The following is a 115,343-nucleotide window of genomic DNA, read 5'->3' on the forward strand; positions in this document are numbered from 1 at the left end:
CTTGGGATTCACGCCCTTCGATACGAGGAAGTCGTAAACCCGCTTGGCGCGGTGCTCGGCGACGCGCTTGTTGCCGGCAGCGGTACCCGTCTGCTGGTCGGCGTGACCCACGATCTGGTAAACGGCATCCTTCGAGCCGCTCTTGATCTGCTCGGCGATCAGCTCCAGACGCGTCTTCTCCTGCGGCGTCAGCACCGACATGCTGTAATCGAAGAGAATGATCGAAGTGTCGGCCAAAGCGGCTTCGTCGGCGGCGACAACCGTTGCGACGGCAGCAGCTGCCGCGGCATCGGCGGCGGCGTTCTGAGCGGCGGCAGCCTGCGCCTGAGCGGCGGCGAGCTGCTGAGCCAGCTGGGCGTTCTCAAGCTCGGCGGCTTCGACAGCGGCCATGCTTGCGGCAACGGCGTCTTGGAACGCCTGAATGTCGGCGGCCGTATAGCCCGCTACGCCGCGCTGCCAGCCGCGCTTGTTAAAGCGGTAGGTGAAGCCCGCCGTAGCGCTGAAGCCGAACAGGTAGGAACCGTCCGTCTTCGCGGGGCATACGCGCGAAGGCGCCAGCATGCCTTTCAGCTCGATATTGAAGTCGAACGAACGCGACAAGCGGAACTTGTTGAGCAGACCGTAAGAGAATGCGAAAGCCTGATGCGTGCCGGTCATATTGTCCTCTTGGCTCTTGTCCGTGAAGTTCGTAGCCAGATAACCGAAGCCTACGAACGGCACCAGATAATAGGCCCGGTCGTCGCGGTAACCGCCCGCCCAGTTCGAGAAGTTAAGCATAAAGTCGGAATGCACGAAGAGGTAAGGCCACTTGAGTTTGCCCAGATCGGCGTCATAGTTGGCAAACTGACCGCCCTGCAGCTGCAGACGCATACCTACTACAGGATGCACCCATTTTACAAGCGAAAAGTTCGCTTCGAATCCGAGACGTTTTCCGAAAGACCCCGAATTGGAGCCGTTCGTCAGGGCAGTGCCTACACCGCCGCCCAGCGACATCTCCCAGTTATCCCAAAATCCATTGGACACAAAACCTGCAAAGCTCGGTTTTTTGGGCGTCTCCTGCGCCCATGCCGTCGTCGCGAATGCCACGACCGCAAGAATTAGAATAAGTTTTTTCATAGCTAACATTAGTTATTCCCAGTTGTAAAATTATAAATTAATTTTTCAAAATCCATTCATCGACAGCATGAAACGCAAAAACAGAGCCGAAAGCGACTAAAAAAGGCCGAAAACATACGTTTCCAGCCTTTTAATCTCAATATCAAATCTTTTCAGATCAGCCGCATTTCGAATAACCGCACGACATACAGGTCAGACAGCCGTTCTGGTAGGCCATATTCTCCTGTCCGCAGCTCGGACATTTGCCTTTCGACTTGGTGCCGTCCACGATATATTGCTTCAGCGCACGGCAGACGCCCGTCTTCCATGTGTTGATCGACTCGCTGTCCAGATGGAGCGACTCGATGAGCGAAACGGTCTTCTCGATCGGCATGCCGTGGCGCAATACGCCCGAAATGAGTTTGGCGTAGTTCCAGAACTCTTCGTCGAACAGACGCGAGATGCCGCCGATGGTATTCGTATAACCGTAACGGTCGGTATACTGGAAGTCGTAACGCTTGGTGCCGTCGTCCTCGCGGACCTTGATGATGAAGCCCTTGTTGATCTTGCGGGGAATATACATGGCGTCCTCCTCGATCTTACCCGTGAAGACCTCGTAGGGACGTCCGTCCTGAAGTCCCACGAAGGCGATCCAGTCCTCGGTGCCGTTCTTGAACCGCACGATGTCGGCAGGAATCGACTTGGGACGCTTCGCCACTTCGCCGGGATGCCCCTCGCACTTCTTTTTCTTGTTCTTGGAGGCCTTGTCGAGCAGCACACCGTCGCGGCAGCCGTCGCGGTAAACCGTAACGCCCTTGCAGCCGCACTCCCAAGCCGTGCGGTACACGTCGGCGACGAGCGCTTCGGAGACATTGTTCGGCAGGTTCACCGTCACCGAGATCGAATGGTCCACCCATTTCTGGATCGCACCCTGCATCTTGACTTTCGCAACCCAGTCGATGTCATTGGCCGTGGCGCCGTGGTAGGGCGAAGCCGCCACCCACTCGTTCAGCTCGGCATCCGAGATGGTCTCCAGTTTCGACGTATCGTATCCGTTCGCGTCCAGCCACTTGACGAAATTGTGGTGGTAGACGTTGTACTCCTGAAACTTTTCGCCCGTTTCGTCCTCGTAATCGACGTGCGTGTCATGGTCCGAAGGGTTGATCTTGCGGCGACGCTTGTAGACCGTACGGAACACCGGTTCGATGCCCGACGTGGTCTGCGACATGAGCGACGTGGTGCCCGTCGGGGCGATGGTCAGCATGGCGATATTGCGGCGGCCGTTCTTCTCCATTTCGGCATACAGCTCCGGATCGGCCTCGCGGATGCGGGCGATCATCGGGTTGTTCTTCTCCTTCGAAGCGTCGTAGATCGGGAACGCTCCGCGCTGGGCGGCCATCCGGACCGAAGCGCGGTAGGCTTCGACGGCCAGCGTCTTCTGCACCTCGACGGCGAAAGCGATCGCCTCGTCCGAGCCGTAAAGCAGCCCCAGCGCCGCGAGCATATCGCCCTCGGCCGTGATGCCGAGACCCGTGCGGCGGCCCTTCTGCGCCATGGTGCGGATCTTCTTCCACAACTCCAGCTCCACGCGGCGGACCTCCTCGTCTTCGGGGTCGGCGGCGATCTTGGCGATGATCTGCTCGACCTTCTCCAGTTCGAGGTCGATGATGTCGTCCATCATGCGCATGGCCTTGCCGACATGCGCCTTGAACCTGTCGAAATTGAACTTCGCCTCCTTGGTGAAGGGGTTGTCCACATAGCTCAGCAGGTTCATCGCCAGCAGGCGGCACGAATCGTAGGGGCAGAGCGGAATCTCGCCGCAGGGGTTGGTCGAAACCGTCACGAAGCCCTCGTCGGCATAGCAGTCGGGCACGCTCTCGCGGATGATCGTATCCCAGAACAGCACGCCCGGCTCGGCCGACTTCCATGCGTTGTGGATGATTTTATCCCAGAGTTTCTTGGCGTCGATGTCCTGCTCGTATTTGGGATGGTCCGACTTGATCGGGAACTGCTGGTGGTACTTCTTGCCTGCGATCGCTGCGCGCATGAATTCGTCATCGATCTTGATCGAGACGTTGGCGCCCGTGACCTTGCCCGTATCGACCTTGGCGTCGATGAAACGCTCGGCGTCGGGATGCTTGATCGACAGCGAGAGCATCAGCGCTCCGCGGCGGCCGTCCTGCGCCACTTCGCGCGTCGAGTTGGAATAGCGCTCCATGAACGGAACGATACCCGTGGAGGTGAGGGCCGAGTTCAGCACGGGGCTGCCCGTGGGACGGATGTGTGAAAGGTCGTGCCCCACGCCGCCGCGGCGCTTCATCAGCTGCACCTGCTCCTCGTCCATGCGGAAAATGCCGCCGTACGAGTCGGCCGGGTTCTTATGGCCGATCACGAAGCAGTTCGAGAGCGAGGCCACCTGAAAGTTGTTGCCGATACCCGTCATCGGGCCGCCCTGCGGAATCACGTACCGGAAATGGTCGAGCAGCTCGAACACCTCCTCCTTGCTCATCGGATCGGGATACTTGCGTTCGATGCGCTCGATCTCGGCGGCGATACGCTCGTGCATCTGCTTGGGCGACGTTTCGTAAATATTGCCGAAAGAGTCCTTGAGGGCGTACTTGCTGACCCACACCGTTGCGGCGAGGTCGTCCCCTTCGAAATACTTTTTCGACTCGGCGACCGCATCGTTGTATTCGACTTTCTGCGGCGCCACGGGTTTTGCGGCTTTTGACATGACTATATTACTTTATTTCAGAATTTTAGCGTCGGAACGGACAAAGTCCGGTTTTACAAAAATGATTCTTTTATATGGAAAAAACCAGCGACGCACACCAATTTTATCCACAAGTTATTTACAAAAGGTGTAAAAGATGCGCCCCGCATACGTGAGACGCATTTATCGGCCGGCGGAAACCCGCGGCGCCGGTTTCGGCGTGCGGACCGCGGCCCAGAAAAGCACCGGCTACTTCACCGCCACGGCGTCGATCTCGACCAGCGCGCCCATCGGAAGCGCCGCCACCTGATAGCACACGCGGGCGGGCATCCGCTCGGTAAAGAACCGGGCGTAAACGGCGTTCATCGCGGCGAAATCGCCGATGTTCTGCAGCAGGACGGTGGTCTTGACCACGTCGCCGAGCGTATAGCCGCCCTCTTCGAGGATGTGGCGCAGGTTCGTAAGCGACCGGTGCGTCTGGGCTTCGACGCCTTCGTCCATTTTACTGGTGGCGCCGTCGATCGGAAGCTGGCCCGAAACATAGAGCGCGCCGCCGGCTTCGACGGCCTGCGAGTAGGGTCCCACGGCTTTGGGCGCATGGGGCGATGCGATAATCTTCTTCATAACGGGTATTTTTCAAATTTTACACAAAGGTACGATTTATTCCCTATATTTGCACAACACATATATAATAATATACTATGAAGATTTTGCTGAAAATCGCGGCCCTCGCCGCCGTTGCGGCCCTCGCCGCAGGGTGCTGCAGCTGCCGTTCCTACCAGAAGAAAAACCGCAGGCCGCTCGTCGGCACCGAATGGCAGCTCATTCAGCTGGGCGGCAAGGCCGTCAAACCCGAAGAGGGCAAATTCACGCTTACGTTTCTGGCCGAAGAGAACCGCATCGCGGGCATCGGCGCCTGCAACCGCATCATGGGGAGGTACGAAGCGACCGAGAAGGGCGCGCTGAAGATCGGGCCGCTGGCATCGACGATGATGGTATGCCCCGGCATGGAGCAGGAGGACGCGTTCACCAAGGCGCTCGAATCGACGACGCACTACGATATGGACGGACCGATGCTGCTCCTGCTGAGCGACGGCGAACTGCGGGCCGTATTTCAGGCGAAGCCCTGAGACGAAGCACGGGCGCAGCCTGACGACAAAAAAGGGGAGGACTTTCGGACAGTCCTCCCCTTTTTCATACGGCTCGCCGCGTCTATTTCAGGTGCGGATTCAGGCTGCGCCATTCCTCCACGGGCGGGATGATACCCATCGAAATCACCTCGTCGCGCAGTTTGCAGAGGTGTTCGTAGCTGGCGGCGAGGGTCTTGTTCTCCTCGGCCGTGCCCTGCACGTTCTTGTAGCTGACGCCCTCCTTGGTGATCTGGGTCTCCATAGCCATCAGGATATGCTTGAACTCATCGTTGTGCACGAATACGCCGGCCGGATAGCCGAACGGCTTGCCGCCCATGGCCGCAGCGATCATGCAGATCGACAGGTAGGCCGGGCTTTGGAACGACGAGCGGCCGCGCAGGTCGATGATATGCTTGCCGCCCTGAATCACACGCTGCTGCAGGTCGTGCCAGTCGCCTTCGGGCATTTCATGGCCGATCAGCTCCGAAAGAGGACGTCCGGCGACGAGCGTCGTCGAGGCGAAGACGGCCATCTGCTCGCCGTGGCCGCCGTAGGTGCGGCAGTTGCGGATTTCGTCGGGCGAAATCTTGAAATACTTGGCCAGCTCCGAACGCAGGCGCGTGCTGTCCAGCGCGGCAAGGGTCGAAAGCTGCGAGGGACGGATGCCCGCATAGATCAGCGTTACCAGTCCCGTGATGTCGGCGGGATTGAAAACCACGACCACATGCTTCACACCGGGGCAGTAGGTCTTGATGTCCTTGCCCAGCTGCGCGGCGATCTCGGTATTGCCTTTCAGCAGGTCTTCGCGCGTCATGCCCGCCTTGCGCGCCGCGCCGCCCGACGAAACGACATACGAAGCGTCCGTAAGAGCCTCCTTGATATCGCTCGTCCAAGTGATGTTCACCCCTTCGAACGCGCAGTGATAAAGCTCCTCGGCCACGCCTTCGAGCGCGGGAGCGTACGGGTCATACAGGCAGATGTTCGGCGTAAGGCGCATCATCAGCGCCGTCTGGGCCATGTTCGAGCCGATCATACCGGCCGCGCCCACGATCGTGAGTTTGTCGTTTGTCAGAAATTCCATAACTGAAACTATTTTAAATTGGGTACGATCCCGTACCCGGGTCTTATTTGCTGAAGCGGAACGTAAATTCGTTCTTCGCGTCGCGCATCCAAGCGAACTGCCGCGTAGTGGGCGAAATGGCGAACAGGGGCGAGAAAGTCGTCGCCTTCACCGTCACGCCGTCGGGCATGAACTCCAGAATGCGTATCCAGCCGTCGCCGCCGTTACCCTCGTAACCGCCGCCCATCGACTGCGCGTCGAAGAGCATCTGGTGTACGTCTTTTCCGGCGCTGTTTCTGTCGGTGCGGAACCCGCTTCCCGAAATGTGGCCGCAGACCACCAGTTCGATGTTGGAAGCCGGGCGGACCAGTTTCTGCCAGAGATCCTCGCCGTTGCTGGCGTCGGGAAGCGGCAGTCCCTTGATCTTCACGATCCTGCCGTTGCGCACCAGCGGTTCGTAGCTCGTCACCTTGCAGGGGCCGGAAAGCCGCTGGTCCTTGGCATCGAGGTAAGCGTGGGTCATCAGCACGATCCGGTGATCGGCGTACTCCTCCAGCCCCGCCACCTGCTGCGCCCACTTCATCACCGTATCGCGGGGCGCGAACTCCATATTCAGGAAAAGGTAGTCCTTGCCGTCGGGGGCCTTCAGTTCGAAGGCGCAGTTCTCGACGGCGGGATTCTCGTCCGAATCGAGTCCGAACTGGCAGATCGCCGCCGCGTTGAGCGGGTTGCGGCCGATCGGGAAATATTCGTTCAGGTGCGTGCGCCGCGCGCCGCTGCGGGTATAGGTGTAGTCGTGGTTGCCGGTGGCGACCAGATAGGGCACGCGGCCGTCCAGCACGTCGAACGCATCGGCCATGCCCTGCCATTGGCGCACCGAGGTCAGGTCGCCTGAAAAACCGTTGCCGATGCGGTCGTTCTGCTCGACCACGTCGCCCACGCAGAGCACCATCCGAACGTTCAGCCGCTCGATGTTGTCGGCGATCCACGCCGTCATCAGGCGGGCGATGGGCTGGCTGGCTTCGTTCTTGGCATATCCCTGCAGGTCGGGGATCACCACGACGCTCCACGATTCGGGATTCTCCAGCGCGGGTTGCCGGTATTCCTCCTGCGCCGCAGCGGGCAGGCTCCACAACATGGCGGCCAACGCCGCGAGGGTCATTATTCCTCTTTTCATTTTTCGTACCGTTTATTTATCGGGCCGCGAATCATTCGACTTCGCGGCGGTTCCGCAAAGCATGCGTGATGGTCAGCTCGTCGACGTATTCCAGCTCGTCGCCGAAGCCGATGCCGCGGGCGATCGAGGTGACTTTCACGCCGGGGAACTGCCGCAGGCGGTTCATCAGGTAGAAGAGCGTCGTCTCGCCCTCGACCGAGGTCGAAATGGCGAGAATCACCTCCTTCACGCCGCCGCGGGCGATGCGCTCGGTCAGCAGGTCGATCTTCAGATCCGAGGGCGAAATGCCCTGCATCGGCGAAATGACCCCGCCCAGCACGTGGTAGAGACCCTTGTACTGGTGGGTATTCTCGATCGAGAGCACGTCGGCGACCTGCTCCACGACGCAGATCGTGGTCCGGTCGCGCTCGTCGTCCAGACAGATCGGGCACACCTCCTCGTCCGAAAGGTTGTTGCACTCGGCGCAGTATTTCACGTCGTTGCGGAAACGGTCGATGCTCTCCGTCATTTCGGCCACCGACTCCCGCTCCATGCGCAGGATGTGGATGGCGAGACGCAGCGCCGTGCGGCGCCCCACGCCCGGAAGCTTCGACAACTCGCCGACGACGTCCTGTAGTAATTTAGACATTCAGATCGTTTCGATTTTGCGGCACTCCAGCCACCCCTTCTTGCCGTCGGCGATCACCACTTCGCACCAGTCGTCGAGCCGGTTCGTGATCGTCACGACCGTGCCTTCGTGCAGCACGAAAAGGTCGGTGGACGACTTGTCGGGCGAACTCTTGACCGCCGTAGAAGCGGTCATGACCACGGCCGAAGTGTCGTCGAGCATCTCGCGGCGTTCGCCCAGCGCGAACCACGTCGTCAGCATGCACAGCAGCACGGCGACGACGGTGCCGTAGAACCCGGCCTTGCGCAGCGAAAGCCGCTGGGCCAGCAGGTAGACCAGAAACAGCGCCAGCGCACAGGCCAGCAGCACCAGCGAAAGGACGCTCCACGCCGTACAGCTCATCGTGTGGCGGGCTTCGCGCATCCACGTCACGAAGAAGAATTCGGGAATATCCTCGATGTTGTCCTTCGTGCGGGCTTCGGCGACGCTCAGGTTGTGGCGGATGTCGTCGTTGCCGGGAGCCAGCCGCAGCGCCCGTTTGTAATAGAGGATGGCCTTGCCGATGCGGTCCTCCTTGAAGTAGGCATTGGCGAGGTTATAGTAGAGTTTCACGGAGCTTACCCCGCGGGAAAGAATCTCTTCGTAGACTTCGGCGGCCGAATGGAAATTGCCGTTGATATAGGCCGTGTTGGCCATGTCCCACAACTCATCGGTCGTGGGCCGGGGCGCGGACTCGCTCTGCTCCGCCGCCGGCTGCGCAAGGCTGTCGGCAGGCTCCTGCGCATAGGATGCAAGCCACCCCAGCAGCAGGACGAGACAAACTGAAATTCGTTTTTTCATAGCTGTTCCTATCGTTTTATCATCGCTTCGATCCGCGAAATGATATCGACGCCCTCGCCGTAGACCTCGGTCATCCGGGCCGATGCGGCCGGCGAATACTGCGCCTCGTCGCACTTGGTGATGATGGCCGTGAAACGCTGCGACTCTTCGGACGAGACGCCCCGTTTGTGCAGCTCCTCGCGGACGTTCTCTTTCGTGAGGTTGGCGACCGGAATGTTGAACTTGTCGCTCATGTAGCCCCACAACGCGCGGAGCATCTCCTCGTAGAACGCATGGCGGTTCTGCTCCTCCATGTAGCGTTTGGCGGCGCGGAAACGCTGCACGGCGACCTTGTTGGCGCGCTTGCCCCGCAGCAGGGCCACGTTCTGCGACTCGCGGATCTGCCGGCGCAGCGCGACGTAGACCATTGCGAAGAGGATCAGGATGCCGAAGAACAGCACCCAGTAGGCCGCGCTGAAGAGGAACGGTTCGCGGACCGAACGCAGCTGCGGACTGCCCAGCTTGATGAAGCGGATATCCTGTCCGAGCAGCTTGACCTCCTCCTTCGACATGCCGCGGCCCTGCACCACGAGAGCGTCGCCGCCGCCCTTGGCGTCGGGCGTGATCTCCAGCTCCAGCGCCTTCGACTTCAGCGTCATGTACTGCATGCGCGACGGGTCGAAATAGCTGAATTCGACGGGTTCCACCTCGTACGTGCCTTCGGCGCGCGCGATGAAGGGATATTCGAACTGGCGGTAGCCGGAGATGCCGGCCGCAGAGGTGTTGATCGACTCGGTGGTCTTGACGTTATACTGCTCGAACGAAGCGGGGAGCGTCAGTTTGGGGGCCTGCACGAACGTAAGGTTGCCCGTGCCGGAGATCTTCACCGTATAGGTCGCCGCGGAGTTGGCGGCCAGCCGCTCCTGCGGAAGCACGGCGTCCATCGTGAAACTGCCCACGGCGCCGCTGAAGCTGGCGGGAGCGCCCGCTGGCAGCGGCTTGACGGCGATGTTGATGCGCGGACTCTGCACCTTGCGGGGCACGTTGACGAAGTCGGGACCGCCCCCGAAGAAGGGATCCACGTTGCGGCGTCCCGGCACCACGACCTGCGCCACGGCCGTCAGTTCGGCCGGCTCGATCACGAGCGTCCCGGCCTGCTGCGGGTAGAGCAGGTACTCCTTGGCCACGAGCGTCTCATAGACCTTGCCGTTGAAGGTCTCGCGCTGGCGCCGGGCATTGTCGGTATTGAGCTCCTGCGCCCAGAATCCGTTGAACGACGGGAATTTCACGTCGTTGTATCCCACGACCGGCACCCGCTCGTACAGCTTGAACGTCACGCGCAGCGGCTCGCCCTTGTAGACCGAGGTCCGCGACACGACGGCGCGCAGCAGAATGTCGTCCTTGGCGATCTGGTTCTGCGCCGTAACGTCCGGCGAGGAGTCCTCGCGCGGCCGGGACTGCGTGCCGCCGGCGCCGGGGGACTTGCCCTCGTTCACGATCTCGATCGGCAGGGCGTTGGAACGGTAGACGGTGCCGTCCACCGTGACTTCGGCAGCCCCGACGGTGACGTTGCCCGCAGCCTGCGGAAGCAGGACGTAGGTGATCGTGTAATTGATGCTTTTGGTCATCGCTCCGTTGACGATCTGGATCGACTGGCCCGACGACTCGGCCGGGCCGGCGATCACGTCGAATCCGTCGAACGAAGGCGCCTTGAACGTCCCCTTGTCGGGATAGGCGTTGAGCGCGAACTCCACGCGGAACGCTTCGCCGACGGCGACCGTCAGCGGAGAGCTGGCCTCAAAAGTGACCTTCTCGGCAGCCGATGCCGAGAAGATCGCCAGCGCGAAGAGCGCCGTCAGGGATATTTTCGCAATGAAATCTCTCATTGAGCCTTACAATAAAATCTTTCTTCAGATTTTACAACGTAAACTTTTGCCCGTTAGTATATCTCCGGGCCGTTTTTTAATGTTTGAAATCGGCAAAAAAGTCGTTGCCCTTGTCGTCGACGATGATGAACGCCGGGAAGTTCTCGACGTAGATCTTGCGGACAGCCTCCATGCCCAGTTCGGGGAAGTCCACGACCTCGACCGACTTGATCGAGTTCTTGGCCAGAATAGCCGCCGGGCCGCCGATCGAACCGAGGTAGAAACCGCCGTGCTTGCGGCAGGCGTCGGTGACCTGCTGCGAGCGATTGCCCTTGGCCACCATCACCAGCGAACCGCCGTGCGACTGGAACAGATCCACGTAGGGGTCCATGCGTCCGGCCGTCGTGGGGCCGAACGAGCCCGAAGCCATGCCCTCCGGCGTCTTGGCCGGACCCGCGTAGTACACCGGGTGCTTCTTGAAGTATTCGGGCATGGGCTTGCCCTCGTCGAGCATCTGCTTGATGCGGGCGTGGGCGATGTCGCGCGCCACGATCAGCGTGCCCTTCAGGTTCAGGCGCGTCTTGATCGGATATTTGGTAAGGATTTCGCGGACCTTGTCCATGCCTTCGTCGAGGTCGATGTCCACGGCGGGCGACATGGCGGGCGCCTCGGCGGGCAGGAAGCGGGCGGGGTTCTTCTCCAGCGCTTCGAGGAAGATGCCGTCGGGCGTGATCTTGGCCTTGATGTTACGGTCCGCCGAGCAGCTGACGCCGATGGCCACGGGGCACGAAGCCGCATGGCGCGGGGCGCGGATCACGCGCACGTCGTGTACGAGGTACTTGCCGCCGAACTGCGCGCCGACGCCGCTCTCCTGACAGATCCTGAGCACCTTCTCCTCCCATTCGAGGTCGCGGAAGCAGCGGCCTCCCTCGTTGCCCGAAGTGGGCAGCTCGTCGAGGTAGCCGGCCGAGGCCTTCTTCACGGTCGAAAGGCACATTTCGGCCGACGTGCCGCCGATGCAGATCGCGAGGTGGTAGGGCGGGCAGGCCGACGTGCCGAGGTCGAAGATATGCTGTTTGATGAATTTCGTGAGCGACTCCTCGTTCAGCAGCGCCTTGGTCTGCTGGTAGAGGAAGGTTTTGTTGGCCGAGCCGCCGCCCTTGGTGATGAAGAGGAATTCGTATTCCATGCCCGGACGGCCGCCGTAGATGTCGATCTGGGCCGGCAGGTTGGTGCCCGAATTCTTCTCGTCGGTCATCGTGAAGGGCACGACCTGCGAATAGCGCAGGTTGCGGTCCTTGTAGGTTTCGTAAACGCCCTTCGCGATGCACGCGGCGTCGTCGGCCCCCGTGTAGACGTCCTCGCCCTTATGGCCGATGCAGATGGCCGTGCCGGTGTCCTGACAGGTCGGCAGCTCGCCCTCGGCCGCAACGACCTGATTCAGCAGCATGGTGTAGGCCACGAACTTGTCGTTGTCGGTAGCTTCGGGATCTTCGAGGATGTTGCGCAGTTTCTGCAGGTGCGCGGCGCGCAGATAGAACGACACGTCGCAGTAAGCGGCCTTCGACAACAGTTCGAGACCCGCGGGGTCCACCTTCAGGATTTTACGTCCGTCGCACTCGACGACCTTCACGTAATCCTTCGTCAAAAGACGGTACTCGGTTTTGTCCTCCCCCACGGGGAACGGCTCCTGATAAATAAAATCAGCCATAATGGTAGTTTGTTTATGTTTGTAGTATCAATATCCTTGCAATCCTTACAGTCCGCCCCGACGCTTCGACCGCCGCGGGGCGCGGAAGCCCGTCCGCGATTCGGGAATCCCCCGGAGCTAAAGCCATGCAAAAATACAAAAAACAATCCGGATTGCGCAACAATTTCCGGCCGTCTGTTATTTTTTTCACAAAAAGGCGAATAAAATAGCCCGAACAGGCGCAATTAATTAGAATATTTATTAAATTTGTGCGGTTTTTCGAGAGAAACAATTCACTGCATAAATTAAATTACTATGGTATCCTACAAAGATTTGGGTCTTGTGAACACCCGTGAGATGTTCGCAAAGGCCATCAAGGGCGGTTATGCCATCCCGGCATTCAACTTCAACAACATGGAGCAGATGCAGGCCATCATTCAGGCTTGCGTGGAGGCTTCGTCGCCGGTAATTCTTCAGGTGTCGTCGGGCGCGCGCAAGTACGCCAACCAGACCCTGCTCCGCTACATGGCTCAGGGCGCCGTCGAATATGCCAAGGAACTGGGCAAGAACATTCCGATCGTTCTGCACCTCGACCACGGCAACTCGTTCGAGCTTTGCAAGAGCTGCATCGACATGGGCTTCTCGTCGGTGATGATCGACGGTTCGCACCTCCCCTATGAGGAGAACGTGGCGCTCACCAAGCAGGTGGTCGATTACGCACACCAGTTCGACGTGACGGTAGAAGGCGAGCTGGGCGTACTGGCCGGTGTGGAGGACGAGGTTTCGGCCGAGCACCACACCTACACCGATCCCAAGGACGTCGTGGATTTCGTATCCAAGACCGGCGTAGATTCGCTGGCCATCTCGATCGGCACCTCGCACGGCGCCAACAAGTTCAAGCCCGAACAGTGCACCCGCAACGCCGAGGGCATCCTCGTTCCGCCCGAACTGCGTTTCGACATTCTGGCCGAGATCGAGAAGGAGCTTCCGGGCTTCCCCATCGTGCTGCACGGATCGTCGTCGGTTCCGCAGGAGTACGTGAAGATCATCAACACGCACGGCGGTGCGCTGAAGGATGCCGTAGGCATTCCCGAAGAGCAGCTCCGCAAGGCTGCCAAGAGCGCCGTCTGCAAGATCAACATCGACTCGGACGGCCGTCTGGCGATGACCGCAGCCATCCGCAAGATCTTCGTAGACCAGCCCGCCGAGTTCGACCCCCGCAAATATCTGGGTCCGGCCCGCGACGAGCTGAAGAAACTCTACATGCACAAGTGCGAGAGCGTGCTGGGTTCGGCCGGCAAGGCTTAATCCGCAACATTCCGACAAAGAAACCCGGTCTTTCGAGACCGGGTTTCTTTCGTTTCCGGCATGCGTTGCCGGAAAACGGCAGCTCCGGAGAAAAGAGTCGCAAGGGCGCGGAATTCCGGACGCAAAGCGACGCGGAGACATCGGATATACCCCGGTCCGGGCGGGACCGGACAGAGTCATCGGACTAAATAACAAGTACTTAACAGCAACGCCCCACACCCGATTTGACCCCCGGCTTTGTTTTGACAAGAAAGGGGGTATTTCTATTTTTGCTGCCGAGCGGCACTATGCCGATGCCGGACCAATCACAATCAAATCAGGTTAATTACGAACTATATTAAAAAATGCGGAAAAAGAGTAATAATATCGGAGAATGGTTCCTACTAAGGTCTGTTGGAGACGAATCCGTCGATATACTCTTTATCGTGCGCGACAACAGCAAAAGCCTGCCTGATGAGCTTGTTTGCGACAGCGATCATAGCGAGTTTTCCCGATTTTCCGTTTTGCCTGAGCCTCGTATAGGTCTCTTTGCATTGGGCATTGAACCTACTGGCAGGCCAAGCGGCGATATAGAGAAGTCCTCTAGTGTATGCGTCTCCGTTTCGGTTGATATGCCCTTTGATGTTTACCGAAGTTCCGGACTGTTCGTAAGTGGGACAAATTCCGAGATACCGGGACACCTGCTTGGCATTTTGGAAGTAGGTAAAGCCTCCAGTAGTGATGATGAGCGCCGTGGCAAGCGTTATGCCTATCCCTTTGATGGTCGTCAGCAGCGCGAGTTGTCGGCTGAACTCCACTTCGACAAGATCCGTGAGTTCCGCCTGGAGCCTGTCACGCTTCTTTTCAAGGAACTTGATAGTTTCGTCTACGGTATGAGTTGCACCTTTGTCCGGGACAGGCAGACATGCAAGAGAGCCACGAAGGTTCGACATGGCGGTAATCTGCTTAGTAAGTTGGCGAATGACGGTTCTTTTCTGTCGGAGCCGCAGGATGGCCTCTCCCTGTACCTTGAAAGGACGCGGGTTCATCTTCTCTCCGTACAAGGTAATGAGTCGTGCATCGCTCTTATCGGTCTTGACCGTAGAGAGCAAGGCTTTGGCGAAGTTCTTTACCTTCAGCGGATTCTCCATGCTGACAGTAATTCCGGCGACATTGAGCATATACAGCAGCAAGGCGCTGTAATTCCCTGTCGCCTCCATAACACAGTGGATACTGCCGTCTTTGGGGAGAGTCCCGATAAACTGTCTGATACCAGCGGTCGTGTTGTTAAAAGTACGGATCTCCCCGCCTTTGTCGGAGGAGTAAGCTACCACGAATGTAGCCTTGCTCACGTCGATTCCAATGTACCTCATGGCCGTTCATTTTTTGGTTTTAACGACATCGCTTACATCTTGGTCCTTCATTGCGAATACGGGCTCAGACACCTTACGAACTATCCGGATTCTGATGTAAAGAGTATGGGGTCAGAACATAATTCCCGGTTTAGAAAACCAATGAGAGATCGGACTTATTCCATACTCTGATGTCTTAACTATTCAAATTTAATTAACTAATTACAAATATACAATGGAGAGAATAGAAAAAACCTTGCTGCTGCCGCTGCTGGCGGCCGCAGTACTGTCTTCCGCGTCCTGTTCCGACGACAAGGAGAAGGAGCCGCCCGTGCGGGCCGTAAATTATACCATCGAGTTCTCGACCGTCTCGCAGGCGGTTTACCTCGGAGACAAATACCAAACCGGAGAGGGCAATTACCGTCTGACATTGACCAATGCGGACGGAGACGTGCTGGAGGCGGATCTGACGAGCGTCAAAGCCCCCAAACCCTCCGCCGCGATGCCCGAAGCGGGCGTTTACACGGCGGCGGAGACCCGCCGGGCGGGAACGTTCGCGCCGGAGGCATCCTCGTGGGAAACCGTCAAAAGCGGCGTCGAGGTCCGGAGCGCGAATCAGGCCGGGCAGAAAACGAAGTTCGCGATCCGTGCGGGCAGCATGACGCTCGCGCCCGCGGCATCGGGCGACGGGACCTTCACCCTGTCGGGCGAGGTGACCGACGGAGACAAAACCGCCCTCTCGTTCTCGTGGAGCGGCGCGCTGGCCTTCGCAAACGAATCCGGGGAGGAAGACCCGGTCGTGTACGAACGGCTGTCGATGGTCTTCGGCGACTACTATCCCGACGACTACGGCATTGCGGCCGACACCTACATGCTCCGCGGCGGCAACGAAAGGGTCGAACTGCATTCGCAGCTCCGCAGCGTGCCGGCCGCCGATCCGGCGGCGCCGCTGCCCGGCGACGGCAAATACACGATCGACCTGCGCTCGGAAGCGGGAAAATACGCCAACGAAACCTTCACGTTCCGCTCAGGCTACATCTCCCAGAGCGGCCGGGCCGCCGGCACCTACTGGAAAACCGACGAAGCCACCTACGTCGCCACGTCGGGATCGTTCACCGTCTCGACCGTCGGCGAAAGCTGGAAGATAGAGGGAACGCTCCGCGACGACGGGGCCGAAGAGACGTTTTCGTTCACCTACACCGGAAAACCCGGATTCAAAAACTAATCCCCAAATACGTTACGACCTATGCAAATCTTCAGAAAATCACTGCTCCTGACCGCCGCGCTGGCCCTGACGGCCTTCGCCGCATGCAGCAACGACGACAATGAAAACGGCGGAGACGGCAAAGAGACCGATCCCGATTACCTCGCACTCCCCCACGCCTACGGCACCTATTACCACACCTACTGGGGCGACGCGGCCGGCGACTACTATCTGGTGCTGACCGACGCAGACCTCGATCAGGCCGATGCCGCGCCCTACAAGTACCGGCTCGACATCGACTTCCTGAGCGTACTGGCGACCGATCCGAAAAGCGCGCGTCCGCTGGACGGCGAATACACCATCGGCAAATCCACCGACAACAAGGCAGGCGTATTCATCGAGGGATTTCTCGGAACCGATTCCTTCGGCATGCCGGCTCTGTTCGGCACCTATTGGAACGAGCCTGACGAAGAGGAGGGTTCCACAACGCCCCACGCCATCGTCGGCGGAAAGATGCGGATCAAGACCGACAACGGCATCACCACGATCAAGGCGGAGTTCATCGACGAAGACGACAGCACGCTGCGCGTCAGCTACCGCGGAGCGCTCGAATTCGAAAACCGCATAAACGACTCTTACCGCGGCGACTCGAAACTGAATGCCGACTATGCGATGAACGCCGACGCGCCGGTGGTTTCGATCAAGAAGATCACGGACGAATGTACGGCCCGGTACGACCGCTGGGACCTGCACTTCTACGAAAAGGAGTGCTACGCGACGCAGGGCGCGACGGGGTACTACCTCTGGTTCAGGCTGAAAACGGCTCCGGGGCAGGAATACATTCCGTCGGGCACCTACAAAGCGACCTCGGACGACACGCCCGGCTTCCTGCCCGGCACACGGGAAGAGCTCGGCGGCGGAAATCTCCGGGCCGTGAACACGTGGTTCTACAGCGGCCGCACGCCCCATGCCCCGATGACCAACGGTTCGCTGACCCTGAAAACGTCGAACGGAACGGACTACGAAGTGTCGTTCTCGACGGGCGACGACCACCCGATGCCCTATCTGGTAACGGGATCGTTCTCCGGAACGGTGAAAAAGCTCGCCTCCAATTAGGCGCCCCGGATAGGCGGATTTTCGCGGCCGCCCCTCTTCCCGGCACTTCCGGGAACGGTCCGCAAATCCGGAAGATGTCAAGGCCGGAACTTCAGAGAAGTTCCGGCCTTGGGGTTTCATGCGGGGCGCACCGTTGTCAGGACCGCAGCCGATTTCGGGTTCGGCACCGTTTTCAGAGCTGCGGTCCCTTTGAGGGCTGCACCGTTGTCAGGTCAGTACTTTTGTCGGGTCTGGCACCGTTCCCGGATCGGCGGACCGGTCTCCTGCGGCAGATCGGAGTCCATGCGGTCCGAAGCGGTTACGGCTCCAGCACGGACCGGGCGGCCGCGGAATCAGCGGACGTATTTTCCGACGAACTCCCGGACGACGGCGGTGTATTCCTCCCTGTTGTCCCGGTAGGAGTAGGCGTGTCCGGCTCCGGGAACGAGCCACAGCTCCTTTTCGCCCGGCTTGGCCTCATAGAGCGGATAGACCATCCACGTAGGCACGTAATCGTCGGCGTCGCCGTGGATGAAGAGCATCGGAAGTTCGCACTTGGCCACCTGCGCCAGCGCCGAAGCCTCGCGGAAATTCCAGCCGTATTTTAGATCACAGAGCCAGCTCGCAGTGTGCATCAGCGGAAATGCGGGAAGTCCGAACGAGGTTTTCAGCTCGTTCGAGAACTCGTCCCAGACGCTCGTGTAGCCGCAGTCCTCGACAAAACACTTCACATAGGGGCGCTGCGACTCGCCCGCAACCATCATCGTCGTGGCGGCGCCCATCGAGATACCGTGAACGACCATCTGCGTATTGCCGCCGAAGAGGGTGTCGGCGACCTCCATCCAGCGCAGCACATCCAGCCGGTCGAGCCAGCCCATGCGGATCGCCCGGCCTTCGCTCCGCCCGTGGTAGTGCAGGTCGGGCAGCAGCACGTTGTAACGCAGGTCGTGATTATAGAGGTAGCCGATCATCAGCATCCGCACGGCGCAGTCGGTATATCCATGGACGATGACGGCCGTGCGGTCGGTCGGTTCGGGAGCCGCGGCGTAGAGCGCATGGAGCCGCACGCCCTGCGGATCGACGATCACCGTATCGCGCAACGCTCCGGCCCGTTCGAGGCTGTCCGTCCACGGACGCAGGAAAGGATACTCGGCGTACATATATTCATAGGCCGTCGCATTTTTCGCCCGCATCGTCTCTTCAGGGCGCAGCGAGAAGCCGAGCATGTAGAAACTCCCGCCGATAACAGCAGCTATCAGCAACAGCACAAAAAGGGCTATGATCCGTAAAATCCGTCTCGTCGTCATAACTTTCGGTTACAGGTCCGCACTCCCGGAGAGCGGCGCGCCGTCCCAACTCGAAGAGGTCCCGGAGACACGGGGTATCTCAGGGCGCCGCTGCGCCGACTCATTCGGCCGCCAGTTTCGTCCGGATGTGCGCCAGCATGTCGTCGGTCATGCGCGAAAGGTCCCATTCGGGTTTCCAGCCCCACTCCTCGCGGGCGCAGGTGTCGTCCAGCGAATTGGGCCAGCTCTCGGCGATCTCCTTCTTGACGGGATCGACGTCGTAATCCATCGTGAAATCGGGCAGACGCTTCCTGATCTCGGCGCAGATGATCTCCGGCGTGAAGCTCATCGAGGCGATGTTGAAGCTGTTGCGGTGAACGAGTTTCGCGGGATCGGCCTCCATCAGTTCGACGCAGGCGCGCAGCGCGTCGGGCATGTAGATCATGTCCATATAGACGTCCGGCGGCACGGGGCAGGTGAACCGCCCGGAGCGGATGGCCTCGTAGTAGATCTCGACCGCATAGTCGGTCGTGCCGCCGCCGGGCAGCGTGACGTTCGAAATAATGCCCGGAAAACGCACCGAGCGGGTATCGACGCCGTATTTGTGGTGGTAGTAGTTGCCCAGCATTTCGCCCGTGACCTTGCAGATGCCGTAGATCGTCGTGGGCTGCATGATGGTATCCTGCGGGGTCCGGTCCTTGGGCGAGGTGGGGCCGAAGGCGCCGATCGAGCTGGGCGTGAAGAGCGCGCAGTGGTGCTGGCGGGCCACTTCGAGCGAGTTGTTCAGCGCACCCATGTTGACGTTCCACGCCATCTGGGGATTGCGCTCGCCAACGGCCGAGAGCAGCGCCACGAGGTTGAAGATCGAGTCGATATGGTAACGAGCGACCACCGAGGCCATGGCCGTAGCGTCGAGGGCGTTGAGCACTTCGAAAGGCCCCGCTTCGCCGAGAGCCTTGCATTCGCGCATGTCGGTGGCGACGACGTTGCGGTCGCCGTAGATTTTGCGCAGGTAAACCGTCAGCTCGGAACCTATCTGGCCTCCGGCGCCTATTATCAGTATACGTTTCATGGGTTTAGAGTTATAATGCAAAAGTAAAGATAGAAAATAATTGTGAAAACCGCACAAATTTTTGGTCTTTTCATTTTTCTTATGTACTTTTGCACCACTCGAATGAGAAATGTTGCTGTTGTAGCTCAGTGGTAGAGCACTTCCTTGGTAAGGAAGAGGTCACGAGTTCAATCCTCGTCAACAGCTCGCAAAGCAAGGATTACGTGTCACGTAATCCTTTTTTCATTTCGGCGGAAAGGCCTGACAGGGAACAGGTGGAGCGGACGGCAGCGGTCCGCCGGCTGCGGAGATGCCCAATGCGAAAGATGCAGGCCGGGGGGGGGTCCGCCGGCCGCCGAGACGCCGCGTCCCATGCGGAAGTCTCCGGAAGGGGCGGCCGCTTCAGGCAGACGAAAAGCGACAAAACAAACAATCCGAAGCCCGATTGCCACCCAATCAGCCAATACTGCGCCCAAAATGGACTATCCAAACCGATCGTTTGCCGTAACTTTGCCGTGTAAATGAATACGGACATGAAAATTACGGTCAATCCCGGCATGGAACACCTGCGGCAGTTCGTCCGGCAGCTTCCGGAGCTTTTCCCGGTGTCGGGCGAAGTGCTTCATGACGGCCGCAATCAGATACGCGCCTTCGACATCGGAGGCGAACGGCTCGTGGTCAAGCGTTACAAACGGCCCAGCGCGTTCAATGCCGTCATGTACTCGTTTTTCCGCAAGAGCAAGGCCCGCCGCGCCTACGAACACGCCCTGCGCCTGCGCGAGCTGGAAATCGACACGCCCGAACCCGTCGCATGGAGCGAATACCGCCGCAACGGGCTGATAACGGAGACCTATTTCGTATCCCGCAGGTCGGACTACACACCGCTCACGGCGGCTACGGAACGGTTCCCGACCTCCGATTCGCTGCCCGTGCTCGAAGCATTCTCCCGTTTCACCGTCCGGCTCCACGAAAAAGGGATCTGCCACGAGGATTTCAACCAGACCAACATCCTCTGGCGGCACGACGAGGCGACGGGACGCTACCATTTCCAGCTGATCGACATAAACCGCATGAAATTCCTCCGGCGGCCGCTCCGCCCCGACGAATGCATGATCAACCTGCGGCGGCTGAGCTGCCCGGCCGTGGCGTTTCTATACATCCTCGACCGCTACGCCGAAACGCGGCAGTGGGATATGGACGACACGCTGCTGCGGGGCACGTTTTTCAGGCTTCTGTTCGGACGCCGCCAGCAGTTCAAGAAGCGTTTCAGGGAGCGCAAACTGGCCGTGACAGGCAAAAAACAGGGCTGAAAATTTGGATTTCGGGAATATTTCACTACATTTGCCAGAGGTTAATCCACCAAGGAGACAATGAGACTTTACGGTTTTGCATATTATTTCTTTTACTTTTTCTTTTATAGCAAGGGAAGAAGCGGGATGGCATGCAATTAACTGTATAAAACAATAGAGTGAAAACACGAAGAATCCCGTTCTGCAGAAGAGCGGGATTTTTTAATGCGATTCAGAAGATGAAACGGATAACGATACAGGGGATAGCGGGTTGTTTCCACGAGACGGCGGCGCACGGAAGTTTCCCCGGCGAAGAGGTCGAAGTGCTGCCCTGCGTGAGTTTCGACGAGCAGTTCGCCCGCATGGCGGCCGACGCGGAGCTGCTGGGGGTGGCGGCCATCGAAAACACCATTGCCGGAAGCCTGCTGCCTAACCACGAACTGTTGCGCCGCAGCACGCTGACGGTCATCGGCGAGTACAAGCTCCGCATCTCGCACGTGCTGGCGGCGCTTCCGGGACAGCAAATCGCCGACATCCGCGAGGTACACTCGCACCCGATCGCCCTGATGCAGTGCGGCGAATACCTCAAGGCCCGGCCCGCGATGAAAGTCGTCGAGCGCGACGACACGGCGGGAAGCGCCCGCGAAATCGCCAGCCAGCGGCTCGCCGGCACAGCGGCCATCTGCGGCGCCGAAGCCGCGGAACTCTACGGACTCGAAATCCTCGAACGCGGCATCGAGACCAACAAGCACAACTTCACCCGTTTTCTGGTACTGGCCGACCGCAGCCGCGCGGCGGAGTTCACCGATCCGGCCCGCACCGACAAAGCGTCTTTGGTATTCACACTGCCCCACGCGCAGGGGAGCCTCTCGAAAGTGCTGACGCTGTTATCCTTCTACGGAATCAACCTCACGAAAATACAGTCGCTGCCGATCATCGGACGCGAATGGGAATACCGGTTTTACGTGGACGTGACCTTCGACGACCCGATGCGGTACCGGCAGGCGGTCGATGCGGCCCGGCCGCTGACCAGCGATTTCCGGATTCTGGGCGAATATGCCGAATATCCCAATCCCGAAATCTGAGCGGAAGGACATAGGACCCGATTTTCGCGGCGGGCGGGGACAGAGACGCAAACGAGGCGGCAGGCTGCGAATGACGCGAAAAGACAGAGACAAGACAAACGACAATAATTCAAACAGAACTGATATGAAAGATTTGCAACCCATCAATTTTCCGGGACTCGATCCCCGGCGCCCGCTGGTCATCGCGGGACCGTGCAGCGCCGAAACCGAAGAGCAGGTGATCGAAACCGCCCGCGAACTGGCCGCCGAAGGCGTGCGGATTTTCCGCGCCGGGCTATGGAAGCCCCGCACCAAACCCGGAGGGTTCGAAGGCGTGGGCGCCGAAGGCGTGGCATGGCTCCAGCGCGTAAAACGCGAAACGGGGATGTATACCGCCACCGAGGTCGCCACGCGCAAGCATGTCATGGCGGCGCTGGAAGGGGGCATCGACATGATCTGGATCGGCGCCCGCACCACGGCCAACCCCTTCGCCATGCAGGAGATCGCCGACGCACTGCGCGGCCACGACATTCCGGTGCTGGTCAAAAACCCCGTGAGTCCGGACCTCGAACTCTGGGTCGGCGGCGTGGAGCGCATCTACAACGCCGGCATCCGCCGTCTGGGGGGCATTCACCGCGGCTTCACGTCGATCGACAAGAGTCTCTACCGCAACCATCCGATGTGGTCGATCCCCATCGAGCTGCACCGCCGCCTGCCGGGCCTGCAGATCTTCTGCGACCCCAGCCACATCGGAGGCCGCCGCGAACTGATCGCGCCGCTTTCGCAGCAGGCCATGGACCTCGGATTCGACGGGCTGATCGTCGAAGCGCACTGTTCGCCCGACTGCGCGTGGAGCGACAAGGCCCAGCAGGTGACGCCGCAGGGTCTGGCCTACATCTGCCGCAGTCTGGTGATCCGCGAAGCCAACACCACGACGGAGAGCCTTTCGGAACTGCGTTCGCAGATCGACAAGCTCGACGACGAACTGCTCGAACTGCTCGTACGCCGCATGCGGGTATCGCGCGACATAGGACAGTACAAGAAAGAGCACAACATGCCGATCCTGCAGGCCAAACGTTACGAAGACCTGCTGGCGCGACGCGCGGAGCAGGCCGTACAGCTGGGCATGGACCGCGAATTCATGCGCTCGGTGTTGCAGGCCATCCACGAGGAATCGATCCGCCAGCAGATGCAGGTGCTGGGCGAATGACGGGCTGTTACATTTCGGTTAAATATTCGGCGGGGACCACGCAATAAAGGGATTGTTACGTACTTTTGATGCGGATACCAATCCGTAACAGTTATGACAAAGCACAAAATCCTTGTGGTGGACGATGAGGAATCCCTCTGCGAGATTCTTCAGTTCAATCTCGAAGTCGAGGGTTACGAAGTCGATACGGCGTACAGCGCCGAACAGGCTCTCGGCATGCACCCCGAACGTTATTCGCTGATTCTGCTCGACGTCATGATGGGCGAGATGAGCGGATTCAAGATGGCCCGGCTGCTCCGGGCGCAGCCCGAAACGGCCGCCGTGCCGATCATCTTCTGCACGGCCAAAGACACCGAGGACGACACGGTCGCGGGGCTCAACATCGGAGCCGACGACTATATCGCCAAGCCTTTCTCCGTGCGCGAAGTGCTGGCCCGCGTGCGCTCCGTACTGCGCCGCACCGCACCGCAGGAGGGCCAGAGCAGGGCGATCGCGTTCGAAGGGCTGCACATGGACCTCGTCCGCAAAATCTGCACCGTGGACGGAACGCCGCTGGCCCTGACAAAAAAGGAGTTCGAGATACTCGCCCTGCTGCTTTCGAACCGCGGCAGAATCTTTTCGCGCGAGGAGATACTGCATCAGGTCTGGAGCGACGAGGTAATCGTGCTGGACCGCACCATCGACGTCAATATCACGCGGCTGCGACGCAAAATCGGCGTCTACGGAGACCACATCGTAACACGTCTGGGCTATGGGTACGGGTTTGAGGAGTAGCCTCTCCTACCACCGGCGGCTCTTCCTGCTGCTGCTCGCGTTTTCGTGGGCGCTGGTCGCCTGCTTCATCGTCTTTCAGTACGGCCGCGAAAAGCAGTTCAAGGCCGAACGGCTCGACACCCGCCTGCAGCTCTTCAACCTGCGGATGCTCGACGCCCTCGCCGACGGCGCGACGCCTGAGGAGTTCATCGCCGCACGCGACGAACCGTTCGGCGACCTGCGCGTGACGGTGATCGACGCCGCCGGGCGCGTCACCTTCGACAATTCGGCCGGCAGCCTTCCGGAAACCAACCACCTCGACCGCCCCGAAGTCGCCGAAGCCCTCGCCCGCGGCACGGGATTCACGATCCGCCGCCATTCGGAGAGCACCGACCTCTACTATTTCTATTCGGCCATGTCCGACGGCGGGGTCGTCGTCCGCTCGGCCGTGCCCTATTCGATAACGCTCCGCGAAGTGCTGGCCGCAGACCGCGAATTTCTGTGGTTCATGCTGGGCGTCACGCTGCTGATGAGCGTGGCGGCCTACTTCGCGACCCGCCGGCTGGGACACAACATCACGCGGCTGAGAGATTTCGCCCAGCGCGCCGAGCGGGGCGAGCGGATCGATGAGCAGGCGGTCTTTCCGCACGACGAGCTGGGCGACATATCGAGCCATATCATCCGGCTGTACGCCCGCCTGCAGCGCACCACGGCCGACCGCGACCGCGAACATGCGCTGGCGCTGCACGAACAGCAGGAGAAAATCCGCATCAAGAAACAACTCACGAACAACATCAACCACGAACTGAAAACGCCCGTGGCAGCGATTCAGGGGTATCTGGAAACTCTGCTGGACAATCCGGGGCTCGGAGCGGAGAAGCGCACGGCGTTCCTCGAAAAGAGCTGCGCGCAGGTGGCGCGGCTGCGCAGCCTGCTCGCCGACATCTCGACCGTCACGCGCATGGACGAGGCGAGCCAGCTGATCCGCAAGGAGCGTGTCGTGCTGAACGACATCGTGGACGAAATCCGCGCCGACATGCAGCTCCGGCCCGAAGGGCAGCGGCTGCGCGTGAACTGCGACTTCCCCTATCCGCTCGAAATGGAGGGCAGCCCCTCGCTGCTGGGTTCGGTGTTCCGCAACCTCGCGGACAACGCCGCGGCCTATTCGGGCGGACGCGACATTTTCATCCGCCTGCTGGACAACTCGCCGGAGCAGTACACGCTGCAGTTCGCAGACAACGGCATCGGCGTGGAGGAAGAACACCTGCCCCACATTTTCGAACGCTTCTACCGCATCGACAAGGGGCGTTCGCGCAAGCTGGGCGGCACGGGGCTGGGGCTTGCGATCGTCAAAAACGCCGTGATGATGCACGGCGGCACGATCTCGGTCCGCAACTCGGAGCGCGGCGGACTGGAATTCACCTTCACCCTGCACAAACATTCATAGAGCCGCAACCCGTCCGTAACACGTTTGTAACATCCGTTTCGTTCCTTTGCACCGGAAAGACCGGCCCGCACCGCAGGGCGGCGATCCCCGCCCAAGACGGCGGGCGAAAGCCTCCTCCGGAAAATGGATGCAGGGCCGGACGAAAACATACGGCGGAGCGCCAAAACGGAGCCGCCGAAAAACAAACGACAAACGACCATATGAGTCCTCTATTCACAAGCATCGTCATCGTCATGGGCCTGCTGGCCGTGATGGGCATCGTCGTGGGCGTGGCCAACGACGCGGTCAACTTTCTCAACTCGGCCCTCGGATCGAAAGCCGCACCGCGCCGCGTCATCCTCTGGATCGCCGCCGCCGGCATCCTCGTCGGCACGCTCACGTCGAGCGGCATGATGGAGGTGGCGCGCAGCGGCGTCTTCTATCCCGGACAATTCTCCTTCCCGGAGATCATGATGCTCTTTCTGGGCATGATGCTGGGCAACATCCTGCTGCTGGACATTTACAACACCCTCGGACTGCCCACCTCGACCACCGTGTCGATGGTATTCGGACTGCTGGGCGCGGGAGTCGCCGCGGCACTCTACCACATCTGGGGCGATCCGGCCGCTTCGGTTTCGGACCTCTCGCAGTACATCAACACCGGAAAGGCGATGGCCATCATCGCGGCCATCCTGCTCTCGGTGGCGCTGGCGTTCGCCGCAGGGTCGCTCTTCATGTACGTTTCGCGGCTCATCTTCTCGTTCCGCTACGCGAAGGTGTTCCGCCGCTGGGGCGCCGTATGGTGCGGCATTTCGCTGGCGGGAATCCTCTACTTCGCGCTGTTCAAGGGGCTGAAAAGTTCGGGGCTGATTCCGACTTCGGTCGGAGAATACGTCGGCGAGCACGTGCTCGTAACGCTGTTCGTCTTCTGGGCCGGGGCGTCGGTGGTGCTCTGGATTTTCCAGCGCATGCGGCTCAACATCATGCGCATCACCATCCTCACAGGCACCTTCGCGCTGGCGCTGGCCTTCGCAGGCAACGATCTGGTGAACTTCATCGGCGTGCCGCTGGCCAGCTACGACGCATGGCAGATCGCCCGCGAAACGGGCAGCGAGTCGATCATGATGGGCGAACTGGCCAATCCGGCGCGCGCCAACTTCCTGCTGCTGTTGCTGTCGGGCGCGGTGATGGTCCTGACGCTCTTCTTCTCGAAGAAATCGCGCCACGTCACCGAAACCGAGCTTTCACTCGCCTCGCAGCACGAGGGCGACGAGCGGTTCGGCTCGACCTTCGTATCGCGCAGTCTGGTACGCGCCTCGCTCGCGCTCAACACCATATGGACAGGGCTGATTCCCGACCGCATGCAGAAAGTCATCGACCGACGCTTCGAACCGCTGCCTGCCGAGGAGCGTTCGTCGGCGCCCTACGACATGATCCGCGCCGTCGTAAACCTCACGGCCGCCTCGATCCTGATCGCCATAGGCACCTCCTACAAACTGCCGCTCTCGACCACCTACGTGGTCTTCATGGTGGCTATGGGTTCATCGCTCGCAGACCGGACGTGGGGCCGCGAAAGCGCCGTATACCGCATCACGGGCGTCATGGCCGTCATTTCGGGGTGGTTCATCACCGCGCTCGGCGGATTCCTGATCGCCCTCTGCGTGACGCTGCTGCTGCTCTGGGGCGGCTGGATCGCCGTCACGACGCTCGTCGCTCTCTGCGCATGGCTGCTCATCCGCAGCCACCGCACCAAGCCGGAGGAGAAAGCTGCCGCGGAGGAACTGCCGGTAATCAAGGCCGAGACTCCGGACGAAGTGCTCTGCGTCTGCATCGGCGAAGTATGCACGACGATGGAGCAGGTGACGCGCATTTACAACCGGACGCTGGTCGCCGTTTTCAAGGAGAACCGCAAGGTGCTCAAGGAGATGGTGCAGTCGTCGAACAGGCTCTTCGAAGAGGCCCGCGACCGCAAATACGGCATCATGCCGACGCTGCGCCGCCTGCAGCAGTGCGACATCGACACCGGGCACTTCTACGTGCAGGTGACGGATTACCTCTCGGAGGTGACCAAGGCGCTGATCCACATCACCCGTCCTGCGTTCGGACACATCGACAACAACCACGAAGGGCTGTCGAAGGAGCAGATCGTGGATCTGATGCGCGTAAACGATCAGGTGGAGGCGATTTTCGACAAAATCAACGACATGCTCCGCACGAAGGACTTTTCGGATCTGGACATGGTGCTCGAAATGCGCGACAAGCTCTTCGACACCATCGTCGAGGCGATCAAGAACCAGCTGCGCCGCATCAACGGCGACCCGGCAGCCAGCACGCGGGCCAGCGTACTCTATCTGACGATCCTCAACGAAACCAAGACGATGATCCTGCAGGCCCGCAACCTGCTCAAGTCGCAGCACTACTTCCTCGAAAGCAGAAAATAGGCGCGGCAGAAGACAGGCCTGCGGAGAATTCCGGACCGGACGACCGGAAGACAGCGGCCGGAAAACACCGCACAGAAAACACCACACGAAAAACAACGGACAGAAAACACAGTACGGCCGCCAAAACAAAGACCGCCGCTCCACGAAAGGGCGGCGGTCTTCTTCCTATATCCGCATGCTATTTGACATCCTTCACGCAGCGTACGGGGCAGGCCCATGTCTTGCTCGGTTCGGCCTCGGTTTTGATGGCGGAGACGCTGTAAGTCAGCGCATAGCCGTTCTTGCCGGCAGACGATGCGCTCCAGCAGTAGCCCGAAGTACCCGCTTCCGCGCCGCCGCCGGAACCCGACGCCGACATGATATTGATATAGCCGGCCGCAGGATAGTACCCGTTGCCTTCGGCAAAAACGCATCCGGTACGCTCCGCATCCCACACGCCGTTCAGATCGGCCCATGCGGAAGCGGCTCCCGCGCCCGAAACGGTACGCGCCACCCGTCGGGGCACGGGTCGAAGACGCCCTTCGTACCGTCGGCGTTGCTCCAGCGGTAGTCTTCGCCGCCAACCGCCGGCGACAGCCAGTCCGAAACACCCACAATATAGCGGTAAGGCTGCCGGACCGAAGCCACGAGATTCTCGGAGGGCACATTCGACGAAGCGAAACCCCTCAGCGTCATAAACTTGCCGATACCGTCGTTCGACCAGCCGGCATTGCCGTTAAGGAACATCATCCATGTATAGGGACCTTGGAACGGATCCTTGCGGCCCCACTGGTAGAAGCATCCGGCGCTCTGCGGCCCCTTCACGAGCGAAGTGGCGCCCAGATTGCGGTCCATGAAGACGTTGCCGCCGACGGTCTGCTGCCCCGCAACCTGCGAAGGATCGTACTCTGTGGCCCAGATATGCCAGCTCCAGTAGCAGTTGCCGTCGCCGTTGAGCAGATAGCGCACGTCCTCCCAGACTACGCGGGCGCCCATGGCTCCCAGCATGCCGGCGCCTTCGCCCGCCAGCACGTCGTTCTTACCCCACACGCCGAAGGCTTTCGAAACGGGGATATAGAGCGTCTCGCCCGGCGATACGACGTAACAGTTGGGGAGCAGTTCGGGATTGGCGAAAGCGGGCGTAACCAGCAATTTGCGGACCTGACCGGCGGCCAGCGAGGTTTTGCCCGGATGCGTATAGTCGAACGCAGCGAAGCCGTTGCCCTCGACCTTCAGCAGGGCCTTGCCTTCGGCGATCTCCTGCGCCGGCAGGTAAGCGCGGAAGGCGTTGCCGCAGCGCGTCATCGCCACCGAAGCCGTCTTGGCGTCCACGGACTGCATTTAGGCATCTTGGGCCGCGGCCGCCAGCGAGAAGACGGCTTTCGTGCGCACGTCCTGCACCGTCACGGCGTAATCGGTCAGTTTGTCGGCGTCCGCGACGAAGGCTTCGGCCAGCGCCAGCTTATGGCGGAACACGAGTCTGATCTCGCCGTCGCGCTCGCTGAATCCCGGCGTGCGGGCCGTCATGAAGTCGGCTTCGGCAACCGAAGCGTCGTAGACGAGCGCCGTCGGATCGGCATTTTCGGCATAGGGATAGTAGGCATAGAGGTCCATGACCTGCCCCTGCTCCATGTAATAGGATTTGGAGCCTTCCTCACGCCACGAACCGTCGGCCTGACGGACGAATTTGGCATTCTGGATGTAGTTGCCCGAAGCGGCCCGATAGGCCTGCGTTTCGGCATCGGAGCGGATCACGGCGAAGAGGCCGATGGCGTCCCCCTCCACGAAGCGGGAGGCATAGGCGACGTCCGTTTCGCTCTTGGTCCGGACGAACTCCGCCGGCTCGGCGGTCAGACGGATCGCGGCGCACGAAGGCGCGGCGCACGAAGGCGCGGCGCCGGCGGTCTCCTCCTTCTGGCAGGAGACGACCGAAGCGGCGCAGAAGAACAAAGCCGCAGTCAACAAGGATCGACTGCTGAATAGTAACGTTTTTTTCATATGAACAGCGTTTAAAAGAATACTTACGGATTCGGGGACGGCACCGCCTGCGCAAAACAGGCATCCGCCAAGCAAAACAACCAAAGGATACGCACCGCCGCACCGGGCAGGCGCCCCTCACTAACCTATTGACAAAAGTAAAAGAAGCCGGACGATTTATGAAACGCTCTTTTTCGGAATTCGTAAAAATTGACAAATTCCGAAAAAAAACAAACCCCGAAAAACGGGGTTGCGTTCAGAGCTGGTGCTCGCGGTGGAGTTTGAGCAGTTTCTCGCGGTACTTAGACGGCGGCATGCCGATCGCGCTCTGGAACGAAGTGTAGAAGGTTTGCAGATGGTTGTAGCCGAGCGTCTGGGCAAGCGCCTTGAGCGGCGTATCGTCATCGACGTCGGAAAGCCGCCGCACGGCCTCGTCGATGCGGTAGCTGTTGACGTAGCTGCTGAAGGTCTTTCCGGCCTGCTGGTTGATCGCACGGGAGATATAGGTGCGGTTGGTGTCGAGCCGCTCGGCGAGCCGTTCGATGGTCAGGTCGTTCTGGCGGTAGACGCCTTCGGTCTGCATCAGGTACTCGATCCGGGCGAAGAGTTCGGCGTCGCGCACGGCGTGGTCGTCACGGTCGGGCGACGGCTTTTCGGTCTGCGGGGAGGTAGGGCCGGGGGGGGGCATGGCCGGCTGCGCGGCCTTTTTCTCCTTTTTCAGGAATTCGTACTGCTGCCGGACGATCTGCTTGTACATCTTGTCCTTGCGCCGGTAGAGGATATAGACCACCGTCGAGATGCCGACGGCGAAGAGCAGCAGCAACAGCAGCAGCTGGAATCGGCGCTGCTGGCGGATGAGGTCGATTTCGCTCTTGCGCAGCATGTTCTCCTGCCGTTCGGCGTCGTACCTGACCCGCAGTTCGTTGATCGAACGCTCCCGCTCGACGTTGAAGATGCTGTCCGCCTGACTATGGTAGCTCTTGAAATAGTCCAGCGCCTCGCGGTAGCGGCCCAGCGCGGTCTCGGCCTCGGAGATACGCAGGTAAAGCTTATAGCGGTGCACGGCGTTGTTGCTCCGCTCCGAGAGTTCGATGCCCTGCCGGAGCACCGGAATCGCGCGGGCGTACTCGCCCCGGTCGTTCAGGTAGGTTCCGTAACTGAGGTAGGTCATCACGGCAGCGGTCACGACCTTCTCGTCGATGTGGTCGAGCGCCATCAGGTAATAGCGTTCGGCGCCCGCATCGTCGCCCTGCGCATGGAGGATATTGGCGTAAAGGCTGTAAAGCTCGGTGTGGTAGCCGAATTTATCGGTGTCGGGAAGCGTCCGGAGGATGTATTCCAAAGCCCGGTCCTGATCGCCGAGCATGTAGTGCATGTAGGCGCTGATGACCGCGCCGCCGAAAGCGAGGTAGTCGTAACCCCACTCGGTGCCCAGCCGGCAGACCTCCTCGGCGTATTTCAGGCCCGCAGGGTCGTTGCGCATGTAATACGTATTGGCCAGATTGCACTGCGCCACCAGATAGAAGCGGTTCAGCGAGGCGCTGCGGGCGTACTCCATCGCTTCGAGGAAATATTCGATGCCTCCGAAATAGTTCGTTTCGATGCTGACGGCATAGATTCCCAGCGCATTGTAAATCCGGCACAGCGCCACCGGGTCTTCGCACTGCCGCCCGCGGATCAAAGCCCGGTCGAGGTATATGCGGGTCGAGTCGCTGCCCTCGGCGAGCAGGTAGGACTGCCCGGAGAAGAGGTCGGCGTACATCAGCGCCCGCTCGTCGTCGTGCGCGGCGCCGGCCCTGCGGAGACGCGAGACGTAGGGATGAATGGCGGCGAATTCGCTCCGCATGGTGTATTGGGAGCAGATTTCGACCAGCAGGTCTATATCCTCAGGGTCCCGTTCCAGCCGCTCCAGCAGCGCAGGAAGCGTATCGGCCTGAATCACCGCGGCATGCGAAGCCGCGCCCTCCTGCGCGCGGACGGCAGGAAGTCCGAGAGACACGACGGCGGCCAATATGAACAAACGTCTGAACATCGCTGGAGATCGGAAAACGGGCCGGGCCGGAGAGTCGGCGCACTCCGTTTTCGCTCTGCTAAATTAATAAAAAAACTCGAAAACGACGAAAAGGCGCCTTTTTAATCCAAAAAGGCATGGTCCGAAGAGCGGGCGAAAACGGGCCGCGCTGCCGTTCCCGCGCCCGCGGACGCGACGGCCCGGAGGTTCACGGCAGGCCGGAGGTTTGCCCGGAGATTTGCACGGCCCGGAGGTTTGCACGGCCCGGAGGTTTGCACGGCCCGGAGGTTTGCACGGCCCGGAGGTTTGCGGCGGAATGTCCTCCGGCCCGTGAAACGGAAATGTAACGGGGCCGTCATTTCAAAGTAACGACGGCCCCGTATATTTGCAGTGTGAAAACCGGACGAGGTTTTCCAAGTTGGTTTTAGGTTACATAAGTAGGTTAGTGGGAGATGCAGCGACGCGAGGTCGCGGCATCTTCGTTATTACGGCTATTTCTCCATGTCGTGCAGGTGGATTTCGAGGGCGCGGACCGAAATCTGGATTTCCCAGATCGACACGCCCAGCGAACCGATCAGCAGCAGCAACGCCGCGCCGAAGACATAGGCCGAAAGGACGAAAAATCCGACATACAGCAGGAACATCGTCACCACGCAGAGAAAAAGGCTCGAAACGCCCAGAATCTGCATCGTGCGCGTGAGGTGTAGGCGGCGGCGCAGGTTGTCGATCTGCGCGCGGGTGACTTTCGAGGGGTGCTGGAGGTGCTGCTCCTTGAGCGTGCGCACCAGCTGGGCGTACGACAGAAAACGGTTGGTGTAGGCCAGCAGAATCAGCGAGACGGCCGAAAAGAGCAGTGCGGGGGTCGTAAGAGTCAGTTCTTCCATGAGCGAATCGGTTTTGCGGAATTACGGTCGCCGTTTCCTGCCGCTTCGGGTCCGCGGCCGCAGAGCGTTCAGGCAGGGCCGAAGCGGCATCATGCCGGGCACGCATCTCTGTGGGCACTCAGCGGGGTGCATCTTAGCGGGTGCGGCGCCAGAAACACGGGACGGCTTCCGGGACAAAGGTACGAAATATTCCGGTCAATGCGCCCGGTCCGACAAAACAGTGAGCGTTCGCCCCGGCAAAACGGCGTGCATCCACCCCGCAAAACAGCGAAGGTCCGGTCGGGCAAAACAGCGTGCATCCGTCCCGGCAAACCAGCAAAGGTCCGCAACATACACCCGCCCCGGTAAAACAGCATACACCCGTCCCGGCAAAACTGCGGCGGGACCCGAAGGCAAGATGCGCGTTCGAGACCTCCGGGCCGTATTCCGCCGCATCGGTCGCACATATCGGCCCGCCGGAATCTGCGGCGGCACCGGTCCGCCGGGCCCGACGCTGCCGATGCCGCCCGATCCCGGTCCGCATTCGTCGCTGCAAAGCAGGGGCCAAACCGTAGGCCGAAGGACTCCATCCTGCAGAAAAAACGCTCCGGGGCGATATGGTCCGACAAATCGCAGGTATTTTTTAAGATTTTTTAAGAAAATGCGTCGCAGCGTTCGGTATTGTGAAAAAAATAACATACCTTTGCGCATCCCAAAGAAAACAATTTTAATCTCATTTTGACGAATAATAATTTATGGAATTGAACAAAACCTTTATCGACGGACTTTGGAGCAAGGAGATCAACGTGACGAGTTTCGTTCAGACGAACATCACCCCCTACGTGGGCGACGCCTCCTTCCTGCAGGGTCCCACCGACCGCACGAAGCACATCTGGAACCTCTGTCTCAAGGCCCTCGAAGAGGAGCGCGCCAACAACGGCGTCCGTTCGTTGGACAACAAGACCGTTTCGACCATCACTTCGCACAAAGCCGGCTACATCGACAAAGAACAGGAGCTGATCGTCGGTCTGCAGACCGACCAGCTGCTCAAGCGCGCCATCAAGCCCTTCGGCGGCATCAACGTCGTATCGCGCGCCTGCAAGGAGAACGGCGTCGACGTGGACGAGAAGGTTAAGGATATTTTCACCCACTACCGCAAGACGCACAACGACGGCGTGTTCGACGTCTACACCGAGGAGATCCGCTCGTTCCGTTCGCTGGGCTTCCTGACGGGTCTGCCCGACAACTACGCCCGCGGCCGCATCATCGGCGACTACCGCCGTCTGGCCCTCTACGGCACCGACCGGCTGATCGAAGCCAAGACCGAGGACCTGCGCGGCCTGACCGGCCCGATGACCGACGCCCGCATCCGCCTGCGCGAAGAGGTCGCGGAGCAGATCAAGGCACTCAAGGAGATCCGCACGATGGGCGAATACTACGGACTGGACCTGAGCCGTCCGGCGCACTCGGCGCAGGAGGCCGTACAGTGGGTCTACATGGCCTACCTCGCCGCCGTGAAGGAGCAGGACGGCGCCGCAATGTCGCTGGGCAACGTTTCGTCGTTCCTCGACATCTTCATCGAGTACGATCTGGCCCACGGCAACATCGACGAAGTGTTCGCGCAGGAGCTGATCGACCAGTTCGTCATCAAGCTCCGCATGGTGCGCCACCTCAGAATGCAGTCCTACAACGACATCTTCGCCGGCGACCCGACGTGGGTGACCGAAGCCATCGGCGGACGCTTCAACGACGGCCGCACGAAGGTGACCAAGACCTCGTTCCGTTTCCTGCAGACGCTCTACAACCTCGGTCCGTCGCCCGAACCCAACCTCACGATTCTGTGGAGCCCCGACCTGCCGCAGGGATTCAAGGATTTCTGCGCCAAGGTTTCGGCCGACACCAGTTCGATCCAATACGAGAACGACGAGCTGATGCGCGAAGTGCGCCATTCGGACGACTACGGCATCGCCTGCTGCGTGTCGTATCAGGACATCGGCCGTCAGATCCAGTTCTTCGGCGCCCGCTGCAACTTGGCCAAGGCCCTGCTGCTGGCTCTGAACGGCGGCCGCTGCGAGAACACCGGCACGCTGATGGTCAAAGGCATTCCGGCGCTCACCGAGGGTCCGCTGCGCTTCGAAGAGGTGATGCGCAACTACAAGATGGTGCTCAAAGAGATCGCCCGCGTCTACAACGAGGCCATGAACATCATCCACTACATGCACGACAAATACTATTACGAGAAGGCCCAGATGGCGCTGGTGGACACCGACCCGCGCATCAACCTCGCCTACGGCGTGGCCGGTCTCTCGATCGCCCTCGACTCGCTCTCGGCCATCAAATACGCCAAGGTGACGGCGCGCCGCAACGAGCAGGGGCTCACCGACGGATTCGACATCGAGGGTGAATTCCCCTGCTTCGGCAACAACGACGACCGGGTGGACCACTTGGGCGTGGACCTCGTGTACTATTTCAGCGAGGAACTGAAGAAGCTGCCCGTCTACAAGAACGCCCGTCCGACCCTCTCGCTGCTGACCATCACCTCGAACGTGATGTACGGCAAGAAGACCGGCGCGACGCCCGACGGACGCGCCAAAGGCGTGGCTTTCGCTCCGGGCGCCAACCCGATGCACGGACGCGACAAGAGCGGCGCGATCGCTTCGCTGGCCTCGGTGGCCAAGCTCCGCTACCGCGACTCGCAGGACGGCATCTCGAACACCTTCTCGATCATCCCCAAATCGCTGGGCCCGACGCAGGAGGAGCGGATCGAGAACCTCGTGACGATGCTCGACGGCTACTTCACCAAGGGGGCGCACCACCTGAACGTGAACGTGCTGAACCGCGCGATGCTCGAAGACGCCATGGAGCACCCCGAAAACTATCCGCAGCTGACGATCCGCGTGTCGGGCTATGCCGTGAACTTCACCAAGCTGAGCCGCGAACACCAGCTGGAGGTCATCAGCCGCAGTTTCCACGAGCGGATGTAAGATGATAAAGGTACACTCCTACGAATCAATGGGAACATTCGACGGGCCGGGACTCCGGCTCGTCGTTTTCCTGCAGGGATGCAATTTCCGCTGTCTCTACTGCGCCAATCCCGACACGATCGACGCCTGCGGCGGCACGCCCACGTCCCCGGACGAGATACTGCGCATGGCCGTGGACCAGAAGCCTTTTTACGGACGGCGGGGCGGCGTGACCTTTTCGGGCGGCGAACCGACGTTTCAGGCCGCGGCGCTGGCGCCGCTGGTGCGCAGGCTCCGGGAGGCGGGCGTCCACGTCTGCATCGACACGAACGGCAGCATCTGGAATCCGGCGGTCGAAGAGCTGCTGGGGCTGGCGGACCTGATCCTGCTCGACGTGAAGCAGGCCGATCCCGAACGCCACCTCGCGCTCACCGAACGCGACAACGCCCAAACCCTCCGCACGGCGGCATGGCTCGAAGAACACGGCAAACCCTTCTGGCTCCGCTACGTGCTGGTGCCGGGCTACAGCGACGCCGAAGCCGACATCCGCACGCTGGGCGGGCGGCTCGGCGGCTACAGGCAGATCGAACGGGTCGAGCTGCTGCCCTACCACACGCTCGGAGTTCACAAATACGAAGCGATGGGAAAGGAGTACAAACTCTCGGACGTCAGGGAGAATACGCCGGAACAGCTGGACCGCGCGGCGGCGCTGTTGCGCGAATATTTCGCGAATGTGGTGGTGAACTGACGCCCCCGGCCGACTTCGGCGGCGGCCTGCTGAATTGCTACCAGCACTCCGCCTTGTCTTTCAACTCAGGAATCCGGTCTCGCGTGTAGACCGGATTTTTGATGCCCTGCCGTTTCTGGGCGACGTAATCGGCCAGCAGCAGGAAAGCCTGACGCCCCAGCAGCAGGATAGCGGCGAGGTTGAAGAGGGTCATCAGCGCCATCGTAATGTCGGCAAGGCTCCACGCCAGATCGAGCGTGGCAAGGGCCCCGAACAGCACCATCGCCCCGACCAGCAGCCGGTAGAGGGTCAGCGCGCCCGGACGACGGGTGATGAAGCGGATATTGGCTTCGCCGTAATAGTAGTTGCCGATGATACTGCTGAAAGCGAAGAGGAAGATCGCCACGGCGACGAAGACACTGCCGACGGGGCCGATTTCACTGACCAGCGCGGCCTGCGTAAGCCGGATGCCCGACAGCGATGCGTCGGGGACGCCACCGAAAAGGATGATGAAAGCCGTGCAGGTGCAGATTACGAGCGTATCGGTGAAGACCCCAAGGGTCTGGATCAGCCCCTGCTTGACGGGATGCGAGACATGGGCCGTGGCGGCGACGTTGGGCGCGGAACCCATGCCCGCCTCGTTGCTGAACAGCCCCCGCTTGATGCCCTGCATCAGCGCGGCTCCCACGCCGCCGCCCATCGCCTGCTCCCAGCCGAAAGCGTTGGCGACGATCAGCTCCACGACTTCGGGCAGCCGCCGGAAATTGAAGAGCACCACGCCCAGCGCAAGGGCGATATACCCCAGCGCCATGACCGGGACCACCACCCCGCTCACGCGGGCGATGCGGTGTATGCCGCCGAAGATAACACCCAGCGTCAGCAGCGTCAGGGCGATGCCGACCCAATGGTGGTCGAAGCCGAAAGCGCCCTCCCATGCGGCGCAGATCGTGTTGCTCTGCACCGAATTGAAGGCGAAGCCGAACGTGACGGAGATCAGTACGGCGAAGACCACGCCCATCCAGCGCCGGCCCAGTCCCCGTTCCATATAATAGGCCGGACCGCCGATATAGGAATCCCTGCCGCGGCGTTTGTAGAGCTGGGCGAGGGTCGATTCGACGAAGGCGCTCGAAGCCCCCAGCAGGGCGATGATCCACATCCAGAAGACGGCTCCCGGACCGCCGACGGCGATCGCCGTGGCGACGCCCGCGAGATTGCCCGTACCAACGCGGCTCGCCAGCGAGACGGCGAAGGCCTGAAACGACGAGACATGCCGCTCGCCCCGCCGTCCGCCGCCCGCCGACTCCCCCAGCACGCGGAGCATCTCGCGCAGCATGCGGAACTGCACGCCGCGCGTACGCACGGTGAACCATACGGCGCAGCCTAACAGCAGGGCGACCAGCAGATAAGACCAAAGCACGTTATTGACCGAGTCGATCCAGAAGAAAAGGGTTTGCATGGCGGAGATGTTTCGGACAAAGGTAGCAAAGTTAATGCTAAAACGGGAGAAGACCGGAATTCCGGTCTTCTCGAAGCAAATCATTCGGCGGCATCCATCCGGATCGTCTCCCCCGTCCGGCGGCTGCGTTCGGCGGCGTAGCAGATGCGGTGGCTCTCGATCGAATCGTCGATCGTGGTGAGGAACGGCCGCGAGGGGTCGCGGAGCGCGCGGATGAAATCGCCGATCAGCTGCAGGTCGGCCCCGGCGTGGAAGGGCTGTCCGGCGATGTCCGAGAAATCATAGGTCTCGGCATCCCCGCCGCGGAACCTGCGGACCCGCAGCGTACGCTCGTCGCCGTCGATCTCGCCGCCCGTGAGCCGGATGTGGGTCTTGCGGAAATCGTCGTTGGTGAACATCTCCATCGAAAGGCTCATCGTCACCTCGTCGTCCATCTCCATCGAAAGCAGCTGGTGATCGACCACGTCGTTGTCGCAACGATAGACGCAGCGGCCCAGCATTCCCGTGCGCAGTTCCTCCATAATCGTCGCATCGAGCGTCGCTCCGGGCGGCACGTCGAAGTTCGAGACCCAGTCGCGGCGGACGTAGTAGAGGTCGCGCGCCGAGAAGGGGCATTCGGATTCCATCCGGCAGTCGAGACACCGCGCGGCGGAGCCTTCGGGAGCATTCTCCGCACGGAACCAGCGCAGCGACCCGAACGACGAGAGCAGGCGGCAGTGCGAACCCGTCAGCCACAGCAGGAAGTCGATGTCGTGACAGCATTTGGCCAGCAGGATCGGATTGGCTTCGCTCTCGCGCCGGAAGATGCCGCGCACGTAGCTGTGGGTGGCCCGGTCGAGTCCGACCGAAGCGGTATGGTTGACCGAAACGACGTGTCCCAGCCGCCCCGAAGCGACCAGCTCGCGGATCTTGGCGAAATAGGGATGGTAGCGCAGCACATGGCAGACGCCGACCAGCACGCCGCGCCGGCGGGCGCGCCGGGCGATTTCGCGGCATTCGTCGAGACGCTGGGCGATCGGCTTTTCGAGCAGGACGTGGTATCCGGCGTCGATAGCCTTCACGGCCGGGTCGAAATGGGCGTTCTCAGGAGTCGAAATCAGCACCATGTCGGCATCGAGCCCCTCGGCGAAGAAGTCGTCGTAATGGGCGTAGCAATACTTGTCGGGAAGCCCGAAAGCGTCGGCCATGGCGCGGCGGCGCAGGTCGTTGACTTCGACGATCGCGGCCAACCGGAGCTGTTCGGGATTCCGGCGGGCGTATTCGAGGTATTTATGCGCCCGGTTGCCGGCGCCGATCACGACGATCCGCACGGGCCGGGAGAGGGTTGTTTCAGTTTTCATCGGATGTTGCGGAAATTACAGCGGCTGCCACGGCTCCGTCCGCCGCATCGCGGCGTTCGATGCGGGAGGAAAGACGGATGCTAAGTTCGTAGAGCCAGTAAAGAGGTATGATAACCAGAATCAGGCTGAAAATGTCGGGCGGCGTGATGATCGCGGCGATCACCAGCAGGCCGACGAAAGCGTGCCGGCGGTAGCGTTTCAGAAACGACGACGAGACCAGCCCCATACGGGTCAGGAAGTAGACCAGCAGCGGCAGCTGGAACACCAGCGCCGAGGCCAGCGATGCGACGATGACGGTCGAAAGGTACTGATTGACGTCGATCATGTTCACGATCGAAGCGCTGGCTTCGTAATTGATGAAGAAGCTGACCGAGAGCGGCACGATGACGAAATAGCCGAAGAGCAGGCCCGTGAAGAAGCAGGCCGAGATCCAGAATACGAAGCGGTGCGTGGCGGCGATTTCGCGCTGTGTGAGCGCGGGCTTCACGAAACGCCAGAACTCCCAGAGGACGTAGGGCATGGCCAGCACGAGACCCGTCACGAACGAGATTTTCATGTGCAGGTTGAACTGCCCCGCCATGGCGGTATTGATAACCCGGAAATCGAGGTTCGAGACGTCGAACGCTTCGGGATTGACGCTCAGCGAAAGTCCTGTCAAAGCGTTGATCCAACCGCAGAGCGCGGCGAGGCCGTGTCCGGTCTCCAGCAGCAGCCGGTTGGTCGGGAAACCGGCGCTCTTGGGGCCGAAAAGCACCACGTCGATCAGGAAGTGCCGGGCGAAAAATGCGGCGACGGCGATCACGACGACAGCGGCGGCACCGCGCACCAAATGGGGGCGCAGCGCCGCGAAATGGGACCAGAAGTCCATCTCCGCGCTTTCGTTTCCGGCGTTGGGTTTCGACATATCGGTTCGTTGGGGAATTCGCGCCGTGCTCCGGACTATTTATCCGCCGGTTTGTCTCCGGGGACATCCGCCGGATTCGGCTTCTTGTTTTCGGACGAATAGTCCGTATTCATGGCGTCCTTGAACTCCCGCACGCCGCGGCCCATGCCGCGCATCAGTTCGGGAATTTTCGCGCCGCCGAAGAGCAGTATCACGACGAATACGATAATCAGCAGCTGGCCGTATCCGATCATACAGGGTATAAACATAGTCTTGCAGTTTTTGCGTTTCACAATTGCGGCCCGCGCCGCATCCGTGCGGAGTCCGCCTCCCGCACGGGATCATCCGCGCGGGAGGCGGGCAGCGCCGTCTATTGGCGGCCGGCGCTCAGGTCCAGCACGCGCAGGTTGCGGAACTGGATGCCCGCACCGTGGCCCAGCAGACCGAGATGGCCTTTCTTATTGAAGAGTCCGGGATGGTTCTTGCCGTCCACGGTATAGGGATTCTTCTTCGAGCCGTCCTCCGAGACGTTGTGTCCCTTGCAGGCTTGGCGGATATCGCCGTCGAGGATCACGCGGCCGTTGACCGTGACCGTAATGCGGTCGCCCACGGCGTGTATCTCCATCGTATTCCACGTCCCCAGATCGCCGAACACGACGTGTTCCTGCGCCGGGATGATGCCGTAGACGGAGCCGTGCTGCTGGTAGATGCGCAGGTTCTTGTAGATCGGCGCGTCGTGGTCGAGAATCTGGATTTCCATGCCGTGATAGGCGGCGTCCACGCCCATCGGCGTACGGATGCCGATGCCGTTGTTGACGCCCCTGCGCAGGAAGCGGAATTCGAAGCGCAGGTCGAAATCGCCGTACTCCTTGACCGTATAGAGGTTGCCCGATCCGCCGTAGGAGGCGGTCACGTCGATCGTGCCGTCCAGCGGAACGTAATTGACCGTGTTACCCGTCCATTTGTGCAGCGAACGGCCGTCGAAGAGCACTTCGTAGCCCTGCGCCGCCTCTTCGGGCGAAAGTTCGAAAACAGGCGTCGAGGGCAGTTCGCCGATGTAGAGGTTGCGGAAGCAGGCAGGAGCCGCCAGACCCGACAGTTCGATGCGGCCGCGTACGCAGACCGGTTCGCCGGGAGCGCAGGGGTTCGTCAGCACGACGTTCTCGGCCAGCGTCACCCCGTTCTCGATCAGCGTGATGCGGTCATCGACGACCTTTGCGTAGAGCGTATTCCATGTGCCGGGAGCATTGTCCGCAGCGGCGGCCGGGGTATCGGTCTGCCCCTGAGTCTTCAGGCCGGTGCCTTCGGTTCCGCCCAGCCGGATTTGGGACATCGAACGTACGGCAAGCCCGGCTTCGCCTTCGGAACGCCATTCGAGCCAGAGTTCGAAATTCTCGTATTCCTTTTCGGTACCGATCGTACTCGGAGCCTTGCCTGCGAAAACGAGGGCGTTTCCGTCCGCGCTCCAGTTCGCGGCCATCGCTTCGGCGGCGGCTTTGCGCAGGCCGGCGATCCGGCGGGCCGAAAGTTTCCGCTCACCGGCGGGATCGGCGGTCACGGCGGTCCATCCTTCGAGACCCGCGGTCGGAAGAAGAGCGAAGCCCGCAGCGGGGATTTTGCCGAGCAGTCCGGTGATCTCATCGACGGCGTATCCCGCATCGGCGTCGGATTTGGCCAGCTCCCTGTAGACCTCGCGGGCCTGCTCCAGCGCACTGCGGACAGCCTCGCCGCCCGGCATCGGAGCGCTCTTGGCGACGATCGTCTTCACGGCCGCGGCGGCAGCTCCGGCGGTTGCGGGGTCGGAGAGGTAGTCGGCGGCCAGCATCAGGGCGGGCACTTCATGGACGCCCGCAAGGTAGCCGAGCAGTTTGTTCCGCACGGCGGCCGAGGGTTTGAGTTCGAGTCCCTGCCGGTAGAGCTGGCAGCGGCGGACCGGAGTCGCAGGCTGTTTGGCGCAGAGGTCGGCATAACGCATCAGGGCGCGGTCAGCCAGAGCCGGATTTTCGGCGGCGATGCGGTAAAGGATATCGGTCATCGCAGGGCTTTCGACCGTCAGCAGGGCGGCGAAAGCGGCTTCGCGGTCACCCTCGCGGAATCCGGCCAGCAGGCTGGCGACGGCTTCGGGGGTGCCGGTCTGCGCCAGCACGGGATAATAGCGCGCCGGAATTTTCGACGCCCGCATGTAGCCGGCGATCGCGCCGTAGCGTTTGTCGGCCGGAAGCTGCGCCGAAGTGCGGATCAGCGCGGTCTGGATTTGCGCCGCATGCTGTCCGTCGGCGGCATCGAGCAGTCCGGCCAGACGGTCCATATGGCGGGGTCCGGTCACATAAGGAAGAGCGGCATAGGCGGCTTCGCGCACCTGCTTGTCGGAAGTCTCCAGCAGTGCGAAGACGCGGTCCGCGGCCACGGTCATGCGGCGTGCGGCGGCCAGCCTGAGGGCCGGAACGAGCACCTCGGCGTCATCCCGCGCAAGCAGCCGCTCGACCATCGGGTCGATGCGGCCGTTGAAGGCAAGCAGGGCTTTCTCGGCGGCTTCGGCACGAGGACCTTCGAGCGCCGAGACCAGCGCTGCGAGCGCCTGCTCGCCGCCGATGCGGCCCGAAGCTTCGATGGCGGCCCGTGCGACCCGGTCGTCGGACGAAGTCACGGCGCCCGTAATCACATCGCTCTGCGACACGGCGCCGCAGTCACCCAGCCACGCTAGCACCGCGGTCCGGGTTTCGGCGTCATAGCGCGGCATGCCGGCGGCAACCCGCGCAAAGATCTCGTCGTCGCCCTTGCCGAGCGTCTGCAAAGCGGCATAGCGGTATTCGGCAGGTCCCTCCTTGACGGCGGCCAGTACGTAAGGCATCGCCTTTTCGATGCCGAGCGCATCGGCAAGCACCGCGAGAGCCGCGCCGCGCACATACTGGCGGTCGCACTTGAGCAGGCCCTTGGCGGCTTTCACGGCCGGCTGGGCGTCTCCCGCGGCCACGAGGTTCGCAAGCAGGCGCAGATAGGCATCGGCAGCGCCGGTGTTATCCCAGCCGTAACCGGCCTCGGCGGCTGCGGCGGCCAGCGGTTTGAGCGAAGCGCGCGAACCGCAGACAGCCAGCGCATTGTAAATCTGTTCGGCCGTCCGGGCGTCGGCGCCGCCGAGCCATCCCAGCAGGAGGGGTTCGGCCTGCGTCATCCGCTTTTCGGCAAAAGCATAGGCCAGCGCGCGTTTCCGTTCGGCCGCAAGGCCCTCCTTGCGGGCCTCGGCGAGCAGAACCGGCTCGGTGCCGGGCGTCGAAATCAGCGCACGGATCGCATAGTCGGACAGATAGGAGTCGTCCAGATAAGGCAGTATCCATGCCGCGTCCTCCGCCGCGGAACAGAGCTGCAGCTGCGAGAAGAGGAAAGCGCGGTTGGCGTTGTCGGCGCAGCGTTCGATCGCCCGAACCAGTCCCTTGCGGACATCGGCGCACAAGGCTTCGTTTCCGGGGGCTGTCGCGTAGGCAGTGATGCCGTTCAGGGCGTATTCGAGCGTCGCGTTCTTACCCTTGTCGGCGGGAGTGAGCATGCCGGCGATCATTTCGACACCGGCGCTTCCCGTAGCGGCAAGTTCGCCCATCACTTCGTTGAAAACGGCGGGCGTGGCGGCCGGAAGCTGGGCCAGACCGTCGGCAACGACGGTTTCGGCGTTGCGCTGCCGGGCGTCGAGCTGCTGGGCGGCGGCCCCTGCGGGCAGCAGGGCGATCAGGGCGATCAGGGCGCCCAGAATAAACAGTCGTGTGATTATCTTTTTCATGGTAACAGGTGCTAAATATGCCACGGGCCGCGCATCGGCTGATCGATCAGTCGGTTGGCGGCATCGTCGCCGATGAAGAGTTGGGTGTCGGGATCGAAGTGCAGGGTGCGGTTCAGCCGCAGGGCGCAGGCGCCCAGATTCACGAGCGTCGAACTGCGGTGACCGATCTGCTCGTCGAGCGCGAATTTGCGCCGCGTACGCACGCACTCCAGAAAATCGGTGTTCTGCGGTTCGGGATCGGGCATCTCGGCCAGTTTCTCCATCACGTCGGGAATGGTGCAGCGGAAACCCTTGTAGACCTTGCCCAGCGGACCTTCGATATAGGGCGTGTCGCCCTCGCTTTCGAAGCCCTCGCCTTCGAGGACGATCTGGCAGCCGTCGTCGTAGGTATAGACGATTTTACGCCAGATGCCCACGGCGTCGGGATGCTGCTGCGGAGCGTCCACCTCGATCTTGACGGGCGACGTCTCGTCCTTGCCCAGCAGGTACTGCACGGGGTCCATGTAGTGCTGGCCCATGTCGGTAAGACCGCCGCCGTCGTAGTCCCAATAGCCGCGGAAGGTGCTGTGCACGCGGTGTTTGTTATAAGGCTTGTAGGGCGCCGGTCCGAGCCACATGTCGTAATCCAGCTCGGCGGGAACAGGTTCAGGAGCGAGGTTTTCCCGGCCCACCCAGAAGAACTTCCACGTGAATCCGGTGGTGCCCGAAATGGTCACCTTGAGCGGCCAGCCCAGCAGGCCGCTGTCGATCAGCTTCTTGAGCGGCTCGACCGTCGTGCCGAGACCATAGAAGGTATCCTTGAAGCGGAACCAAGTGTTCAGGCGGAAGATGCGGTTGTTGCGCCGGACGGCTTCGGCTACGCGCTTGCCTTCGCCGATGGTGCGCGTCATCGGTTTCTCGCACCAGATGTCCTTGCCGGCCTTGGCCGCCTCGACGGCCATGATGCCGTGCCAGTGCGGCGGCGTGGCGATATGCACGATGTCGATATTGGGGTCGGTAATCAGGCGGCGGAAGTCGCTGTAGGCTTCCAGCGTCTCGCCGAACTTCTTCTGTCCCAGCGCAACGGCGCTTTCGAGGTGTTTGCGGTCCACGTCGCAGACAGCCACCAGCCGGCAGTCCTTGTTGCTGGTGAAGTGGTAGCTGCTCTTGCCGATGCCGCCCACGCCGATGATGCCTTTGGTGAGCTGGTCGCTCGGAGCGGTGAACTTCGGGCCGCCGAGCACTTGGCGCGGGACGATCGTCAGCAGCGCCATGCCGCCCAGCGTTTTCAGAAAATCTCTACGGGAGGTACTCATGTTTATCGGAATGTTAGTAGTTTATAAAGTCGTCAGGCGGAAATTGCGCCACTGCACCTTGATCCCGCCGCCGTCGTGGATCTGCAAGGCGATGCGGCCCTGCGCGGCGCCGATCTTGGCGTCGGTAATGTCCACCATCTCCTCGCCGTTGAGCCACGTCTGCACCCGGTCGCCCTCGACCCGCAGGCGCAGCGTATTCCACTGGCCCTCCTTGAGGATGTTCTCCTTCTCGTCGGGAATCTGAACCAGCCATCCGCGGCCGTAGGATTCGTAAATGCCCGCCGTATCGTGGCCCTTGGGAGCCACCTCGCACTGCCAGCCGTGGACCTTCACGGGCGGCTCGACGAACGAACGGAAGAAGACGCCCGAATTGCCGTTGGCGAGCTGTTTGAATTCGAGCGTCAGGTCGAAGTCGTTGTAATATTCGCGCGTGGCGAGGTAGCCGTACTCCTTGTCGGGACCGCTCTCGCAGACGAGGTTGCCCTCCTTGTCCACGTACCACTTCTCCGTGCCGTAGGCTTCCCAGCCCGTGAGGTCTTTTCCGTTGAAAAGCTCGACTTCACGGCCCGCCTTGCGCGGCAGCTCCTTGATCTTCAGGTTACGGAACGAGGCCGGATAGCCGTGGTCCTGCAGGCAGATGACGCCACGGCGGGCCAGTCCGTATTCGGGAGCCGTCTCCCACTTGCCGCTGTTCTTGCGGGCGAACCAGTCGTCGGTGTAGGCATCGAATTCGAGGATCTTGTGTCCGTTGAGCCAGTGTTCGACATGGCCGTTGTCGCAGACGATGCGCGAGTTGTTCCACTCGCCCTGCGGGTTGACGAACATCGAATCGGGATCGGGCAGGTGCATGGCGTAATCCACGCCCAGCCGCTGCCACTCCTCAAGTTTGGTAGGAGCGTTCTCGGCCTCCCAGCCGTCGTTGTCGATCAGCTGGTATTCGGGCCCCGTCACATAGGGGACCTTAAAATAGGGATCTTCGAGCACGTGGTAGAGCATGCCGCTGTTGCCGCCGTAGGAGAGTTTCCAGTCCCAGTCGAGGATGAAGTTTTCGTACTGTTTCTTGGTGACGATGTAGCCCGAAAGGTCGCTGCCGTCGCCGTTGGCCTGAATGCAGCCGTCCACGACGTGCCACGGCTGTGTGAGCGAATCGCCGTTGTAATCTTTCCACTGGTCGAGCGTCTTGCCGTCGAACAGCAGCTCCCAGCCGTCGGCGGCCTCGGCTTCGGTGAGCACATTCTGGGGCGACGCGCACGAAACGCCCGTCGCAAGCAGCAGCGCGAAACCGCACGTCCGGGCGAGTCCGCTGCAAAGATTGGATCGAGATAACATAAGTTTAAGGTTTATCGGTTCTTTTATATATTGGTGTCGGCCTTCATCCGGAGGGGTCGGCTCCGGCATCGTCCCGCGCCCGGCGGCAGGCCGCGGCGAAGGGCGCCGTCCGGAGGACAGACTCGTTTAGGGCCTGCGTCGGACGGTCAAGACAAAGTTACCTTTATTTTATGAATTTTCCAGCGTACATATCGAACTATATAGAACTATATAGGTCTATATAAAACTGATTTCCAGAAAAATAAAAAACACGCCCAAACCCCGGATTATATAGACTCCGGACATGTCACAACCCTGTTTTCGAGACCTGTTCCTCGAAATTGTCACGGTCGAGAGCCGCATTGCGCAGCTTGGTGCGGTAGGTATAGACCGTCGCCGAGGCGCAGTTGAGCAGCGAGGCGATATGCCCGCTGTCGGTAATCCCCAGCCGGATGGCGGCCAGAATGCGCAGCTCGGTAGTCAGCGACGAATCGGAGCGCGGCGTAAACCGGAACTCAGGTTGCAGCAGTTCGTTGACCTGCCCGATAAAGTTGGGGAAGATATCCAGAAAGGAGCTGTCGAACGACTGGTAGAATTTCTGGTACTCGCCGTCGATCACCTGTGACGAATTGAGACGCCGCACGACTTCGTCGGCGCCCTTGGTCTTGGCGATGCGGCACACTTCGCGGCGGAAGGCATCTATCTGCTTGATATAATGGACCGAAAGGTCGATATAATGACAGACGTAGCGGTCCTTGATGCGGTTGGAATCGACCAGCGCGTTGTTGATGTCGCGGATATGGTCGTTCTTTTTCAGCAGTTCGTCGTGCTTCTCGCGCAGCAGGTCGCTCATCCGGATCAGCTGTTCGTGACTGCCTTGCAGACGGCGGTGCTGCCAGAGGACGAACCACAGGATCGCGATCAGCACGATCAGGAAAATCCCGGCCAGCCAGATCGTGCGGGACATCAGCCTCTGCTGCTGGGCGATATTCGAAATCACGGCCTCGTTGATCTTCACCACCGCCGAAGAGGAGTTGGGAATCCGCGTCACCGATTTGCAGCGGATCGCGTCGTCGAAGGTCGAACCCATGTAGGCCGTCGCCCGGTCGTAATCCTTGCGGTCGAAGAGTTCGAGAGCCAGATCGTACAGCGACGAATAGGAGCGGGTACCGGCGCGCAGGTCGGATATGGAGGATTCGGCCAGATAATAGAGCATCCGGTCCTCGTCGCCCTGCCCCTTGGCGATATGCGCCATCGAATAGTAGACGAGGGCGAAATTCTGGTGGCTCAGGTTTTTGGCCGTCAGCGGTTCGAGCAGTTGCAGAGCCTCGTCGTAGCGACCCGTTTCGCTGAGCCGCGCGGCAGCCATGCGCGTACGGGTCTGGTCGCTGCAACCCGGCACCGAGAGCTTCCTGATATGGGAAAGCGTATCGCCCCACGCCCTCTTCTGAAGGGAATCCGCGGCTTCGTCGTAGCGGCGCGAAGCCACCGAACTGTAGCGCGAATGCCAAGCCCTGTATTCGCCGGGCGTCATACCGGCCGTATCGATCTTCCGGAAAAGCTCCTCGGCCAGACTGACCTGCCCCCGCCCCAGCCAGACGTCGATGTCGCCCAGCAGGGCGAAGCGGCGCACGTGCCGCGACCCGGTCCGCTCGGCCAGCCGGTAGAGCCGTTCGACATAATAAGCCGAAGAATCGAGGTGGAAAGTCACGTAAATCTGCGCGACGGCAAAGAGCCGTTCGGCACGCTCCAAAGGCGGCAGTCCGTCGTCGATCCGGCTGCGCAGCGCGTCGGCCTGCTCCTGCCGCCACTGCTGGTAGCGGGGCTTGTTGGAGAGTTCCGCGTCGAGCCGTTCCAATGCCGCCTCGGTCTGCAGCGAATACTCCGGACGGTCGGCACACCCCGGCAAAAGAGTGCACGCCAGCACGGTCCACAAGAATCCGAAGGAGAAAAGAAAGTTCCGAGGTTGCATCGTCGTAATTTTGGATTGAACAAAATTAAAACAAATGCCCGGCATTACAAACTTTCCAAATTATTTTATTCCGCAGTCCGGGAAATCCGCGGTCCGGGAAATCTCAGATCCTACCATGGAAACTCTCCGCGCGGCGGCTTCCGGAGCGGGTGCAAAACGGAAAGTGAGCCGGACCGTCCGTCTCACTTTCTGTCATAAAGACTCCCGTAAAAATTCGGGTGCGACGCACTACAGCCCCTCCGACCCGATTCTGCCGAGCAGTTTCGCCGGGTAGTTCGTACATACGGCCTTCATCTTGGGGTAATATTTCAGGACGTAGGTCATTTCGGGGTCCGTATCGGCATTGTAGACGCTCAGCGCGACACCGGCGTCGAGGTAGCTCTGCAGCGGGTACTTCGGATTCGAAACTTCGGCGCCGCCGGCAAAGAAGTTCGAGTAGTCGAGGTTCGCCCACGGATCGAGATAGGACTTATAGGCCGAAGGCGCCGAGTAGCTCATCCAGCCGACCTTGATGCCGGCCAGCTGGGCCGCGGAATAACATCCCGCCCAGATGGCGGCATTGCCCGAAACGATGAACTCGCAGAAATGCTGGGCCTTCTTCTCCCTGATGATCTCGCAGGCCCGCGAGCAGGCCTTGACCGACTCGGCCGTGTTGGAGGTCGCGCCGCCCACCTCGATCCGTTTCACGTCGAGCCAGAGCCGCGTCGTTCCGGCATGGAGCGCCACGTCGATAAACTCCTCCAACGTCGGCAGCAGCTCGCCGTTGGAGAGCTTGCCCGCGGCACGCAGTTCGTCGAGCGTGTGTTCCCACGGCTTGAGGTTGTTCACATAACAGCCGTTGGCGGCATGCGCGACGACGACGTTGTTGTCGGCAGTCCAGTAAATATCGCACTCCGAGGCGTAACACCCCAGACTGATGGCGTAACTGAGCGAAGCGATCGAGTTGTCGGGATATTTGGCGGTCCCGGCCTCGGCCGAGCCGCCGCGGTGGGCGACGACCTTGTTGTTCACCTTTTCGGGAACGGGAATTTCATCGCCGCCGCCGTTATCCGAACCGCCGTCGGGATCGTACACGGGATATTCGACCGGGTACAGGTAATCGTCGTCGCAGCCTGCCAGCGAAAGGGAAGCGCCCATCGCAAACAGCAGGAGCAGTTTCAGTACTTTCATAATTCAGATTCGTTGTTAAGATCCGGCCGCAGGGCGGGTATGCCCCGCAGCCGGTCGGTCCTTAAAAATTCTCGTAATTCTTGACGCAGCGGAACGACGCCGAGCAGTCGCCGATATTATAGGTGGTGCTGACGGTCAGGTCCGCGGCATTGTTGGTCAGCGCATTGATACGCCAGCACTGGTAGACGCCGCTGCTCAAACCGCCCGGATGGCAGATGAACATCTCGCCGCGGGAAGCATAATACTGATACCCGGACTTGAACAGCCGGCGGCCCTGCGGGAAGAAGTCGAATCCGAACGCATCGGCGGCCGCGTGGCGCGTCGGCGCCGCACTCCACCCTTCGGCCGAACGCAGCACATCGGGCACGCTCCACTTTCCGATCATGGCGCTGAGCGGATTCGGCGTCACGCCCTTGGCTGCGGCCGCAGCGCAGAGCATGTCGTAGAAGTCCTGCACGTTGGCTACATGCCAGCCGTAGGGACAGATGCCCTGAATCTGCATCGAAAGACTCGGCGTATTCTCGAAATCGGCAGAGGCAAGCGACTTCACGCTGCTCACGGGGATATCGTTGCCGACGGCATCGACGAACGTACTGCCGGGACGGTACTGCGCCGGCCAGTCCGTAAGCAGGCGCGCCAGCTCAACGGCGGCCTTCGGGGTGCCCGTCAGGAACTCGGTCAGCGTATAGATGCGGCCGTATTTGGCGGACATCTCCACTTCGCCCTGCGCCTTGCCGCCGCTCTCGACTTCGTCGTAATCGCTCACACGGACCGTCTCGTAGCTGCTGACGTTCGACGTATAGCCGCCGACGTTGTTCGCATCGGAGACCATGCGGCTGCCGAGCTTGATGCCGCCGATATTCTCGCCGCCGTTCCAGTCGAGACCCGCGCGCATCCAGACCTTGGTGCGGCCGTTGGCCGTGTAGGTCGAGGTCGCGTATTTCGCCACTTCACTGTCGGGCAGGCAGTTGGGAGTCGTGATGCGCTCGATCGAATAGGTCTTCTCGTTCAGGTTGAGCGTAACGATCCGCAGTCCGGCCACATCGACCGTCAGGTCGGTTTCGGCTGCCGAGAGATTGCCGGCGCCGTCGAGGTGGTAGGTATCGCCTTCGGTAGTGTAAACCGAGAAACGTCCGTTCTTGACATAGACGCTGTCCACATACACCCGGTCGGAAAGTTTGGTCATCTGACCCCACTTCTCGCGGGTCGGGTACTTGGGCACGCCGCTGCCGTAGAGGTAGCAGTAGACGTCCTTGCGCAGCTGGGTGACGGGAATGACCGTCCGGGCTTCGCTCGTGTCGGGCGTGCCGGCCGTGACGGTGATTTCGGCCGTGCGGTCCGCCGTATTGTCGCCGTATTCGGTGCAGGTCACCGTTATCGTGCCGTCGCCGTTATCGACGACCGTACACCAGTCGGAATCGGACACGGCCGCAAAGGTATCCATATTGGTGTCGATCGCAACGGCAGCGGGCTGCGGATTCTCGGCCATGAAGGTCAGCGATTCGGGCGCGGCCTTCACATAGGCGTCGGCATAGATGCCCTTCTGCACGACCGGGACTTCCAGCACCGTGCCGTCGGATGCCGTGATCGTAAGTGTCGTCTGACGTTTGTAAGCCGTATTTTCGAGGAAGACGAGGACAACGGCGTCCTCATAAACGGTTCCCGTGCTTTCGCCGGGGACCTTTTCCCGGACCGCGGTCACCCATGCGGACTGGACCGAACAGGACCAGTCCAGATTCCGCTTCGATTTCGGCGCGAGCGTGACGACCACATTCTGGGTCGCGGCGGCGCTGCCGACCGAGACCGTCGAGGGATAGATGCTGATGAGCGTCGCCGTCGAAAGCAGGTCATCGTCGGTATCGGTCGAATAACAGCCCGCAAGCAGCATGGCTGCGGAAAGCAGCGCCGCCGTATATAGCATTCGTAATGTTTTCATTCTGAGTCAGCTTTTTTCATTAAACAATACACCGTTACGACCAGCCCTGTGTCTGCGTGATCTTGTTGTTCTTGTTCATCGCCTTCTTCGACACGGGCATCAGCAGCTGGTTGGGGCGCGACGTGTCGATGCCGCACTGTCCCAGCCCGTCCACATAGCGGTAGGGGTTGTAATCATGGATCGCCCCCAGACGGATCAGCGTGAAATAGACGTTGCCCTCTTCGGCGAACTCCTTGAGGTTCTCGTCCACGAGCGCCTGCCGGACGGCTGCGGCCGAGGAGTCGGTATAGAAATTCGCTTTGCCGTAGGCGCGCTGCGCCAGCGTATTGAGGGCCGTGAGCGCTCCCGAATAGTCCTTCCGGTGGTAGCGCAGTTCGGCCAGCATGGTGTAATACTGCGCATAGCGGTAGAGGATGAAATCCTGCTCCCAGACTATCGTGCCCGTAGAGATATTGCCGATGAGCTTGTTGGGCCACTGGATGACTTCGTACATATCGCTGACGCCCGTGCGCTCCATGTAGGTCACATCGGTCCGCTGGTCGCCCAGCTCCTTGCTCCGCTTGAGGAACCCGATGAAGTCGTCCGAGTAGAGGAACCACTGGTTCGAACTGACGGGCACCCCGTCGGGAGCGTTGCGGTACTCGGCCTTGATCTGGGTGCTGCCCCAGATGAAGTAGGAGAAGTAGCTGCCCGACGTATACTCGCCGTTCTCCAGATGCAGGGCGAAAGCGATCTCCCTGTTCTTCTTGTTCGAGATGCTGAACACGTCGGCGAACCGGTCGAGCAGGCCGGCCGACTGCACCGCGCCCAAAGCCGTCTCGGCCATGGTCAGGTAGCCGTCGCCGCCGCCCGCCGCATACATCCAGAGCGCGAAGTCGGCACGGAGCAGATTGACGTTGTCGGCCGTCGCATAGTAGCAGCCCTTCGCATTGGTCCTGATATACCCCGCCGCAGCGTTCAGGTCGTCTTCGATCCGGGCATAGACCTCGGCGACCGGATGGCGCGAGGGATAGATCGCCTCGCCGGTTCCCTCGGTCGGAGTCGTAATCACCGGAGCGTCGCCCCACACGCGGGCGATCCAGAAGTAGCAGTACGCCCGGATGAAACGGGCGTTGCCCAGACAGTAGTTCATATTGTCCTCGGACATGCCGATTCCGGGAGCGTATTTGAGCACCTGATTGCACTGGTCGATGGTGGTGTAAAGATAGCTCCAGTCGGTCGAGGCATCGGAGGCGCTGAGGGTGTTGAGCATGACGTCCAGCATGTCGTTGTCGCACAGCGAGCGGCCGGTGCCCTTGCCCCACATGGCCGGGCCGACGCGCAGTTCGCCCCAGAAGAAAGGATTGGCCTTGCTTTGGGCGAACGCCTGCCGCAGGCGGTAGTAGATGCCGGTAGTGGCGGTGAGGGCGTCGCTCTCGCTGGTCCACATGTTGGTGGTGTTGAGCTTGTCGGACTGCGTGACGTCGAGTTCCCCGTGACAGGAAGTGCTCAGCGCAACCGAGGCGGCCCCCAGAACAGAAAGGATTATTCCATATATTTTCATAGCATTCTTGTTTTTAGATCACCGAATCATCCGCATTCTCAGAAGGTCGCCTTGAGGCCGAAGAGCACCTTGCGCGTCGGAGGATAGTTGTTGAACGAAGTGGCGCTCGAACTGGTAACGCTGTACATGCCCGTCGAGCTGCCGACCGAGGCGGATTCGGGCGAAATACCCTTGACGCCGGTCCAGTAGCAGAGCGTGTTGCCCGACACGGAAACGGTCAGACGGCCCAGACCGACCTTGCGGATCCAGCGCAGCGGGAGATCGTAGGAGAGCGTCACGTCGCGCAGGCAGAGGTAATCGGCCTTCTGCACGTTGATATTCGAAATGCGCGAGTAGTTGCGGTTGCCGCCGTCGGCGTCGTTGGGAGTCAGGCGGGCGAACTTGGTGTCGTCGCCGGGCTTCTGCCATGTATTCAGGGCATCGTAGACCAGATTCCAGTTGCAGTTGCCCATCGAGGTCTGGAAGCAGCGCGTATACTGGTAGTTGTAGATCGAATGTCCCAGCGCATAGTCGAGGTAGACCGAAAGGGTCAGGTTCTTGAATTTGAAGGTATTGTTCATACCGCCCGTCGAATGGGGCACGACATTGCCCAGCAGGAACATGTCCTCGCCGTTGATCTGCTCGCGGCCGTCGGCCGTAAGCGCCGACCCCGCGCGGTTTTTCCACTCGTAGTCGCCCACGTCCTTGCGTCCGGCGATCGACAGGCCGTCCGAACGGCGGTAGCCGTGCGAGTTGGAGTCGTAAAGCGCGGCGTCGGCCTGCGCCTCGGATTCGATGATATGGGAGGTCTTGTAGCCGTAGATGCGTCCCAGCGGCTCGCCGACGGCCGTGCCGCCGAAGCGGTAGCCCGACTCGGACATCGTATAGCCGCCGATGCGCCATGCGTCTTTGCCGTCGATATCCTTATAGTAATACTCGTCGGGCAGCGACAGCACCTTGTTGGCGTTGAACGAGTAGGTGAAGTCGGTCGTCCAGCTGAAGTTCTTGGTGCTGACGTTCACCGACGAAATTTCGAATTCGAGCCCGTAGAAGCGGATCGAACCGACGTTCTGCATGGCCGAGCCGTATCCCGACGTATCGGGCAGCGAGACGTCGAAGAGCAGGTCTTCCGACTTCTTGCTGTAATAGTCGGCGGCCACGCGCAGGCGGTTGTTGAAGAACGCCATGTCGAGACCGATGTCGAACTGCTTGGTCTTCTCCCACGTCAGGCCGAGGTTGGGCAGCGTCGAAGCGAGCGTAGCGCCCGAACCGGCATAGATGCCCGTCACGCTGTAGGCGCCGAGCGTGTCGTAATAATCGACGTTGTTGTTACCCGTCAGACCGTAGCTCAGGCGGAGTTTCAGCTGGTTGAACTTCTCGACGTTCCAGAACTTCTCCTCGGAAACGACCCAGCCGGCCGAAACAGCGGGGAAATAGCCCCAGCGGTTATCCTTGGCGAAGAGCGACGAACCGTCGGCGCGCATGGTGAAGCCCAGCATGTATTTCTCCTTGTAGTTGTAGTTCAGACGTCCGAAATAGGAGATCTGGCACCACGGCGTCTGGGTGTCGGTCCATGCGGTAGGCGTGGTGCCCGCCCCCAGCGTCGGGGTCTTGTCGGACTCGGCGCCCTGCACGGTCATCGACATGCCGTTGATCTTGCGCTTGAGGAAGTCGTATCCGGCCATGGCGCTGAGATTGTGGTCGCCGAAGGATTTGTTGTAATCGACGTGCGCCTGAAAACTCAGGCGGTTGGTCTGCGACCACCCTTCGTAGGTCTGGCGGGTCTGGCTGATGGCGTTGCCGGCCAGATACTGGTAGCTGTTCTTGTAGGAGTTGTGGTTGGCGATCTGGGCGAAAGCCGACAGGCCGTCGACAATGTCCCACTTGAGGTTGAAGTTGGCCGTGGAGCGGCGGGTCACATAGTTGTTGGTATAGTAGCGGTCGAACCATGCCGCCGAGATGGTCGTACTGTTGGTGCCCTGACCGGGCTGGCCGTCTTCGAGGTAGTCGCGGTGGGTGGCGGGCATGAACATGCCGCGGCCCAGAATCGTCCAGTAGTTGCCGATGCCGCTCGAAGGGATCTCGTTGCCGCTGGTCTCCGAGTAGTCGAAGGTCGTACCGGCCGTAAGGCTCTTGGTGATCTTGAAGGAGGTGTTGCCGTGGAACGTAAAGCGGGAGAAATCGGTGTTGATGCCGATGCCGCCGTCTTTCATGTAGCTGGCCGAAGCGGCGTAGGTCACCTTGTCGCTGCCGCCGTTCACGCCGAGGTAGTACTGCATCCAGTAGGAGTCGTCGAACCACTGGCTCTGCTGGTCGTTATCCTGAAAAACGATGATCTTCGACGGATCGACCGGATCGACCACCGAACTCCAGCCGCGGGGCACGCTTTCGCCCTCCTGCAGGTAGCGGGTCGTCCAGATCGACGAATCGCCGTTGCCGATACCGGCCGAGTTGGCGCCCGTCAGCACCTGCTGTCCGTAGGTATATCCGGGGCAGTCGTTCAGCGCGCGGCGCATGGTGACGACATAGTCGCGGGCGTCCATCAGGTCGAATTTCGTCGCGGGCGAGGTCCATGCGGCCTGCGCCTCGAACGTAATCTGGGGCCCCTTGGCGCGGTTACCCTTCTTGGTGGTCACCAGAATCACGCCGTTCGACGCGCTGGCTCCGTAAATACCCGCCGAAGCGGCGTCCTTCAGGATCTCGATCGACTCGATGTCGTTCGTATTGAGTCCGGTCATCTCGCGGCGAACGCCGTCCACGATGATGATCGGCGCATTGGACTGGTTGATTGACGAACCGCCGCGGATCAGGAACACCGGATCGCTGCCCGGCTGGTTGTTGGCCGTCGAGACGCGTACGCCCGGAACCTTGCCCTTCAGCGCATCGCCGATCGAATTGACCGGAACACCTTCCAGATCGGCGCCGCTCACCTTCGAGACGGCGCTGGTCAGCGTGCGGCGCGACTGGGTGCCGTAACCGATGACCACCACGTCGTCCAGCACGTTGTTGTCCTCGGCGAGCCGCACGTCGATCTGCGTCCGGTTGCCGACCGCGATCTCCTGAGGCTGATAGCCCAGATAATTGAATACCAGCACCGAACCCGGACCGGGAACGACGATTTCGTAATTGCCCTCCACGTCGGACGAAACGCCCGTCTGGGTGCCTTTGACCATGACCGTCGCACCGACGATCGACTCGCCGGCGCCGGCGGTTATCCGGCCCCTGACGGTCAGCCTACGACCGGAATCCGATTGGGGGGGGGAGTTTTGCCGGGTCAGGATCACGACGCCGTCGACGACCTGCCACGCGATGCCTTTGTCGGCGAACAGCGGACCGAGAACGGCATCGACAGCGCCGCCGTCCACACGGATTTCCACATTGCCGAGCGGCATGACGCCGACCGACGATTCGTACGAAAATGCAATTCCGGTTTGCCGGGTCACCGCATCGACCGCTTCCTTGACGGTTGCATTTCGCAGGGACAGGGTGACATTGTAGTGTTGTGCATACAGCTCTTCAGCCGCCGACAACGTAAAGACGTTGCACAGCAACAGCATCAACATACAGCATCCCGTCCGAAAAACAGATAAATTTTTCTTCATGATTAGGACTGTAAAGTTTTAAACTGATCGAGGAAAGCAGCAGCACCGGGCCCGGATGTGCCAACATGATTCGGATGAATGGAATCAGGGTTTAGTTCATAGGCAGTTGAAAATTTAGGTTTCTATTCAGCTATTCGGTTTAAGTCGTTTCTTGTTTCTATTCCGCGCCGGCCGCCGGAGCGGGACGGCATTTCACGCCCGACATCTTCTCGATGATGTCCAGCACGTCATCGAGCGTATTGGACTTCAGGAAGTTGAAGTTATACAGCCGGTCGTCGTCGAGAGGCGCGACGGTCTCTATATCGACGCTGTAGATCTCCTCCACCTTGCGGATGATCTCGGCCACACGGACATCGGACATCGAGATCATGCCGTACTTGAGCAGCATCAGATACTCCACGTTGACCTCGGAGATGGAGATGTCGTGCGAAGCGGACGAATAGTAGATCTTCTGTCCCGGCTGCATGGTAATCATATTGTCGTTGTCGCCGAACTGGAGTTTGACCACGCCGCGTTCGAGCACGACCTCCGTATCGTCCGTATCCTTATACATCTTGACGTTGAACGAAGTGCCGACGACCTTGACCACCACCGTATTGGTCTTCACGAAAAACAGATGATCCCTGTCGGAAGCCACGTCGAAAAAGGCCTCTCCGTCGAGTTTCACCGTGCGGTCGTGCGGACTGAACGTCTTGCCGTAGCTCAGGGTCGATCCCTGCGCCAGCCAGACCTGCGTTCCGTCCAGCAGCCGGAGGGATTCGGGTTTGCGGCCGGTATTGGTGAACGTATAGTACGATTCCATGGCCGCCTTGTGCATGTCGTGGCCGACGAGGTAGCCGCCCACGACGAGCGCCACGCCCAGCATGGCGGCGGCGCTCCAACCCGCCCAGCGTATGATCCGCGCACGCTTGGAGCGGTGCGGCGACGCATCCGCGTCGATGCGGGCGTGCAGCGCCTTGAGCGATTTGAGGATCCGCTGCGGATCGTTCTCGACGGAATTCCGGTCGCGCACGCTCCACAAAGCCCGGATTTCGCAAAACTCGGCTTTGTTGGCTTCGGACTCGGAAATCCAGCTCAGAACGTCCTGTTCTTCGGCCGGAGTCGCGTTTCCCTCCAAATACTTATAAATAAGTTCGTTTTTCAAAATAATATTGGTTTAAGATTAGACTTCGGTTATACATGCGCTCCGGCCTTGGTCGCTCCGTATAACGGCAGTCAGCATCTTGCTCTCTACCAATAATACAAAGCTGGGCAACCCACCCCCTAATCCGAATGCGAAAAAATTTTGCAGAAAAAGACCCGATCCGGCTTACGCCCGACCGGAAGTCAGAGCAGTTTGTCGCGCAGATTCTTCAGCGCCAGATACATATGATTCTCGACCGTGCTGACCGTCAGCCCCAGCCGCTCGCCGATCTCCTTGTTCGACATGTTCTCGAAAAAGCGCATGCGGAAAATCTCCCGCCGCTTGTCGGGCAGCTCGTCCACCGCCTGCCGCAGCTGCTGCCGCATGTCGTTGTCATAGATTTTGGCAAGGATCGGATTCTTGTCCGGATCGTAATAATCGAACACCATCCGGTCGATCTGCGAACCGTACCACGAGCGGTACTCCGTGTCGCGCTTGTGCTTCCAGATGTAGTTGATCGCCCGGTTGTAGACAGCCTTCAGCAGGTACTTGTACAACGGATCGTCCGTGGAAATCCGGTGGCGGTTTTTCCAGATATTGAAAAACACGTCCTGCACCACGTCTTCGGCCCACTGATCCCGGAGAAACATCCGGGCATACGACAGCATGGCCGGATAATACGCCAGATACAGCTCGTCGAAAGAGTCTGCATTCATCAATTGTTTGTCTAAATCGCTCATCGCCTGTTTTTGATTTTCGCGGAAAGATTCTTATCCCCTGAAATATTCATCGATTTTATTCGGATTTTCCGGATGCGAGACAGCGGTCGGGATATATTTCCACGATCGCAAAAATAGAAAATTATATTTAAAAGCAAGCCCTCTCCCGGCCGCGGAGAAACCGCTGCCGCAAAAACCGCCCGCGAGACACGACCGATAAAACACTCAGGGCAAAGCATTTACCCCAATCCTCCGAATTCATCCGCCGTACGGGTTTTTAGCGATTTATTCATGGAACCGCAACAGCCGGAAAGCTCCCCGCGCCGATCGTCGCCGCCTTTCCGCATCCGGACTGCACTCCGTACGCCATGAAAAAAGGGTCGCGCGGCGCAAGGCCGCACAACCCCGTACACCGGGCGTCACGGATACCGGAAACCGGCCGCCGGAATGCAGATTACCGTCCCGTCACGCGCATATACTTGGCAAGCGCCGTGCGGTAGGAGGCGCAGGCCGAAGTGAGGTTGTTGCGGCTCTGCGTGTAAAGCGTCTCGGCGTCGAGCAGGTCGGTGAGCGGCGCGGTTCCCGCCTTGTAAAAGTTCCGGTTCTGACGCAGATTCTCGGCCGAGGACTCCACCGAACGCCGCATGAGCAGGATCTGCGCATAGGACTCCTGCACTTCGCTCCACGTCCGTTCGATCTCCACGGCAAGCATCTCCCGCGCCTGCAGTCGGTCGTTTTCGGCCTGCTGCTCCCTGATGCGGGCCTTTTTCAGCGCATGGGCGCCGCCCCACCACTCCGAAACAGGCACCGAAACCTGCGCGAAGACCATTCCGTCGTCCACACTCTTGTCCGTCACATTGTAGTAGAGATACCCCGCGCCTATGCCTACCGTCGGCAGGCGTTTGCCGCGCTCCATGCGTTTCTCATACTTCCGGGCTTCGACGTTCTTCTCCGCAAGCAGGTATTCGGCCCTGCGGTCGAGCGCCTCCTCGACCGGAACATAGTAGGCGGCGGGAGCCTCCGGTTCGCCGAACGCGGCATTCGCCACGTCGAATCCGCGCTGATCGACGCCGATATGCTGGGCCAGCAGCATTTTCGACACCTTCAGTCCGTTTTCGACCTTCAGGCGGTTCGACGCGATCTCCTGCTGCCGCAGCTCCACGCGCAGCAGGTCGTTGTTGGTCACCAGCCCGGCCTTCACCGAGAGTTCGACCTGACGGCGTATCTCGGCCAGCTGCCGCTCCACGGCATCGAGGGTCGAAAGGTTGTCGCGGAGCGACACGACCTGCCAGAAACAGGCATCGGTCCGCTCGCGCACCTCGGCTTCGGTCTGCTGCAGCTGCAACCGTCCGACCTCCTCGCCCAGCCGGGCGAGCTTGTTGCCGGTGACGATCTTCAGTCCGGTGAACAGGGGCTGAACGGCCGTGACGGAGCCGACGATGCCGCGCTTGACCAGCGAAACGGGCAGCGTCCCCATCTGCGGAACGGCGAAATCGGCCTGCACCAGTCCGTGCTGCGCCTGAAAGAGGCCGCCCGACGCGGAAATCTGCGGAAAGTAATTGGTGAACGCTTCGCGGCGCGTCTGCGACGCGGCGTCGAGGTCCAGCCTGCTGTTGCGGAGCGTGCGGTTGTGTTCGACGGCGGCGGCGCGGCACTCTTCGAGCGAAAGCGTCTGAGCCGCCGCAGGAGCCGCCGCAACGCACAAGAACAGAAATACTACGGCTTTTTTCATCACTTGTAGATTTTGGAATAGAGCACCGGAAGTATCGTAACGACGAGGATCAGCGAACCGATGCCTCCGGCAAAGATCGTAATGCCCACGGGCGCCCAGAAGGTGCTTCCGCCCAGCATCATCGGCACGACGCCCACGGCGGTGGTGGCGGTGGTGAGGAAGATCGGCACCATACGCCGCTTGCCGGCGTCGTAGGCCGCCAGACGCCCCGACCAATGGCATACCTTGCGTTTGTCTTCGGCATGCTGGTACATCAGAATCACGTTGCGGACGATCATGCCCAGCAGGGTGATGAAGCCCAGCACCGAGGTCAGTCCGATGGTGAAGTCGGCGATCCGCAGCCCCACCACCGCCCCGAACAGACAGAGCGACATCGAAGCCATGACCACCAGCGTAATGCCGAACTTGCGGAAGTTGACCAGAATGAAGAAGAAGATGATGACCAGCGAAATGGTCAGTCCCGACGCGATCGGGGGAATCGTCTCCCAGTCGAATTCGTAGGCTCCGCCCAGCTCGGTCGCAATGCCGGCCGGAAGCGTCAGCTCCTTGTCGATCAGCTCGCTTATGCGCGAATTGACACGCATGGCGTTGGCGCCGCGTTTGAGGTCGGCGGTGACCGTCAGGCAGCGCATGCCGTTGCGGTGCACGATTTTGCTCTCGCTCCACGCCGGCCCGACGTCGGCGATCTGCCGCAGGGGTACGCTGACGCCGGGCACGGGCGAAGAGACATAGGTGTCCCCGACATCGGAGAGCGAGCGTTCGCCCCGGCGCACGTCGTTTTTGAGTACGACGGGCAGTTTGTAATCGCCCTCCCAGACGGCCCCTACGGGCACGTCTCCGGCGGCGAGGGCCAGATTGACGGCCGCCAGCGTCCGGGTGACGCCCAGCTGCGGCGCAGTGACGGGGTCGAGCCGCACATCAACGACCGCACGGGGATCCTCATAATCGGAGTGCACCCACATCAGTTCGGGCATCCGCCGCATGCGGTCCATCAGCCGGTCGCCCGCGGCGCGCAGCGAGTCGATGTCGCTGCCGTAGAAGCGGAATTCGAGCGACGGCACGTTCTGGTAGTCGAGCTGTTTGAATTTGACGTAGGCTTCGGGGAAACGGTCGGCCCATGCGTCGGCATATAGGTCGAGGATATCCTCGGTATCGTCGATCGAGGTGGTATTGACGATGAACTGGGCATAGTTCTTACCCGCGATCTGCGGAGCATAGCTCATCTGGAAACGCGGCGACGAACAGCCCACGAACGAAGTGACGGACTTCACCCGCCCGTCGGCCCGCAGCATCCGGTAGACCGAATCGGCGACGGCTCCGGTCCGTTCCAGCGGGGTGTCGGGCCGCAGGTAAATCTCCACGGCGAACTGGTCGCGGTCGGCGAAGGGCACCATGCGGAGTTTCAGCTGCGTGGCCAGCACCAGCGAAACGGCCACCGAGGCAAGGCCCAGCGAAATCGTCAGCCACCCGTGACGGAAAGTCCACGCCAGCACCCGCCGGTAAACGTCGTGGACACGGTCGGTAACGCTCTTACGCCCCTCCTTGCGGGGCTGAACCGCCGGAATGATCACGATTTCGAGGAACGGAATCACCAGCACGGCCAGCAGCAGCGAAACCATCAGGTTGATGGTGATCGTCCACGGGAAATAGGTCAGGAAGTCGCGCATCATGCCCGTCATGGTGAACAGAATCGGGTAGAAAATCATGCAGATGCAGATCGTCGCCAGCAGTAGCGACGGGAAAAACTCCCTTGCGCTCTCGACGGCCGCATACCAGCGCGAGTGGCCGCGCCCGATGTAGTCGAGGTAGCCGTCGATCACCACGATCGAATTATCGACGATCATGCCCAGCACGACGACCAGCGCCGCAAGGGTCACCGTATTGAGCGGAATGCCGCACAAATACATGACGCCCACCGAGATGAAGGTGGAGAGCGGAATCGTGACGGCCGCCACGACGGCCGACCGCAGCGGGAAGAGCAGCATCATGACCAGAATGATGATGGCCATGGCCACGAACAGGTCGCGCAGGAACGAATGCACGGAGTCGCCGACGACCTTGGCCTGATCGGCGATGCGCTGCACAGCGACGTCGGACGGAAGCTCCTCCTCCATGAAAGCGTGCAGCACCTCGTCTACTTCGCGGCCGTACTCCACGATATTGTATCCCCCGCGCATCTCCATCGAGAGGAGCACGCAGCGGTGGCCGTTGTTGCGGATATAGCTGTCCGGATCGTCGTATTCGCGCACGACGCGCGCCACGTCCTTCACACGCAGGACGTGGCCTTCGGGGTCGCTCCAGACGATCTGCTCCGCGACCTCGCGCTCCCCGGCCAGCGACGGCGCGATATGGATCGGCGTTTCGGTCTCGCCGTTGCTCACCGAGCCGCCCGCCGGGGTCAGCCCCTGCGAAGCCAGCGCCGCGGAGAGCACCTTCTCGCCGATGCCGTAGGCCGCCAGCCGGTCGTGATCGGCATATACCGAAATCTGCTCCTGCTGAACGCCGTAAGGCCGCAGGTTCGAGACCGACTCGATGCGGCGCAGACGGTCGCTCAGGTCGTCCATGTACCCTTTCAGCTCGCGGTACGACCGCGTGTCCGATTCGAGGGTGATCAGCAGGGCCGAGGTGTCGCCGAAGTCGTCGTTCGTCACGAGCGCCGCAACGCCCGCGGGAAGCTGCATCTTGAACGCCGCAAGGCCGTGCTTGATCTTCGACCACACTTCGTCCTTGTCGTTCACGTCGTCGTTCAGCTCGACCATCACGTAACACATGCCGTTCTGCGAGGTGGAGGTGGTCTTCGAACGCTTCACCTCCTTGTAGGTCATCAGGAACTGTTCGAGCGGCTTGGCCAGCTGTTCTTCGACCTCTTCGCTCGTGGCGCCCGGATAGACGCCCACCACGACGCCCTGACGGATCGTATATTCGGGAAACTCCTGCTTGGGGATGTGAACCAGTCCGTAGATGCCGAAAACGAACAGGCAGCCCACGAGCAGGAAGGTGATGCGGAAGTTGCGCATCGACCACGATATGATATTGACAGAGCGTCCCATCACCACACGACTTTACTGCCTTCGCCGATCTTCTGCATGCCGTCCACCACGATCCGGTCGCCGCTCCGGACGCCGTCCTCCAGCACGACGGCGTTGTTCACCAGACGGCCCGTCGTCACGGCCGTACGCACGGCCGAGTCGCCGCGCACGGTCCATACGAAACGGCTTCCGTCGCCCGCCTGCTGTACGGCGCGCACCGGAAGCGCGATCTGCTCGGCGGCACCCGCAGGCGAAACCTCCACGCGGCAGACCATGCCCGGCAGCAGCTCGCCCCCGGCGTTGGCCAGTGCGGCCCGCACGTCGTAGGTGTGCGCCGCAGGATTCGCCACGGCGCCCTTTTCGACCTTCCCGGCCTGAAACGTGCGGTCTCCGAGCGCCGGAACGGTTATCCGCATGCGACTGTCGGCGCCGATCGCGGCGATCTCCTGTTCGGGAACGGAGAAGCGCACCTTGACGGTTCCGATTTGCAGCAGCTTCATCACCGGAACGCCCGGCAGCACCGTCTCGCCGGCCGAAGCCCGCCGCTCGCCGACCACACCGTCGAACGGAGCGTACAGCGCGCAGTCGCTCAGGTTCTTCTTGGCGATTTCGAAAAGCGACTCGGCCTGACGGAGCCGGGTCTGCGCTTCGACCCATTTGATTTCGGGCAGACTTTGGGCCTCGTACAGCTGGCGGAGACGCCCGCAGGCGTCTTCGGCCTGCTCCAGCGACGCCCGCGCGGCGTCGAAGGTCTGCCGGGCCGAAGTAGAATCGAGTTCGGCCAGCAGCTGCCCTTTCCGCACGCGCTGTCCTTCGTCGGCCAGCGTGCGGGCGACGGTCCCGGCGACGGGAAAACTCAGGGATGCCGAAGCCTCCTCCTCGACCGAACCTACGTACACGGCCGCGCCGAAGCCGGCCGACGGCGCGGCGACGATCGTCGTCACCCGCAGCGGATCGGCCGTCCGGGTGTTTTTCGGAGAAGAACAGCCCGCCGCAATGAGCAGCAAGGCCCAGAAAATCGTTCGTTTCATTGGTTTACAGTTTTTCGATGCAAAGTTCCCCTTTTGCGGAGCGGCAGAAAAGGCCGCCGTGTCGGCTAAACTCGTCGATTCGTTCGATTTTGAACCTTTCGGCGAATATCAACCGGCAAATTGTTATATTTGTACGAAAAATCCACGACAAAATGAACGAAAAGGATATCCAGAGCTTTTCGCTCGCCACGCTGATCGACGTCTGCGGCCGCCGTCCCGGAGACATCTGCTACGACGGCTGTCTGATCGCGTCGCGCGTCAACGTGCAGGACGAAATCGACATCGACCTGTTCCGCTATCCGACGCGCATCGACGCCTTCGTCATCCTGTTCTGTTCCAAAGGTTCGGGAACCTTCACCTCGAACCTGACGCGGCATACGCTCACGGAGAATTCGATCTTCGTACACCTGCCGGGGTCGATCATCCAAGCCGAATCGACCGAGGAGATCGCGCTGCACGCCGTGATCTGCGAAGAGGAGTTCATCAGGCGCATCAACATAGACATCAGGCTGCTCTCGCAGCTGTTCCTGCACGTGGAGAAGCAGCCCTGTCTCAAACTCGACGAAAAGGAGTGGACGGGAATCACCCGGTCGTTCGAGGAACTCGGCGCCGAGGGTACGGAGATGCCGGCGGACGTCTATTCCGCCGAGGTCATACGTTCGATCATCCGGACGCTGGCCTACAAGGTGTGCCGCGTCATCGGACGTCACATCGAAACGAGCGGAGAGCGGCAGATCTCGGCGCGCAGCCGCAACGACGAGTATTTCAGCCAGTTCATGAATATTCTGGGCAAACACTACACGCAGGAGCGATCGGTGGGCTTCTATGCCGGACAGCTGAACCTGACGCCCAAATACCTGACGACGCTCATCCGCAAGACCAGCGGCCGGACGGCCGTCGAGTGGATCGACGACTACGTCGTGCTCGAAGCCAAGAACCTGCTGAAATACTCCACGATGAGCATTCAGGAGATCGCCTATTACCTGAATTTTTCCAACCAGTCGTTCTTCGGCAAATACTTCAAGAGCCATACGGGCATGACGCCTTCGGCCTACCGGATCGGCAGGTAGCCGCCGGTCGGGCATGCCGCCCCTTATCCCCGCGTCCGATACTGATTCGGCGTGCAGCCGGCATGCCGTCTGAAGAAGCGGACGAAATGCTGCGGATACTGGAATCCCAGTTCGCCGGCCACCTGCCCGATCGTCTTGTCCGGGTCGAGCAGGCTCTCTTTCGCCGCGTCGATCATCTTCAGTTGGATATACTCCTGCGCCGATTTTCCGGTCTCCTTTTTGACCAGATCGCCGAAATAGTTGGGCGAAAGGCATATCTTGTCGGCGAAATAGCGCACCGACGGCAGTCCCTCCCTCGCGGCGACGCCCTCCGAGAGGTAATCGTCCAGCAGTCGTTCGAAACGGGCCAGCGCATCGAGGTTCAGGTCTTCGCGCGTGACGAACTGGCGTTCGTAAAAACGCATGCAATAGTCCAGCAGCAGCTCGATATTGGTGGCGATAAGCCCCTTCGAATGCTTGTCGATGGCGTGCCGCAACTCCATTTCGATCTTTTTCAGACAGTCGAGCACGATCGTCCGCTCCTCTTCCGACAGGTGCAGGGCTTCGTTGGCTTCGTAAGAGAAAAAGGTGTATTTCCTGATTTTCCGTCCGAGCGACGTGCCGCGGATGAAGTCGGGATGAAACAGCAGTCCGACGGACTTCGTGGGAATCCCTTCGATATCGGTATAGCCGACGGTCTGTCCCGGAGCGATGCTGACCACGGTCTGGTCGTCGAAATCATACCCCGTCTTCCCGTAGTTGATTCGGCAGCCCCGCGTCTCCTTGAGGAAAACCGAATAGAATCCCATCGTCATCCGGTAGTTTCCCTGACTTTCGGCCGTGTCGAACCGGACCACGCCCACCAGCGGGTGGCGGGTCTCGAATCCGAAGAGTTTGTTGTAGCGGTCGATCGTATCGATCTTCAGAATTTCGTCCATACAGCTCGGTTTTTCCATACGCAAAGATAGCGCTTTTTCCCGTACGCGGTGCGGGCGTCGGTGCGAAACAGTAATCGGGGTAACTTTATCCGTAATCGGGGTAGCCGGCTGTCAGACAGCAGATTCGCTTCAGCTTCAAAAACCGTAATCCGGGTAATTTCATCCGTAATCCGGATACCGGCCCGAAGCGTTTCGGCAAGTAATTTTGCAACGTGGAAATCACCGATAAAAAAATATGAAACGGATTCTAATTTTAACGACAACACTTATTATGATGCACAACATCTCCTCCGCACAAACGGATGCGGACAATTTCTACCGAAGCGATGCGGTAACCGCAGAAAAGGTATCCTTCCCGAACCAGTACAAAATGAAGGTCGGCGCCAACCTCTTCCGGCCCAAGGAGATGAAACCGGGCGAAAAACGTCCCGCAATCATCGTCGGCCACCCGATGGGAGCCGTCAAGGAGCAGGCTGCGAACCTCTATGCGATCAAAATGGCCGAACGCGGATTCGTCACGCTCGCCATCGACCTGTCATTCTGGGGCGACAGCGAGGGAGAGCCGCGCAACACGGTCTCCCCGGAGATATACGCCGAGGATTTCAGCGCGGCGGCGGATTTCCTCGGAACGCGGGAGTTCGTCGAGCGCAGCGGCATCGGCGCAATCGGAATCTGCGGCAGCGGAAGTTTCGCCGTAAGCGCGGCGAAGATCGATCCCCGGCTGAAAGCCGTCGCCACGGTGAGCATGTACGACATGGGCGCAGCCAGCCGCAGCGGACTGAAAAACGCCCAGACACTTGAGCAGCGGAAGCGGATACTGGCCGAAGCGGCGGAACAGCGCTACGCGGAGTTTACGGGCGGGGAAACCGCATACACCGGCGGCACGGCAGACGAGCTGACGGAAAACTCCACCCCGGTCGAGCGGGAATTCTACGCCTTCTACCGCACGCCGCGCGGAGAGTTCACGCCCGAAGGGGCGACGCACCGGACGACCACGCACCCCACGCTCGCAAGCAACGTGAAGTTCATGAACTTCTACCCCTTCAACGACATCGAGACCATCTCGCCGCGTCCGCTGCTCTTCATCGTCGGGGAAAACGCCCATTCGCGCGAATTCAGCGAGGACGCCTTCAGACGGGCCGCCGAGCCGAAAGAGCTGTATGTCGTACCGGGCGCGGGGCACGTCGATCTCTACGACCGCACGGGGCTGATCCCGTTCGACAAGCTGGAAGAGTTCTTCGGAAACAGCCTGAAATAAGACGGAACGACCATGAAAAAACGGCTCGCATACAGTCCGGGAAGACTGGTTGCAATCCTGACCTTCGGCGTCTTCGGCATCATCAACACCGAAATGGGCGTCGTCGGGATTATCCCGCAGATCGCCGAAACTTTCGGGGTGACGGTTCCGCAGGCGGGGTGGACGGTGGGCGTCTTCGCGCTTATCGTCGCCGTCTCGGCCCCGGTGATGCCGCTGTTGTTTTCAGGCACCGACCGCCGGACCGGCTCCGTAGTCTTCGCCTACGACCTCAATCCGCGCTACGGGGAGCAGCTGCCCTCCGTACGGCTGACCGGACTGGCCCCCGATCTGCGCTACCGCATCCGCGAAATAAACCTCATGCCGGGGCAGAATCCGCGTATCGAGCACAACGACCGCGTCGTAAGCGGCGATTACCTGATGAAGGCAGGTTTGAAACTCTTCTCGACGGACCGCGCCCGCAGCGTCGTCGTCGAGCTGAAAGCCGAATGACGGGAAGCGGAAACGAAGAACCGAAAAACAGAGGAGACTCCGGATGCGAATGCACATCCGGAGTTTTCATTTGCCCCTCCCCAACAGATTAATGTCGTAACGGTTACCACGCAAGTTGGAGGTTTGCTTCAGGATTTTCACCTTTGCCGCCATAAAACCCTAACGAACCTGATATGACCATAAAAACCTGCAAATTCCGCATCGGCGACGTCTATTTGTTCCATACGACAGATCCCGGCTGCGACAGCCGAACGTCGCTATGGGGAATCGTCGGCAATCGGGACGCCGAGAACCGCATCTGTCTGGAAACCTCCTCGGCGAATCTGAGAAAGTATGATTATTGGACCGTTCTGCCCGCCGAATACCAATTTTGCAGGCTCTCCACGCGAGAGGAATTGAGGGACTTCTCTTTTAACCTGAACCGCAATTAATTGCGTAAATTTTAGTGAGCAATATCGCTCAAAAACTAAAATTTTTTATTTTATAAGTTACAATAATTCATATATGCGCCTGAGAGTCAAGGCGGTTCAGGAATTTGACCAAATGTATTATGAACCCGAATACAAGGCGAAATGCCACAAACGGGTTTGGAAACGGCTCGGACGTTACATCTTCGGCATTTCTTATCAGAGTTATCTGGATTATCTGAAGATGGACGTTTCGGACATTCCGCCCACGCCGTTCGAGGCCCGGCAAGCCCAACGCAAGCTGGTGGACAAACTGCTGGAGCGCGAACTTGAGCGGATGAAACACCCCGTCCGGCGGGAAAAACCGGAGGAGTGGAAAAAAGAACCTGTAGAACAGGGGTGACGCCAACTTTTTCAGCGGCGGGACGGGCTTTCGGGTCCGTCCCGTTTTTTCGGTCCGCAGCGTTTCAGCTTACCGGCCTCCCGGCCTCCTCCTCCCCGTCCTGCATTTCAGTCATCCTGTCCAATACCCCTGCTATGCGCTCCCCCCCAAGGACGCCATCACCCGCTCGTCGTAATAGGTGGACAAATCCACGTTCGGCAGCACGTCCGACATAGCCATCGCCATCAGTTTGGAACTTAATACCGTCAGGTAGATAAGCGGGATATACGGGGGCCTGCTTATCCCGTCGGTCCGCATCGTGATCCGCTGCTGCGGAGCCACCAGACGCCCCGGTTTCTGGCCTTTTTTCTCGATGTTCCACAGCACGTTCTCTTCGGCCTGCGTGACATAGAGATTGAACGTCGTGTCGTTGACATATTCCGCCCGGTCGACCCAAAAATCGACGCCGTAATCTTCGGCCGTGGGATCGGCGCAGATGCCGCAGTCGGGCATGTCGCACATAATGGCCCGCAGGATGATGTTTTTGTCGGCCAGCTCCGCCGACTGCATTCTATTCAACGCCGCAATGCAGATATTGACCTGCGTCGCGTAAAAGCGGTCGATGGCCCGCAGGGCTTGTTCGGAATCGGGATCGTGCTGGTTCATCGTGGAATTTTTGCGTTGTTCATCAATGCACGTGCCGTTTTACGGCCGGAACACCGGTTTGAAAAAAGGGGCGGCTCCGACCGAACAAGTGACGCAACTTCACTTTAGGAAGAATTCAATGCGGAGACCGCCCCGGCTACCAGATTTCAGGGACCGCTTCCGGCGCAATGCCTGCCGGCTGCATCCGGAATGCGGGATTGTATGTGTCGCTCAGAGAACCTTATGACGCCCGCCGCGATCGTGCGGCGTGAGGGCGTTCCCCCGCTCCCCGGCCCAAAAACGGACGTCCTGCCGCGCAGAACCTTGCGGCAGGAACGTCCGGCCCGTATTGTGCCAGAGCAGTAAAATATAATGGGGATTTTGGGCCTTCGGGTAATTCCGGAATCGGATGCGGCGGGACATTTTCTTCGGTTTTCGTTGGTGTGAATCCGCGTCCCGCAAGGGCATAAAAAAGGGGGCGCGGTGTCAGCCCCTAACGACAGGTCATAGGAAACCCGAATCAGAAAGCTGTCCTGCGCCCCAGCCACGCCCTGCCCAAATATGAGCAGGACATAACTGGGACTGACAACTATTATACCTGATTCAAACCCTCCCGAAAGAGGTTCCTATGTTTGTCGTTAGGTATAAAGAGTTGTTTACCCTTTATAGTTATGTCCGTCGGCTATGCCGAGCTATACGACTGCAAAGATAACATAATTTCCTTTGTTTAGAATTGGTCTGCTTTGTGTATTTACTCAGTTCGCTACAAATATATAACAATCTTTCGACAATGACAAATACATGAAATAAGAATATGTCATTATTCGGGTCCTTTGTTTTATGAAAAAACAAAGGCGTAACGACATATTGCTTGCCATTATCGGTGAAAAGCTGGTAAAGTTACGCGAAGCAAGAGGACTGTCTCAACAGAAAGTTTATATCCATACGGGAATAGATATGGATATGATTGAGCGTGGTGAATATAACCTTACATTGACCACTCTTTCAGATCTTTGTGATTATTACAACATTTCTATAAAAGAATTTTTCAAGGGAGTAGAAAATCCTTGACCCCCTAAATATGGTATGGATAGTCAGCGGCATAACGAAACATTAATGAAAGCAGTCGCAAAGAGATTTAGTGAACTGCGAAAAGCTAAGGGGTTGTCACAAATAGAAATTTATCGTGACATCGGGATACATATCGGTCGTATAGAGTCAGGTTATTCAAATATTACAATGGGAACTTTTTCCGATCTTTGTAAATATTATAATATTTCATTTGAAGAATTTTTCGATTCATTGGATGTTGAATGACCAAAAATCCCTATAAGATGATGCAGAGCCGTTTATAACTCCAATGCCCAGCTTGTTTTATTCTATTACCGTCGTTCAGTTTGCCGCGGCGAACACCTCGCCCGTCTTCCGTATTTTCCGAAAAAAAGAAAAGTGGTTGATAATCGACTGATTATCAACCACTTACCGAGAGCGGAAAACGGGACTCGGACCCGCGACCTCAACCTTGGCAAGGTTGCGCTCTACCAACTGAGCTATTTCCGCAATTATCGTTTTCGGACGGGCGGGACAACTGCATCCGCACCTCGGCTCCGGGCTTCGAAACCTGCGTTTCGGGACTGCAAATATAAACCGAAAAATTTATTCTGCAAAATTTTCCGGCGAATTTTGTCGCAAAATTACTCTTGCGCCGCCCGAAACGCAAAAAAAGAAACGCCGGTGCAGATGCGATCGCGCAGGCATGCCCGGCGCCAACGCCCCGCAGCGAACGGCAACAAAAATAAGGCTGCCGGAAATGGCAGCCTTATCTATATACGGATCGCCCTCAGAGCGAATCCCGATTAGCGGACCTTGAAGCCTTCGTCGGCGCGAACCGGAATCGGCATCTGGGCATAAATGCCGCCTTCGAGCTTGTCGCGCACCGACTTGAACGCCGCGATCGTATAGTTCACGTCGTCGAGCGTATGGGCTGCGGTGGGGATCACGCGCAGGATGATCTCGCCCTTCGGGATCACCGGATAGATTACGATCGAGCAGAAAATACCGTGGTTCTCGCGCAGATCGACGATCAGGTTCGTCGCTTCGGGGATACCGCCCTTCATAAAGACGGGGGTTACGGGCGAGTTGGTCACGCCGATCTCGAATCCGTTTTCCTTCAGGCCGTTCTGGAGCGCGCGGACGATCTCCCACAGCTTCTGCTGATATTCGGGATGGTTGCGGATCAGCTCCAGACGCTTCAGCGCGCCCATGACCATCGGCATCGGGAGCGACTTGGCGTAGAGCTGCGAACGCATGTTGTAACGCAGCAGGTTCACCAGCCAGCGGGGACCGCAGACGAATGCGCCGATACCGGCCATCGACTTGGCGAAAGTGTTGAACAGCACGTCCACGCCGTCGGTCACGCCGAAATGCGAAGCCGTACCGCGGCCGCCCTCGCCCATCGTACCGAAGCCGTGCGCGTCGTCCACCAGCAGACGGAACTGGAAATCCTTCTTCAGCGCCACGATCTCGTCGAGTTTGCCCAGATCGCCCTTCATGCCGAAGACACCTTCGGTAATCACGAGCACGCCGCCCTTCTGCTCCTCGGCGAGGTCCGTGGCATGCTGCAGCTGGAGACGCAGCGAATCCATGTCGTTGTGTCCGTACACGAAACGCTTGCCCTTGTGCAGACGCAGACCGTCGATAATGCAGGCATGCGCCTCGGCGTCGTAGACAACCACGTCGCGCGGCGTCAGCAGGCAGTCGATAATCGAGATCATGCCCTGATAACCGAAGTTGAGCAGGAAAGCGTCCTCCTTGCCGACGAACTCGGCCAGCTCGCGTTCGAGCTGTTCGTGATAAACGGTCTGACCGCTCATCATACGGGCGCCCATCGGGGCCGCCATACCGAATTTGGCTGCGCCTTCGGCGTCGGCCTTGCGCACCTCAGGATGGTTTGCCAGACCGAGGTAGTTGTTCAGACTCCAGTTGAGCATCTTTTTGCCCCGGAAAACCATGTGGGGACCGATCTCGCCCTCCAGTTTGGGGAACGCGAAATATCCGTGGGCGTACGACATGTACTGACCGATAGGTCCGCCTGCATTTTTTTCAAGGCGTGCAAAAATATCAACCATAATGTATATAATTTAATGTTAGTTTCCGTTCCGGACGCGCAAAAGTACAAAAAAACCTTTTTAGCCATCAAAATTAGCCGTTTTTTATTCGGCACGGGTACGCATTTATACTTATTTACACAGGTATAAAAAGAAAAAAGGCCGCTTTCGGCGGCCCCGGAACGGTTTTCAGCGCCGCCGGTCGATCGCATCGACGATCACCGCCACGGCGCCGTCGCCCGTGACGTTGGTCGCCGTGCCGAAACTGTCCATGGCGATATAGGTGGCGATCATCAGTCCGGCGAGCGTTTCGTCGAATCCCAGCATCGACTCCAGCAGTCCCAGCGCGGCCATGATCGCCCCGCCCGGCACCCCCGGAGCCGCGATCATCGTCACGGCCAGCAGCAGGATGAATCCCACGAACGTTCCGGCCGGCAGCTCCAGTCCGGCGATCATCGACACGGCCAGCGCGCAGGCGACGATCTTCATCATCGAACCGGAGAGGTGGATCGTCGCGCAGAGCGGCACGACGAACGACGCGATTTCGGGCCGCACGCCGAGTTTCAGGGTCTGCGCCAGCGTCACGGGGATCGTGGCGGCCGAAGACTGCGTTCCGAGCGCCGTGACGTAAGCCGCAAGCATCGTGCGGAGCATCCGTAGCGGATTTTTGCGCGCCGCGAGTCCGGCGACGGAGAACTGCACGAGCAGCAGCACGACGGTCATGCAGAAGATCACCGCGATCAGCTTCACGAAGACGCCCAGCACGCCCGCGACCTGCCCCGACCGGGTCATCGAGAGGAAAATGCCGAAGATATAGAACGGCAGCAACGGAATGATGACGCTGCCGATCACGCGTTCGATAATCCCCTTGAATTCGTCCATCACCCCCTTGAACTTCACGCTATGGGTATAGGCCATGCCCAGTCCGAGCACGAAGGCCAGCACCAGCGCCGACATGACGCCGAACAGCGGCGGCATCTGAACCGTGAAATAGGGCGTAAGCGCCGCGCCCGCATCGTCGGGCAGCACGGCCTGCGAGCCTTCGAGCAGCGCGGGAAAGACCGCCCGCCCCACCAAATAGGTTCCGAAGCCCGAAAAAAGCGTGAAGGCATAGGCCAGCGCCGCCGTGACGGCCAGCAGCCACCCGGCGTTCTTCCCCAGATCGGCGATGCCCGGCGCCACCAGACCGAGGATCAGCAGCGGAATGACGAACGAGAGGAACTGTCCGAAAATATCGTTGAACGTCAGCGCGATGCGCGTCGCCCATTCGGGAAAGAAAAAGCCGCATCCCACGCCCAGCCCGATGGCCAGTACGACGCGCGGCAGCAGTCCGAACCTGAATTTCATAGGAGAATGATTTTTGTAAAGATAGGAAAATTACTTAGCTTTTTCAATTCATATGCATCATTAACAAATAATTCGTATCTTTGTGTTGTCTTCATAGACAGACATATTTTGATGAAAGTGTTTTGCTTTTATTCTTGTTAGGAAATCTGGTAAATTTCATAGAGTCAAGAAAAACAATAACACTCATTCACTTGCAATCGTATGCGAAACAATATTCCATACTCGCAGGTGTGGAGTATTGTTTATTTGACTCAAGGTTTACCAGAACCTCCTAACAGATAGGCAATAGACTCCACACTTCTTTTTTTAACAAATGATCGTAAAGGAGTCAGCGGTCTCGCAAAAAAACAATCTTATGAATAAAATCCTCTTATTCCTTTTGGGTGGCTGTATAATTGGGAGTGCCATCACTATTTTTTCTGCACAAAACAAACAAAAAAAAATACCAACACAACAAAACGCAGAGTCAAAACAAAACACTCAACAAGAAGATAGAATATCTACAATTTCACCAAATATTCTTCTCGGATTTCATCTTGGAATGTCTAAATTAGAATATAATTCACTTATCAAACAATATAAGAACAGTGGCAAAATGTCGATATGGGATAACAACACATATTGCATGCATTGGTTTGAAACCCAGAACATAACCGTTCATGATAATTCAGTTGGCAATTTTACTAGCACACAATCGTTTTCCATAATCTTTGATATTCAACCCAAATTTGTCAATAATAAATTACATACTTTATCGATGTTAATCGAACCATTATATGATGATACAATATTAGTTCAAACATCAAATATTATTCTACTCAAAAATCATATATCTAAAATATTAGGTTCGCAACCACCCCTAAATTCATTTCACTGGACATTTTCAACATATACAGTCAATTTATCTCAAGAAAAAATCAAAAGCAAGTATTACGAAAAACATTATACATATTATCGACTAACTATAACAAAATAGATTTTTTAATTATGGCACTAATCAATTGTCCAGAATGTGGGAATAGCATTTCAGATCAGGCATCTCACTGCCCCAAATGCGGATATCAAATTAGTAATCACAGCTTCTTTCCCAAAACAGAAGGTTGCTTTTTACAATCAATGAATATGGGATGCCTAATATTAGTTATTATATTCCTTTTTAGCATAATCCTTTCGGAATATGACATACCAGAAGAAGACCTCCCAATAATAGGTATAATTACGATTATTGTATTTGGAATAATGATATGTTACAATTTTTTCAAAAAGAAAAAACAAAATCAATGATAATTTTTAAAAATGCCATAAATTTATAATTCCGAACGATTTTGTATTTTTGCATTATGACATCACTATTTCACGACATCATTTTCGGCCCGGTGCACTCACGGCGGCTGGGCCTTTCGCTGGGGGTGAACCTCCTGCCGACCGATTCGAAACTCTGCTCGTTCGACTGCATCTACTGCGAATGCGGCTGGAACGCCGAACACCCCGGCGGACGGCGATTCAACGCCCGCGAAGATGTCCGCACGCAGCTCGAAGCGACGCTGCGCCGCATGGTGGCGGACGGCACGCCGCCCGACGTCATCACCTTCGCCGGCAACGGCGAGCCGACCCTGCATCCCGAATTCGAAGCGGTGATCGGCGATACGATCGCCCTGCGCGACGCATTGTGCCCGTCGGCCAAAGTCTCGGTGCTCTCGAACGCCACCCAGCTCCACCGCGAAGAGGTGCGCCGCGCCCTGCTGCGGGTGGACAACAACATCCTCAAGCTCGACTCGGCGTTCGACGCTACGGCGCGTCTGATGAACAACCCCCAAAGCCCCGCCTACACCGTCCGCGGCGTCGTGGAGCAGATGAAGGGCTTCGACGGACGCCTGACCGTGCAGACCATGTTCCTGCGCGGCGAATGCGACGGACAGAAAACAGACAACACGACCGAAGAGGAGGTCTCGGCGTGGCTGCGGCTGATCGAAGAGATCCGGCCGCGGCAGGTCATGGTCTACTCGCTCGACCGCGACACCCCGTGCCGGACGCTCGAAAAGGTTCCGCGCGAGGAGCTGCAGGCCATCGCCGCCCGCGTCGAAGCGCTCGGCATCCCCTGTTCGGTAGCATAACCCGCCTGACGATGAGACTGCTCCTGTTATCGCTGTTGCTCGTTGCCGGTTGTACGGCGACCGCCCAGCGCCGTCCCACGGCGCGCGAACTGGGCGAACTGCAGGACAGCGTGTGGCGCCGTCTCGACATCCTGCGCACGACCGACCGGGGATTCGCCGCCTGCACACCGGAGCGCGAAGCATTCGACGGAATCGCGAACGCCGCCCGCACATCTGCGCCCAAGGAAATCGCAAGCGTCGCCGACGCCGTCCGGTCGTCCGGGACCGACGAAACCGAGGGGATCGTCCGCGTCCGTCTGCTCCGGGCCGACTCGGCGATGAAAGCCCGCTTCCGCCGTTACGTGCACGACAGCCCCCTGATCCGGCTCGAAGGGTTCGATCCCGACACGACGCCCTATCCGCCCGCCCCCGAAGGCACGCCGCCGCCCGACGGACTGAGCATGGACGCCGAATACGCCTTCTACCCTGCGGAGACCGACTGCGTACGGCTTACGATCCGCTACCGAGGCGATTCGACCGTCTATTTCGGGACGGACTACACCGTTTGCAGGTTCCAAAACGGCCGGTGGGAAACACTGCCGGGCGCCGACGCATGGAACTCCCTGCTGATCGGCATCGGCCGCCCGCAATTTCCCGTCCCCGGCGACGCCCGGCAGACGAAAGAGTACGCCTACGGCTTCACGGCCCGGCTCGCGCCGCGCGTCTATCCGTCCGTATACGCCCGTTACCGCATCTGCAAAAACGTTTACATGGAAAATCCGCACCGCAACTACCTGCTCACCGCCGATTTTACGGTGACGCCCTTCGTCCCGTTCACCCGCTTTCCGGAGCAGACGGGCGACAACAACTGACAAATCATGCAAATACTCCTCTCCTGCGCCAAAACGATGGCCGAAAGCACCTCCCTGCCGATACCCCGCACCACTTCGCCCCTTTACGGCGCGCAGGCCGGGGAGTTGGCCGGACAGCTGGCGACGCTCTCCACCGAAGAGCTGGCGAAAATCCTGCGCGTAAACCATCGGATCGCCGCGACGAACCGGCTCCGCTACAGCCGCTTCCACGACGATGCGGAGAGGGCGCTGCCGGCGCTGGCGGCCTACACGGGCATCGTGTTCAAACGGATCGCTCCGGCGGATTTCACGGCCGGGGATTTCGAATATGCGCAGGCGCACCTCAACATCACCTCGTTCCTTTACGGACTGCTCCGCCCGCTGGACGCGATCCGCACCTACCGGCTCGAAGGCGACGCCGTACTGCCCGGCCACGGCGAGCAGACGGTTTTCGAATATTGGCAGGACAAACTGACGGACGCCTTTCTGGAGAAGATCAAGGCCGACGACGGCATACTGGTCAATCTGGCCAGCAGTGAGATGAAGCGGCTGTTCGACTGGAAGCGCATCTGCCGCGAAGTGCGGGTCGTCACCCCCGAATTCCGCATCCGCGAAGACGACCGGCTGAAAACCGTCGTGGTCTATACGAAAATGTGCCGCGGCGAAATGACCCGTCATATCCTCAAAAACCGCATCGGCGATCCGCAGCAGCTGAAAGCGTTCGAGTGGGAGGGTTTCCGGCTGAATCCGACGCTCAGCAAAGCCGACGACTGGGTGTTTACGATGTAAGGAGTCCGGATATTATTCGGCGCAGACCGGCGCCTGTTTCGTTTCGAGCAGGGCTTTCAGAATACCCTCCTCGTCATAGCCGCAGAGGGCATAGAGCTGAGCCGGAGTTCCGTGTTCGACCCACTCGTCGCCGATGCCCAGCGAACGCACCGAAACGTCCAGCCCGCGTGCATTGAAAAATGCCGCGACGGCTTCGCCGACGCCTCCGCGCAGGGCGCCGTCCTCGACCGTCACCACGCGGCGGAACTTCGCACCCACTTCGAGGAGCAGTTCCTCGTCGAGAGGTTTGGCGAAGCGCAGGTCGTAATGGGCTGCGCTCACCCCTTCTTCGGCGGCGCGTGCGGCGGCGCGTGCGGCGGCGTTGCCGACCGTCCCGACGGTCACCAGCGCCACATCCGCTCCGTCGCGGAGCTTGCGTCCCCGGCCCACGGGCAGGGTTTCGAACCGCGCACCGCGCCACATCCGGCCTTCGCCGCAGCCGCGGGGATAGCGGATCATGAAGGGATGGCCGTACTGCAGTCCCGTATACATCATGCCGCGCAGTTCCAGCTCGTCCATCGGCGCGGCGATCGCCAGTGTCGGCACGCAGCCGAAGGCCGCCATGTCGAAGACTCCGTGATGCGTCACGCCGTCCTCGCCGACCAGACCGCCCCGGTCGAGACACATCACCACCGGAAGGTCCTGAATGGCGACGTCGTGGATCACATTGTCGTAAGCCCGCTGCATGAAGGTCGAATAGATATTGCAGAAGGGCACCATGCCCGCGGCGGCGAGTCCCGCCGAGAAAGTCACGGCATGCCCCTCGGCGATGCCCACGTCGAAACAGCGCGACGGCATGGCCTGCATCAGCAGATTCATCGAGCAGCCCGACGGCATGGCGGGCGTGACGCCCACGACGCGGCTGTCGCGTTCGGCAAGTTCGACGAGCGTCTCGCCGAACACGTCCTGATAGCGCGACGCCGAACCCGGCGACGAAATCCGCTCGCCCGTATCGGGATTGAACCGCCCCGGCGCATGCCAGACGGGCTGGTTGTGCTCGGCGGGCAGGTAGCCCTTGCCCTTTACGGTCATGACGTGCAGCAGTTTGGGTCCTTCGATATCGCGCAGCGCGCGAAGCGTCCGCACCAATTCCTTGAGGTTGTGGCCGTCCACGGGTCCGAAATAGCGGAAATTGAGACTTTCGAACAGATTGCTCTTGTTGAGCAGCCCCTGCTTGACGGCGTTGCCCGCCTTCTGGCAGAGACGCAGCAGGCGCGGCGTATGCGAAAGGATGCCCCACAACCGTTGCTTGAAGCGGTTGTAGTGGACCGAAGTCGAAATCTTGAGCAGGTAGTTTTTCAGCGCGCCCGTGGCCTGATCGATCGCCATGTTGTTGTCGTTCAGAATCACCAGCAGGTTGGTGCGCTTGCTGGCCCCGGCGTTGTTCAGCCCTTCGAAGGCCAGCCCGCCGGTCATCGAACCGTCGCCGATGACCGCCACGACCCGATACTTCTCGCCCCGCAGTTCGGCCGCCTTGGCCATGCCGAAGGCCGCCGAGATCGACACCGAGGCGTGTCCCCCGCCGAAAGCGTCGTATTCGCTCTCGGACATGCGCGGGAAGCCGCTGATGCCCCCCAGCCGGCGCTTGGTTTTGAACGCTTCGCGGCGGCCCGTGATGATCTTGTGGGCATAGGTCTGGTGCCCCACGTCCCACACGATCTTATCGGCGGGCGTGTCGAAGACATAATGCAGGGCGGCGGCCAGCTCCACAGCCCCCAGACTCGACGCGAGGTGTCCGGGATTTACCGAACATTCGTCGACGATATAGCGTCGCAACTCGTCGCAGTAAGCGCGCAACTCCTCCGCGGAGAGCCTTTTGAGGTCCTCCGGCGAATCGATATGTAGAAGCAGTCTGTATTCTTCCGGCGTCATGGCGAGACAAAGATAATGCAAGCAGGGCACAAAAGCAAGCCCGTCCGCCTTTTGGCCGGACGCAGCCTTTCCGGAACGGCGTCGAAAAGCGTGCGCACCGGACACCGCGCCGAATTTGTTCGGACACGGTCCGGAGGGCGTCTATTTTCTGTAAAGATAGTCATTGATGCCGGTTTTTTTCGAAAAAATTTCTATCTTCGCGTTACGGTAAATCCATTGCAACATGAAATACAAGAGAATACTCCTCAAACTGAGCGGCGAATCGCTGCAAGGTTCGCAGAAATACGGACTCTCGCCCGAAGTGCTCCAGTCCTACGCCGAACAGATCAAGGCGGCCGCCGGAACGGGCGTCCAGATCGGCATCGTCATCGGCGGCGGCAACATCTTCCGCGGACTCACCGGCGCCAAGAAGGGCTTCGACCGCGTGAAGGGCGACCAGATGGGCATGCTGGCCACGATCATCAACTCGCTGGCGCTGCAGTCGGCACTGGAGGACAACGGCGTGAAGGCCAAGGTACTGACTTCGATCCGCATGGAACCCATCGGCGAATACTACTCCAAGGCCCGTGCCATCGAGTACCTCGAAGCGGGCTATGTGGTGATTATCGGCGGCGGCACGTCGAATCCCTATTTCACGACCGACTCGGCGTCGGCGCTGCGCGGCATCGAGATCGAAGCCGACGTGATGCTCAAAGGCACCCGCGTGGACGGCGTTTACACGGCCGACCCCGAAAAGGACCCGACGGCCGTGAAGTTCGACCGGATCACGTTCGAGGAGGTGCTCGACCGCAGGCTGAAAGTCATGGACCTCACGGCGTTCACCCTTTGCCGCGAGAACGGACTCGGCATCATCGTCTTCGACATGGACACGCCGGGCAATCTGGGCAAAGTACTTGCAGGCGAACAGATCGGAACGCTCGTAACCGGGCTTTCATAGGAGCTTCCGGCCGGCACTCCGGACTCCGTGCGACAAAGTGCCCGACAAACCAAAACAACGAAAAAACATGGCGACAAAAAAGAGTAACAGACAATTATGGATCATGCTGGCGCTGATCGTCGCGATCGTCGCCGTCATCCTGCTGCTGCCTTCATGCGGCGGCAACAGCAGCAAAAAGGCAGGCGACGTCGAATCGACGACGCTCGTGAAGGCCGGCGACAAAGCCCCCGACTTCACGGTCGAGATGTTCGGCGGCGGCAAAACCGACCTCGCCGAACTGAAAGGCAAGGTCGTCCTGCTGAACTTCTGGGCCACGTGGTGTCCGCCCTGCCGGCAGGAGCTGGCGCGCGTGCAGAGCGACGTGATCGACCGTTTCGCAGGCCGCGATTTCGTATTCCTGCCCATCTCGCGCGGCGAAACGCACCAGACCGTGGCGGCGTTCCGCGAAAAGACCGGCTACTCCTTCCCGATGGGTCTCGACCCCTCGCAGACCGTCTACGACCGTTATGCGTCGAACTACATTCCGCGTAATTTCGTCATCGACCGCAACGGCAAGGTCGTGCTGGCGTCGGTAGGGTACGACCCCGAAGAGTTCGACGAAATGATCAAAACCATCGAAAAAACACTCGAATAACTATGGATACCAAAACGATTCTCAACGAAGCCTCCGGCCGTATGCAGAAGGCTATCGACCACCTCGAAGAGGAACTTCTGAACGTGCGCGCGGGCAAAGCCTCGCCCAACGCCCTGAACGGCATCATGGTAGATTACTTCGGCTCGCAGGTGCCCGTATCGGGCGCGGCCAGCGTCACGGTTCCCGACGCCAAGACGATCCTGATCCAGCCGTGGGACAAGAACATGCTCCGCCCGCTGGAAAAAGCCATCATCGACTCGAACATCGGCCTGACCCCCTCGAACAACGGCGAGCAGATACGCCTGACGATTCCGCCCCTGACCGAAGAGCGCCGCAAGGAGCTGGTGAAGCAGATCCGCGGCGAAGCCGAAACGGCCCGCATCAGCCTGCGCAACGCCCGCCGCGACGCCGTCGAGGCATTCAAGAAGGCCCAGAAGGAGGGCATGCCCGAAGACGAATCGAAGGACGGCGAAACCCAGTCGCAGAAGCTGTTGGAAAAATTCTCTAAGCTGCTCGACGAAGCGCTCCTGAAGAAAGAGAAGGAGATCATGACCGTCTGAAACGGTTTCATCCGCATGAAAATCCGGCCCGATTCGTATATTGGCCGGATTTTTTCATATATTTGCCCCTCCTAAACATTCCGTCCCGATGAAAAAGCCATTCCGCAAGATTTCGGTCCTGATCGTATTGTTTTCGCTGTTCGGCATACAGAACGCAGCATCGCAGGGCTACGTCAAACTCAACGCGCTCTATGCGCTGGTCGGCGTCGTAAACCCCTCTGTGGAATTCGCCATATCCCCCAAATCGACCCTGCAGACCGACATCGTGGTCTCGCCGTGGAAGTCGATCAACCAAAAGCATATGACCTTCGCCATCTTCATGGGCGAATACCGCCGCTACTTCAAGGAGCACAACCGGGGCTGGTATCTGGGCGCCAATATCGGCATGATGGCTTTCGACATGTCTAAACCCTATATCGAAGGCTGGAAGCTGAAATTCGAAGACCGCTACTGCAAAGGCTACGGCATGATGATCGGCCTGTGCGTGGGTTACGAACACCAGTTCGGGGAGCGGTGGCTGCTCGACGCCTTCTTCGGATGGGCATGGATGGACAGCCACTACAACGGATACAGTTTCGACGGCAAGGTAGACATGTATCCCCACCGTCCGGTGCAGCCGGAGAACCCCGATCCGTTCAACGGCTCGTCGGAGTGGTATCCCAACAAGCTCGGCGTCTCGATCGGCTACCGGATTTTCATGCCCAAGCGCCTGCGCACCGACAGCTCCTGCTGCAGATAGACGGCACGGATTGCGGGAGACGGCCGCAAACGACGGACAACCATAAACGCCCTGCTCCTCAAAGAGCAGGACGTTTCGTCTTGCCGGATGTGTCCGAACAGGTTACGGGCCGGCAAAACAGCCCTGCGACACTCCGAAAGAAAACGCCGGTTTCGAAACGTCCGACTCCGCAGGTTCTGCCCGTTCTTCCGCTAATTCGACCGACTCCGCAAGTTCCACTGCCTCTGCGAGGAGGGGCTGCGGAATCTGCGGAGCTGCCGGTTTTGCCGACTCTGTCCGTTCCGCCGCACGGCATGATCCGGACGGCGCACTACATGCGCAAAAAAAACGGAAGCGGGGTGAAAATACCCCGCTTCCGCGTTCTGACGATGCGCGGCCTGCGCCGCAGTCATCGGGAATTACTTAACCTTCGGGCCGGCAGCTACGAGCTTCTTGCCTTCCTCGTTGCCCGTGAACTTCACGAAGTTCTTTACGAAGCGGTTTGCGAGGTCCTCGGCCTTCACGTCCCAATCCTTGGCGTTCTTGTAGGTGTCGCGCGGATCGAGGATCTTGGGATCCACGCCGGGCAGAGCCGTCGGGATCTTGAAGTCGAAGATGGGCAGCGTCTTGGTCTCGGCCTTGTCGATCGAACCGTCGAGGATGGCGTCGATGATACCGCGCGTATCCTTGATCGAGATACGTTTGCCGGTGCCGTTCCAACCCGTGTTCACGAGGTAAGCCTTGGCGCCCGACTTCTGCATCTTCTTCACCAGCTCCTCACCGTACTTGGTGGGGTGCAGCGAAAGGAACGCTGCGCCGAAGCAGGCCGAGAAGGTCGGAGTCGGCTCGGTGATGCCGCGCTCGGTACCTGCCAGCTTGGCGGTGAATCCGGAGAGGAAGTAGTACTTGGTCTGCTCGGCGTTCAGGATCGAAACCGGGGGCAGCACGCCGAATGCGTCGGCCGAGAGGAAGATCACCTTCTTGGCGGCCGGAGCCTTCGATACGGGCTTCACGATGTTTTCGATGTGGAAGATCGGGTACGATACGCGGGTATTCTCCGTAACCGACTTGTCGGAGAAGTCGATCTTGCCCTTCTTGTCTACCGTCACGTTCTCCAGCAGCGCGTTGCGGCGGATGGCGTTCCAGATGTCGGGCTCGTTCTCCTGCGAGAGGTTGATAACCTTGGCGTAGCAGCCGCCCTCGAAGTTGAATACGCCGTCGTCGTCCCAGCCGTGCTCGTCGTCGCCGATCAGCTCGCGCTTCGGGTCGGTCGAAAGCGTGGTCTTGCCGGTTCCCGACAGACCGAAGAAGATAGCCGTCTCGCCTTTGGCGTTGGTGTTGGCCGAGCAGTGCATCGAAGCCATGCCCTTGAGCGGAAGCAGGTAGTTCATGTAGGAGAACATGCCCTTCTTCATCTCGCCGCCGTACCACGTGTTGATGATGACCTGCATCTTCTCGGTGAGGTTGAAGACGACGGCCGTCTCCGAGTTCAGACCGAGTTTCTTGTAGTTCTTGACCTTGGCCTTCGATGCGTTGAGCACGACGAAATCGGGCTCGCCGTAATTCTCCAGTTCGGCGTCGGTCGGACGGATGAACATGTTCTTAACGAAGTGCGCCTGCCAAGCCACCTCCATGATGAAGCGGATCTTCAGACGCGAGTTCTCGTTGGCGCCGCAGAAAGTATCGACGACGTAAAGCTTCTTGCCCGACAGCTCCTGCGAAGCGATCTTCTTCAGCTCTTTCCAAGCCGCCTTGGTTACGGGCTTGTTGTCGTTCTTATACTCGTCGGAAGTCCACCAGATCGTATCTTTCGTGGTCTCGTCCATTACGAAGAACTTGTCTTTGGGCGAACGGCCGGTGTAAACGCCGGTCATCACGTTCACGGCGCCCATTTCGGTCTCCTGACCCTTTTCGAAGCCGCGGAGGCCCTTCTTGGTCTCCTCGCGGAAGAGTTCGTCGTACGACGGATTGTACACGATCTCGGTCACACCCGTGATCCCGTACTTTTTCAAATCCATTTTGTTCATAGCAATCGTTATTTTTAATAAAACATCAAATCCAAGATTTAACCTAACCGTCGAAATCCGCGCATGCGGACTTTAACCGCACAAAGGTAGAAAAACTTTTACACTTGTGAAAAAATTAACAGTGAAAAACACAAAAAAAGAACATTATTTTTTCCGGCACCCGTATATGATTCATTTATAACTTCGTATCTCCTCCGCCCGAAGCCGCGCACAGCTCAGGAACTGCGGACATACCGCAAACATGCTGCCGCGATTTCCGGTTGTGCCGGACGAATCCGGCAGCCTCCGAAAAACGCGGAGCGCACCGGCTTTCGGCCTGTTTCGGAAAAATCGGAAAATAATGTGCCGCCGTCTCCGTTTTTTTCTTAACTTTGGTAACCATGGCCGGACTCTATTTCCACATACCCTTCTGCAAGCGCGTCTGCGCCTACTGCGACTTTTACAAAAGCGCCGACCTGCGGCGCATGGACGACCTGCTGGCGGCCATGCACCGCGAACTGGACGACCGGCGCGGCTATCCGGGCGGCGAAGCGGTGACGACCCGCTATTTCGGCGGCGGAACGCCGTCGCTCTGCACGCCCGAAGCGATCAGGGGACTGCTGGACCACGCCGCACGACTCTTCGACTGCTCCGGCGCCGAAGAGACGACGCTCGAAGCCAATCCCGACGACCTGACGGCCGAGTACCTCGACGGGCTGCTCGAAGCGGGCATCGACCGCCTTTCGATCGGCGTACAGTCGTTCGACGACGACTGCCTGAAGCTGATGAACCGCCGCCACACGGCCGCGCAGGCGGCCGAAGCGGTCCGCGCTGCGCAGCGCGCCGGATTCGGCAACATCACCCTCGATCTGATCTTCGGCGTGCCGGGTTTCGGCGGCGATACGCTGCGCCGCTCGCTCGATACGGCCCTTTCGCTCGGCGTACAGCATATTTCGGCATACCATTTGACCGTCGAACCCGATACGGCTTTCGGACGGCGCGCCGCGCGGGGCGAATTCCGGGCCGTGGACGAGCAGATCAGCGAAACGGAGTTCCTCACGGTCCACCACACGCTGACCGGAGCGGGATTCGAACACTACGAAGTCTCGAATTTCGCCCTTCCGGGCTTCCGCGCCCGCCACAACGCGGCGTACTGGCACGGCGCGAAGTACCTCGGCATCGGTCCTGCGGCGCACTCGTTCGACGGCGAGGAGCGGCACTGGAACGTAGGTTCGGTGGAGCGGTACATCGCGGGCGATCCGGCGGAACGCGAACTCCTCACGAACAGGGACCGTTTCAACGAGTACGTCATGACGGCGCTCCGAACCGCCGAAGGAATCGACACGCGGGAGGTCGCGGCCCGTTTCGGCACGAAACGGCTGGAGCGGATGCGCGAAGAGGCGGCCCCCTATCTGCAAAGCGGCGCGCTCCGCGACGCAGGCGGACGGCTGGCGGTTCCCCCGGAGCGGTTTCTGATCTCGGACGCCGTGATCGAGGCCCTTTTCGAAACATAACGACGCGCGCAACCAAGTGAAACTGAAATGTTAAGTTATTCTTAAATTTTTTTACTAACTACCCTTTCGAGATTGTTAATATAAATATAAGTATTACCTTTGCACCGGTTTTCAACCGATTCGACAAGTAAATTACAAACAAGCATCACAAATATGAGCAATGCAAAACTAACCCCCGATTACCTGTTCGAGGTAAGTTGGGAGGTCTGCAACAAAATCGGCGGCATCCATACGGTAGTCTCGACCAAAGCGCAAACGGCCATCCGGAAATTCAACGAGCGCTATATCCTCATCGGACCCGACCTGCAGCACGAAGGCGTAAACCCCGAATTCGAGGAGGATCCCAACCTGCTGAAGACATGGCGTCAGGGGCTTTACGCCGAAGGCATCCGCATCCGCGTGGGACACTGGAAAATCAAGGGCGAACCGACGGCGATACTGGTGGACTTCACCTCGCTGATTCCCCGCAAGGACGAAATACTCAAGAAACTCTGGGAGGCCTACCACGTCGATTCGATTTCGGGTCAGTGGGACTACATCGAGCCCGTGCTCTTCGGCTACGCCGCAGGCGCGGTGATCGCCTCCTATGTCGAGAACTTCTGCACCGCGACCGACAAGATCGCCGCCCATTTCCACGAATGGATGACCGCGGCGGGCGGTCTCTACCTGCGCCGCCATGCGCCTTATGTGGCGACACTCTTCACCACGCACGCCACGGTCATGGGCCGCTGCATCGCGGGCAACCACCTGCCGCTCTACACCGACCTGACCAAGTTCAATGCCGACGAGCTGGCACGCCAGTTCAACGTCGTGGCCAAACACTCGATCGAGAAGGCCGCCGCTGCCTACCACGACGCATTCGTCACGGTCAGCGACATCACGGCCAACGAGTGCAAATTCCTGCTGGGCCGCGAGCCTGACTGCATCACGCCCAACGGCTTCGAAAACGACTTCGTCTGGACCGGCGAGGAGTACGACGCGAAGCGCGCCGAAGCCCGCAAAACGATGATCTCGGTGGCCGAAGCGTGTCTGGGCGAAAAGTTCGCCGAGGAGCCGCTGATCGTCGGCACCAGCGGACGCTACGAATTCCGCAACAAGGGCATCGACGTATTCATCGAATCGCTCAAGAAACTGGCCGCATCGCCCCGGCTCAAACGTCAGGTGCTGGCCTATATCACCGTGCCCGCCGCCAACCGCGGTCCGCGCGCGGACCTGCAGGCGCATCTGGCCGACCCGTCGAAACCCATCGACGGCGGGCAGTACAAATACACGACCCACTACCTCGAATACCAGAGCAGCGACCCGATCGTTAACGCCCTCAACGGCAGCATTCTGACCACGCCCGATTCGAAGGTGAAGGTGATCTTCGTTCCGACCTACCTCAACAAGGCCGACGGCATCTTCGGCAAGGATTACTACGAACTGCTGGTCGGCATGGACATGACCGTATTCCCCTCCTACTACGAACCGTGGGGATACACGCCGCTCGAATCGGTGGCCTTCTCCGTGCCGACGATCACCACGACGCTGGCCGGATTCGGTCTCTGGGCGGCCAAACAGCGCGAGCATGCGGGCGTGGAGATCGTTCTGCGCGACGACTACAACGATCAGGAGGTCGAAGAGAAGATCGCCGAGTCGCTGCTGCACTTCAGCCTGCTGGACGACAAGCACGTGAACGAGATGCGCGTGTCGGCCTACGAAATCTCCGAAACGGCGCTCTGGGAACACCTCTTCGCCGCCTACGAGCAGGCTTACTCCGAGGCTGTCGAAAGTTCGGTCATCCGCACCAACCGCGCCGTGCTGGACGAGGGCGGAAACCGCAACGAGCAGATCAACTTCGTGCGCCAGCAGCTTTTCGCCGAGAAGCCCAACTGGAACCGCATGATGGTGGACAAGACCCTGCCCAAACGGCTGCACGCCCTCGAAGAGCTGTCGCGCAACCTCTGGTGGTGCTGGAATCCCGGCACGCGCGACCTGTTCGAAAGCATCGACCATGCGTTGTGGGCCGAGTGCGAACGCAATCCGATCGCATTCCTCGACAAAATGAGCGTGGAGCGCATGAAGGAGCTTGAACAGGATACGAATTTCCTCAGCCAGCTCGACGCCGTATATGCGCAGTTCCGCGACTACATGAACGAGAAACCCGATCCGAAGGCGACCTCGATCTCCTACTTCTCGATGGAGTACGGCCTGCATTCGTCGCTCAAGATTTACTCCGGCGGTCTGGGCATTCTGGCCGGCGACTACCTCAAGGAGGCGTCGGACAAGAACGTTCCGATGGCGGCCGTGGGCCTGCTGTACCGTTACGGCTACTTCACGCAGCGGCTCTCGTCGCAGGGCGCGCAGGAGGCGACCTACGAAGCGCAGAACTTCTACAAGCTGCCGATCTCGCCCGTGCGCGACGAAGCCGGCAACTGGATGACGGTCACCATCGCCTTCCCCGGACGTACGCTCTGGGCACGCGTCTGGAAATGTCAGGTGGGACGCACGGACCTCTACCTACTCGACGCGGACTTCGAGGCCAACCTCGAAGAGGACCGGCAGATTACGCACCACCTCTACGGCGGCGACTGGGAGAACCGGCTCAAGCAGGAGATCCTGCTCGGCATCGGCGGTATCCGCGCGCTGCGCAAGCTGGGCATCAAACACGACGTATTCCACTGCAACGAGGGACACGCCGCATTCATCGGCATCGAGCGCATCCGCGATCTGGTGACCCACAAGAAGCTCTCCTTCTCGGAGGCGCTGGAGGTGATCCGCTCGTCGTCGCTCTTCACGACCCATACGCCGGTTCCCGCAGGCCACGACGCATTCCCCGAATCGATGATCCGCCAGTACATGTCGCACTATCCCGACGTGCTGGGAATCACGTGGGAACAGTATATCAACCTCGGCAAGACCAACCCCAACGACCCCAACGAGAAGTTCTCGATGTCGGTGCTGGCCTGCAACCTCTCGCAGGAGGTGAACGGCGTGTCGTGGCTCCACGGCGAGGTGTCGAAGGATATTCTGGGCAGCATGTGGCCGGGCTACTTCAAAAACGAGCTTCATATCGGGTACGTCACCAACGGCGTGCACTTCCCGACGTGGATCGCGACCAGCATGCGCCGCCTGTACGCCCGCTATTTCGCCGACGGATTCGAGGGGCACACCTACGACATCCCGGCATGGCAGAAGGTCCACCAGATTCCCGACGAAGAGCTGTGGAACGAGCGCATGTATCTCAAGAACAAGCTCGTAAAGCATATCCGCCGCCGCTACAGCGACCCCAATCAGGTGCGTCTCGACTCGCCGCGCCAGATGATTCAGATCATCGAGGGCATCAAGCCCGACGTGCTGACCATCGGTTTCGCCCGCCGCTTCGCCACCTACAAGCGCGCCTACCTGCTGTTCACCAACCTCGACCGGCTGTCGGCGATCGTCAACAACAAGGAGCGTCCCGTGCAGTTCATCTTCGCGGGCAAAGCGCACCCTAACGACAAGCCGGGTCAGGACCTCATCAAACGCATCGTCGAAGTGGCCGCCATGCCGCAGTTCGTAGGCAAGATCCTCTTCCTGCAGAATTACGACATGGAGCTGGCCCGCCGCATGGTGCAGGGCGTGGACGTATGGCTCAACACCCCGACCCGTCCGCTCGAAGCGTCGGGCACGTCGGGCGAGAAGTGCGTCATGAACGGCGTGCTCCAGTTCTCGGTACTCGACGGATGGTGGGTCGAAGGCTACAAGGAGGGCGCGGGATGGATGCTGCCCATGGAACGCACGTTCGCCGATCAGGGCTATCAGGACGAGCTTGACGCCGAGATGATTTACAACACCATCGAGGAGCAGATCGTGCCGAAATACTACGACCGCGGCAGCGACGGCATTCCTCACCAGTGGGTGGATTCGGTCAAAAAGTGCGTCGCCGACATCGCGTCGAACTTCACGACCAACCGCATGCTGGGGGATTACGAGGAGCGGTTCTACAACAAGCTCGCGGCCCGCAAGCGCGAAATCGTCGAAGGCGGCTACAAGCTGGCCCGCGAGATCGCGGCGTGGAAGCGCAAGGTTTCGGCCGCATGGGACAAGGTCCGCGTGATCGACGTCCAGCGCGTGAGGATCGACGACGAGGCGATCTTCGTCGGCGAGAAGTACCACTTCGAAGTGACGGTGGACATCGCCAACCTCCGGCCTGAGGATATCGGCGTCGAGATGGTCATCGCCCAGCAGATCGTCGGCGGCGGCAAGGTGAACGTAACCCGCACCATCGGGCTGAAACACACCAAAACCGACGGCAGCCGCGTGACCTATGCGCTGGATTACGTTCCCGGCGAGGCCGGCACGTTCGACGTGGCGCTGCGTCTCTATCCCTACAACCCCCACCTGCCGCACCGCATGGATTTTGCATTGGTAAAGTGGGCCTAGCAAATTTGGCGTGAATAATGTTAAAAAAGGTATTAATTTACTGTTATCGGGTATTATTTATCTGAAAATTTTAATATCTTTATAGGACGAACTGCATTTTTAAGAAAGATATGTCAGCACTTACTTTCGACAAAAGCGAATTGGGCAATCTGGAGTACTCCCTCCAGCGCGAAATGCTCTCGACGGACCGTATCGGCGGCTACATGAGTACGACGATCGTCTGCTGCAACACCCGCCGCTATCACGGACTGATGGTGGCCCCCATCGACGACAGCGGCCGGACCTACGTCCTGCTCTCGTCGCTCGACGAGACCGTGGTGCAGCACGACCAGACGTTCAATCTGGCGCTGCACCGTTTCAAGGGGGTATACGAGCCGCGCGGCCACAAGTATATCACCGATTTCGAGTATACGCCGACGCCGACGATCACCTACCGCGTGGGCGGCGTAATCCTCAAGAAGGAGATGCTCTGGATCCACAAGCGGACGCAGCTGATGATCCGCTACACGCTCGTGGACGCCCACTCCGAAACCCGGCTGCGGCTGCGGCCGTTCCTCGCCTTCCGCGACAAGCATGCGCTGACGCACGCCAACATGGAGGCCGACGGACACTCCTACCCCGCCGTAAACGGCGTGAAGTGCCGTCTCTACAACTCGTTCCCGTGGCTCTATCTCCAGACGAGCAAACCCGGCACGGAGTTCGTGCCCGCGCCCGACTGGTATTACGGATTCGAATACCAGCAGGAGCTGGCCCGCGGATACGAGGGGTACGAAGACCTGCTCACGACGGGCTATTTCGAAGCGGAGCTCAAGAAGGGCGAGAGCATCATCTTCTCGGCGTCGCTCGACGAAATGGGCTCGACCAAAACCATCGAAGAGGTTTTCGCCGCATCCATCGCGCGGCGTACGCATAAGATCGACTTCATCAGCTGCCTCGAACACTCGGCGCGGCAGTTCCTGATCCGCCGTCCGGGCGACCGGACCGAAGTGGTGTCGGGATATCCGTGGCACGGGGTTTCGGGCCGCCAGACCTTCATCTCGCTGCCGGGCATCACGCTCGAACAGGGACACAAGGAGGACTGCATCGACGCGCTGGATACGCTGGTGCGGGAGATGCGCGACGGCATGTTCACCGGCAGCGCCTCGGCCGAAGTCGCGGCGGACGCTCCCCTCTGGTTTTTCTGGACCCTCCAGCAGCTCGAACGCGAGGTGGGGGCCAAGGAGATATGGGCGAGCTACGGCCCGGCCATGAAAGACATACTGGAGAGCTACCGGCAGGGAATCGGCGGCCGCGTGGCGCTGCACGACAACGGGCTGATATGGGCTTCATCGGAAGAGGTGCCCCTGACGTGGATGAATTCGACGATCGACGGACGCCCCGTGACCCCGCGCAACGGCTATCAGGTCGAAGTGAACGCCTTGTGGTACAACGCCGTATGCTATGCGCTCGAACTGGCCGGCAAATACGGGGACAAGACGGACAAGGCCTTCGTCAAGGAGTGGACCCCGCTTCCGGCACGCACGCAGGAGTCGTTCATCGAACTGTTCCGCCTGCCGGAGGGCTATCTGGCCGACTTCGTGGACGGCAGCGGTCCCGACAAATCGACGCGCCCCAACATGATCGTCGCCTGCGGACTGAATTACAAGATGCTCGACGAGACGATGCAGCTGGAGGTGATCCGCACGGTGCGCCAGCACCTGCTCACCCCGAAGGGACTGCGGACGCTGTCGCCCCAAAACCCGCTTTACAGGGGTTCGCAGGAGGGCATGCCCGCCGAACGCGACTTCGCCGCCAAAAACGGCTCGGTATGGCCGTGGCTGCTGCCCTTCTACATCAAGGCCTGCTTCGACATCGACGGCGACGCATTCCTGCCGCAGGCCGAGGAGGCGCTGGAAAACTTCGACGAGGACATCCAGCGTTACGGCATCGGCTCGATCTGCGAGCTGTACGACGCCGACCCGCCCTACGCTTCGCGCGGAGCCATTTCGCAGGCGTGGAGCGTCGGAGCCGCACTGGACATCCACCGCATGATCCGCGAGCGGAGCAAAGGGGATTCCCAAGCGCCCAAAGCCGCGAAGAAAGGCGGCAGAACGAACGGTCCGAAAGAGAAAAAGCCGGCGAAGACGAAGCCCGCGGCGAAAAGCGCCGGGAAGACGGTAAAGGCCGCCGCCAAAAGTCCGGCCGCGGCGAAAGCCCCCAAGGCCGCGGCGAAAAAGGCGGCGCCGAAAGCAGCGGCAGGAAAAGCCGCAAGGAAATAAAGGCAACAAAATGAAAAGAATTAAGATATGAGAGTTTTAATGTTCGGTTGGGAGTTCCCGCCCCACATCGCGGGCGGTCTTGGAACGGCGTGCTACGGCATGACGCGCGGTCTGGCGCGCAACGACGTAGACGTCACGTTCGTGGTTCCCCACGCTTACGGCGATGAAGATCAGCGTTTCACGCACGTAATGAACGCCAGCGACGTGGAGGCTCTCTATGGTTCGACCGGGAGCGGAGCCGACGACATTCTCGAAAAAATGTCGTTCATCCACATCGACTCGAACATGGTGCCCTACATCTCCCCCGAAGAGTACGAGGTCTACCACGAACGCTATGTAAAATCGGGTCAGCAGGTCTGGTCCACGACCGACGCATGGAAACAGCGTTACACCTTTTCGGGAAAGTACGGCGCCAACCTCATGGAGGAGGTGGCCCGTTACGCCGTGGTGGCCGCGCAGGTCGCCAAGGACCTCGAAGGGCAGTTCGACGTGATCCACGCCCACGACTGGCTCACCTACTACGCCGGCATCGCCGCCAAGCGCGTGTCGGGCAAGCCGCTCGTCGTGCACATGCACGCCACGGAATACGACCGCAGCGGCGAGAACGTCAATACGCAGGTCTACGCCATCGAACGTGCGGGCATGCACGCCGCGGACCGCGTGATCGCCGTTTCGAACCTTACCCGCAACATCGTCATCAACCGCTACGGCGTTCCGGCCGAAAAGGTCGTGACGGTGCACAACGCCGTGCGCTTCGCCGGCGGCCCCTGCAAAACACCCGAACGCGGCGTGAAGGACAAGATCGTCACCTTCCTCGGACGCATCACCTACCAGAAAGGTCCCGACTACTTCGTCGAGGCGGCCGCCAAAGTGCTCAAGCGCGTACCCGACGTACGCTTCGTGATGGCCGGTTCGGGCGACATGATGAACCACGTCATCCGCCGCGTGGCGCGGCTGGGCATCGCCGACCGCTTCCACTTCACGGGGTTCCTGCGCGGCGAGGACGTACACAAGATGTTCCAGCTGTCGGACGTATACGTCATGCCGTCGGTCTCGGAACCTTTCGGCATCTCGCCCCTCGAAGCGATGCGCTCGAACGTGCCGGTGATCATCTCCAAACAGAGCGGCGTGGCCGAAGTGCTCGACTTCGCCGTGAAGGTCGATTACTGGGACGTGGACGCGCTGGCCGACGCCATCTACGGCCTCATCCAATACCCGGCCCTGTCGGGCATGTTCGCGTCGAAAGGACTCGAAGAGGTCACCAACCTCAAGTGGAACGACGCCGCGGCGAAGATCAAAGCCGTATACGAAGCGGTCATTGAAGAGAACAAAAAACAATAAAAATACAGATACCCTATGAAAACCGTCTGCTTATATTTTCAGGTACACCAGCCTTGGCGACTGAAGAAGTACCGCTTCTTCAACATGGGCAAGGACCACAACTACCTAGACGACCTCCTGAACCGCTCGATCATGCAGAAAGTCGCCCGGCAGTGTTACCTGCCCATGAACGCCCTGCTGCTGAAGTTGATCAAGGAGAACAAGGGTAAATTCCGCTGTTCGTTCTCGATCACGGGCATCGCCGTCGAGCAGTTCCGCGCCTTCGCGCCTGAGGTGCTCGACTCGTTCAAGGAGCTGGCCGCCACGGGATGCGTCGAGTTTCTGGCCGAAACCTACTCCCATTCGCTGGCATCGCTGGCGTCGAAAGAGGATTTCACCGAACAGGTGAAGCTCCATACGGCGATGATCAAGAAGGAATTCGGCGTGAAGCCCACCGCCTTCCGCAACACCGAGCTGATCTACTCCGACGAGATCGGCGCCATGGTCGCCGACATGGGCTTCCGCACGATGCTGGCCGAAGGCGCCAAGCACGTGCTGGGCTGGAAATCGCCTAACTACGTCTATGCCAACGCCATCAATCAGAAACTGCGCCTGCTGCTGCGCAACTACAAGCTCTCGGACGACATTGCGTTCCGTTTCTCGAACCGCAGCTGGGACGAATGGCCGCTGACGGCGGACAAATACGTCAAATGGCTCTCTTCGGACGAAACGCCGGGCGAGGTCATCAACCTCTTCATGGACTACGAGACGTTCGGGGAGCATCAGACGGCGGATACGGGAATCTTCGAATTCATGCGGGCGCTCCCCAAAGCGATCCTCGCCAAGAAGAACGACATGGAGTTCGCCACCGTAAGCGAGGCCGCCAAGAAGTACCAGCCGGTGTCCGTACTCCACTGTCCGCACGTAATGTCGTGGGCCGACGAGGAGCGCGACGTGACGGCGTGGCTCGGCAACGAGTTGCAGAATGAGGCTTTCTCGAAACTCTACGCCCAGAAAGAGAAGGTCGCCGCCCTGAAAAGCCCCGATTTCGACTATGTATGGAGTTTCATGCAGACCTCGGACCACTTCTACTACATGGCGACCAAATGGCTCTCGGACGGCGACGTACACTCCTACTTCAACCCGTACGACTCGGCATACGACGCCTTCATCAACTACATGAACGTCCTTTCGGACTTCATCATCGAGCTGGATCAAGCGGTGGCCGCCAAAGCCGCCAAGGCAAAATAAGGCTGAAACCGCCGCAACACGGAGGGGGGGGGAAGGAAGCGCCGGACAGGCTTTGTCGGGGCGCGGCGTCTAATACGCCCGCGCACGAAACGCCCGCGAAATCCCGCCCGAAATCAGCACCGACGACGCGGCGCTGTCCGTATTGCAGAAAAACGGATTCAGGGGTCTTTCACGCCCTCCGGGGGTACGATGAGGGACGCGGAAGGCTGGCGCATGAAACGCAGCCCTACAGCCCCGCAAACACGCCCGTAAAGCCCGCATGGCTCTGCGGCGCGACGGAACGGCGGACCGAAAAAAACGCCCAAAATGCCGGAAAACGCCGGGGAACATGGGAAGAACATCCGGGAAATGCCGGAAATAGGCTCAAATCAAATCAAATCAGCCGCAGTATTGACTGCGGCTGATTTTTCATATAAGTCGGGACAAAGGCACCCGATCCGGCAACAGCCTATCGTATCCGGTCCGACGGATTGCAGCAACGGTCGGAACGATAAAAAAGCGGCAGACCGCGCCTCTTCGGTCTGCCGCAAGCAGGAATGTTACTTAAAAGTGGGAGTTGTTAACCAAAAAACTTTGGGATGTGCCGTTCCTGCTTTAGGGATTTGATTTCCCGCGCTCCCGGCACCGTCCCGAAGGACGGCGCCGGATTTCGCGGAAAAGGGGGATTCTTTTTAGTTGGCTTTCTGCTTAACCTTGATATCAAGATTGTGAACGCGGTCCGTGCCGTAATCATAGGATACGGTAACTTTCACCTTGACCGTCTTCTCGCCTACGAATTCGCTGTCGGCATTACCCTTGACCGTAATCGTACCGGTGGTTGCGAAATCGCCCGCAATCGTAATTCGGTCAACGAGAACCTCCGGATTCATCACCTCGTACTTGACAGCGACTCCGAGAACCGCATTCTCATCGGCAGCCGCAGCCTCGAACACGTTGTTGCCGTTGATATTCGCCAGCTGGAGGAGATCGCCCACAGTCAGGGAAGCATCGGCATCGCTCGCAGAAATCGTAGTAGCGGCACTCTTACGCAGGCTGATCGTCTTATCCTTGATCGGGTCGGGAATCTCGACATTAAGCTCCTGCTCGTCAAGAACATAAGAATCAAGCATCAGTTTTACGCTGAGCGCCATGTTCAGGCCCTTGTACTCAGTACCCCACGTCAGGGTCTTGGCGTCGGCGTCTACCGAAGCGCCTTCATACTCTTCAGCGTCTACCGAGAAGACAACCTTTCCGATTTCATTGCCCTTGGAATCTTTGGGTGCAACCCAAGTGTTGTCGAGGTTAAGTCCATCGGGCACATAAGCCGTCGTCGTAAGTTTTGCGTTCAGACGCACCGGATTCGCATAGTTGTCGCCCTGTACCAGCTCGCCTGCAAAGCCTTCGAAATTAACCGTAACGGCAACCGTTACATCGAGACCCCAGTCGGCAGTAAGTTTAGCCGTGAGTTCGTAGCTCTTCTCCTTTGCTCCGGTGCCGAGCTTGATAGCGATGTTCTTTGCATCGTCGGTCGCCTGCACGAGTTCGGTTCCATCTTCCGCTTCATCGGCAGTAGCCTCGAAGGTAGCGGCATAGATCGCATCTACGAACGTCTGCTTGTCGGCGAAGTACTTCGGAGCCCAATCCTTATTCCAGAGTTTCTCGGCATACGTCTCGATCACCGTGTATTCGCTCGTTCCCGCCAAGTAATCCACCGTTACGGTCTCCGGAGCCATCGTGATCTCAGGCATACCCTCGATAACGACGGGCAGAGTAATCGTAATATCGGTGTTCTCATAGTTGTAACGTGCTTTGACCGTGTAAGAACCGCTCGTCATTGCACTGTTGCCGGCTACGACAAGTTCCAGATGCTGCTCTGCACGATCGTCAGCAGGAGAGCTAGTAAGGATAATGTCAGCGACATCGAACGGCAGTTCGTCGGTCATTTCGGTCTCGCCGTCGAAGATCTGGATATCCTCGAAGGATCCAGCCTTCAGTGCGTTGTAAATCACGTGGCCGATCTGCGGCTTCGTGGGATCGGGATTCAGCAGGTAATCCACAGCCTCGTAATCGTCGCCAGCACTAACCGTTGCATAGTTCCACGTTACCGTCTGCGGCTCGGAAACGATGACGTCGGTGTTGTCCTTGATGATGGTGAACTGCGATTTGGCGTTCTTAACCACGCGGCAGGTGTATTCGCCCGATACGAGGTCGAACGAGAACGGTTCCGAGGTAATCACGTCGTCGATCAGAGCCGGAACACCCTTGCCCTTTTTGATCGCCGCCGTGGTTGCCGTAAGCGTATAGCTGTCCTTGTTATCTTCGGGATCTACCGTCGCTACGGCGGCGTCTTCAGGAACAACGGTCTTGAGAACGGGAACATCCTCGCCCCAGATTGCGGCAAGCTCCTGCGGTTTGCCGTCTTTCATGTAGTAAATCTTCACATCATGGAAGAACTCAACGACGGTTTCCTCGTCGTTATATTTCAGACCGCCGTCGCCCTCGAATTCCGGGAACTGGGTATCGTCGTCAACTACCAGTTCGAGGTTTCCGTCCTCTTTCATACGACCGGCAACCAGATCGGCATTGATCGCGCCGCCTGCATTATACTGCGTACCGATAAAGGCACTGGTGAAATCGCTGCCCAAATCCTCGCCCGAAATGGCATCTTCGGGCGTAGCTCCGGCGACACCGGTGCCTGCGAGTTTCACATTCAGCGCAATGGCCAGCGTTTTGCCGTTTCCGTACTCGTACTGAGTCTTGGCGACAACGGTAAACTTACCGGTCACGACGTCCTGATCGATCACGTCTACAACCTCGAACGACGCAGCGCTGCGCGTCTTGATCTCCTCCGTTACGAACGATACGTTCTCCTTGGTCATCTTGACTGCCAGAGCCGCAGGCGAAACCATGAAAGTAGCTTCGATCGCGGCCTCGTTGCCGCCTTCGTCGCTGCCCAGATAGAACTTGTAGTCCTCACCTTCACCGTCAACCATCGCGATATAGGGAAGTCCCTCGATGGAAATGACATTGTTCGATACCTCTTCGAGCGAAGTCGGAACGTAAACCAGCGACTGGATGCGGCCGGCGAGGTCTGCGATAGCGCTCCAGAGATTGCGGAGCTGCGTGTCGTAATTGTCGAAACGATCCTTCAGATCGGCTTCTTTCAGGTAGATTGCGCTGCCGTCGGGGTTGAACAGTTTGCTGTTTACACCCTCCTCGATCATCGCCTCGATAGCCTCTTTCAGAGTTACGTTGGCATCGGTCAGCTCCTTGAGGATCGTATCGGTGATGGTCTTGCCCATTTCGGCTTTGACCGTCTCGTCATTCATGTACTCAGCCATGTACGAAGCGAAGTTGTCGCCGAGGACCTTCTTGATGGCATCGGTGACCGTAGCCGTCTCCGAAGATACGGAATTGGCGACAGCGGTAAGGATCTGGTTGATCTGAGTCGCCGACAGCTGATCGGCACCGGTGATGTAACCTTTACCCTCGACGAAATCCTTCATCTGCTGCTCGGTAACGTACTTGCCGTCGACCAGAGCCTGCTGGATGATCTTCTGCATTTCGGCCTGCAGTTTACCCATGGTCTCGTCCGAAGCGATCATCGTCTCGAAAATCTTCTTGACATCGTCGGCAGTCAGCTGATTCTTGGTAGCCTCTTCGATCAGTTTCTGAACGTCAGCCTTGGTCTGATATCCCTGAGCCTTAATAAGTTTCAACACCTCATCGCTAGTCAGCCAATCTTTCAGATCCGACTTCTTGGCATAGTCTGCCAGCCTTTTGTCAAGCTCTGTCTGGAGACCGCTGTTGGTAACGAAAGACGAGAAATCTATCCCGTTTAATTTGTCGGTAACAGCTTTGAGGGCTGAAGCGTCGGCCTTCAACTCGACTTGACCCTTCAAGTCGTTGATCTGACCCTTCAGGTCGTCGATGTCGTCGTCGTAGTCTTTACAACCGACACCGGCTAACATTGTTCCGGTTAAGAACAGTGCAAGAAATTTTCTGAATAAGTTTTTTTTCATAGTAATGAAGAATTGAAATGGAATTGTTTTTTGTGTTGACGCATTAGTTATCAATAGAGTGACGTATCTATTTTTTTTTTCGGTTACGGGTACATGAACATCGGTAGAGCGACGCATACTCTACCGGTCTTGTTATCCGTTAATTATCAATAAAGTGACGCATTCCTTATTATCCGTGTGACGCATTATTTTTCAGTAATATTGGATAAATCATGGTATCATATATGATACGCATGGTGCAAATATATATATAAAAATTTGCACAACAAAATTTTTATCCAAATTTTTGAAATGGGAGTTGTTTATGAGGAGGAGGTATCCTATATCTCCTCTAGGATCAGAGAGTTGAGGAGGGAGAGGCGTCTGACGGTACAGGAACTCGCATACCGTTGCGACATGGAAAGATCCAATTTGAGCCGTATCGAAGCGGGACGCACGAACCTTACGGTCAAAACGATGTGTATCATATGTAACGCGTTGAATGTGAGCTTGAGGGAGGTCATTCGGTAACAGAGATATACCTATATTTATATATTTCCGTGCCGTTGCAAGAAGAGTTCTTTTTTTAGGCTGTTTAGGTAAATTGTCGTATATTTACCAACCAAATGAAATAAGAACCCGCTGTTTGTGAATACAATCGATTTGATCGTCTGCCTTATTCTGGCATTGGCCGTATGGAACGGCTGGCGCCAAGGCTTTGTCATGCAGATATGTTCGCTGGCCGGTATCGTCGCAGGTATCTGGCTGGCTTCACGTTACGGCGTTTATGTCGGGGCGTGGCTGAAGCTGGACGCAACGGTCTCCGCGGCCGGCGGATTCGTCGTGGTCCTGCTGGCCGTGATTCTTCTGGTGGCCGTTGCCGGACGGCTGGTACGCAAGTTGTTTCACTTCGCGGGGTTCGGAATCCCCGACATCGTGCTGGGCATCGCGGTGTCGGTGCTGAAATACATGCTGGTGCTGAGCGTATTGTTCTCGGCGTTCGATTCGCTCAACGAGGATTACACGCTCGTCGGACCGCAAACGATCGAGAAATCGAAGAGTTACAAACCCGTCATGCGCCTGTCCGAAGCCGTTTTCCCCTTCTTGGAATGGGTCGGCGAGCAGGTGCCGCAGGAACAAAACCAGGATTAGCCGATGGAAAAACGATTCACCGGAACAGTGGTGCGCGCCACCGGAAGCTGGTACGACGTTCTGCACGACGGCGCGGTCGTCCGCTGCCGTATCCGGGGCCGGCTGCGGCTGCGGGGCGTACGTTCGACCAATCCGGTCGTGGTGGGCGACGAAGTGACCTGCGAGGCCGACGCAGGGGGCGATTACGTCATCTGCGACATTTCGCCCCGCCGCAACTACGTCATCCGCCGGGCGTCGAACCTCTCGAAGGAGTCGCATATCATCGCGGCCAACGTCGATCAGGCTCTGCTGATGGCGACGCTGCGTTCGCCCGAAACCGCCACGGAGTTCGTGGATCGCTTTCTGGTGACCTGCGAAGCCTATAAGGTCCCCGTTACGATCCTGCTCTCGAAAATCGACCTGCAGGACCCGCAGGCCGTCGCAGACTTTCATGCCGTGTACGAAAGCGCCGGATACCGTGTCATGGAGGTCTCCTCCGCCACGGGCGAAGGCGTCGGTGCGGTACACGAGCTGCTCAAAGGGCGTACGACCCTCGTTTCGGGCAATTCGGGCGTCGGAAAATCGACGCTCATCCGCGCCATCGACCCCTCGCTGGACATCCGTACGGGCGAAATCTCCGAAAGCCACCACAAGGGACGGCACACGACGACCTTTTCGACGATGTATCCGCTGGCCGAAGGCGGCGCGGTGATCGACACGCCGGGCATCAAGGGTTTCGGGCTGATCGACATCGACGATGCCGAGTTGTGGCATTACTTCCCCGAAATGATGCGCACGGCCCCCGACTGCCGGTTTTACAACTGCACCCACACCCACGAACCGGGATGTGCGGTGGTCGAAGCCGTCGAACGGGGGCAGATCGCCTATCCCCGCTACGAAAGTTACCTCAAAATACTCGATGAAGATGAAAAATACCGCAAATAAGGGTGCTGAATGGTACGCCGAACGTATCGCCTGCCTTGCGGAGTTCACGACCTCCGAGCGTTATGAAGTACTCCGCCGCACGGTCGCCATGCGTACGCGATACATGACCGTGCTGGCCGAGAATATGTACCACGGGCAGAATGCAGCCGCCCTGATCCGCCACTGCGAGGCGTTCGGCGTGCAGGAGATGCACACCGTCGAGACGCTGTGCCGCTTCGAACCCAATCCCGACATCGTGCGCGGCACCGACCAATGGGTCGATGTCCGGCGTCATCCCTCGACGGGAGAAGCCCTCGCCGCACTGCGCAGTGCGGGATACCGCATCGTTGCGACTACGCCCCACCGCGAAGACGTGACGCCCGAAACGTTCGACGTCGCCGCAGGGCCTTTCGCACTGGTTTTCGGCACCGAACACGCCGGAATCTCGGACGAGGTGATCGCCGGAGCCGACGAATTCCTGCGCATCCCGATGTGCGGCATGGTCGAGAGCCTGAATGTTTCGGCGTCGGCCGCGATCCTGATCTATATGCTCTCCGAGCGGATGCGGCTCACGGTCGGGGAGTGGCGCATGACCGACGCGCAGCAGGCCGAGACCCTCTTCGGCTGGATGCGCCGCAGCGTGAAGGATGCGGACGCGATATTGCAGCGGAAATTCAAAGATTGACAATGAATACCATTTTACGCAAACAATTTCTGGCCCACGTGGGCCAGACTTCGCCTTCGCCGATGCTCGTCGAAGTCGAACGCGCCGAAGGGTCGTTTTTCTACACGCCCGAAGGCAAGCGTTACTACGACTTGGTGGCGGGCGTCTCGGTGAGCAACGTCGGCCACTGCAATCCCGCCGTGGTGCGGGCCGTGCAGGAGCAGGCGGCGCGCTATATGCACGTGATGGTCTACGGCGAGCTGGTCGAGACGCCGCAGGTGGAATATGCCTCGAAGCTCGCGTCGCTGCTGCCCGGAGGACTCGAAAGCGTCTATTTCGTCAATTCGGGGGCCGAAGCGGTCGAGGGCGCTTTAAAGCTGGCCAAGCGTTTCACGGGCCGCACGGAGCTGATCTCCATGCGCCGCGCCTACCACGGTTCGACCCACGGTTCGATGAGCATGATGGGGGCGCCCGAAGGCGAAGAGTGGAAAGGGGCGTTCCGGCCCCTGCTGCCCGACGTGCAGGCGATCGAATTCAACGATTTCGACGCGCTGAACCGCATCACGCGGCGCACGGCCTGCGTGCTGGCCGAACCCGTACAGGGCGAAGCGGGCGTCCGGACGCCCGCGCCGGGCTATCTGGAAGCCCTGCGGCGGCGGTGCGACGAAGTGGGCGCCCTGCTGGTCTTCGACGAGATACAGACCGGTATGGGCCGCACGGGCGAACTGTTCGCCATGCTCAAATACGGCGTTACGCCCGACATCGTATGCTTGGCCAAGGCGTTCGGCGGCGGCATGCCGCTGGGGGCGTTCGTGGCGCGGCGCGAAATCATGGATACGCTGCAAACCGATCCGGTTCTGGGACATATCACCACCTTCGGCGGACACCCGGTCTGTTGTGCGGCGGGGCTGGCGGCGTTGAATTACCTGCTGGACAACAAGGTCGTGGAGCAGGCCGAAGCCAAGGGCGCGCTGTACGAAACGCTGCTGGGGAGCCATCCCGCCGTGCGCGAAATCCGCCGCAGCGGCCTGTTGATGGCCGTCGAGTTGGGCGAATCGGCGAAACTGTACCGCACGATGGAACTGTTCAAGGATGCCGGAATCCTGAGCGACTGGTTCCTGTTCTGCGACACGGCATTCCGCATCTCGCCGCCGCTGACGATCTCCGGGGAGGAGGTGCGCGAAAGCGCCGCGCTTATCCGGGAGTGTCTCGACCGGCTGCGGTAGCCGGAACAGGCTGCCAAGACATCCGGCGGGACACGATTGCGCCGGAAAACACAATAAGAAAGAGGGCCAGAAGGCCCTCTTTTCATTTTCGGGTGCAAAGCTGTTTCCGACGCGATGCCCGCTCCGCCGGGCGTTATTTTTCTTCGGCGAACGCCTTGAGCATGGCGATCTCCTCCGGCCAGCGCTCTTCGTCGGGCGTTTCGAGGATCAGCGGAATGCCGTCGAAACGCGCGTCCTGCATGATGTAGCGGAAACACTCCATGCCGATCATGCCTTCGCCCAGCGGCGTATGACGGTCCACACGGCTGCCCAATATCTTCATGGCGTCGTTCAGGTGCATGCCTTTCAGGTATTCGAACCCCACGATGCTGTCCAGCTCCGCGAACGTCTTCTCGCACGCCTCGGCCGTACGCAGGTCGTAACCTGCGGCGAAAGCGTGGCAGGTGTCGATGCAGACGCCTACGCGCGACTTGTCCTCCACGCGGTCGATCAGGTAGGCCAGTTGTTCGAAGGCGAAGCCCAGATTGGAACCCTGTCCCGCCGTATTCTCGATTACGGCCGTCACGCCGTGCGTCTTGTCCAGCGCGATGTTGATCGACTCGGCGATCCGGTCGAGCGACTCTTCGGGCGCGATCTTCTGCAGGTGGCTTCCGGGATGGAAGTTCAGACGGTCCAGCCCCAGCTGCTCGCAACGCTGCATCTCGTCGAGAAACGCCGCGCGCGACTTCTCCAGCCCGTCGCGCTCAGGATGTCCGAGGTTGATCAGGTACGAATCGTGTGGCAGGATCTGGGCCGGGAGGTAGCCGTACTGGTCGCAGACATTGCGGAAAGAGTCGATCTGCGCCGCCGTCAGCGGCGCGGCGACCCACTGCCGCTGGTTTTTGGTGAAAAGTGCGAAAGCCGTAGCCCCTATCTTGTGCGCATTGGCGGGGGCGTTCTCCACACCTCCCGAAGCGCTTACGTGTGCTCCGATATATTTCATGTGAGTATCTTTATATTAACTTAAGACAAAGTTAAGGTTTTTGTAAATAATTTCATAAATTTGCAGTGTAATTTTCCAGATATAAACACTTCACTATGAAACCTTTTTATCTCATATTGACGCTTATTCCGGCTCTTCTGATCGGCCGCACCGTCTCTGCCCAGATTTCCGTCGACGAAGTCGATGCCGGGGAGGAGAGCGTGACTTTTCAGGACAAACTGAAATCCATACCCGTAGATGTCGATTATTTCAGCCGCGCCCGTTACAAGGCCGAGCGCGCCGCGATCCGCAAGGAGCGCAACTACCTCGAATTCAACAGCGGGGTGCAGGGCGCGCTTACCTCGTACAACGACCCTTGGATCTCGGTGTCGGGCGGTGACAACTCCATCGCGCTTACGGCGGTGATCGGCCTGCGCCATGTTTTCACCAAGAATCTTTTCACCATCGAAACCAAGTTCAGTGCCAAGCTGGGCTATAACCGGATGAAGGTGGAGACGCAGCGTCTCGATGCCGACGGCAAGCCGATGGTCGATGACAACGGCAACAACATTATGGACAGCGAGGGCGTCTGGTTCAAGAATCAGGACGAATTCGTGGTCTCGGTCGCCCCGTCGTTCAAGATGTCCGAAAACTGGTCCTACGGTTCGATCCTGAACTTCCGCAGCCAGTTCGTCAACGGCTATAAATCGCGCACGGAGCAGAAAAAGGAGCACCTCAAGAGCAAGTTCATGACTCCGGGTTACCTCGACATCTCGCTCGGTATCACCTACAAAAGCCCCAAACCCAAATTCCCGATCGTGATCAACCTCTCGCCGATCGCCCTGAACGCCACCTTTGCCGAAAACGACTGGATCCGCAGACGGCAGGTGGAAGAAAGAGTAGACAGTGAAGGCAAAAAGACAGTGACTGAGATAAAGCCGGCATACAACTACGGTATCGAAGATCCCGACAAGACGTCGAAATACGAAGGCGGTTCCTCGATCCAGATCGACTTCGACCGCACGTTCGGCAAAACGGGATTCCTGCGCTACCGCACGACGCTCTACTCCTTCTACGGCTGGATCACCGATATCGGCCAGAAGAACAAGATCAGCGACTACACGAAGTTCCGCCATGCCTACGAAGAATGGGACAAGACAGCCAATAAAGACATCAAGGACAAGCCCCGGCTGCCGATCCATCCGATCGCACGCTGGGAAAATACGCTCGACATCAAGGCAACAAAATACCTCTCCACGACGTTAAGTTTCCAGCTCTATTACAACCGGGCGCAGAACGTCGATGTGCAGACCCGTACGCTGCTGAGCGTCGGACTGACCTATACCTTTAAGAACAAATAATTTACAGCCCGACGGCGGCGTGCCGTGCGGCGGGTGACCGACAATGTACAAAAATTCGAAATACACCATTCTCTTCCCGCTGCTGCTGGCAGCGGGCGTCGTATTGGGCCTGTTGCTGGGACAGTACATGGGCCGCAACAGCACCACTTCGCAGATCAAAGGCATGCTCCGGCAGATGGCCCTGCCGACCAACAAACTGACCTACACGCTCTCGCTGATCGAGAACCAGTATGTCGATTCGGTGGCGATGGATTCGCTGGCCGAACATGTCATACCGCTGCTGGTCAAGGAGCTGGATCCGCATTCGGTCTACATTCCGGCTGCCGAGATGCAGCAGCTGAACGAACCGCTGGAGGGCGAGTTCGACGGCATCGGCGTGGTCTTCAACATGGCCACCGACACGGTGATCGTGCTGAACGTCATCCCGCAGGGACCGAGCGACAAGGCCGGAATCAAGGCCGGCGACCGCATCATCGAGATCAACGACACGCTCGTGGCGGGACAGAAGATTCCGCAGCGCGACGTGGTGAAGAAACTGCGCGGTCCGCGCGGCACGACAGTGCACCTCGGACTCGGACGGCAGGGAATCGGCGAGCTGGTTGGCGTCGATGTCGTACGCGACAAGATTCCGATCAAGAGCATCGAATCGGCATTCCGCATCGCCGACGGCATCGGTTACATCAAACTGGGGCAGTTCGCCCGCACCACCTCCGCGGAGATGGAGCAGGCGCTGGCTTCGCTGCGGGCGGAAGGCGTCACCAAACTGATCTTCGACCTCAGGGGCAATTCGGGCGGCTATCTCGATCAGGCGATTCTGGTCGCCAACGAATTCCTGCACAAGGAGCAGCTGATCGTCTATACTGAGGACCGCCATCACCAGCAACAGCGCGAATATGCCGACGGCACCGGTTCGGCGCAGGACATGGACGTCGTTGTGCTGATCGACGAGGGGAGCGCCTCTTCGAGCGAAATCCTCGCGGGAGCCTTGCAGGACAACGACCGTGGTACGATTGTTGGACGTCGTTCGTTCGGAAAGGGACTCGTACAGCGTCAGATACCTTACAGCGACGGATCGGCCCTGCGGCTTACGACGGCACGTTATTACACGCCCACGGGCCGCTCGATCCAGAAGCCCTATACGATCGGCGACGACGAAAGCTACGAGGAGGACATTTGGAACCGCTACCGGAACAACGAGTTTTTCTCGGCCGACAGCATCCACTTCGCCGACTCGCTCAAACGGACGACGCCCGGCGGCAAGGTGGTTTACGGCGGCGGCGGCATCATGCCCGACGTTTTCGTGCCGGCCGACACGACCGACGTGACGAAATACTTCGTCGAGGTGGCGGGGCGCAACATCCTCTACCGCTACACGATCGAGTATGCCGACCGTCACCGCGAGGCGCTCAACGCCGTGAAGACGATTCCCGAACTGCAGGCCCTGCTCGACGGCGACCGGGGACTGGTCGAAGACTTCATCCGCTATGCGGCGCGTCAGGGAGTAGCTCCGAATTACCGCGACATCGCCCGTTCGCGCAAACTGATCGAAGCCCAGCTCAGGGCCTACATCGGCCGCAATACGGCACTGGAGGACAACGGATTTTACGCCAACATCTATCCCGTGGACAACGTGATAGTACGCGCGGTCGGGATATTAAACGAGACACGAGAAAATGATTAAAAAGCTTATCGGTATTATTGTAGCAACGGCCGTGATCGTCATCATCGTCATTGCGGCTGTCCGGCGCAACAATTTCCAGTCGATGGTACTGCGCGACGAAATCGAGGACCAGACTTATCCGGAACCGGTCGCGTCACAACAGCCTGCGGTGCCAGTCCCCGTTGAAACGGAGACGACGGATTCCATATCCGTCGAAGTGATCGATTCGCTTCGGTAAGCCGGAAGCTTTGTCGGACGCAGCCCGGAAACGGGTGTCCGGCATATGCATGCAAACGGACGGCGGCTCTTTCGGGCCGCCGTCCGTTTGCATGCATATGCCGCCGTTCGCACGAATCTTTCTCCTTATCGTGCAGTATTCGAAGCTTTTCTGCGTTTAATATACAGAATCAGACAAGTCCCGGTTTGTACGCAGCCTCCGTACTATCCTCCGTTTGCATTAGAAGTTCCGGCTGCGACTGCAGCCGGGATTTTTCATTTCCGAAGAGCCGCCGCTCCTTCCTGCCGCTTTCCGGTTGTTTTTCCGTCGCCCTCCGGGTGTTTCCCCCCCCCGCTTTCTGGTTATCATTCCGGCTCCTTCTGGTCGCCTTCCCGCCGCCGTCCCGTTGCAGCCTTTCTTAACTTATGCCGACGATTCAGGGACGCGGATATTGTAAGGCCGCGGCCTTTTTCCGGCAATCCGGTTGCCCGGCAAAACAGGTTGCCCGGCAGACCGTTTGGTTTTCCGGCAGAGTGTTCCGGACAACCGGTTTCTCGGCCGGCCGGCGCCCCAACGAAAAGCAGCAGTCCGAATCCGGACTGCTGCATACCTCGATAGCCCTTGCGGGCGATCAGTAATACTTGATCTCCCTGCCTTCGATAGCCGAAAGGAGGTTGTTCGCGGCAGAGGAGGCGCCGATGCGGAACATATCCGTATTGAGCCATTCCGGCCCGAGAATCTCCTCGACGATCGTATAGTAGAGGGCGGCGTCCTCGGCCGTGCGGACGCCTCCTGCGGCCTTGAATCCCACCTTGCGGCCCGTCTTCTGGTAGTAGTCGCGGATCGCCTGACACATGACCACGGCCGCTTCGGGCGTTGCGGCTACGTCGATCTTTCCGGTCGAGGTCTTTACGAAATCGGCTCCTGCGAACATCGAAAGCAGCGATGCCTTGCGGATCAGATCGGGTGTTTTGAGCGCCCCCGATTCGATGATGACCTTCAGCACGACGTCGGCGTCCATCTCCGAGCGGATCACCTCGACCTCATTTGCCGCCTCGTCGTATTCTCCCGTAAGCATGCGGCCCACATTGAGTACGATATCCACCTCGTCGGCGCCGTTCTCGATGGCCATCGCCACTTCGAGCGCCTTTACTTCGAGGAAGGTCTGCGCCGCGGGAAATCCGCCGCCGACGCTCGTGATCTTCATCGGAGTGCCGTCCACGGCCAACCCGACGGTCTCGACGAATGCCGGATAGATGCAGATCGAGGCCACGTTGGGAATATGCGGGAATTTCTGGTAGAATTCGGCCGTCTTGCGGGCGAACTCGGTCACCGAGGTCACCGAGTCGTTGCACGACAGGGTCGTGATGTCGATGGCCGAGTAACACATTTTATATACTTCCGCATTATGATTGCGCTTCGCGGCTTCGCGGATGCGGGCGACCTCTTCGGCCACCTGCGCTTCGCTCCATGCCGGAGCGTATTCATTCAGATGATTGGCGTACTCCATAATGTATCCCTGTTTTTTACAAAATTAGGAAAAATAATTCACACCCGCTATCTTCGGCCTGCAAATATTTTCCCGGTATCCTGCAAAAAAAGGGCCTGAACCGATGGTCCAGACCCTTTTCTCTTAATCTGACGGCGATTATTTGTTCAGCGCCTTCAGGTTGATGTCGTTGGCAGCCTTCTGAGCCAGTTTCGGGTTCTTCGAAACGGCGCTCTTCAGCTGAGCCTCAGCGGTCTTCAGGTCGCCCTCTTTAGCGGCGATCACTGCGCGCAGGTAGTCGGCGTCAGCCGAGTTGTCCTTGGCGATAGCCTTCTTGGCAGCCGACAGGTCGTTGTTCATAACCTGAGCGACAGCCTCGTTGTAACCGTCGAGGTTCTTGGCGGCACTCTTGTAATCACCCTCGGCAGCAGCGATAGCGGCCTTGGCCTGAGCGTCGGCAGCCTGAGCGTACTTCTTGGCCTCGGCAGTGTTGCCGTTAGCCAGATTGGCGAGGATGAGATTCTTGTTGATCTCGCTCGACGAGTCGGTCTTGGCGGCCTTCTCGAACGACTTCAGCGCAGCGGCTTTGTCACCGGCCTTGGCCTGAGCGATACCGAGGTTGTTGTATACGCGGGCGTCGTTGAACTTCTTCGAAGCGACGGTCAGGATGGCAACCTGCTCCTCGGCGCCGTTGGCCAGCGACTCGGCAGCGTAGAGGTACTCCTCGACGGTCAGGTCCTGACCGTTCTTGAAGGCAGCCATGATCTCGGCGTCGGTCTTGCCCTGAATGTCGGTGCTGTTGACGATCTGCGAACGGCGCAGTTCGGGAAGGATCTCCTCTTTCAGTTCGTTGAATACCGACGACATGTTCTTGATCTCGCTCTCACGCTCTGCGGACGAGTTGTAGAGGCTCAGCACCTGCAGAATGAGGTTCTTGTCCTTGATGTCCGACTTCTCGACCAGCTCCTTGAAGCCGTCCCAGTCCTCGCCGTAAGCTGCGGCGTCGACATCCAGCCCCGAATCCTTCAGCAGTTTGGCAACGACCTTCTTACCCGATTCGCTGCGGGCTTTCGACAGCTTGTCGTTGAACTTCACGGGACCGTCGGGCGAAGCATAGCCCTTCACGGCGATGTTCTGCGTTGCGCGGTCGTTCTGCAGGTTGGCGTCTACGTCGGCCTTGAAGGCGTCGAGATTGGCTTTCTTCTCGTTCTTCTTGGTTACGACCGAAGAGTTGATCGCATAGAGCAGATCGGTCTTGTCAACTACGGTGTGCACCTTCTTGTAGTTGTTGGCCATCGGAGCCATCAGGTCCGAATATTTGAGGTCCTTCTGCAGGGTGTTCAGACCGTAAGCGACGGTCAGGCCGAATTCCTTGGCCAGAGCGGCCTTGGCAGCCTCGTCGTTGCCGGCCAGCACGGCGGCCTGCTCCTTGGTCGGGATGGCGCCGGTGTTCAGGTTCACGAGCGTGAACTCCTTGCACTTGCCGCCCGGACACTTGATCTCGGCGCGGAGCTGCAGAGCACACTTGTCCATGCGGGGATCGTACGGGAACTCTACGTGCTGCGTATAGCTGCCGCCGTTCTTCTTGTCTACTACGGTGTAGTTCTCGTCCACTTTCGAACCTTGGAGGTATTTGGCTGCGCCTGCAACCTCGCCGCCCTCGAATACGATCACGGGAGTTACCTTGATAACGGCTTTCGCATTGAAGTATTTGACCGGGAACGTAACGTTGATGTCTGCGGCTACGATGCCGTTGTTCAGCGTCAGAATTTCGGGAGTGACGGTCAGGTTGATGTCGTCCCGGTTCTTAGCCATCTTCTTGAAGCAATTACAACTCGAGAATGCCAGTGCGGCAGCAACGAGTACAACGCTCAATTTCATTAGATTTTTCATAATCGTAAAATTAATGTGTTTATTTAAATGTTTGCCTTTTTCCTGTTTCTTTCGCGTAAGTTCCGATTCGCAAGACGCCGTTTGGGCGTCCGGGTTTCGGAATTCAACCCGCTGAACAACGCAAATATAGAAAACTCTTGGTAAATGTGCAATATTTCGGACGTTATTTCGATACTTTTTCGTCCGAAATAAGCACATTGACAGTCTGTTTACTCCTCTTTGCGTCCGGGACGGTCGCGGCGCTCGCGGCGTTCGCCGCGGTCGGGACGGTCTTCGCGGGGACGACGCTCGCGCTCCACATAGCCTTCGGGCTTGGGCAGCAGCACCTTGCGCGACAATTTGAGCTTGTTGGTCTTGGGGTCGATGCCGATCAGCTTCACGTCGATCTCGTCGCCCTCTTTCAGGCCGGTCTCCTCCATGGTTTCGAAACGCTTGTAGTCGATCTCCGAAATATGGAGCAGGGCGTCTTTGCCGGGCATGATCTCGACGAATGCGCCGAAGGTGACGATCGAACGGATCTTGCCGTGGTAGGTCTCGCCGACCTCCGGAATCGCAACGATAGCCTTGATGCGGTTCAGCGCGCCGTCGAGCGCGGTCTTGTCCTGTCCGAAGATGTCCACGATGCCCTTGTTGTCCACCTCCGTGATGGTGATGGTCGTGCCCGTAGTCTTCTGGATGTCCTGAATCACCTTGCCGCCGGGGCCGATCACGGCGCCGATCATGTCCTGCGGAATGGTGATCTGAACGATGCGCGGCACGAAAGGCTTGTAGTCGGCGCGCGGCTCGGCGATGCACTCGGTGAGTTTGCCGAGGATGTGCAGGCGTCCCTTACGGGCCTGCTCCAGCGCGGCGGCCAGCACTTCGTACGAAAGGCCGTCCACCTTGATGTCCATCTGGGTGGCGGTGATGCCGTCCTTGGTGCCCGTCACCTTGAAGTCCATGTCTCCGAGGTGGTCCTCATCGCCCAGAATGTCCGACAGTACGGCCCATTTGCCGCTCTGGGAGTCGGAAATCAGACCCATGGCGATACCCGACACGGGTTTTTTGAGCTTCACGCCGGCGTCCATCAGGGCCAGCGTACCGGCGCAGACGGTAGCCATCGACGACGAACCGTTCGATTCGAGGATGTCCGAAACGACACGCACGGCATAGGGGTTCTCCTCGCCCAGCGGAATCATCGGCTTCAGGGCGCGCCATGCCAGATGGCCGTGGCCGATCTCGCGGCGGCTCAGGCCGCGTGCGGCCTTGGCCTCGCCTGTCGAGAAGGGCGGGAAGTTATAGTGGAGCACGAACTGCTCGGTGCCCTGCACCAGCACTTCGTCCTTCTGCTTTTCGTCGAGTTTCGTGCCGAGCGTAACGCTGGTCAGCGACTGCGTTTCGCCGCGGGTGAAGATCGCCGAACCGTGGGCGGCGGGCAGGTAGTCCACCTCGCACCAGATCGGACGGATCTCGTCGGTCTTGCGGCCGTCGAGACGCAGGCCCTCGTCGAGGATCATGTTGCGCATGGCCTTCTTCTGCACGTCGTCGTGGAAGTATTTGTGGATCAGCATGGCTTTCTCGGCCAGCTCCTCCTCCGAATAGCGCGCGGCGAATTCGGCTTCGAGGGCGTTGAACATATCCTCGCGCTCGTGCTTCATCGTACCGCTGGTGGCGATGGCGTAGGCCTTGTCGTAAAGCTCCTTGACGATGAGCTGGCGCAGCTCCTCGTCGTTCTCCTCGTGGCAGTAGGTGCGTTTCACGTCCTTGCCCAGCTCTTTCGAAAGCTCGATCTGTACGGCGCAGTGCTTCTTGATCTCCTCGTGTGCGAACTTGATGGCTCCGAGCATCACCTCTTCCGAAACCTCTTTCATCTCGCCTTCGACCATCAGGATGTTGTCGATCGTACCGCCGACCATGATGTCGAGGTCCACGCGGTCCATCTCCGAGAATTTGGGGTTGATGACGTACTCTCCGTCGAGACGTGCAACGCGGACCTCCGAGATGGGGCCTCCGAACGGAATGTCCGAAACGGCCAGTGCGGCCGAAGCGGCCAGACCGGCCAGCGCGTCGGGCTGAATATCCTTGTCGGCCGAAATGAGGTTCACCGTCACGTAAACTTCGGCGTGGTAATCCGCGGGGAACAGGGGACGCAGGGCGCGGTCGATCAGACGGGCGACGAGAATCTCACTGTCGTTGGCGCGGCCTTCGCGCTTCATGAAGCCGCCGGGATAGCGTCCGCACGAAGCGTACTTCTCTTTGTACTCCACTTGGAGCGGCATGAAATCGGTGTCGGGTTTTGCGTCCTTGGCGGCTACTACCGTGGCCAAGAGCATCGTATCGCCCTGCTTGACCACCACCGAGCCGTCGGCCTGCTTGGCCAGTTTGCCCGTTTCGATCTCGATCTGGCGTCCGTCGGCCAGCGTAATGATCTTGCGGACTGCATTGTACAGCTTTTTGTCTTCCATAAAAAAAATTAACCTATAGTGTTTTTCGAATCGTTGTCTTTACGAAAATGAAGGCAACCCCTTCCGGGAATTGCCCTCATTTCTTCCTCACGGATTACTTGCGGAGGTTGAGCGTCTTGACGATGGCGCGGTAGCGCTCGATGTCGACCTCCTTCAGGTACTCCAGCAACGCGCGGCGCTTGCCGACCAGACGCAGCAGCGAACGCTGCGTGCCGAAGTCGTGCTTGTTGCTTTTGAGGTGTTCTGTAAGGTGGCTGATACGGTACGAAAACAGTGCGATCTGGCTCTCAGGAGAACCCGTGTCGGTGTTAGACTTGCCGTACTGGCCGAAAAGCTCTTGCTTTTTCTCAGCTGTTAAATAAGCCATTTTTTTGAAATTTATTCAGTTCCACTCTACGACGCATTCCCCTTACCGTGAATAACGCCAGAGCGTCCGGCAAAGTTACGAATTAATTGGAAATTAAGTATTAAAAATCAAAAAATTATTGTCTTCGGACCGAAAAACGTAAAAAATCGTTCGTAGATGCTATTCTCCGGGTGCCGGGAGAGGCTCGCACGGAGCCGTGGCGTCGCTGTTTTCCAGTCGTTTACAAAGCCGGATCCGATCCCGGAAACATTCGTCCGGCGCTCAGGCCGGTGTGGCAAACGCATCGGCCGCAACGGCCGTTACGCTTGCGCCGCACGCCGCGGAGCAATCTTTTCGGCGGAAATTTCCCGAATCTCCCGGAAAATGCTATTTTTGCGGCTGACAAGAGCACGTTATGACAGAAAAGCTGATTCGGAAAGTCTGGATTGCGGTGTCCGCGGCCGCCCTCTGGGGATGCGGGGGCGCCTCCTCCTATACCGCCGTGGACGGCGTGATGCTCGGCACAACACTGCATATTACGGCCGACGTGCAGGGCGTCTCCCCGCAGGAGCTCTACGCCGCCGTGATGGAACTCGACCGCGAAGCCAAGGCGTCTATGTCGATCTTCGATCCGGGCTCGCTGCTGAGCCGGCTCAACCGCAACGAGACGGACAGCGTAGACCGCCATATCGCCTTCAACCTGCATCTGGCCGACAGTATCGGCGCCCTGAGCGGCGGCCGCTACGACGTGACGGTCAAACCGCTGGTCGAAGCGTGGGGGTTTGCCGGCAGGCAGGCCGAACGGCATCCCGACGTCGATTCGATCCTCGCATTCGTCGGCCGCGAAAAGGTCCGTGTCGAGGAGGGCCGGCTGGTGAAGGCCGATCCCCGCGTACAGCTCGACTTCAATTCGATCGCCAAAGGCTACACGGTCGATCTGCTCGCCCGGCTGGTCGAATCGTTCGGCGCCCGCAATTACATCGTCGACATCGGCGGCGAAGTCCGCTGCAAAGGGGTCAACCGGCAGGGCGGGCCGTGGCGCATCGGCATCGAAACCCCGTTCGACGGCAACATGTCCGACGGCGAATACGTGCAGAAACGCATCCGCCTGACCGACGGCGGTCTGGCCACTTCGGGCAACTACCGCCGCTTCTACCTCGATGCCGACGGCAACAAGGTGGCCCACACCATCGACCCGCGCACGGGGCGCAGCGCCGTGTCGCGTCTGCTCTCCGTGACCGTCGCCGCGCCGACCTGCGCCGAAGCCGACGCGCTGGGGACCATGTTTCTGGCCATGGGGGCCGACGATGCGCTGAAGGCCGTCAGGACGATGCCGGACGTGAAGGTCTATTTCATCCTCGCCGACGGGGCCGACGGCTACGAAGAGTATATTTCACCCGCCATGGAGGCGATGATCATGCAATAACGATCCCTATGAAAAGCGCTGTTTTTCTCTACAACACCCAATCCGGGAAATGCAAAATCGAACGCTGCACCGAAGCCGTCTGCACGGTATTCCGGGCTTACGGCTACGATATCAAACCGCAACTGATCGACTTCGGCACCAATCCCTTCGACGGCAACGAGCAGATCGACCTGATGGTCGTGGCCGGCGGCGACGGCACGGTCAACTACGTGGTCAACGCCATGAAAAACAAAGGGCTGGACATCCCGCTCGGAGTGATTCCCGCCGGTACGGCCAACGACTTCGCGGGTGCGCTAGGCATGTCGCGCCATCCGCTCGAAGCGGCGCGGCAGATCGCCTCCGGCGCGGTGGACCGCGTGGACTGCGGATGCGTCAACGGACTCTATTTCGTCAATATCTTCAGCTTCGGCATCTTCACGACCACCTCGCAGCGCACGCCCGACCAGCGCAAGCACAAGATCGGCAAGCTGGCCTATCTGATCGAGGGCGTCAAGGAGCTGCGCGCAATGCACGCCGTGCCGCTCAAAGTGGTGGCCGACGGACAGGCTTTCGATTTCAACTCGCTGATGGTGCTCGTCTTCAACGGCGAGACGGCCGGCGGCTTCCGCCTCGCGCGCCGTTCGTCGGTCAAGGACGGCCTGTTCGACTGCATCATGCTCGAAAAGAAGAACTTCCTCCGCTCGACGCTGGCCATGGGCCGCTATCTGCTGCGAGGCAATCCGAAGATCG

General features: G+C 59.4%; 90 protein-coding genes, 2 tRNA genes and 1 pseudogene (2 of these 93 only partly in view). 46 read left to right on the forward strand and 47 right to left on the reverse strand.

What is annotated here, in order from left to right; genetic code table 11:
- From ALFI_RS05700 to ALFI_RS05710, 3 genes are all read right to left on the reverse strand, one after another.
- On the reverse strand, nucleotides 1-1,116 hold the 5' portion of the coding sequence (locus ALFI_RS05700; RefSeq protein WP_014775115.1) for an OmpA family protein. The gene continues 84 nt to the left of window position 1, outside the view; only the first 1,116 of its 1,200 coding nucleotides appear in the window; its start codon is at nucleotides 1,114-1,116; its stop codon lies off the left edge, out of view.
- Nucleotides 1,117-1,273: 157 nt separating this feature from the next.
- A complete protein-coding gene (locus ALFI_RS05705) occupies nucleotides 1,274-3,829 on the reverse strand; it encodes an adenosylcobalamin-dependent ribonucleoside-diphosphate reductase (RefSeq protein ID WP_009596732.1) in 2,556 nt (851 codons plus the stop codon).
- A 228-nt stretch (nucleotides 3,830-4,057) separates the two neighbouring features.
- Nucleotides 4,058-4,432 carry a RidA family protein gene (locus tag ALFI_RS05710; RefSeq protein WP_014775117.1) on the reverse strand — a complete coding sequence of 125 codons (375 nt, stop codon included), beginning with the start codon at nucleotides 4,430-4,432 and terminating at the stop codon, nucleotides 4,058-4,060.
- Between the two features lie 77 nt (nucleotides 4,433-4,509).
- Here ALFI_RS05710 and ALFI_RS05715 point away from each other — a divergent pair, with 77 nt between their 5' ends.
- Nucleotides 4,510-4,938, forward strand: a complete 429-nt coding sequence (locus tag ALFI_RS05715; RefSeq protein WP_014775118.1) for an META domain-containing protein — start codon at nucleotides 4,510-4,512, stop codon at nucleotides 4,936-4,938.
- Nucleotides 4,939-5,020: 82 nt separating this feature from the next.
- Here the strand turns inward: ALFI_RS05715 and ALFI_RS05720 are convergent, their stop codons facing one another.
- The 6 genes from ALFI_RS05720 to ALFI_RS05745 all read right to left on the reverse strand — a co-directional run bounded on the left by ALFI_RS05720 (nucleotide 5,021) and on the right by ALFI_RS05745 (nucleotide 12,177).
- Nucleotides 5,021-6,019, reverse strand: a complete 999-nt coding sequence (locus ALFI_RS05720; protein WP_009596748.1) for a malate dehydrogenase — start codon at nucleotides 6,017-6,019, stop codon at nucleotides 5,021-5,023.
- Nucleotides 6,020-6,062: 43 nt separating this feature from the next.
- Complete coding sequence (locus ALFI_RS05725; protein WP_014775119.1) at nucleotides 6,063-7,175, reverse strand: metallophosphoesterase; 1,113 nt, start codon at nucleotides 7,173-7,175, stop codon at nucleotides 6,063-6,065.
- Between the two features lie 31 nt (nucleotides 7,176-7,206).
- Complete coding sequence (gene recR, locus ALFI_RS05730; protein ID WP_009596722.1) at nucleotides 7,207-7,803, reverse strand: recombination mediator RecR; 597 nt, start codon at nucleotides 7,801-7,803, stop codon at nucleotides 7,207-7,209.
- Nucleotides 7,804-8,622, reverse strand: a complete 819-nt coding sequence (locus ALFI_RS05735) for a tetratricopeptide repeat protein (protein ID WP_014775120.1) — start codon at nucleotides 8,620-8,622, stop codon at nucleotides 7,804-7,806.
- A gap of 8 nt (nucleotides 8,623-8,630) precedes the next feature.
- Entirely contained in the window at nucleotides 8,631-10,487 is a 1,857-nt protein-coding gene (locus ALFI_RS05740) for a BatD family protein (RefSeq protein ID WP_009596752.1), read from the reverse strand.
- Nucleotides 10,488-10,563: 76 nt separating this feature from the next.
- Nucleotides 10,564-12,177: a fumarate hydratase gene (locus ALFI_RS05745; protein WP_014775121.1), complete on the reverse strand. Its 1,614-nt coding sequence runs from the start codon at nucleotides 12,175-12,177 to the stop codon at nucleotides 10,564-10,566.
- 294 nt (nucleotides 12,178-12,471) lie between these two features.
- Between ALFI_RS05745 and ALFI_RS05750 the strand changes: the two genes are divergently transcribed.
- Nucleotides 12,472-13,464 (forward strand): class II fructose-bisphosphate aldolase, encoded by a 993-nt coding sequence (locus ALFI_RS05750; protein WP_009596759.1) that lies wholly within the window; start codon nucleotides 12,472-12,474, stop codon nucleotides 13,462-13,464.
- Between the two features lie 383 nt (nucleotides 13,465-13,847).
- On the opposite strand, the gene ALFI_RS05755 is transcribed toward ALFI_RS05750, so the two are convergent.
- Nucleotides 13,848-14,816, reverse strand: coding sequence for an IS110 family RNA-guided transposase (locus ALFI_RS05755; protein ID WP_014774638.1), 969 nt, complete (start codon nucleotides 14,814-14,816; stop codon nucleotides 13,848-13,850).
- Between the two features lie 214 nt (nucleotides 14,817-15,030).
- Between ALFI_RS05755 and ALFI_RS05760 the strand changes: the two genes are divergently transcribed.
- Nucleotides 15,031-16,020 carry a hypothetical protein gene (locus tag ALFI_RS05760; protein ID WP_014775122.1) on the forward strand — a complete coding sequence of 330 codons (990 nt, stop codon included), beginning with the start codon at nucleotides 15,031-15,033 and terminating at the stop codon, nucleotides 16,018-16,020.
- Nucleotides 16,021-16,041: 21 nt separating this feature from the next.
- A complete protein-coding gene (locus ALFI_RS05765) occupies nucleotides 16,042-17,115 on the forward strand; it encodes a hypothetical protein (RefSeq protein WP_014775123.1) in 1,074 nt (357 codons plus the stop codon).
- Between the two features lie 332 nt (nucleotides 17,116-17,447).
- Here ALFI_RS05765 and ALFI_RS05770 read toward each other — a convergent pair whose 3' ends face one another.
- Both ALFI_RS05770 and ALFI_RS05775 read right to left on the reverse strand, forming a co-directional pair.
- Nucleotides 17,448-18,401, reverse strand: a complete 954-nt coding sequence (locus ALFI_RS05770; RefSeq protein WP_014775124.1) for an alpha/beta hydrolase — start codon at nucleotides 18,399-18,401, stop codon at nucleotides 17,448-17,450.
- A 100-nt stretch (nucleotides 18,402-18,501) separates the two neighbouring features.
- A complete protein-coding gene (locus tag ALFI_RS05775; RefSeq protein WP_014775125.1) occupies nucleotides 18,502-19,452 on the reverse strand; it encodes an NAD-dependent epimerase/dehydratase family protein in 951 nt (316 codons plus the stop codon).
- Nucleotides 19,453-19,566: 114 nt separating this feature from the next.
- Here ALFI_RS05775 and ALFI_RS05780 point away from each other — a divergent pair.
- The 7 genes from ALFI_RS05780 (at nucleotide 19,567) to ALFI_RS05810 (ending at nucleotide 27,614) form a co-directional block, all read left to right on the forward strand.
- A tRNA-Thr gene (locus tag ALFI_RS05780) sits at nucleotides 19,567-19,638 on the forward strand.
- A gap of 326 nt (nucleotides 19,639-19,964) precedes the next feature.
- The gene (locus ALFI_RS05785; protein ID WP_014775126.1) at nucleotides 19,965-20,741 is read left to right on the forward strand and encodes a lipopolysaccharide kinase InaA family protein; all 777 of its coding nucleotides are present in this window, start codon (nucleotides 19,965-19,967) and stop codon (nucleotides 20,739-20,741) included.
- A gap of 218 nt (nucleotides 20,742-20,959) precedes the next feature.
- A complete protein-coding gene (locus tag ALFI_RS05790; RefSeq protein WP_014775127.1) occupies nucleotides 20,960-21,805 on the forward strand; it encodes a prephenate dehydratase in 846 nt (281 codons plus the stop codon).
- 124 nt (nucleotides 21,806-21,929) lie between these two features.
- Nucleotides 21,930-22,994: a bifunctional 3-deoxy-7-phosphoheptulonate synthase/chorismate mutase type II gene (locus ALFI_RS05795; RefSeq protein WP_014775128.1), complete on the forward strand. Its 1,065-nt coding sequence runs from the start codon at nucleotides 21,930-21,932 to the stop codon at nucleotides 22,992-22,994.
- 93 nt (nucleotides 22,995-23,087) lie between these two features.
- On the forward strand, nucleotides 23,088-23,768 hold the full coding sequence (locus tag ALFI_RS05800) for a response regulator transcription factor (protein ID WP_014775129.1): 681 nt from the start codon (nucleotides 23,088-23,090) through the stop codon (nucleotides 23,766-23,768).
- Nucleotides 23,746-25,194 carry a sensor histidine kinase gene (locus tag ALFI_RS05805; protein WP_014775130.1) on the forward strand — a complete coding sequence of 483 codons (1,449 nt, stop codon included), beginning with the start codon at nucleotides 23,746-23,748 and terminating at the stop codon, nucleotides 25,192-25,194. The genes ALFI_RS05800 and ALFI_RS05805 overlap by 23 nt, the downstream gene beginning before the upstream one ends.
- Nucleotides 25,195-25,394: 200 nt before the next feature.
- Entirely contained in the window at nucleotides 25,395-27,614 is a 2,220-nt protein-coding gene (locus ALFI_RS05810) for an inorganic phosphate transporter (protein WP_014775131.1), read from the forward strand.
- 178 nt (nucleotides 27,615-27,792) lie between these two features.
- Here the strand turns inward: ALFI_RS05810 and ALFI_RS05815 are convergent, their stop codons facing one another.
- The 5 genes from ALFI_RS05815 to ALFI_RS05835 form a co-directional block, all read right to left on the reverse strand.
- On the reverse strand, nucleotides 27,793-28,107 hold the full coding sequence (locus ALFI_RS05815; RefSeq protein WP_014775132.1) for a hypothetical protein: 315 nt from the start codon (nucleotides 28,105-28,107) through the stop codon (nucleotides 27,793-27,795).
- Nucleotides 28,056-28,925, reverse strand: a complete 870-nt coding sequence (locus tag ALFI_RS05820) for a hypothetical protein (protein WP_155835643.1) — start codon at nucleotides 28,923-28,925, stop codon at nucleotides 28,056-28,058. The genes ALFI_RS05815 and ALFI_RS05820 overlap by 52 nt, the downstream gene beginning before the upstream one ends.
- A 9-nt stretch (nucleotides 28,926-28,934) precedes the next feature.
- The gene (locus ALFI_RS05825; RefSeq protein WP_081488087.1) at nucleotides 28,935-29,591 is read right to left on the reverse strand and encodes a fimbrillin family protein; all 657 of its coding nucleotides are present in this window, start codon (nucleotides 29,589-29,591) and stop codon (nucleotides 28,935-28,937) included.
- A gap of 235 nt (nucleotides 29,592-29,826) precedes the next feature.
- Nucleotides 29,827-31,569 (reverse strand): helix-turn-helix transcriptional regulator, encoded by a 1,743-nt coding sequence (locus ALFI_RS05830; protein WP_244265016.1) that lies wholly within the window; start codon nucleotides 31,567-31,569, stop codon nucleotides 29,827-29,829.
- A gap of 503 nt (nucleotides 31,570-32,072) precedes the next feature.
- Entirely contained in the window at nucleotides 32,073-32,465 is a 393-nt protein-coding gene (locus tag ALFI_RS05835) for a DUF2721 domain-containing protein (RefSeq protein WP_009597509.1), read from the reverse strand.
- 734 nt (nucleotides 32,466-33,199) lie between these two features.
- Here ALFI_RS05835 and pflB point away from each other — a divergent pair.
- Entirely contained in the window at nucleotides 33,200-35,428 is a 2,229-nt protein-coding gene (pflB, locus tag ALFI_RS05840) for a formate C-acetyltransferase (protein WP_014775135.1), read from the forward strand.
- Nucleotide 35,429: 1 nt separating this feature from the next.
- A complete protein-coding gene (gene pflA / locus ALFI_RS05845; RefSeq protein WP_014775136.1) occupies nucleotides 35,430-36,155 on the forward strand; it encodes a pyruvate formate-lyase-activating protein in 726 nt (241 codons plus the stop codon).
- Between the two features lie 37 nt (nucleotides 36,156-36,192).
- Here pflA and ALFI_RS05850 read toward each other — a convergent pair whose 3' ends face one another.
- The 17 genes from ALFI_RS05850 to ALFI_RS05930 form a co-directional block, all read right to left on the reverse strand.
- On the reverse strand, nucleotides 36,193-37,590 hold the full coding sequence (locus tag ALFI_RS05850; RefSeq protein WP_009597552.1) for an alanine/glycine:cation symporter family protein: 1,398 nt from the start codon (nucleotides 37,588-37,590) through the stop codon (nucleotides 36,193-36,195).
- Nucleotides 37,591-37,670: 80 nt separating this feature from the next.
- Complete coding sequence (locus tag ALFI_RS05855; protein ID WP_009597499.1) at nucleotides 37,671-38,930, reverse strand: Gfo/Idh/MocA family protein; 1,260 nt, start codon at nucleotides 38,928-38,930, stop codon at nucleotides 37,671-37,673.
- On the reverse strand, nucleotides 38,920-39,834 hold the full coding sequence (tatC, locus tag ALFI_RS05860; protein ID WP_009597532.1) for a twin-arginine translocase subunit TatC: 915 nt from the start codon (nucleotides 39,832-39,834) through the stop codon (nucleotides 38,920-38,922). The genes ALFI_RS05855 and tatC overlap by 11 nt, the downstream gene beginning before the upstream one ends.
- Nucleotides 39,835-39,869: 35 nt before the next feature.
- A complete protein-coding gene (locus ALFI_RS05865; protein WP_014775139.1) occupies nucleotides 39,870-40,082 on the reverse strand; it encodes a Sec-independent protein translocase subunit TatA/TatB in 213 nt (70 codons plus the stop codon).
- 101 nt (nucleotides 40,083-40,183) lie between these two features.
- A complete protein-coding gene (locus ALFI_RS05870) occupies nucleotides 40,184-43,585 on the reverse strand; it encodes a DUF1080 domain-containing protein (RefSeq protein ID WP_014775140.1) in 3,402 nt (1,133 codons plus the stop codon).
- Nucleotides 43,586-43,596: 11 nt separating this feature from the next.
- Complete coding sequence (locus tag ALFI_RS05875) at nucleotides 43,597-44,880, reverse strand: Gfo/Idh/MocA family oxidoreductase (RefSeq protein WP_009597508.1); 1,284 nt, start codon at nucleotides 44,878-44,880, stop codon at nucleotides 43,597-43,599.
- A gap of 21 nt (nucleotides 44,881-44,901) precedes the next feature.
- Nucleotides 44,902-46,209 (reverse strand): 3-keto-disaccharide hydrolase, encoded by a 1,308-nt coding sequence (locus tag ALFI_RS05880; RefSeq protein WP_014775141.1) that lies wholly within the window; start codon nucleotides 46,207-46,209, stop codon nucleotides 44,902-44,904.
- A gap of 286 nt (nucleotides 46,210-46,495) precedes the next feature.
- The gene (locus ALFI_RS05885; protein ID WP_014775142.1) at nucleotides 46,496-48,160 is read right to left on the reverse strand and encodes a DUF6377 domain-containing protein; all 1,665 of its coding nucleotides are present in this window, start codon (nucleotides 48,158-48,160) and stop codon (nucleotides 46,496-46,498) included.
- Between the two features lie 228 nt (nucleotides 48,161-48,388).
- The gene (locus ALFI_RS05890; protein WP_014775144.1) at nucleotides 48,389-49,330 is read right to left on the reverse strand and encodes a glycerophosphodiester phosphodiesterase; all 942 of its coding nucleotides are present in this window, start codon (nucleotides 49,328-49,330) and stop codon (nucleotides 48,389-48,391) included.
- A 61-nt stretch (nucleotides 49,331-49,391) separates the two neighbouring features.
- The gene (locus ALFI_RS05895) at nucleotides 49,392-51,266 is read right to left on the reverse strand and encodes a BACON domain-containing protein (protein WP_014775145.1); all 1,875 of its coding nucleotides are present in this window, start codon (nucleotides 51,264-51,266) and stop codon (nucleotides 49,392-49,394) included.
- 34 nt (nucleotides 51,267-51,300) lie between these two features.
- On the reverse strand, nucleotides 51,301-52,809 hold the full coding sequence (locus ALFI_RS05900; RefSeq protein ID WP_014775146.1) for a RagB/SusD family nutrient uptake outer membrane protein: 1,509 nt from the start codon (nucleotides 52,807-52,809) through the stop codon (nucleotides 51,301-51,303).
- Between the two features lie 38 nt (nucleotides 52,810-52,847).
- Nucleotides 52,848-56,390 (reverse strand): SusC/RagA family TonB-linked outer membrane protein, encoded by a 3,543-nt coding sequence (locus ALFI_RS05905; protein ID WP_042493359.1) that lies wholly within the window; start codon nucleotides 56,388-56,390, stop codon nucleotides 52,848-52,850.
- A 157-nt stretch (nucleotides 56,391-56,547) separates the two neighbouring features.
- Nucleotides 56,548-57,534: a FecR family protein gene (locus ALFI_RS05910; RefSeq protein WP_014775148.1), complete on the reverse strand. Its 987-nt coding sequence runs from the start codon at nucleotides 57,532-57,534 to the stop codon at nucleotides 56,548-56,550.
- A 182-nt stretch (nucleotides 57,535-57,716) separates the two neighbouring features.
- Entirely contained in the window at nucleotides 57,717-58,253 is a 537-nt protein-coding gene (locus ALFI_RS05915) for an RNA polymerase sigma-70 factor (protein ID WP_009597551.1), read from the reverse strand.
- Nucleotides 58,254-58,686: 433 nt separating this feature from the next.
- A complete protein-coding gene (locus ALFI_RS05920) occupies nucleotides 58,687-59,964 on the reverse strand; it encodes a TolC family protein (protein ID WP_014775149.1) in 1,278 nt (425 codons plus the stop codon).
- Complete coding sequence (locus ALFI_RS05925; RefSeq protein WP_014775150.1) at nucleotides 59,964-63,014, reverse strand: efflux RND transporter permease subunit; 3,051 nt, start codon at nucleotides 63,012-63,014, stop codon at nucleotides 59,964-59,966. The genes ALFI_RS05920 and ALFI_RS05925 overlap by 1 nt, the downstream gene beginning before the upstream one ends.
- Nucleotides 63,014-64,024, reverse strand: coding sequence for an efflux RND transporter periplasmic adaptor subunit (locus ALFI_RS05930; protein WP_014775151.1), 1,011 nt, complete (start codon nucleotides 64,022-64,024; stop codon nucleotides 63,014-63,016). Before ALFI_RS05930 ends, ALFI_RS05925 begins: the two co-directional genes overlap by 1 nt.
- 152 nt (nucleotides 64,025-64,176) lie before the next feature.
- Between ALFI_RS05930 and ALFI_RS05935 the strand changes: the two genes are divergently transcribed.
- Nucleotides 64,177-65,094: an AraC family transcriptional regulator gene (locus tag ALFI_RS05935; RefSeq protein WP_014775152.1), complete on the forward strand. Its 918-nt coding sequence runs from the start codon at nucleotides 64,177-64,179 to the stop codon at nucleotides 65,092-65,094.
- 23 nt (nucleotides 65,095-65,117) lie between these two features.
- On the opposite strand, the gene ALFI_RS05940 is transcribed toward ALFI_RS05935, so the two are convergent.
- A complete protein-coding gene (locus ALFI_RS05940; protein WP_014775153.1) occupies nucleotides 65,118-66,011 on the reverse strand; it encodes a helix-turn-helix domain-containing protein in 894 nt (297 codons plus the stop codon).
- A gap of 235 nt (nucleotides 66,012-66,246) precedes the next feature.
- Between ALFI_RS05940 and ALFI_RS05945 the strand changes: the two genes are divergently transcribed.
- The 5 genes and pseudogenes from ALFI_RS05945 to ALFI_RS05960 all read left to right on the forward strand — a co-directional run bounded on the left by ALFI_RS05945 (nucleotide 66,247) and on the right by ALFI_RS05960 (nucleotide 68,568).
- The gene (locus ALFI_RS05945; RefSeq protein ID WP_014775154.1) at nucleotides 66,247-67,269 is read left to right on the forward strand and encodes an alpha/beta hydrolase; all 1,023 of its coding nucleotides are present in this window, start codon (nucleotides 66,247-66,249) and stop codon (nucleotides 67,267-67,269) included.
- Between the two features lie 12 nt (nucleotides 67,270-67,281).
- A pseudogene (locus ALFI_RS17850) lies at nucleotides 67,282-67,509 on the forward strand (GH36 C-terminal domain-containing protein); the annotation flags it as partial.
- Nucleotides 67,486-67,758, forward strand: a complete 273-nt coding sequence (locus ALFI_RS17855; protein WP_229100472.1) for a GH36 C-terminal domain-containing protein — start codon at nucleotides 67,486-67,488, stop codon at nucleotides 67,756-67,758. The pseudogene ALFI_RS17850 and the gene ALFI_RS17855, both read left to right, overlap by 24 nt.
- Nucleotides 67,759-67,931: 173 nt before the next feature.
- Nucleotides 67,932-68,189: a hypothetical protein gene (locus ALFI_RS05955; RefSeq protein ID WP_014775155.1), complete on the forward strand. Its 258-nt coding sequence runs from the start codon at nucleotides 67,932-67,934 to the stop codon at nucleotides 68,187-68,189.
- A 73-nt stretch (nucleotides 68,190-68,262) separates the two neighbouring features.
- Entirely contained in the window at nucleotides 68,263-68,568 is a 306-nt protein-coding gene (locus ALFI_RS05960; RefSeq protein WP_014775156.1) for a hypothetical protein, read from the forward strand.
- A gap of 132 nt (nucleotides 68,569-68,700) precedes the next feature.
- On the opposite strand, the gene ALFI_RS05965 is transcribed toward ALFI_RS05960, so the two are convergent.
- Entirely contained in the window at nucleotides 68,701-69,213 is a 513-nt protein-coding gene (locus ALFI_RS05965) for a hypothetical protein (RefSeq protein WP_014775157.1), read from the reverse strand.
- 819 nt (nucleotides 69,214-70,032) lie between these two features.
- Between ALFI_RS05965 and ALFI_RS05975 the strand changes: the two genes are divergently transcribed.
- Both ALFI_RS05975 and ALFI_RS16495 read left to right on the forward strand, forming a co-directional pair.
- Nucleotides 70,033-70,263: a helix-turn-helix domain-containing protein gene (locus ALFI_RS05975; RefSeq protein ID WP_014775159.1), complete on the forward strand. Its 231-nt coding sequence runs from the start codon at nucleotides 70,033-70,035 to the stop codon at nucleotides 70,261-70,263.
- A gap of 45 nt (nucleotides 70,264-70,308) precedes the next feature.
- Nucleotides 70,309-70,509 carry a helix-turn-helix domain-containing protein gene (locus ALFI_RS16495; RefSeq protein ID WP_244265017.1) on the forward strand — a complete coding sequence of 67 codons (201 nt, stop codon included), beginning with the start codon at nucleotides 70,309-70,311 and terminating at the stop codon, nucleotides 70,507-70,509.
- A 170-nt stretch (nucleotides 70,510-70,679) separates the two neighbouring features.
- Here ALFI_RS16495 and ALFI_RS05980 read toward each other — a convergent pair.
- The 3 genes from ALFI_RS05980 to ALFI_RS05990 all read right to left on the reverse strand — a co-directional run bounded on the left by ALFI_RS05980 (nucleotide 70,680) and on the right by ALFI_RS05990 (nucleotide 73,646).
- A tRNA-Gly gene (locus ALFI_RS05980) sits at nucleotides 70,680-70,752 on the reverse strand.
- A gap of 296 nt (nucleotides 70,753-71,048) precedes the next feature.
- Nucleotides 71,049-72,320, reverse strand: coding sequence for an aminotransferase class I/II-fold pyridoxal phosphate-dependent enzyme (locus ALFI_RS05985; protein ID WP_009597504.1), 1,272 nt, complete (start codon nucleotides 72,318-72,320; stop codon nucleotides 71,049-71,051).
- Between the two features lie 168 nt (nucleotides 72,321-72,488).
- Entirely contained in the window at nucleotides 72,489-73,646 is a 1,158-nt protein-coding gene (locus tag ALFI_RS05990; RefSeq protein WP_014775161.1) for a dicarboxylate/amino acid:cation symporter, read from the reverse strand.
- A 355-nt stretch (nucleotides 73,647-74,001) separates the two neighbouring features.
- On the opposite strand from ALFI_RS05990, the gene ALFI_RS16500 reads away from it, so the two are divergent.
- The 5 genes from ALFI_RS16500 to ALFI_RS06005 are packed head-to-tail and all read left to right on the forward strand — an operon-like array spanning nucleotide 74,002 to nucleotide 77,379.
- The gene (locus tag ALFI_RS16500) at nucleotides 74,002-74,622 is read left to right on the forward strand and encodes a hypothetical protein (protein ID WP_014775162.1); all 621 of its coding nucleotides are present in this window, start codon (nucleotides 74,002-74,004) and stop codon (nucleotides 74,620-74,622) included.
- A gap of 11 nt (nucleotides 74,623-74,633) precedes the next feature.
- Complete coding sequence (locus tag ALFI_RS17775) at nucleotides 74,634-74,930, forward strand: zinc ribbon domain-containing protein (protein WP_081488088.1); 297 nt, start codon at nucleotides 74,634-74,636, stop codon at nucleotides 74,928-74,930.
- Nucleotides 74,931-74,986: 56 nt separating this feature from the next.
- On the forward strand, nucleotides 74,987-75,760 hold the full coding sequence (locus ALFI_RS05995) for a radical SAM protein (protein ID WP_014775163.1): 774 nt from the start codon (nucleotides 74,987-74,989) through the stop codon (nucleotides 75,758-75,760).
- A gap of 11 nt (nucleotides 75,761-75,771) precedes the next feature.
- Nucleotides 75,772-76,611 carry an immunoglobulin-like domain-containing protein gene (locus ALFI_RS06000; RefSeq protein ID WP_014775164.1) on the forward strand — a complete coding sequence of 280 codons (840 nt, stop codon included), beginning with the start codon at nucleotides 75,772-75,774 and terminating at the stop codon, nucleotides 76,609-76,611.
- A 6-nt stretch (nucleotides 76,612-76,617) separates the two neighbouring features.
- On the forward strand, nucleotides 76,618-77,379 hold the full coding sequence (locus tag ALFI_RS06005; protein WP_014775165.1) for a YaaA family protein: 762 nt from the start codon (nucleotides 76,618-76,620) through the stop codon (nucleotides 77,377-77,379).
- Nucleotides 77,380-77,391: 12 nt separating this feature from the next.
- Here the strand turns inward: ALFI_RS06005 and dxs are convergent, their stop codons facing one another.
- On the reverse strand, nucleotides 77,392-79,290 hold the full coding sequence (gene dxs, locus ALFI_RS06010; RefSeq protein ID WP_009597526.1) for a 1-deoxy-D-xylulose-5-phosphate synthase: 1,899 nt from the start codon (nucleotides 79,288-79,290) through the stop codon (nucleotides 77,392-77,394).
- Between the two features lie 223 nt (nucleotides 79,291-79,513).
- Between dxs and pyrH the strand changes: the two genes are divergently transcribed.
- From pyrH to ALFI_RS06030, 4 genes are all read left to right on the forward strand, one after another.
- Nucleotides 79,514-80,227: a UMP kinase gene (gene pyrH, locus ALFI_RS06015; RefSeq protein ID WP_009597522.1), complete on the forward strand. Its 714-nt coding sequence runs from the start codon at nucleotides 79,514-79,516 to the stop codon at nucleotides 80,225-80,227.
- Nucleotides 80,228-80,294: 67 nt separating this feature from the next.
- Nucleotides 80,295-80,861, forward strand: coding sequence for a TlpA family protein disulfide reductase (locus ALFI_RS06020; protein WP_009597530.1), 567 nt, complete (start codon nucleotides 80,295-80,297; stop codon nucleotides 80,859-80,861).
- Between the two features lie 2 nt (nucleotides 80,862-80,863).
- Nucleotides 80,864-81,421 (forward strand): ribosome recycling factor, encoded by a 558-nt coding sequence (frr, locus tag ALFI_RS06025; protein WP_014775166.1) that lies wholly within the window; start codon nucleotides 80,864-80,866, stop codon nucleotides 81,419-81,421.
- Between the two features lie 88 nt (nucleotides 81,422-81,509).
- Entirely contained in the window at nucleotides 81,510-82,160 is a 651-nt protein-coding gene (locus ALFI_RS06030) for a DUF3575 domain-containing protein (RefSeq protein ID WP_014775167.1), read from the forward strand.
- A 398-nt stretch (nucleotides 82,161-82,558) separates the two neighbouring features.
- On the opposite strand, the gene pckA is transcribed toward ALFI_RS06030, so the two are convergent.
- Nucleotides 82,559-84,166, reverse strand: a complete 1,608-nt coding sequence (pckA, locus tag ALFI_RS06035) for a phosphoenolpyruvate carboxykinase (ATP) (RefSeq protein WP_014775168.1) — start codon at nucleotides 84,164-84,166, stop codon at nucleotides 82,559-82,561.
- 380 nt (nucleotides 84,167-84,546) lie between these two features.
- On the opposite strand from pckA, the gene hemW reads away from it, so the two are divergent.
- The 6 genes from hemW (at nucleotide 84,547) to ALFI_RS06070 (ending at nucleotide 95,498) form a co-directional block, all read left to right on the forward strand.
- Nucleotides 84,547-85,659, forward strand: a complete 1,113-nt coding sequence (gene hemW, locus ALFI_RS06045) for a radical SAM family heme chaperone HemW (RefSeq protein ID WP_014775169.1) — start codon at nucleotides 84,547-84,549, stop codon at nucleotides 85,657-85,659.
- Between the two features lie 153 nt (nucleotides 85,660-85,812).
- Nucleotides 85,813-90,063, forward strand: coding sequence for an alpha-glucan family phosphorylase (gene glgP, locus ALFI_RS06050; RefSeq protein ID WP_014775170.1), 4,251 nt, complete (start codon nucleotides 85,813-85,815; stop codon nucleotides 90,061-90,063).
- A gap of 110 nt (nucleotides 90,064-90,173) precedes the next feature.
- Nucleotides 90,174-92,321 (forward strand): glycogen debranching enzyme N-terminal domain-containing protein, encoded by a 2,148-nt coding sequence (locus tag ALFI_RS06055; RefSeq protein WP_014775171.1) that lies wholly within the window; start codon nucleotides 90,174-90,176, stop codon nucleotides 92,319-92,321.
- 27 nt (nucleotides 92,322-92,348) lie between these two features.
- Nucleotides 92,349-93,662 carry a glycosyltransferase family 4 protein gene (locus tag ALFI_RS06060; protein WP_014775172.1) on the forward strand — a complete coding sequence of 438 codons (1,314 nt, stop codon included), beginning with the start codon at nucleotides 92,349-92,351 and terminating at the stop codon, nucleotides 93,660-93,662.
- Between the two features lie 15 nt (nucleotides 93,663-93,677).
- Complete coding sequence (locus ALFI_RS06065) at nucleotides 93,678-94,892, forward strand: glycoside hydrolase family 57 protein (protein WP_009598764.1); 1,215 nt, start codon at nucleotides 93,678-93,680, stop codon at nucleotides 94,890-94,892.
- Nucleotides 94,893-95,198: 306 nt separating this feature from the next.
- Nucleotides 95,199-95,498, forward strand: a complete 300-nt coding sequence (locus tag ALFI_RS06070; protein WP_042493368.1) for a hypothetical protein — start codon at nucleotides 95,199-95,201, stop codon at nucleotides 95,496-95,498.
- 65 nt (nucleotides 95,499-95,563) lie between these two features.
- Here ALFI_RS06070 and ALFI_RS06075 read toward each other — a convergent pair whose 3' ends face one another.
- The gene (locus ALFI_RS06075; protein WP_244265018.1) at nucleotides 95,564-98,842 is read right to left on the reverse strand and encodes a hypothetical protein; all 3,279 of its coding nucleotides are present in this window, start codon (nucleotides 98,840-98,842) and stop codon (nucleotides 95,564-95,566) included.
- A gap of 342 nt (nucleotides 98,843-99,184) precedes the next feature.
- On the opposite strand from ALFI_RS06075, the gene ALFI_RS06080 reads away from it, so the two are divergent.
- From ALFI_RS06080 to ALFI_RS06100, 5 genes are all read left to right on the forward strand, one after another.
- Nucleotides 99,185-99,403, forward strand: coding sequence for a helix-turn-helix domain-containing protein (locus tag ALFI_RS06080; RefSeq protein ID WP_014775174.1), 219 nt, complete (start codon nucleotides 99,185-99,187; stop codon nucleotides 99,401-99,403).
- Between the two features lie 117 nt (nucleotides 99,404-99,520).
- Nucleotides 99,521-100,024 carry a CvpA family protein gene (locus ALFI_RS06085; protein ID WP_014775175.1) on the forward strand — a complete coding sequence of 168 codons (504 nt, stop codon included), beginning with the start codon at nucleotides 99,521-99,523 and terminating at the stop codon, nucleotides 100,022-100,024.
- Between the two features lie 3 nt (nucleotides 100,025-100,027).
- Nucleotides 100,028-100,948, forward strand: a complete 921-nt coding sequence (rsgA, locus tag ALFI_RS06090) for a ribosome small subunit-dependent GTPase A (protein WP_009598123.1) — start codon at nucleotides 100,028-100,030, stop codon at nucleotides 100,946-100,948.
- Nucleotides 100,929-101,612 carry a TrmH family RNA methyltransferase gene (locus ALFI_RS06095; protein WP_009598121.1) on the forward strand — a complete coding sequence of 228 codons (684 nt, stop codon included), beginning with the start codon at nucleotides 100,929-100,931 and terminating at the stop codon, nucleotides 101,610-101,612. The genes rsgA and ALFI_RS06095 overlap by 20 nt, the downstream gene beginning before the upstream one ends.
- A gap of 2 nt (nucleotides 101,613-101,614) precedes the next feature.
- Nucleotides 101,615-102,817, forward strand: coding sequence for an aspartate aminotransferase family protein (locus tag ALFI_RS06100; RefSeq protein WP_014775176.1), 1,203 nt, complete (start codon nucleotides 101,615-101,617; stop codon nucleotides 102,815-102,817).
- A gap of 133 nt (nucleotides 102,818-102,950) precedes the next feature.
- On the opposite strand, the gene nfo is transcribed toward ALFI_RS06100, so the two are convergent.
- Nucleotides 102,951-103,799, reverse strand: a complete 849-nt coding sequence (nfo, locus tag ALFI_RS06105; RefSeq protein ID WP_014775177.1) for a deoxyribonuclease IV — start codon at nucleotides 103,797-103,799, stop codon at nucleotides 102,951-102,953.
- Between the two features lie 95 nt (nucleotides 103,800-103,894).
- Here nfo and ALFI_RS06110 point away from each other — a divergent pair, with 95 nt between their 5' ends.
- From ALFI_RS06110 to ALFI_RS06120, 3 genes are read left to right on the forward strand one after another with little or no spacing between them, the layout of a single operon-like run.
- Complete coding sequence (locus ALFI_RS06110) at nucleotides 103,895-105,139, forward strand: DUF3078 domain-containing protein (RefSeq protein WP_014775178.1); 1,245 nt, start codon at nucleotides 103,895-103,897, stop codon at nucleotides 105,137-105,139.
- Nucleotides 105,140-105,182: 43 nt separating this feature from the next.
- Nucleotides 105,183-106,820: a S41 family peptidase gene (locus ALFI_RS06115; protein ID WP_009596708.1), complete on the forward strand. Its 1,638-nt coding sequence runs from the start codon at nucleotides 105,183-105,185 to the stop codon at nucleotides 106,818-106,820.
- On the forward strand, nucleotides 106,813-107,037 hold the full coding sequence (locus ALFI_RS06120; RefSeq protein ID WP_014775179.1) for a hypothetical protein: 225 nt from the start codon (nucleotides 106,813-106,815) through the stop codon (nucleotides 107,035-107,037). Before ALFI_RS06115 ends, ALFI_RS06120 begins: the two co-directional genes overlap by 8 nt.
- Before the next feature lie 610 nt (nucleotides 107,038-107,647).
- Here the strand turns inward: ALFI_RS06120 and deoC are convergent.
- The 4 genes from deoC to rpsO all read right to left on the reverse strand — a co-directional run bounded on the left by deoC (nucleotide 107,648) and on the right by rpsO (nucleotide 113,209).
- Complete coding sequence (deoC, locus tag ALFI_RS06125; RefSeq protein ID WP_014775181.1) at nucleotides 107,648-108,526, reverse strand: deoxyribose-phosphate aldolase; 879 nt, start codon at nucleotides 108,524-108,526, stop codon at nucleotides 107,648-107,650.
- Between the two features lie 138 nt (nucleotides 108,527-108,664).
- Complete coding sequence (locus ALFI_RS06130) at nucleotides 108,665-110,386, reverse strand: hypothetical protein (RefSeq protein WP_014775182.1); 1,722 nt, start codon at nucleotides 110,384-110,386, stop codon at nucleotides 108,665-108,667.
- 221 nt (nucleotides 110,387-110,607) lie between these two features.
- On the reverse strand, nucleotides 110,608-112,842 hold the full coding sequence (gene pnp, locus ALFI_RS06135; RefSeq protein WP_014775183.1) for a polyribonucleotide nucleotidyltransferase: 2,235 nt from the start codon (nucleotides 112,840-112,842) through the stop codon (nucleotides 110,608-110,610).
- Between the two features lie 94 nt (nucleotides 112,843-112,936).
- Complete coding sequence (gene rpsO / locus ALFI_RS06140; protein WP_009596713.1) at nucleotides 112,937-113,209, reverse strand: 30S ribosomal protein S15; 273 nt, start codon at nucleotides 113,207-113,209, stop codon at nucleotides 112,937-112,939.
- 394 nt (nucleotides 113,210-113,603) lie between these two features.
- Here rpsO and ALFI_RS06145 point away from each other — a divergent pair, with 394 nt between their 5' ends.
- Both ALFI_RS06145 and ALFI_RS06150 read left to right on the forward strand, forming a co-directional pair.
- Nucleotides 113,604-114,614, forward strand: coding sequence for an FAD:protein FMN transferase (locus ALFI_RS06145; RefSeq protein ID WP_014775184.1), 1,011 nt, complete (start codon nucleotides 113,604-113,606; stop codon nucleotides 114,612-114,614).
- Nucleotides 114,615-114,622: 8 nt separating this feature from the next.
- On the forward strand, nucleotides 114,623-115,343 hold the 5' portion of the coding sequence (locus tag ALFI_RS06150; protein ID WP_014775185.1) for a diacylglycerol/lipid kinase family protein. 146 nt of this gene lie beyond the right edge of the window; only the first 721 of its 867 coding nucleotides appear in the window; its start codon is at nucleotides 114,623-114,625; its stop codon lies off the right edge, out of view.

It is taken from the genome of Alistipes finegoldii DSM 17242, from assembly GCF_000265365.1.
Lineage (GTDB): Bacteria > Bacteroidota > Bacteroidia > Bacteroidales > Rikenellaceae > Alistipes > Alistipes finegoldii.

Excerpts from the sequence above, each read along its gene's own strand:
- ALFI_RS05705 (WP_009596732.1), bottom strand. The coding sequence starts at position 3,829 with ATGTCAAAAGCCGCAAAACCCGTGGCGCCGCAGAAAGTCGAATACAAC.
- ALFI_RS05710 (WP_014775117.1), bottom strand. The coding sequence starts at position 4,432 with ATGAAGAAGATTATCGCATCGCCCCATGCGCCCAAAGCCGTGGGACCC.
- ALFI_RS05715 (WP_014775118.1), top strand. The coding sequence starts at position 4,510 with ATGAAGATTTTGCTGAAAATCGCGGCCCTCGCCGCCGTTGCGGCCCTC.
- ALFI_RS05720 (WP_009596748.1), bottom strand. The coding sequence starts at position 6,019 with ATGGAATTTCTGACAAACGACAAACTCACGATCGTGGGCGCGGCCGGT.
- ALFI_RS05725 (WP_014775119.1), bottom strand. The coding sequence starts at position 7,175 with ATGAAAAGAGGAATAATGACCCTCGCGGCGTTGGCCGCCATGTTGTGG.
- recR (WP_009596722.1), bottom strand. The coding sequence starts at position 7,803 with ATGTCTAAATTACTACAGGACGTCGTCGGCGAGTTGTCGAAGCTTCCG.
- ALFI_RS05735 (WP_014775120.1), bottom strand. The coding sequence starts at position 8,622 with ATGAAAAAACGAATTTCAGTTTGTCTCGTCCTGCTGCTGGGGTGGCTT.
- ALFI_RS05740 (WP_009596752.1), bottom strand. The coding sequence starts at position 10,487 with ATGAGAGATTTCATTGCGAAAATATCCCTGACGGCGCTCTTCGCGCTG.
- ALFI_RS05745 (WP_014775121.1), bottom strand. The coding sequence starts at position 12,177 with ATGGCTGATTTTATTTATCAGGAGCCGTTCCCCGTGGGGGAGGACAAA.
- ALFI_RS05750 (WP_009596759.1), top strand. The coding sequence starts at position 12,472 with ATGGTATCCTACAAAGATTTGGGTCTTGTGAACACCCGTGAGATGTTC.
- ALFI_RS05755 (WP_014774638.1), bottom strand. The coding sequence starts at position 14,816 with ATGAGGTACATTGGAATCGACGTGAGCAAGGCTACATTCGTGGTAGCT.
- ALFI_RS05760 (WP_014775122.1), top strand. The coding sequence starts at position 15,031 with ATGGAGAGAATAGAAAAAACCTTGCTGCTGCCGCTGCTGGCGGCCGCA.
- ALFI_RS05765 (WP_014775123.1), top strand. The coding sequence starts at position 16,042 with ATGCAAATCTTCAGAAAATCACTGCTCCTGACCGCCGCGCTGGCCCTG.
- ALFI_RS05770 (WP_014775124.1), bottom strand. The coding sequence starts at position 18,401 with ATGACGACGAGACGGATTTTACGGATCATAGCCCTTTTTGTGCTGTTG.
- ALFI_RS05775 (WP_014775125.1), bottom strand. The coding sequence starts at position 19,452 with ATGAAACGTATACTGATAATAGGCGCCGGAGGCCAGATAGGTTCCGAG.
- ALFI_RS05785 (WP_014775126.1), top strand. The coding sequence starts at position 19,965 with ATGAAAATTACGGTCAATCCCGGCATGGAACACCTGCGGCAGTTCGTC.
- ALFI_RS05790 (WP_014775127.1), top strand. The coding sequence starts at position 20,960 with ATGAAACGGATAACGATACAGGGGATAGCGGGTTGTTTCCACGAGACG.
- ALFI_RS05795 (WP_014775128.1), top strand. The coding sequence starts at position 21,930 with ATGAAAGATTTGCAACCCATCAATTTTCCGGGACTCGATCCCCGGCGC.
- ALFI_RS05800 (WP_014775129.1), top strand. The coding sequence starts at position 23,088 with ATGACAAAGCACAAAATCCTTGTGGTGGACGATGAGGAATCCCTCTGC.
- ALFI_RS05805 (WP_014775130.1), top strand. The coding sequence starts at position 23,746 with ATGGGTACGGGTTTGAGGAGTAGCCTCTCCTACCACCGGCGGCTCTTC.
- ALFI_RS05810 (WP_014775131.1), top strand. The coding sequence starts at position 25,395 with ATGAGTCCTCTATTCACAAGCATCGTCATCGTCATGGGCCTGCTGGCC.
- ALFI_RS05825 (WP_081488087.1), bottom strand. The coding sequence starts at position 29,591 with ATGAAAAAAACGTTACTATTCAGCAGTCGATCCTTGTTGACTGCGGCT.
- ALFI_RS05835 (WP_009597509.1), bottom strand. The coding sequence starts at position 32,465 with ATGGAAGAACTGACTCTTACGACCCCCGCACTGCTCTTTTCGGCCGTC.
- pflB (WP_014775135.1), top strand. The coding sequence starts at position 33,200 with ATGGAATTGAACAAAACCTTTATCGACGGACTTTGGAGCAAGGAGATC.
- pflA (WP_014775136.1), top strand. The coding sequence starts at position 35,430 with ATGATAAAGGTACACTCCTACGAATCAATGGGAACATTCGACGGGCCG.
- ALFI_RS05850 (WP_009597552.1), bottom strand. The coding sequence starts at position 37,590 with ATGCAAACCCTTTTCTTCTGGATCGACTCGGTCAATAACGTGCTTTGG.
- ALFI_RS05855 (WP_009597499.1), bottom strand. The coding sequence starts at position 38,930 with ATGAAAACTGAAACAACCCTCTCCCGGCCCGTGCGGATCGTCGTGATC.
- tatC (WP_009597532.1), bottom strand. The coding sequence starts at position 39,834 with ATGTCGAAACCCAACGCCGGAAACGAAAGCGCGGAGATGGACTTCTGG.
- ALFI_RS05865 (WP_014775139.1), bottom strand. The coding sequence starts at position 40,082 with ATGTTTATACCCTGTATGATCGGATACGGCCAGCTGCTGATTATCGTA.
- ALFI_RS05870 (WP_014775140.1), bottom strand. The coding sequence starts at position 43,585 with ATGAAAAAGATAATCACACGACTGTTTATTCTGGGCGCCCTGATCGCC.
- ALFI_RS05875 (WP_009597508.1), bottom strand. The coding sequence starts at position 44,880 with ATGAGTACCTCCCGTAGAGATTTTCTGAAAACGCTGGGCGGCATGGCG.
- ALFI_RS05880 (WP_014775141.1), bottom strand. The coding sequence starts at position 46,209 with ATGTTATCTCGATCCAATCTTTGCAGCGGACTCGCCCGGACGTGCGGT.
- ALFI_RS05885 (WP_014775142.1), bottom strand. The coding sequence starts at position 48,160 with ATGCAACCTCGGAACTTTCTTTTCTCCTTCGGATTCTTGTGGACCGTG.
- ALFI_RS05890 (WP_014775144.1), bottom strand. The coding sequence starts at position 49,330 with ATGAAAGTACTGAAACTGCTCCTGCTGTTTGCGATGGGCGCTTCCCTT.
- ALFI_RS05895 (WP_014775145.1), bottom strand. The coding sequence starts at position 51,266 with ATGAAAACATTACGAATGCTATATACGGCGGCGCTGCTTTCCGCAGCC.
- ALFI_RS05900 (WP_014775146.1), bottom strand. The coding sequence starts at position 52,809 with ATGAAAATATATGGAATAATCCTTTCTGTTCTGGGGGCCGCCTCGGTT.
- ALFI_RS05905 (WP_042493359.1), bottom strand. The coding sequence starts at position 56,390 with ATGAAGAAAAATTTATCTGTTTTTCGGACGGGATGCTGTATGTTGATG.
- ALFI_RS05915 (WP_009597551.1), bottom strand. The coding sequence starts at position 58,253 with ATGAGCGATTTAGACAAACAATTGATGAATGCAGACTCTTTCGACGAG.
- ALFI_RS05920 (WP_014775149.1), bottom strand. The coding sequence starts at position 59,964 with ATGAAAAAAGCCGTAGTATTTCTGTTCTTGTGCGTTGCGGCGGCTCCT.
- ALFI_RS05925 (WP_014775150.1), bottom strand. The coding sequence starts at position 63,014 with ATGGGACGCTCTGTCAATATCATATCGTGGTCGATGCGCAACTTCCGC.
- ALFI_RS05930 (WP_014775151.1), bottom strand. The coding sequence starts at position 64,024 with ATGAAACGAACGATTTTCTGGGCCTTGCTGCTCATTGCGGCGGGCTGT.
- ALFI_RS05935 (WP_014775152.1), top strand. The coding sequence starts at position 64,177 with ATGAACGAAAAGGATATCCAGAGCTTTTCGCTCGCCACGCTGATCGAC.
- ALFI_RS05940 (WP_014775153.1), bottom strand. The coding sequence starts at position 66,011 with ATGGACGAAATTCTGAAGATCGATACGATCGACCGCTACAACAAACTC.
- ALFI_RS05945 (WP_014775154.1), top strand. The coding sequence starts at position 66,247 with ATGAAACGGATTCTAATTTTAACGACAACACTTATTATGATGCACAAC.
- ALFI_RS05955 (WP_014775155.1), top strand. The coding sequence starts at position 67,932 with ATGACCATAAAAACCTGCAAATTCCGCATCGGCGACGTCTATTTGTTC.
- ALFI_RS05960 (WP_014775156.1), top strand. The coding sequence starts at position 68,263 with ATGCGCCTGAGAGTCAAGGCGGTTCAGGAATTTGACCAAATGTATTAT.
- ALFI_RS05965 (WP_014775157.1), bottom strand. The coding sequence starts at position 69,213 with ATGAACCAGCACGATCCCGATTCCGAACAAGCCCTGCGGGCCATCGAC.
- ALFI_RS05975 (WP_014775159.1), top strand. The coding sequence starts at position 70,033 with ATGAAAAAACAAAGGCGTAACGACATATTGCTTGCCATTATCGGTGAA.
- ALFI_RS16495 (WP_244265017.1), top strand. The coding sequence starts at position 70,309 with ATGAAAGCAGTCGCAAAGAGATTTAGTGAACTGCGAAAAGCTAAGGGG.
- ALFI_RS05985 (WP_009597504.1), bottom strand. The coding sequence starts at position 72,320 with ATGGTTGATATTTTTGCACGCCTTGAAAAAAATGCAGGCGGACCTATC.
- ALFI_RS05990 (WP_014775161.1), bottom strand. The coding sequence starts at position 73,646 with ATGAAATTCAGGTTCGGACTGCTGCCGCGCGTCGTACTGGCCATCGGG.
- ALFI_RS16500 (WP_014775162.1), top strand. The coding sequence starts at position 74,002 with ATGAATAAAATCCTCTTATTCCTTTTGGGTGGCTGTATAATTGGGAGT.
- ALFI_RS17775 (WP_081488088.1), top strand. The coding sequence starts at position 74,634 with ATGGCACTAATCAATTGTCCAGAATGTGGGAATAGCATTTCAGATCAG.
- ALFI_RS05995 (WP_014775163.1), top strand. The coding sequence starts at position 74,987 with ATGACATCACTATTTCACGACATCATTTTCGGCCCGGTGCACTCACGG.
- ALFI_RS06000 (WP_014775164.1), top strand. The coding sequence starts at position 75,772 with ATGAGACTGCTCCTGTTATCGCTGTTGCTCGTTGCCGGTTGTACGGCG.
- ALFI_RS06005 (WP_014775165.1), top strand. The coding sequence starts at position 76,618 with ATGCAAATACTCCTCTCCTGCGCCAAAACGATGGCCGAAAGCACCTCC.
- dxs (WP_009597526.1), bottom strand. The coding sequence starts at position 79,290 with ATGACGCCGGAAGAATACAGACTGCTTCTACATATCGATTCGCCGGAG.
- pyrH (WP_009597522.1), top strand. The coding sequence starts at position 79,514 with ATGAAATACAAGAGAATACTCCTCAAACTGAGCGGCGAATCGCTGCAA.
- ALFI_RS06020 (WP_009597530.1), top strand. The coding sequence starts at position 80,295 with ATGGCGACAAAAAAGAGTAACAGACAATTATGGATCATGCTGGCGCTG.
- frr (WP_014775166.1), top strand. The coding sequence starts at position 80,864 with ATGGATACCAAAACGATTCTCAACGAAGCCTCCGGCCGTATGCAGAAG.
- ALFI_RS06030 (WP_014775167.1), top strand. The coding sequence starts at position 81,510 with ATGAAAAAGCCATTCCGCAAGATTTCGGTCCTGATCGTATTGTTTTCG.
- pckA (WP_014775168.1), bottom strand. The coding sequence starts at position 84,166 with ATGAACAAAATGGATTTGAAAAAGTACGGGATCACGGGTGTGACCGAG.
- hemW (WP_014775169.1), top strand. The coding sequence starts at position 84,547 with ATGGCCGGACTCTATTTCCACATACCCTTCTGCAAGCGCGTCTGCGCC.
- glgP (WP_014775170.1), top strand. The coding sequence starts at position 85,813 with ATGAGCAATGCAAAACTAACCCCCGATTACCTGTTCGAGGTAAGTTGG.
- ALFI_RS06055 (WP_014775171.1), top strand. The coding sequence starts at position 90,174 with ATGTCAGCACTTACTTTCGACAAAAGCGAATTGGGCAATCTGGAGTAC.
- ALFI_RS06060 (WP_014775172.1), top strand. The coding sequence starts at position 92,349 with ATGAGAGTTTTAATGTTCGGTTGGGAGTTCCCGCCCCACATCGCGGGC.
- ALFI_RS06065 (WP_009598764.1), top strand. The coding sequence starts at position 93,678 with ATGAAAACCGTCTGCTTATATTTTCAGGTACACCAGCCTTGGCGACTG.
- ALFI_RS06070 (WP_042493368.1), top strand. The coding sequence starts at position 95,199 with ATGCCGGAAAACGCCGGGGAACATGGGAAGAACATCCGGGAAATGCCG.
- ALFI_RS06075 (WP_244265018.1), bottom strand. The coding sequence starts at position 98,842 with ATGTTAGCCGGTGTCGGTTGTAAAGACTACGACGACGACATCGACGAC.
- ALFI_RS06080 (WP_014775174.1), top strand. The coding sequence starts at position 99,185 with ATGGGAGTTGTTTATGAGGAGGAGGTATCCTATATCTCCTCTAGGATC.
- rsgA (WP_009598123.1), top strand. The coding sequence starts at position 100,028 with ATGGAAAAACGATTCACCGGAACAGTGGTGCGCGCCACCGGAAGCTGG.
- ALFI_RS06095 (WP_009598121.1), top strand. The coding sequence starts at position 100,929 with ATGAAAAATACCGCAAATAAGGGTGCTGAATGGTACGCCGAACGTATC.
- ALFI_RS06100 (WP_014775176.1), top strand. The coding sequence starts at position 101,615 with ATGAATACCATTTTACGCAAACAATTTCTGGCCCACGTGGGCCAGACT.
- nfo (WP_014775177.1), bottom strand. The coding sequence starts at position 103,799 with ATGAAATATATCGGAGCACACGTAAGCGCTTCGGGAGGTGTGGAGAAC.
- ALFI_RS06110 (WP_014775178.1), top strand. The coding sequence starts at position 103,895 with ATGAAACCTTTTTATCTCATATTGACGCTTATTCCGGCTCTTCTGATC.
- ALFI_RS06115 (WP_009596708.1), top strand. The coding sequence starts at position 105,183 with ATGTACAAAAATTCGAAATACACCATTCTCTTCCCGCTGCTGCTGGCA.
- ALFI_RS06120 (WP_014775179.1), top strand. The coding sequence starts at position 106,813 with ATGATTAAAAAGCTTATCGGTATTATTGTAGCAACGGCCGTGATCGTC.
- deoC (WP_014775181.1), bottom strand. The coding sequence starts at position 108,526 with ATGGAGTACGCCAATCATCTGAATGAATACGCTCCGGCATGGAGCGAA.
- ALFI_RS06130 (WP_014775182.1), bottom strand. The coding sequence starts at position 110,386 with ATGAAATTGAGCGTTGTACTCGTTGCTGCCGCACTGGCATTCTCGAGT.
- pnp (WP_014775183.1), bottom strand. The coding sequence starts at position 112,842 with ATGGAAGACAAAAAGCTGTACAATGCAGTCCGCAAGATCATTACGCTG.
- rpsO (WP_009596713.1), bottom strand. The coding sequence starts at position 113,209 with ATGGCTTATTTAACAGCTGAGAAAAAGCAAGAGCTTTTCGGCCAGTAC.
- ALFI_RS06145 (WP_014775184.1), top strand. The coding sequence starts at position 113,604 with ATGACAGAAAAGCTGATTCGGAAAGTCTGGATTGCGGTGTCCGCGGCC.